This is a genomic window from Streptomyces sp. NPDC096324, assembly GCF_044763015.1.
GTDB lineage: Bacteria > Actinomycetota > Actinomycetes > Streptomycetales > Streptomycetaceae > Streptomyces.
Window position 1 is genome coordinate 400,278 of sequence record NZ_JBIWFK010000001.1, and the last position, 115,343, is coordinate 515,620.

The window sequence follows — 115,343 nt, forward strand, 5'->3', positions numbered from 1 at the left end:
CCGACACCCACTCCCACACCCACGCCCACCGATCCACCGCCGTCCGGCGGTGCGGCGCCGAAACTGCGCGTCTCGGGCAACAAACTGGTCGACTCGGCGGGAGCCACCCGCCGCATGCTCGGCGTCAACCGCTCCGGCGGCGAGTTCATGTGCGTCCAGGGCTACGGCTTCTTCGACGGTCCCGTCGACGACGCCTCCGTCAAGGCGATCGCCGACTGGAAGGCCAACACGGTCCGCATCCCGCTGAACGAGGAGTGCTGGCTGGGCCTTTCCAACATCAAGCCGGAGTACGCGGGCGCCAACTACATCGCCGCGGTCAAGGACCTGGTGGCCAAGGTCGAGGCGCACGGCATGACACCGCTCGTCGAACTGCACTGGACCTACGGCCAGTACACCGGAAACTCGGCGGGCTGCTCCGACGTGCACGCCACCTGCCAGAAACCGATGCCCGACGCGCAGTACACCCCGTCCTTCTGGTCCTCGGTCGCGAGCACCTTCAAGGACGACCCGGCCGTCGCCTTCGACCTGTTCAACGAGCCCTACCCGGACCGCGCGACCTCCACGACCACCCAGGCGTGGACCTGCTGGCGCGACGGCGGCACCTGCCCCGGCATCTCCTACCAGGTCGCCGGAATGCAGTCCCTGGTCGACGCGGTTCGCGGCACCGGCGCCAAGAACCTGATCCTGGCCGGCGGTCTCGCGTACTCGAACGACCTGAGCCAGTGGCTGACGTACAGGCCCAGTGATCCCACGGGCAATCTCGTCGCCGCCTACCACGTCTACAACTTCAACACCTGCGCGAGCGAGAGCTGCTGGAACGCGACCCTCGCTCCCGTCGCCGCCCAGGTCCCCCTGGTGGCGGGCGAGATCGGGGAGAACACCTGCTCCCACGCATTCGTCGACACCGTCATGAAGTGGTTCGACGACCGGGGGCTCTCGTACCTCGGCTGGACCTGGAACACCTGGGACTGCTCCTCGGGTCCGTCGCTGATCTCGAACTACGACGGAACTCCGACCTCCTACGGCATCGGGCTGCGCGACCACCTGCGCGCCCTCAACGGATAAGGGACCCCCACATGAGCCGTGCGAGAACAGCCATTCTCGGGGCAATCGCCCTGATCGCCGCGGGAACGGGCGGAGCCGCCGCAGCCGTTCCCGCCGACGTCGGCACCGACGCCGTCGCCTCCATCCCCTGCACCGTCGACTACAAGGTGCAGAGCCAGTGGGACACCGGCTTCACCGCCGCCGTCACCGTCACCAACAACGGTGCGGCCAAGTCCGGTTGGTCGGTGAAGTGGGCCTACGCCGGCAACCAGAAGGTCACCAACTACTGGAACACGAAGCTCACCCAGAGCGGCACCGCCGTCACCGCGAACAACGAGAGCTACAACGGAACGCTGGCCACCGGCGGTTCGGTCAGCTTCGGCTTCAACGGTTCCTACAGCGGCACCAACGCGATCCCGACGGCCTTCACCCTCGACGGCGTCACCTGCAACGTCGACGACGGAGGCGGTGGCGGCGGCGGTGGGGGAGGCGGCGGTACCGGCACCCGCGTCGACAACCCGTACGCCGGCGCCAAGGTGTACGTGAACCCGGAGTGGTCGGCGAAGGCCGCCGCGGAGACCGGCGGCAGCCGGATCTCCAACCAGCCCACCGGCGTCTGGCTCGACCGGATCGCCGCGATCAACGGCTCGTCCACCAGCATGGGCCTGCGCGCCCACCTCGACGCGGCGCTCGCCCAGAAGGGCACGGGCGAAGAGGTCGTCCAGCTCGTCGTCTACGACCTGCCCGGACGCGACTGCGCCGCCCTCGCCTCCAACGGCGAACTCGGCCCGACGGACATCGACAAGTACAAGACACAGTTCATCGACCCGATCGCGGCGATCCTCGCCGACAGCAAGTACGCCTCGCTGCGCATCGTCACGACCATCGAGATCGACTCGCTGCCGAACCTCGTCACCAACACCGGCAGCCGTGCCACCGCCACCGCGAACTGCGACACCATGCTGGCCAACGGCAACTACGTGAAGGGCGTCGGCTACGCGCTCGCCGAGCTCGGCGCGATCCCGAACGTCTACAACTACCTCGACGCCGGCCACCACGGCTGGCTCGGCTGGGACGACAACTTCGCCCCCGCCGCCACCGTCTTCAAGCAGGCGGCGACGGCCGAGGGCGCGACGGTCGACGACGTGGCGGGCTTCATCACCAACACGGCGAACTACAGCGCCCTCAAGGAGAACAACTTCACCATCAACGACACGGTGAACGGCACCTCGGTGCGCCAGTCCAAGTGGGTGGACTGGAACCGCTATGTCGACGAGCTCTCCTTCGCGCAGGCCTTCCGCAACCAGCTCGTCTCGGTCGGCTTCAACTCCGGCATCGGCATGCTGATCGACACCTCCAGGAACGGCTGGGGCGGCACCGCGCGGCCCTCCGGACCCGGCGCCACGACCAGCGTCGACACCTACGTCGACGGAGGACGTTACGACCGCCGCATCCACATCGGCAACTGGTGCAACCAGTCGGGCGCGGGCCTCGGCGAGCGGCCGAAGGCGGCACCGGCGACCGGCATCGACGCCTATGTGTGGATGAAGCCTCCGGGCGAGTCCGACGGGTCCAGCTCGGCGATCGCCAACGACGAGGGCAAGGGCTTCGACCGGATGTGCGACCCGACGTACACGGGCAACGCCCGCAACGGGAACAGCCTCTCCGGCGCCCTGCCGAACGCCCCGCTCTCCGGACACTGGTTCTCCGCCCAGTTCCAGGAGCTCATGAAGAACGCGTACCCGGCGCTGTGACCGGCTGACGGCACGGGCCGCGACCGGCTGACAGCACGCACGGTCACCGGTTGACCGCGGCACCGAGAACACGGACGTCCCCGGCCTTCCGGGGGCGTCCGCTTTTGCCGTTCGAGCAATACGACTGGCCGTTTCCGGGAGCGGCGGAGCAGGCTGTCCTCATCCCGAGAGAGAGGCTTGTCCGATGGCACAGGACCACCACCACGAGCACGGCAGCGGCCCGGCGCACCACGCGGGCGGGGCTCACGACCACGGCCGGAACCACGGGTCCGCTCCGGGCCAGGGGCACGGCGACGGCCATGCCCACACCCACATGGACTTCGGTCAGATGCTGTCCATGCTGGTGCAGGAGGCGGAGCTGTTCACACCGGCCTACCTCCAGGCGGCCGAGTGGCTGCGCGAGCAGCGGCCCGATCCCGGGCTGATCGTGGACGCCGGAAGCGGCCCCGGTGTCATCTCCGGTCTGCTCGCCGAGACGTTCCCCGGCGCGCGGGTCGTCGCCGTCGACGTCGCCGAGCCCCTGCTGGCGGAGGCCCGCGCCCGCGCCGAGCGGCTGGGCTTCGCCGACCGGTTCGGCACGATCGAGGCCGAACTCTCCGAGGGTGTGGGGGACGTGGAGTATCCCGCGGACCTGGTGTGGGCCAGCAGGTCGCTGCACCACGTCGGCGACCAGCGGGCGGCGCTCACCGGCTTCGTCCGGAGCCTGGCCCCCGGCGGCACGCTCGCCCTGCTGGAGGGCGGCCTGCCCACGCGATTCCTCCCGCGCGACACCGGTATCGGCCGGCCCGGCCTGGAGGCCCGCATCGACGCGGTGCACGACGAGTGGTTCACCCGCATGCGGGCCGAGCTGCCCGGATCGGTGCCGGAGACGGAGGACTGGCCCGCCCTGCTCACCGCCGTCGGGCTGCGCCACACGGCGACCCGTACCTTTCTGGTCGACCTGCCCGCACCGGTCTCGGACCAGGCGCGCGCCTTCGTCGTCACCGCGCTCACCCGCAGGCGGGAGGGTCTCGCCGAAGGCCTCGACGCGGAGGACCTCGCCACGCTCGACCGGCTCCTCGACCCGGAGGACAAGGCGAGCGTGCACCACCGTTCGGACACGTTCGTCCTGACGGCGATGACGGTGTACGTGGGGGTCAAGCCCGAGTAGTCACGGCGGCCCCCGGCCGGCCGCGAGCGCGGCCGGCGGGCCTTGACATCGAGCGCGCTCCAAGTGATGAACTCCCGGAGTTCGAGGCACAGTCGGTCGGCCGCGGGGCCGGACACTCCAGGGGGTACACCATGACCGATTCTCCTGTCGCGCTCATCACCGGGGGCGGAAGCGGCATCGGGGCCGCGGTCGCCCGCCGGCTGCTCGACGCCGGGCACCGGGTGGCCGTCACCGGACGCGGAGCGGAGCGGCTGGACGCCTTCGCGGAGGAACTCGGCCGTCCCGAAGGGCTGTTGACGATCGTCGGACACGCGGCCGAATACGATCAGGTGAGGGCCGCGGTCGAGTCGACGCTCAAGGAGTTCGGGCGTGTCGACACCGTGGTCGCCAACGCCGGGTTCGCCACCCACGACACGGTCGCGGACGGGGACCCCGCCGGCTGGTCCGAGATGGTGCTCACCAATGTGCTGGGACCCGCGCTGCTCATCCGGGCGTCCATCGAGGCGCTGAAGGAGTCCCGCGGCCGCATCGTCCTGATCGGCAGTGTCGCCGGGCATGTGAACACGCCCGGCAACATCTACGGCGCGACCAAGTGGGCGGTGACCGGGCTCGCGGAGAACACCAGGCGCCAGGTCACCGAGTACGGCGTGGGCGTGACGCTGATCTCGCCCGGACGGGTGGAGACCCCGTTCTGGGACAGCTACGGCAGCCTGCCGCCCGGGCAGCTCCTGACGGCGGACCAGCTCGCCGACTCGATCGTCTGGGCGGTCGGACAGCCGACGGGCGTCGACGTGAACACGGTGGTCGTCCGCCCGATCGGCCAGCCCGTCTGATCAGTTGTTCGCGAGGAACTGCCGGGCCAGGGAGTCCCCGAGCGACACGGCCGCGCTGTGGCTCTCGATGGGGGACACCTGCGAGTTCTTGAACAATATGTACGTCACGCCGGTGTCGGCTCCGCCCGTCTCCGGGTCGGGGTCGATGCCGAGCGCGTTCGCCGTGGCGTACGACGCCTCACCGATGATCTGCGTCGGTCCGGTGTCGCCGACCACGGCGTACTCGACCTTGCCGTTGTAGACGACGGCGACCACACCGCCGCCCTTGATGCCCGAACTCGTGTACTTCCAGATGCCGCTGGAGCTCGGCACGACGACGTAGGGCAGCGAGTCGGCGCGCAGCGCCCGGCCGTCGGACTGGTGGAAGGCCGTGTCGTCCTGGAACCAGGGGTCGGTGTCGGCGTTGCACTTGGCGGTGACCTGGCCGTCGCAGTCGATGTCCAGGTCGGCCTTCCAGAACACGGCGCCGTTCTTGCCGCAGACGGGGATCGTGGCCGAGGTCTCCTCGTCCGTCCTGTACTTGCCGTTCGAGATCTGCGAGCAGGACGTCACCTTGGCGAGGAGGGCGGCCGCGCTGACCGAACCCTCCTGCGCCGAGCGGGGTGCGGTGGTTCCGGAGGCGTTGGCCGGGAGCGCGGCGACGGCGAGCAGTGCCGCTCCGACGGCCGCGGACAGGGTCAGTGTTCGAGTGCGCACTGTGGGGGAACCCTTCTGTTAGGAAACTTTCCTTACCGGGTGCGTCCACGGTGACCCTGTTTGCATGAGCGCGTCAAGGCTTGGGGTCTGGATGGTCCGGTCCAAGCGCGTTAAAAAAACCGCTGGCCCCGATGCGCTGGGCATCGGGGCCGGCGGTCGTGGCCGAAAGGGTCAGCCGATGTCGAACGCGGCGGGGTCGGGCCCCAGTCGGCGGTCCTCGTTCAGTGCCGAGATCGCCGCGATGTCCTCGGTGTCCAGGGAGAAGTCGAAGACGTCGATGTTCTCCTTGATCCGGGAAGGGGTCACGGACTTCGGGATCACGACGTTTCCGAGCTGGAGGTGCCAGCGCAGGACGATCTGGGCCGGGGTGCGGCCGTGCTTCTGGGCGATGGCGACGATCGCCGGGACCTCCAGGAGGCCCTTGCCCTGGCCCAGCGGCGACCAGGCCTCGGTCGCGATGCCCTGCTCGGCGTGGAACTCGCGGGCCGCGCGCTGCTGGAGGTGCGGGTGCAGCTCGATCTGGTTGACCGCCGGGATGACCGACGTCTCGTCGATCAGCTTCGCCAGGTGCTCCGGGAGGAAGTTCGAGGTGCCGATGGCCTTGGCGCGGCCGTCGGCGTAAATCTTCTCCAGGGCCTTGAACGTGTCGACGTAACGGCCCCGGGCCGGCGTCGGCCAGTGGATCAGATACAGGTCGACGTAGTCCAGGCCGAGCTTCTCCAGCGAGGTGTCGAAGGCACGCAGCGCGGAGTCGTACCCCTGGTCGCTGTTCCAGAGCTTGGTGGTGACGAAGAGCTCCTCGCGGGCGATGCCGGAGGCGCTCACGGCCTTGCCGGTGCCCTCTTCGTTGCCGTAGATCGCCGCTGTGTCGATGCTGCGGTACCCGGACTCCAGTGCGGTGGCGACCGCCCGCTCCGCCTCGTCGTCCGGCACCTGCCAGACACCGAAGCCGAGCTGTGGCATCTCGACGCCGTTGTTCAGGATGATCGGGGGGACCTTGCTCACGAGCTCTCGATCCTTAAGTCGTCGGGTGGTCTTCGTATGGTCAACGATCACGGGCCGTGATGCATTCCTGACCGGGCCCCGGGCGCGCGGAATCGAAGATTGGCTGAAATAGTCCGATCAATCACGCGGACAGGTGCGCCGGAGCCCGGCAGGGGATCTGCCCGCCGGCTCCGTGTCCCGCCGCCGTACGGCAGGCCTACGTCCGGTAGAGCGCCTCGACCTCGGTCTCGTACGCCTTCTCGATCGCCTTGCGCTTCAGCTTCAGCGACGGCGTCAGCAGGCCGTGTTCCTCGGTGAACTGGTTGGCCAGGATCCGGAAGGTGCGGATCGACTCGGCCTGCGAGACCAGGGTGTTGGCGGCGACCACGGCGCGCCGCACCTCGGTCTCCAGATCGGGGTCGCGCACCAGATCCCCGGCCGACAGCGGAGGTTTGCCGCGCATCTGGAGCCAGTGCTCGACGGCCTCCGAGTCGAGGGTGACCAGCGCGGCGATGTACGGACGGTCGTTGCCGACCACTATGCACTGCGCGACGAGCGGATGGTCGCGCACCCGCTCCTCCAGCGTGCCCGGCGAGACGCTCTTGCCGCCGGAGGTCACCAGGATCTCCTTCTTGCGCCCGGTGATCGTGAGGTAGCCGTCCTCGTCCAGGGAGCCGAGGTCGCCGGTGGCGAGCCAGCCGTCGTGCAGGGTGGCGTCGGTGGCCTTGTCGTTGTTCAGGTAGCCCTGGAAGACGTTGCCGCCGTTCAGCCAGATCTCGCCGTCGTCCGCGATGTGCACGGTGGTTCCGGGGATCGCCTGCCCGACGGTGCCGAACCGGGTCAGCTCGGGCGGGTTGGCGGTGGCGGCCGCCGTGGACTCGGTGAGCCCGTACCCCTCGTAGATGGTGATGCCCGCGCCCGCGAAGAACAGCCCGAGCTGCCGGTCCATCGCCGAGCCGCCGGACATCGCGTGTCTGACCCGGCCGCCCATCGCGGCCCGGACCTTGGAGTAGACGAGCTTGTCGAGGACCTGGTGCTGCATGCGCAGGCTCGCCGAGGGGCCCGGACCGGTGCCCCAGGCCTTGGCCTCGACGGCGTCCGCGTAGCGCACGGCGACGTCGACGGCCTTCTCGAAGGGACCGGCCTTGCCCTCCCTCTCGGCCTTGCGGCGCGCGGAGTTGAAGACCTTCTCGAAGATGTACGGCACGGCCAGGAAGAAGGTGGGCCGGAAGGCGGCGAGGTCCGGCAGCAGCGCGGACGCGTTGAGCTGGGGCTGGTGCCCGAACTTGACCCCTCCGCGGAACGCGGCGATCTGCACCATCCGCCCGAAGACGTGCGCGAGCGGCAGGAACAGCAGGGTGCTCGCCTCGTCGCCGCGCTTGGAGTGGAAGACGGGCTCCCAGCGCTCGATGACGGTGTCCGCCTCGAACATGAAGTTCGCGTGCGAGATGACACAGCCCTTGGGGCGCCCCGTCGTGCCCGAGGTGTAGATGATCGTCGCGATGGACTCGGGGGTGACGGCGCGGCGGTGCCGGTGCACCACCTCGTCGTCGAGGTGCGCGCCCGCCTCGTACAGCTCGTGCACCGCGCCCACGTCGAGCTGCCACAGCTTGTGGAGCTGGGGCAGCCGGTCGACGACCGTGGCGATGGTCATCGCGTGGTCCTCGTGCTCCACCATGACCGCCGACACCTGCGCGTCGTGCAGCATCCAGAAGACCTGCTCGGCGGAGGAGGTGGGGTAGATCGGCACGACCTGGGCGCCGATCGTCCACAGGGCGAAGTCGAAGAGGGTCCACTCGTAGCGGGTGCGGCACATGATGGCGACCCGGTCGCCGAAACGTATGCCCTGGGACAGCATGCCCTTGGCGAGCGCCAGGACCTCGTCCCGGAACTCCGCCGAGGTGACATCGCGCCACTGTCCCTGCTCGTCCTTGCGGCCGAGCGCGACGTGGAGCGGATCCACCCGGGCATACTCGAACACGGCGTCGGCCAGGCCGCCCACCGGCGGCGCCGACGCCAACGGGGGGTTGGTGAACTCGCGCAATACCGCTCCTCGTGGCCTCCGCACAGCGCCGTGAAAGCTACCCCACCACGCGTGTGGACGGGAGGGGGCTCGAACCGCCGAGGGGTGTGGCGTCCGCACAGGTCAACCACGGAAATGCCGCACAAGGGGAAGGGCCGGACAGAATCCCCTACGGTTCCGTAGGTTTCGAGTCCGTAATCTCCACGGAATCGGCACGAGCCCGCAGGGGGGATCCAGGGCCCTGGAGAGCCGATCCGGAATACCTCGATCCGGCCGATTGGGCCGCGGGCGGGCGCCGCGTCCCGCCGTATGATCCAGGCGCCGGCCCTAGCTCCGCTGCCCCCGGTGCAGCCGGTCCCCGCCCGCGAGGATCGCCGCCGCGAGCGCGTCCGCGGCGTCCTGCGCGGACGGCCGCCGACGGCCGTGCACCAGCACGAAGTCGACCTCGCCGAGCTCCGGCAGCCCCGCCCGCTCCGGCACCCGGACCAGGCCGGGCGGCACCAGCCCCCGCGAGTGGGCCATCACACCGAGACCCGCGCGGGCCGCCGCGATCAGGCCGTTGAGGCTGCCGCTGGTACAGGCGACGCGCCACGGCCGCCCCTGGCGCTCCAGCGCCTCCAGGGCGAGCGCGCGGGTGATGCCCGGGGGCGGGTAGACGATCAGCGGGACCGGGCGGTCCGGGTCGAGCCGCAGCCGCTGGGCGCCGATCCACACGAGGCGGTCGTGCCAGACGAGTTCCCCGCGTGGATCCTCGGGCCGCCGTTTCGCCAGCACCAGATCGAGATGCCCGGCGGCGAGCTGTTCGTGGAGCGTGCCGGACAGCTCCACCGTCAGCTCCAGGTCCACCTCGGGGTGGTCGGTGCGGAACCCCTCCAGGATCTCCGGCAGCCGGGTCAGCACGAAGTCCTCGGACGCGCCGAAGCGCAGCCGGCCCCGCAGCCGGGTACCCGTGAAGAACGCCGTCGCCTGTTCCTGCACTTCCAAAATCCGCCGCGCGAACCCGAGCATCGCCTCACCGTCCTCGGTGAGCTCGACGGAGTGGGTGTCACGGGAGAAGAACTGCCGCCCGGCGGCGTCCTCCAGCCGGCGCACATGCTGGCTGACCGTGGACTGGCGCACCCCCAGCCGCCTGGCGGCCCGCGTGAAGCTCAGCGTCTGGGCCACCGCCAGGAACGTACGGAGCTGGGAAGGGTCGTACACGGCCCCACGTTATCGCGATACGTGATGACAGTCAGAGCGGTATGACGGATTCCCGATCGCGGCCCGGGAGAGGACGATGGAGAGGGCACGATCCGCCGACGGCGATCACCCGCACCGAACCGAGCAACCGAGCAGTGGAGCACCGTGAAACGCCTGCCGTGGCCGAGCTGGATGCCGGTCGACCCCTACATCCTGCTGCTGCTCGGGACCGTGGGCCTCGCCGCCCTGTTCCCGGCGAGCGGAACGGCGGCGGACGTCGCCTCCGGCGCGACCACGGCGGCCATCGCCTTCCTCTTCTTCCTGTACGGCGCACGCCTGTCCACCCGTGAGGCGATGGACGGCCTCACCCACTGGCGGCTGCACGGTACGGTCCTGATCTGCACCTTCGTGGCGTTCCCGCTGCTCGGCCTCGCCGCCCGCGGCCTGGAGCCGGCCTTCCTGACCCACGACCTCTACACCGGCCTCCTCTTCCTCACGCTCGTCCCCTCGACCATCCAGTCGTCGATCGCCTTCACCTCGATCGCCCGCGGCAACGTGCCCGCCGCCATCTGCGCGGGCTCCTTCTCCTCCCTCGCCGGCATCGTCATCACCCCGCTGCTCGCCGCGCTCCTCCTCGGCGGCAGCGGCGGCGGCTTCTCCACGGACTCGCTCGTCAAGATCGTGCTGCAACTGCTGGTGCCGTTCCTGGCCGGGCAACTGCTGCGCCCGTGGATCGGCGGCTTCATCACCCGCCACAAGAAGGTCCTCGGCCTCGTCGACCGCGGATCCATCCTGCTCGTCGTGTACACCGCGTTCAGCGAGGGCATGGTGCAGGGCGTCTGGAGCCAGGTCGGCGTCGCCCGGCTGGCGGGGCTCCTCGTCGTCGAGGCGCTGCTGCTCGGCGTCATGCTCCTGCTGACCTGGTACGGCGCGAAGGCCCTGCGCTTCGACCGCGAGGACCGGATCGCCATCCAGTTCGCCGGGTCCAAGAAGTCGCTGGCCTCGGGTCTGCCCATGGCCGGTGTCCTGTTCGGCGCGCACGCCTCCCTCGCCGTGCTCCCGCTGATGCTCTTCCACCAGATGCAGCTCATGGTGTGCGCGGTGATCGCCAAACGCCGGGCCCGTGATCCGGAGGCGAGCGGCCGCCCCGGCCCGGACCGGCCGTCCGGCAGTGGGGGCGCGGCGGGCACGGGAGGTACGGCCGAAGGAGCGGGCCGGGCCGCCGGCCCGGCCCGCTCCGCCGGGCCCCGGGTCTCCCCGGCCGCGACGGCGGGACGCTAACCGTCCTTGGCGACCCGGTCCAGGGGAAGCCACAGGACGGTGTCCCGGGTCACCTTCCGCGAGGGCGGCGCTGACAGCTCGTCGTCGCTCAGCGCGCGGTCGTAGACCCGCACGTCGTCGATCGCCCCGGTGAAGAAGGCCCGGCTGTCCATCCGCTGGCCGATGTGCACGCCGAACGGCGAGTTCCGGCTCACCGATCCGGGCACGTCCGCCGTGCTGACGGTCGTCCCGTCGAGGAAGAGGGTGAGCAGGCCCCCGCCGCGGCGCAGCGCGAGATGGTGCCACTGGCCGTCGTTGTAGGAGCTCGTGGTGCGCACGAACGCCGTGGCCGGGGCCGATGCTCCGTTCCTGGTGGTGATGAGCCCGGTGATCCGGTTGGACGCGGGCTCCCCGCGCAGCCACACCTGCGGCTGGCTCGTACCGATCCCGCCCATCCACAGCAGGGGCTGCTCACCACCGGTGGCCGTGTAGCGGAACCACAGGGACGCCGTGAAGTCCTTCGTCCCCAGCGGCAGCCGGTCCTGATAGGGCAGTCGTACGGCGTCGTCGGTGCCGTCGAACTCCAGCCCGCCCCCGAGTACGCCGGCGGTCTCGACCGGGCCGCCGAGGACCGCCGCCCGCCGGGTGAGCGGAGCGAGGTCCGCTGTCGTCGGGTCCGGGCCCCGGCGCGGCCGGAGCCAGTCCTCGGTGAAGCGGGCGAAGCGGATCTCGTCGCGCGCGTCGACCGCGCCGCCCTCGTACAGCAGGCCCACGGTGGTGCCGTCGACACCCACCAGGTCGGAGTAGCCCGACCAGTCGGTGGTGACGACCGTCCCGCGGTCCACGCTGTCCCAGGTGCGTCCGCCGTCGTAGGAGGAGCGGACGGTCATGGTGCGGCGGCGGTCCGGGTCGGCGGGGCAGGAGAGCAGGATCCGGTCCCCGAAGCGCAGCGTCGAGCCCTGTACCTGGGGCGCGTAGAGGTCCGGGACGTCACGGAAGGGCGACACGAAGCTGTCGCCGCCGTCCCGGCTGATCGCCTGGGTGCGGTGGCCGAGGTCGGTCCCGTCCTGCTCCCGGCCGCTGATCAGGAGCGATCCGTCGGTCCGCTCGGTGAGGGTCATCTCGGACGGCTTCTGCCGGAAGGTGCCGTCGGCCGCGATCGGCCAGGAGTCGCTCGCCCCGATGTCCCAGTGGTCGCCGCCGTCGTCGCTGGTGATGAGCGCGGCGTTGTTGGCGGTGACCCGGCCGCCGTCCCAGGTCTCGGTGTTGACGGCGAACACGAGCCGGCCCGCGTGCCGGCCGCGGGTGAGCTGGACGCCGTGGACCGGACCGGTGGCGTACCAGGAGTTCCAGTTCGCGGGCAGGATCTCCGAGCTGAGGTCGCGCGGCTGCGACCAGCTCAGACCGTCGTCGTCGCTGTACTGGAGATGCGGGGTGCGGTCGCAGGGAACCGAGCAGCTCGCGCTGTCCGTACGACCCGTGTTGTAGGTCTCCGCAAGCACGATGCGGCCGGTCTCGCGGTTCACGACCGGGGTGGGGTTGCCGTGGGTGTCCCCGTTCCCCTCGTTGACGACCTGGAGCGGGCTCCAGGTGCGGCCGCCGTCGCCGGAGCGCTTCACCACGATGTCTATGTCCGCCGCGTCACCGCAGTTGAGGACGCGTCCCTCGGCGAACGCCAGCAGCGTTCCCCTGGTCGTCCGGACGACGGAGGGGATGCGGAAGCAGGCGTAGCCCGGATCCTGTGAGGCCTTGAACAGCACCTGTTGCTCGAACGCGGGTGCGACCGGGGCGGGTTCGGCTCGCGCCGTGCCCGGGAGCACGATCAGCGCGGCGATGCCGAGGAGCGCGGCCGCGAGGGATCTGAGACGGGTGGCGAGGCGTGACGGCATGGTGCGACCTGCCCTTCGTACGGCGGCTGGGCAATCCGGATTCCAAGGACATCCCACGTCCAACGTTCGCGCCGCAGAGGCTACTTGGGCCCTCAGGCACCCCACAAGGAGCAGGCACCGGTCGTGTTCACGCCAGAATTTCGAGCGTGTGTGACCACCAGGCGAGGAGCAGTTCACGGGCTTGTCGATCCGGATTTCCGGTACGGACGGCTGATGCGGGCTAACGTTCCGTCATGACCGCACCCGAAACCGAACCCCGTCTCGCCCTCGACCCGGCGCGCACCGCACTCGTGCTCGTCGATCTGATGGAGCGCATCGTGGCGTTGCCCCTGGAACCGAACAAGGGGACCGAAGTTTTCGCCACCGCCGAGGAGTTGGCGGAATCCTTCCGGGAGGCGGGCGCGCTCGTCGTGCTCATCCGGGTCGAGCGGTCCGGAGTCGCGGAGCAGCCGCCCGGAAGCGGACTGGTCGCCGGGCTCGTCGCGGAAGGTGACCTGGAGATCGTGAAGCGGACCATCGGCGGGTTCCAGGGCACCGGACTCGACGAGCGGCTGCGCGAACACGGCGTCTCCACCCTGGTGTTCGGCGGGATCGCCACCAACCTCGGGGTCGAGTCGACCGCGCGCGCCGCCGGCGACCTCGGCTACGACCTCGTCTTCGTCGAGGACGCGATGGCCGCTTTCACCGCCTCCGAGCACGACGCCTCCGTCCGGCTGGACTTCCCGCGCCTCGGCACGGTCGTGACCGCGGGTGAGGTGCGCTTCTCGGTTCGCTGAATCCGGGCACGGGCGAAGCCCGTCACGTCTGGTGGCGGTGGTGATGGGCGTCCGCGACCGAGGCGGGGCCCCTCCGGCGCAGGGGGCGCTCCCCGCCGTCCGGGGCCCCGCCGCCGTGCCGCGGGGAGCCGCTGTCAGCCCCGGCCGGCCGCGGCCCGCAGGGTGATGCGGTGCTCGCCCGCGTACACGTTCATGTTGGCGCCGCGTAGGAAGCCGATCAGGGTCAGGCCGGTCTCCGCCGCCAGGTCGACGGCCAGGGACGACGGAGCGGAGACGGCCGCCAGCACCGGGATGCCCGCCATCACCGCCTTCTGCGCCAGCTCGAAGGACGCCCGGCCGGAGACCAGCAGGACCGTCCGGGAGAGCGGGAGCGTGCCGTTCTGGAGAGCGCGGCCGACCAGCTTGTCGACCGCGTTGTGCCGGCCCACGTCCTCGCGTATGTCGACCAGCTCACCCTCCTCGGTGAACAGGGCCGCCGCGTGCAGACCCCCGGTACGGTCGAAGACCCGCTGGGCCGCGCGCAGCCGGTCGGGGAGGCTCGCGAGCAGGTCGGGCTCCAGCCGCACCGGGGGAGTGGTGCCGCCCTCCGTGTCGTCGATGGTCCAGCGCGCCGTCGTACGGACCGCGTCCAGACTCGCCTTGCCGCACAGGCCGCACGAGGACGTCGTGTACACATTGCGTTCGAGCGTGATGTCGGGGACGACGACACCGGGCGCCGTCCGCACGTCGACCACGTTGTACGTGTTGGAGCCGTCCTCCGTGGCTCCCGCGCAGTACACGATGTTCTGGAGCTCGTCGGCACGCCCCAGCACCCCTTCGCTGACCAGGAACCCCGCGGCCAGCGCGAAGTCGTCGCCCGGGGTGCGCATGGTGATCGCCAGCGGCTTGCCGTCGAGCCGGATCTCCAGTGGCTCCTCGGCGACGAGCGTGTCCGGTCGGGAGCTCACGGCTCCGTCCCGGACGCGGATCACCTTGCGTCGTTCCGTGACTCGTCCCATGTCCTGATCAGTCCCGCTTCCATGCGTTCGGCCGGCCGGATCGGCCCTCGCGATCGCCGGTTGGCGTTCGGGTCACCCCGGGCGTGCCGTGGGGGCGACCTTCACGTTCTCATTGTCCTGCACCCGTGGAGCGGGCCGCGGGCCGCCTCGCCGGGCGGGCGGCCCGCTCCCGCCGCCGTCCGCCTCGGCACCTCACGCCGCAGTCCGCAGCGCGAGCAGATCCGAGATGGCGTACACGGTGCGCAGCGTCGGGACCGGCACCCCGGTGATCTCCGCGAGTTCCACGACGGCCGCCAGCAGCACGTCGAGTTCCAGCGGTTTGCCGCGCTCCAGGTCCTGGAGTGTGGAGGTGCGGTGGTCGCCGACCCGCTCGGCACCCGCGAGGCGCCGCTCGATGGACACCCCCACCTCGCAGCCGAGTGCCCGGGCGACGGCCAGCGTCTCGGTCATCATGATCTCGATGACCCTGCGCGTCCCGCCGTGCAGACACATCTGCCGCATCGTGGCGCGGGCCAGCGCGCTGATGGGGTTGAAGGAGATGTTGCCGAGCAGCTTGAGCCAGATGTCGTTGCGCAGGTCCGGTTCGACCGGGCATTTCAGCCCGCCCTCCCGCATGGCGTCGCTGAACGCCCGGCAGCGCGACGAGACGGACCGGTCGGGCTCTCCGACGGAGAACCGGGTGCCTTCGAGATGGCGGACGACACCCGGTCCCGCCAGCTCGGTCGCGGCGTACACGACGCATCCGACCGCCCGCTCCGGGGCCAGGACCGCGCCGACCGCGCCGCCCGGGTCCACGCTCTCCACCCGGTGGCCGTCGAAGGGGCCGCCGTGCCGGTGGAAGTACCACCAGGGAATGCCGTTCTGGGCGGCGACGACCGCCGTCGTGTCGTGCAGCAGGGGCTCGATCAGCGGCCCGCACGCCGCGTACGAGTTGGCCTTCAGGCCGAGGAAGACGTAGTCGACCGGTCCGATCTCGGCCGGGTCGTCGGTGGCGTGGGCCCGCGCGGTGAAGTCCCCGCGTGGACTGAGGACGTGGACGCCGTGCCGCCTCATGGCCGCGAGATGCGGTCCACGGGCCACGAGATGCACGTCGGCGCCCGCGCGGTGCAGAGCGGCGCCGACATAGGCGCCGATCGCACCGGCGCCGAGAACTGCGACTCTCACTGTGTGGCGCTCCGTTCGGTCGAGGGTACCGAGGAACTGCCGAACTCTGTCGACGAAATATTGTCTACAGGATGGAATGGAGGCCGACAAGGGTGCGGGCAGGACCGGCTGCCGCGGAACCGGGGCCACGCCCCCGGTGCGTCGATCGCACCGGCGCCGAGACCGCGACTCCCACGGCCCGGCCCGGTGACCGTTCGTCGCGCCAGGGATACCGCTCACCGCATACGGTCGACGAGTTCGCGTCCCCCCGCTTCACAGCCGGACAACCGCTTCCTATCGTCCCGGATCATGAGCCCTCCCGTCGCACCCCCCGGTTGGAGCCGCTGGCTCGTCCCGCCGGCCGCCCTGTCGGTCCATCTCTCCATCGGCCAGGCCTACGCCTGGAGCGTCTTCAAGCCGCCGCTCGAATCCGCGCTCGGTCTCAGCGGAACCCAGAGCGCGCTGCCCTTCCAGCTCGCCATCGTGATGCTCGGCCTGTCGGCCGCGTTCGGCGGCACGCTCGTCGAGCGCAACGGCCCGCGCTGGGCCATGACCGTCGCCCTCGTCTGCTTCTCCTCCGGCTTCCTCATCTCCGCGCTCGGCGCGGCCACCGAGCAGTACTGGCTGATCGTCCTCGGCTACGGCTTCGTCGGCGGCACGGGCCTCGGCATCGGCTACATCTCACCGGTCTCCACATTGATCAAGTGGTTCCCCGACCGGCCCGGAATGGCCACCGGCATCGCGATCATGGGCTTCGGCGGCGGCGCGCTGATCGCCTCCCCCTGGTCCGCCCAGATGCTGAAGTCGTTCGGTTCCGACGCCTCCGGGATCGCGGTCGCCTTCCTCGTGCACGGTCTTTCGTACGCCGTGTTCATGATGCTCGGCGTGCTGCTCGTGCGCGTCCCGCGCGGCGAGACGCCCACCGCGTCCGGGCCGAGCGCGCTCGACGGGGTCCAGGTCTCCGCCCGCGCCGCCGTCCGCACCCCGCAGTTCTGGCTGCTGTGGGTCGTTCTGTGCATGAACGTCACCGCCGGGATAGGCATCCTGGAGAAGGCCGCCCCGATGATCACGGACTTCTTCGCGGACAGCTCCACCCCGGTCACCGTCTCGGCCGCCGCCGGATTCGTCGCCCTGCTCTCCGCCGCCAACATGGCCGGCCGGATCGGCTGGTCCTCGACCTCCGACCTGATCGGGCGCAAGAACATCTACCGGGTCTACCTCGGGGTCGGCGCCCTCATGTACGCCCTCATCGCGTGGTTCGGGGACTCCTCCAAACCGCTGTTCGTCCTGAGCGCGCTGGTGATCCTCTCCTTCTACGGCGGAGGCTTCGCCACGGTCCCGGCCTATCTGAAGGACCTGTTCGGCACGTACCAGGTCGGTGCCATCCACGGACGGCTGCTCACCGCCTGGTCCACCGCCGGCGTCCTCGGGCCGCTGATCGTGAACCGGATCGCCGACCACCAGGAGGCGGCGGGCAAACACGGCTCGTCCCTGTACGGACTGTCGTTCCTGATCATGATCGGGCTGCTCGCCGTCGGTTTCGTCGCCAACGAGTTCGTACGCCCCGTGCACGCCCGCCATCACATCCCCGCGCCCAGGGAGGCCGCCGATGTCGCACGACAGCACCCCGAGTCCGCCTGACGACGCCGGTGTCCCGGGCCCGCCCGGCCGGCCGGCACTGACCGCCCTCGCCTGGCTGTGGGTGGGCGCGCCCCTGTGCTACGGCGTCTACGAGCTCGTGCAGAAGGCCACTCAACTGTTCTCGGGGTAGGTGTTCGGGCGTCCCAAGGTCTGACAGAAGCCGACAAGCCTGGCGGCGCAATCCTGTGGCTTCACCTGCCGTCGTACCCGCGAGTCACTGATCAGACTGGTGGATCCCGCTACCCGAAGCACGAGGGGGACCACCCATGAACGGCACACGGATCGCCGCCGTCGGCCATTATCAGCCCGCCAAGGTACTCACCAACGAGGATCTGGCGGGCATGGTCGACACCAGTGACGAGTGGATCCGGAGCCGTGTGGGCATCCGGACCCGCCATGTCGCCGGGCCCGACGAACCGGTCGACGAGCTGGCCGCGCACGCCGCAGCCAAGGCGCTCGCCTCGGCCGGTCTGACGCCCGGCGACATCGACCTCGTCCTCGTCGCCACCTCCACGGCCGTCGACCGGTCGCCGAACATGGCCGCCCGGGTCGCCGCCCGCCTCGGCATCCCCTCGCCGGCCGCGATGGACGTCAACGTCGTCTGCGCCGGGTTCACCCACGCCCTCGCCACCGCCGACCACACCGTGCGCGCCGGTGCCGCGACCCGGGCGCTCGTCATCGGCGCCGACAAGATGACCGACGTGACGGACTGGACCGACCGCACCACGTGCGTCCTCGTCGGGGACGGCGCGGGGGCCGCCGTGGTCGAGGCCTGCCCGGCGGACGAGGAGCCCGGCATCGGGCCGGTGCTGTGGGGTTCGGTCCCCGAGATGGGGCACGCGGTGCGCATCGAGGGCACCCCCTCGCGGTTCGCGCAGGAGGGGCAGAGCGTCTACCGCTGGGCCACCACCCAGCTCCCGCCGATCGCCCGGAAGGCCTGCGAGCGCGCCGGTCTCACGCCCGAGGACCTCGCCGGGGTCGTCCTTCACCAGGCCAACCTGCGCATCATCGAGCCGCTCGCCCTGAAGATCGGCGCGGTCAACGCGGTCGTCGCGCGCGATGTGGTCGACTCCGGGAACACCTCGGCCGCGAGCATCCCGCTCGCCTTCTCCAAGTTGGTCGAGCGCGGCGAGATCTCCACCGGCGATCCCGTCCTGCTGTTCGGCTTCGGCGGCAACCTCTCCTACGCGGGGCAGGTCGTCCGCTGCCCGTGAGGCGGCCCGAGCCGTTCACGGGGTGGAGCCGTCCGTGAGGCGGAGCTGCCCGTGAGGCGGAGCTGCCCGTGAGGGGGACCGAGCCGTCCGTCCGGTGCCCGCGTCCCCGGGTGTGACAAGCCCAACTCCCGTGTCTGTGGCGCGTTTGTGCGCCGTAGACTGTAGGCGAAAGACAATTGATAATCGACTTTCCTTATCGCGGCGACGACGCTGCCCAGGGAGGGACCGTGATGTTGTCGACAGGCCTGCCTCAGGGAGCGGTACCCAAGCTCGAACGCCCCGGCCCGCTCCGAGACCGTGTCTACGAAGCGCTGCTCGAACTCATCACCACCCGCGCCCTGCGACCGGGCCAGCACCTGGTCGAGAGCGAACTCGCGGGTCATCTCGGAGTGTCACGGCAGCCCGTGCGGGAGGCCCTGCAACGGCTGAGCACGGAGGGATGGGTCGATCTCCGGCCCGCCCAGGGCGCGTTCGTGCACGAGCCGACCGAGTCGGAGGCCGACCAGCTCCTCACCGTCCGTACGCTCCTGGAGGCCGAGGCGGCCCGGCTCGCCGCCGCCAACGCGGGTCCGGCGGCCATCAGCGCCCTCGAGGACCTGTGCACCGAGGGTGAACGGGCGGTCGCCGCCGACGACGTCGACGCCGCGGTCGCGACGAACGCACGGCTGCACGCCAAGATCATGGAACTCGCCGGCAACGCGGTCCTCGCCGAACTCGCGGCGCAGGTCGACCGCCGGGTCCGCTGGTACTACACGCCGGTGGCCCGGCAGCGCGGGCGGCAGTCCTGGATCGAGCACCGCGAATTGATCGCCGCGATAGCGGAGCGCGACGGACAGCGGGCCACCGCGGTCATGCGCGCGCACACCGAGCACACGCGGCAGATGTACCACGACCGCGAGAAGTAGCAGGCCGGGGGACGCCGCCGCGGTCTCTGGACGAGGTTCGTCGGGTGCCGTCCCCGTTCGTCTGCCGACGGATGCCGTCTCGGTCGGTCGGGCGGTGGATGCCGACGTCGGTCAGGCGGTGGATACCTTCTCCGTCGGTCGTTCTTCGGTGGGCGCCGTCACGGTCCGGGCGCCGGGGCGGGAGGGTGACCAGCGGGCCTCCGCGCCGAGCATCACCACCAGCACCCCCACCAGCGCCAGCAGTTCGACGACCGCCGAGAACCGGATGCCGAGCAGGGCCGTGGCCGCCGCGACGGGTACCGCGACCGCGCGGAACGTCACCGGCCACAGCCGCAGCACCGAACGGAACGCCACGTCCCCGGCGAGGAACAGCGCGACCCCGCCCGCGAGCGTCAGCGCGGGCCCGGTGGCGGACTGCTCGGTGAGATGGCCGAGCGTCTTCTTCACCCCGGCCGCGCAGTAGGCGATGCCGAGCAGCATGGGCAGGAAGGCGTAGTAGTACGCGTTCATCGCCAGGCGCCAGCGGCGGTCCGGCGGTGTCGCCGTGAACACGGCCTCCGCCCCGTGCTCGTCGCGTACGAAGTACGTCCACCACAGGGCGCCGGCCAGCGCGAGCGCGAGGAAGGCGCCGACGAACAGATCCACGGTGAGCGGCCGGCTCCCGATCCCGATGCCGATCGCGATGACGGACTCGCCGAACGCGACGATGAGCAGCAGCCCGTGCCGCTCGACGAAGTGGGCCGGGTCGAGCGCCCCCAACTGCGCGCGCAGCACCGCGGCGTCCCGCCCGCCCCGGCGCCTGGCCCCGTGTTCGGCGAAGAACGGCGTGACGAACTGCAGGACCAGAGCCAGCAGCCACAGACCGTCGGCGCGCGGGCCGTCGAACAGCCCCGCCGCCGTGACGGCCAGCGCGGCGAGCGCGTTCGGCACCGCGTACCAGACGACGTCACGGCCGTGGCTGCGGGTGTAGAGCGCGCTGTGCACGAGGACGACGGCCAGGAAGCCCAGGCCGAACACCACACCGCCGTCGTCGAAGGCGCGCGGGATGGCCAGCGCGCACACCAGGAACGCGCCCATGCCGAGCAACAGCAGGATCCGCCGTGAAGGCCGGTCGGGCGGAACCTGGTTGGTGAGATACGCGTACGCGCCGTACATCCAGAACAACACCACGAAGATCAGCGCGACGCGGGCCGCCGTCGCGAACGACAGATCGGCGGCGAGCAGCACGGTGAGCTGGGTGAGGGTGAAGACGAAGACGAGGTCGAAGAAGAGCTCCAGCGTGCTGACGCGCCGCCCCGCCTCGTCACCCGCCGACTGCACGGCCCCGCCCGCCGACTGCGCGATCCCGCCCGCCGACCGCGTGGTCTCGTCCGCCGACTGCCCGGCCCCGCCCGCCGACCGCGAGGTCCCCCGTGCCGCCGAACTCTCCGCCTCGGCCACCGGCGTGTGCCCCGGACCGTCCCCTGCCCTGTTCATGTGTCCCCCCGCGACAGATGGTCTGCGCAGATCGTATGCGGCCGTCCGGCCGCGGGGCCGGGGTCCTCGCCCTCGGATCTCTCTTTGTCCTGGGAGTGGAGAAAGTCTGCTGCAATCCCCGCACTACTTCTTCCAACTCCCGGCAGCCACTGCTACGTTCCCCTCGAAAGCGCGACCGATGACGGTGGCCGGAACCTGACCGCATCAGGTGCCGGCCGAGGCGGGAGGGGTTCGTGAGACGTATGACGGCGCGACCCGCGAACGCCCACCAGGCCCGGCTGCTGCGGCTGTTGCGCGACGGCGGTCCCAACTCCCGGGCCCAGCTCGGCGATCGCGTCGACCTCTCCCGGTCGAAACTGGCCGTCGAGGTGGACCGGCTCCTCGAGACCGGCCTCGTGGTGGCCGACGGACTCGCCGCCTCGCGGGGCGGCCGCCGCTCCCACAACATCCGGCTCTCGCCGGCGCTGCGGTTCCTGGGCGTCGACATCGGCGCGACGTCGGTCGACGTGGCCGTCACCAACGCCGAGCTGGAGATCCTCGGACACCTCAACCAGCCCATGGACGTACGCGAGGGCCCGGTCGCGGTCTCCGAGCAAGTGCTGTCCATGGCCGCCAAGTTGAGGGCCTCGGGGATCGCGGAGGGGTTCGACGGGGCGGGGATCGGCGTTCCGGGTCCCGTCCGCTTCCCCGAGGGGGTCCCGGTCGCCCCGCCGATCATGCCGGGCTGGGACGGCTTCCCGGTCCGTGAGGCACTCGGCCAGGAACTCGGCTGTCCGGTCATGGTCGACAACGACGTGAACCTGATGGCCATGGGGGAACAGCACGCGGGCGTCGCACGCTCCGTGGGCGACTTCCTCTGCGTCAAGATCGGCACCGGAATCGGCTGCGGCATCGTCGTCGGCGGAGAGGTCCACCGCGGTGCGACGGGCAGCGCGGGCGACATCGGGCACATCCAGGCCGTGCCCGACGGGCGCCCGTGCGCCTGCGGCAACCGGGGCTGCCTGGAGGCACACTTCAGCGGTGCCGCGCTCGCGCGCGACGCCGTGGAGGCGGCCCAGCAGGGCCGCTCGGCCGAACTCGCCACACGGCTGGCGGCGAACGGCGCGCTGAGCGCCGTCGACGTCGCCGCGGCCGCCGCGGCGGGCGACGCCACCGCGCTCGATCTGATCCGGGAGGGCGGCAACCGCACCGGCCAGGTCATCGCGGCGCTCGTCAGCTTCTTCAATCCCTCCCTCGTGGTGATCGGCGGCGGGGTGACCGGTCTCGGCCACACCCTGCTCGCCACGATCCGCACCCAGGTCTACCGCCAGTCGCTGCCGCTCGCGACCGGCAATCTGCCCATCGTCCTCGGGGAGCTCGGCCCGGCCGCCGGAGTCATCGGCGGAGCCCGGCTGATCAGCGACCACCTGTTCTCGCCCGCGTAAGCCACCTCGTCGCGCTCGCGCCCCACCGCTTCGCGCCCGCACCAGCCGTCTCCAGGAATCGGACCCACCGGCGCCGCCACCGGCCGCCCCGTGCCCGAAACACCCCCGCCCGTACGCGCACCGCCCGGCAACCGGCCCGCACGCCTGCCCGAGGGAACCGTCATGGCACCAGAACCACCGCTGCTCACCATGTCCGGCATCACCAAGTCGTTCCCCGGAGTCCGGGCCCTCGACGGCGTCGACCTCGACGTCGAGGCCGGCGAGGTGCACTGTCTGCTCGGCCAGAACGGCGCCGGGAAGTCCACGCTCATCAAGGTCCTGTCCGGTGCCCACCAGCCCGACGGCGGCACCATCGCCTGGCGCGGCGAGCCCGTCACCCTCAAGTCGCCGATCGCCGCCATGCGCCTCGGCATCGCCACCATCTACCAGGAACTCGACCTGGTGGAGGGCCTGTCGGTCGCCGAGAACGTCCACCTGGGACACGAACCCACCACCGCCGGGTTCGTCGTCAGGGGCAGGGCCGCCAGGACGGCGACCGCCCTGCTGCTCCGGCGGCTCGGCCACCCGGAGATCGACCCGGCCCGGCTCGTCGGTGAACTCTCCTCCGCCCAGCGGCAGATCGTCTCCATGGCGCGGGCGCTGTCCCACGACGTGCGGCTCATCGTCATGGACGAGCCGTCCGCCGCGCTCGACCCCGACGAGGTCGGCAACCTCTTCCGCATCGTCGCCCAACTGACCTCGGACGGCGTCGCCGTCGTCTACATCTCGCACCGCCTGGAGGAGATCCGCCGCATCGGCGACCGGGTCACGGTCCTGAAGGACGGACGCGCGGTCGCGGGCGGCCTGCCCGCCGGATCGACCCCGACGCGCGACGTGGTCTCCCTCATGACGGGGCGCACCGTCGAGTACGTCTTCCCCGACCGGCCCCGCGCCAGGCCCCCGGGCGAGCCGGTGCTCTCGGTCCAAGGACTGTCCCGTCAGGGGGAGTTCGCCCCGCTCGATCTCGACGTGCGACCGGGCGAGATCGTCGGACTGGCCGGACTGGTCGGCTCCGGCCGCTCCGAGATCCTGGAGACGATCTACGGAGCGCGCAGGCCGACCACCGGCCGGATCAGCGTCGACGGGAAGCCCCTGCGCACCGGCAGCGTCCGTGCCGCGGTGCGCGCCGGCCTCGGACTGGCGCCCGAGGAACGCAAGGCACAGGCCCTGCTGATGCTGGAGTCGGTCACCCGCAATGTCTCCGTCTCCTCCATGTCCCGCTACGCGCACGGGGGCTGGATCGACCGGCGGGCCGAACGCGGGGCGGCGCGGGCCGCCACCCGCGAGCTCTCCCTGCGCCCCGACGATCCCGCCCTCCCGGTCAGGACCCTGTCCGGCGGCAACCAGCAGAAGGCGGTACTGGCGCGCTGGCTGCTGCGCGGCTGCCGCGTCCTGCTCCTCGACGAGCCCACCCGCGGTGTCGACGTCGGGGCGCGCGCCGAGCTGTACGCGGTGATCCGCAGGCTCGCCGACGAGGGTCTCGCCGTCCTCCTGGTCTCCAGTGAGGTCCCCGAGGTGCTCGGACTCGCCGACCGCGTCCTGGTGCTGCGCGAGGGCCGGGTCGTGCACACGGCGCCCGCCCGGGACCTCGACGAACACCGCGTACTCGATCTCGTGCTGGAAGGAGGCCCCGTGGCCAGTGAAGGGAGTCCGGCGTCATGACGCAGTTCGTGTCCCCGCCCCGGGACGGCACCGGCAAGGCGCCCGCCACGGGTGAACTCTCCCCGTGGCGCACCGTGGTGGCCCGTGCCGACGTCCGCACGCTCTCGCTCCTCGGCGTGCTCGCCGTCCTCGTCGTCATCGGCGGCGTCACCCGGCCCGACGAGTTCCTCGACACCCGCAACCTCCAACTCGTCCTCACCCAGGCCTCGGTGATCGGCGTCGTCACCGTCGGCATGACCTTCGTCATCACCTCCGGGGGCATCGATCTGTCGGTCGGCGCGATCGTCGCCCTCTCCTCGGTCTGGGCGACGACGGTCGCCACCCAGGAGTACGGCTTCACGGGCATCCTCGTCACCGCGGTCCTCGTCGGTCTCGGCTGCGGCCTGGTCAACGGGCTGCTCGTCGCGTACGGGGGGATGGTCCCCTTCATCGCGACGCTCGCCATGCTCGCCTCGGCCCGCGGACTGGCCCTCCAGATCACCGACGGCCGGACCCAGATCGTCACCGTGGACGGAATCCTGAAGCTCGGCGAACGCGACTCCTACGTCCTCGGCGTCCCGCCGCTCGTCCTGGTCTTCACCGTCGTCACCGTCATCGGCTGGCTGGTGCTGAACCGCACCACCTTCGGCCGGCGCACGGTCGCCGTCGGAGGCAACGCGGAGGCGGCCCGGCTCGCCGGCATCGACGTACGACGTCAGCGGCTGTACCTCTATCTGCTCTCCGGACTGTGCTGCGGCATCGCCGCGTTCCTGCTGGTCATCCTGTCCGGCTCCGGACAGAACACCAACGGCAACCTCTACGAGCTCGACGCCATCGCGGCGGCGATCATCGGCGGCACCCTGCTCAGCGGGGGCCGCGGCACCATCACCGGTTCGGTGCTCGGCGTGCTGATCTTCACGACGATCACCGACATCTTCGCGCTGAACAACCTCCAGAGCGACGTCCAGCAGATCGCCAAGGGCGCGATCATCGTCGCCGCGGTCCTGGTCCAGCGGCGCACAGCAAGCACGACCTGACACGGGAAGGGTCCACCGCCATGCCAGTACCAACGAGCCCGACCAGCCGCAGAGGACTGCTCCTCGGGACCGCCGCCGTCTCGGCCGGCGCCCTCCTCACCGGCTGCACCAGCAACGACACCAAGGACGCGAACCCCGCCGCGAACTCCGGCCCGGCCGCCGACGACAAGCCCGGCAAGCACGTCACCATCGGCTTCGCCGGCCCCCAGGCCGACCACGGCTGGCTCAACGCCATCAACGACAACGCCAAGAGCCGTGCCGGGAAGTACAAGGACGTGACCCTGGAGATCACCGAGGGCTCGAACGACACGGCGGCACAGATCGGCCAGATCGAGACCCTGATCAACAAGAAGGTCGACGTCCTGGTCGTGCTGCCCGCCGACGGCAAGGCGCTGACCCAGGTCGGCCTCAAGGCGATGCGCGCGGGCATCCCGGTCGTCAACCTCGACCGCATCTTCAACTCGCCCCAGGCGTACCGCTGCTGGATCGGCGGCGACAACTACGGCATGGGCCTCAGCGCCGGTCACTACATCGGCGAGAAACTCAAGGACAAGAAGAACGCCAAGGTCATCGAGCTCGCGGGACTCGACAACCTGGAACTCACCAAGCAGCGCACCCAGGGCTTCGACGCCGCTCTGAAGAACTACCCGAACATCACGAAGGTCGCCCGCCAGGCGGCCGAGTTCACCGTCGAGTCCGGCCAGGCCAAGATGTCCCAGCTCCTCCAGGCCCAGCCGGAGTTCGACGCGCTGTGGAACCACGACGACGACCAGGGCGTGGGGGCGCTGCGGGCCATCAAGCAGGCCGGCCGCGACGGCTTCCTCATGGTCGGCGGAGCCGGAGCGCTCTCCGCCTTCCAGGCCATCGACGCCGACAACAGCGTCCTGAAGGCCACCGTCCTGTACCCGCCGACCATGGCCGCCTCCGCGATCGACCTCGCCCGGACCCTCGGCCAGGGCAAGGGGATCAGCGGGCTCGCCGAGTTCGAGATCCCCGCCTCGCTCACGCTCTACTCGGCCGTCGTCGACAAGGACAACGTCCAGCAGTACATGGCCACCGGCTTCCGGTGATGCGAACCACCGCCGAAGGGGCCCGGTCCGGCGGGACCGGGCCCCACCCCCACCGCGCCACGACGACGAGGAGGACCCCCGCATGGGACAGCCGGACCAGGGCGACGAGACCGCGAAACCGCCCCTGGGCGTGGGCATGGTCGGTTACGCGTTCATGGGCGCCGCCCACTCACAGGGCTGGCGCACCGTGGGCCGCGTCTTCGACCTGCCGCGCAGCCCGGTCCTCGCCGCCGTCTGCGGCCGCGACGAACAGGCCGTACGCGCGATGGCCGGCCGGCACGGCTGGGCGGCCGCCGAGACCGACTGGCGCGCGCTGATCACCCGGGACGACGTCGACGTCGTCGACATCTGCACCCCCGGTGACAGCCACGCCGAGATCGCCGTCGCCGCGCTGGCCGCCGGCAAGCACGTGCTGTGCGAGAAGCCGCTCGCCAACACCGTCAAGGAGGCGGAGACGATGGCGGCGGCCGCGGCCGAGGCGGCCGGACGCGGTCAGATGTCCATGGTGGGCTTCAACTACCGCCGCCTCCCCGCCACCGCGCTCGCCCGCTCGATGGTGGCCGAGGGTCGCCTCGGAACCCTGCGGCACGTCCGGGTGACGTACCTCCAGGACTGGCTCACCGACCCCGAGTTCCCGCTCACCTGGCGGCTCCGCAAGGAGAAGGCGGGTTCGGGCGCCCTCGGCGACCTCGGGGCCCACATCGTCGACCTCGCGCAGTACCTGGCGGGGGAGCCGCTCGGCGGGGTCTCCGCGCTCACCGAGACCTTCGTACGCCGACGGCCCCTGCCCGCGCGGACGTCCCGCGGCCTGTCGGCCACCGGGCCCGCACGAGGCTCCCGTTCGGACGCCGTCACCGTCGACGACGCCGCCCTGTTCACCGCCCGCTTCGCCTCCGGCGCCCTCGCCTCCTTCGAGGCCTCCCGCTTCGCCGCCGGACGCAAAAACTCCCTGCGCATCGAACTCAACGGCGAGCGCGGCTCGTTGGCCTTCGACCTGGAACGGCTCAACGAACTCGCCTACCACGACCACACCGAACCCGCCGCCCACGCGGGCTTCCGGCGCATCCTCGTCACGGAGCCCGACCATCCCTACCTCGACGCCTGGTGGCCGCCGGGACACGGCCTCGGCTACGAGCACACCTTCACGCACCAGGCCCGCGACTTCGTGCGAGCCATCGCGGACGGGCGGCCCCCCACGCCGTCCTTCGCGGACGGACTCCAGGTCCAGCGCGTCCTCGCCGCCGTCGAGGAGAGCGCCGGGAAGAACTCCACGTACACCCCCGTAGCGGTCTGAGGAGGCCCCGAAATGCCGCGCGACTTCACGCTCTTCACCGGCCAGTGGGCCGACCTGCCCCTCGAGGAGGTCTGCCGACTGGCCCGTGACTTCGGCTACGACGGACTCGAACTCGCTTGCTGGGGAGACCACTTCGAGGTCGACAAGGCGCTCGGGGACCCCTCCTACGTGGAGTCCCGGCGCGCGCTCCTCGACAAGTACGGCCTCAAGTGCCTGGCGATCTCGAACCATCTGGTCGGCCAGGCCGTCTGCGACGCCATCATCGACGAACGCCATCTGGCGATCCTGCCCGCCCGCGTCTGGGGCGACGGCGAACCCGAAGGCGTCCGACGGCGGGCCGCCGCCGAGATCGCCGACACCGCCCGCGCGGCTGCCGCCCTCGGTGTCGACACCGTCATCGGATTCACCGGCTCGGCGATCTGGCACCTCGTCGCCATGTTCCCGCCCGTCCCCGAGGCGATGATCGAGCGCGGCTACGAGGACTTCGCCACCCGCTGGAACCCCGTCCTGGACGTCTTCGACGCCGAGGGCGTCCGCTTCGCGCACGAGGTCCATCCGAGCGAGATCGCCTACGACTACTGGACCACGCACAAGGCCCTGGAGGCGATCGGCCACCGGCCCGCCTTCGGCCTCAACTTCGACCCCTCCCACTTCGTCTGGCAGGACATCGACCCCGTCGGATTCCTCTACGACTTCCGCGACCGCATCTACCACGTCGACTGCAAGGAGGCCCGCACCCGCCTCGACGGCCGCAACGGCCGGCTCGGCTCCCACCTGCCCTGGGGAGACCCGCGCCGCGGCTGGGACTTCGTCTCCGCGGGCCACGGCGACGTTCCCTGGGAGGACGTCTTCCGCATGCTGCGCTCCATCGGCTACACCGGGCCCGTCTCGGTCGAGTGGGAGGACGCCGGCATGGACCGGCTCCACGGCGCGCCCGAGGCCCTGGCCCGGCTCAGGACGTACGACTTCGAGCCCCCGTCCGCGTCCTTCGACGCGGCGTTCGGCGGCAACGGCTAGCCGGGCAAGGGGGCGCGGGGACGCGGGGGACACGGGGGACGCGGGGGACGCGGGGGACGCGGGGGATGCGGGGGAACGGGGAAGGGGCCGGGTACGGGGGTCCCGGCCCCTTGCGCGGAAGCGGCCCTCCTCGCCACACGGCGAAGGGGGCCGCTTCCCCGCGGGGCCCGCGGAAGCTCAGCCCACCGGCTGCGGCTGGGGCACCGAGGCGTCCGCGCCGCTGCGCCCCGGCTGCCGCAGCAGCAGCGCGACCGCGGCCGCCACCATGGAGATGCCGCCGGCCAGCGCGTACGCGCCGTCGTAGCCCCAGGCGGCGACCACCATCGAGCCGAGCCCGCCACCGAACAGACCGCTGATCAGCTTTCCGCTGTACACCAGCCCGTAGTTGGTGGCGTTGTAGTTCTCGCCGAAGTAGTCCGGGGTCAGGGCCGCGAACATCGGGTAGAACGCCCCACCGCCGAATCCGGAGAGGAAGGCGAAGAACAGGAACAGCGCCTCGCTGTGGATGTCACCGGCCCAGATCACGCCGAACTGCGCGAGTCCGAGGACCACGATCACGAAGACCAGGGTCCGCTTGCGCCCCCAGGTGTCGGAGAGCCAGCCCACCACACCCCGGCCCACACCGTTGATGACCGCCATCACCCCCATCGACGAGGCCGCCACCAGCGGGCCGAAGCCCACCTCCTTGGCGAAGTCGACCTGGAACGAGATCCCGAAGATCGACACACCGGCGGTCATCACCAGCGCGATCCACATCAGCGGGAGCATGCCGGTCCTGATGGCCTCCTTGGGGGTGTACTGCTTCACTGCGGGAGGGTTCTTCGAGAGGCTCGCGGCCCCCTTCCCGGCACCGCCGTGGGCCGGCGGGTCGACGTCCGCGGGCCACCAGTTCTTCGGCGGGTCCTTGAAGAAGAACGCGGCGGTCAGCACCACGATCATCACGTAGGCGCCGATCAGGTCCAGCACACGGTGGTAATTGGCCGTGTCGAAGGCGTAGTTGAAGATGAAGATGAACGGCAGGGAGCCATAGGCGAATCCGCCGTTGACGAATCCCGTCCGCGCGCCACGACGCTCCGGGTACCACTTGCCGACCATGTTGATGCAGGTCGCGTACACCAGACCGGACCCGAGACCGCCGATGACACCGAAGCCCAGAATCGCCAGCAGGACATCGTCCAGATGCGACAGGGCGAGGAACCCGGCGGCGCACATGACCGAGCCCACGTACATGGCCTGACGAGCCGTCAGGATGCCTCTCTCCCGCAGCCAGCCGGCCGGGAAGGCGATACCGGCCTGGAAGAACACCCAGACGCTCAGGATCCAGAAGGTGTTGCTCTGCGTCCAGCCATGGGCGTGGGACAGGGTGTCCTCGGCCGAGCCGTACGCGTACTCGAAGACACTGATGGCCATCATGGCGACCCAGGGGAGGTAGACCATGAGGGCGCGCGAGTGACCGAGGATGTCCCGGTCGGTCTCGCCGACCCGGTAGACACGGCCCCGGGCGTCCGTGAGTTCCCGGTACGCGCGCCCCTGGGCGCCGGGCTCGTCCGGCGAGTCCTTCGCCGCCACGGGTTCCGCCGTCATGACGCCATCTCCTCGCCGAGCGGGTGCGGATTGGGGACGATGCCCCGGGCCGCCGGCCGGCCCGGTGCCTTGAGGAACAGCGCCAGCACGGCGGACGCCAGACCGATGGACCCGGCGAGCACGAAGGCACCGTGGTAGTCCCACGCGCCGACGACGACCGCGCCCATGCCGGAGCCCACGAGGCCCGAGATCAGCTTCGAGCTGTAGACCATCCCGTAGTTGGAGGCGTTGTTGTTCTCGCCGAAGTAGTCCGCCGTCATGGCCGCGAACAGCGGGAAGATCGCGCCGCCGCCGAAGCCGGAGACCATGGAGCAGAACAGGAAGAACGGCATGCTGCCCATCTGGCCCGAGACCAGCACACCGAACTGGGCCGAACCCAGCACCAGACACACGATGATCAGCGTGTGACGCCGACCGGCGCGGTCGGATATCCAGCCGATGACCCCGCGTCCGGTACCGTTGACGATGGCCTTCAGTGACATCGCCGTGGCCACGACCCCACCCGCGAAGCCCATGTCCTTGCCGAACGGGACCTGGAACGCGATGCCGAAGATGTTGATCCCGGCCGTGCACAGCAGACAGAACCACATCATCCACAGAACAGGGGTACGCGCGGCCTCCCTCGGGGTGTACTGCTTCACGGCCGGCGGGTTCTTCTCCAGCGCCCGCCGGATCTTCGGGTCGTCCGGCACCTTCAGCGGGTCGACGTCCGGCGGCCACCAGCCCTTCGGCGGGTCCTTGAAGAACCAGCCGGCCACCGCGACCAGGGCGCAGCAGACCAGGCCGACGCCCACCAGGACGCCTCGGTAGTTGCCCAGGTCCATGTACGAGGTGAACAGGAAGACGAAGGGAACGGACCCGTAGGCGAAACCGCCGTTGACGAAGCCCGTCTTGCCGCCCTTGCGCTCCGGATACCACTTGCCGACCATGTTCACGCAGGTCGCGTAGACGAGACCCGCTCCGATGCCGCTGCACATGCCGAAGCCGAGATAGGCGACCGCCACATGCGGCGCGAACGCCAGGGACACATAGCCGAGCAGGGTGCCGAGCGCGCCCAGCAGCATCGCCGTACGGGCGGGAAGCCTGCCGCTCTCGCGCAGTTGCCCGGCCGGGAAGGCCACGGCCGCCTGGAAGAAGATCCAGACGCCCATCAGCCAGAAGATGTGTCCGCTGCTCCACAGATGAGCCTCGTGAAGGGTGTCCTCCGCCGAGGTGAACGCGTACTCGGCGGAGCTGATGCCCAGCATCCCCGCCCAGGGCAGGAAGACCATCCAGGCGCGTTTTCGGCCCATGATGTCGATGTCGGTCTCGCCGACGCGGTACACGCGTCCGTTCCGGTCCTTCACCTCTCGGGGTGGAACCGATGTCGAGTAGCCGGTGGTTGTCATGTCGATCGAGATCCCCTTGCGTCGAAAGATCTGGTCAGCGCCCCCTGCCACATGCCTTTCGTGCGCTCACGGGTCCCGGGGGCGGCCGACGCGCACCGTCGGCCGGCCCCCCGCGTCCTCATGTCATGAACGACCCCCCAACAGGCCCGCCGCACGCGCCCAGCGGTACTTCGCGCCGAGGACGGCCACCGGCATCTCGGTGGTGTACGGGTAGGCCACGACCCCCCGCTCGAACAGGTACCGGCACGCCTCCTCGACCTCGACGTCACCCGCGAGCGACGCCACCACGGGCTTCTCGATGCCGCGTTCGCGGAATTCGGCCACCACGCGCGCGGTGAGCTCGGCGAACACGAGAGGAGGGGTGACGACGGTGTGCCAGTAGCCGAGGACGAGCGCGTGGACGCGCGGGTCCTCCAGACCGAGCCGGATCGTCGCCTCGTACGTCGACGGCGGCTCGCCGCCCGTGATGTCCACCGGGTTGCCCGCGGCCCCGAAGGGCGGGATGAACTCCCGGAAGGAGGCGTCGAGGTCCGGCGGGATCTCCATCAGGGACAGCCCGTTGTCGGTGATCGCGTCGGACAGCAGCACACCGCTGCCGCCCGCGCCGGTGATGATCACGACGTTGTCGCCCCGGGGAGCGGGCAGCACCGGCAGGGCGCGCGCGTACTCCAGCATGTCGATCAGCCCGGGAGCCCTGATGACCCCGGCCTGCCTGAGGATGTCGTCGTACACGGCGTCGTCGCCCGCCAGGGCTCCGGTGTGCGAGCCCGCGGCCCGCGCGCCGGCGGCGGTCCGCCCCGCCTTCAGGACGACGACGGGCTTCTTCGGGACGGTGGCCCGGGCCGCCTCCACGAAGGCGCGGCCGTCCTTGAGGTCCTCCAGGTGCATCGCCACGCACCGGGTGTGCGGGTCCTCGCCGAACCAGGTGAGCAGGTCGTCCTCGTCCAGGTCCGCCTTGTTGCCGAGCCCGACGATCGCCGAGACGCCCGTGTTCGTGGTCCGGGCGAACCCCAGCACGGCCATGCCGATTCCACCGGACTGCGAGGAGAGCGCGACACCGCCCTTCACGTCGTAGGGCGTGCAGAACGTGGCGCACACGTCCTGCCAGGTCGAGTAGTAGCCGTAGATGTTCGGACCGAGCAGCCGGATGCCGTACCGCTCGCCGATGGCCGTGATCTCGTCCTGGAGCGCCTGTTCGCCGGTCTCCGCGAAACCGGAGGGGATCAGGACCGCGTTGGGGATGTTCTTGCGTCCGGCCTCCTCCAGGACGCGTGGCACCGCCCGGGCGGGGACGGCGAAGACCGCGACGTCCACCTCGCCGGGGATGTCCGTGACACTCGCGTAGGCCTTGCGGCCCTGGATGTCGTCGGCCCTGGGGTTCACCGGGTGGATCTCGCCCGCGAAGCCTCCGTCGACGAGGTTGCGCAGCACGGCGTGGCCGATCTTGCCCGGGACGTCGGAGGCGCCGATCACGGCGATCGACCTCGGCCGCATCAGCCGGTCCATGGAGGCGAGGATCTCCTCACGGGTGTACCGGCGCCGCGCGGCCGGGGTGCTCGCGCCGAGGATCACGCGGATGTCCGCCGCGATCGCGCCGCGCGGGGTCGCGATCACCGGGTTGAGGTCCACCTCGGCGATCTCGGGGAAGTCCGTGACGAGTTCGGAGACCCGGCGGATCTGCTCGGCGAGGGCCGCCCGGTCCACCGCCGGACCGCCCCGCACCCCGCGCAGGATCTGTGCCGCGCGGATCGAGTCGAGCATCGACAGTGCCTCGTCGGCGTCCACGGGAGCGAGCCTGAAGGTGACGTCCTTGAGCACCTCGACGAGCACACCGCCGAGTCCGAAGGCGACGACCTTGCCGAAGGTCGGGTCGGTCACCGCGCCGACGATGACCTCCTGCCCGGGCGGGATCAGCTCCTGCACCTGGACACCGTCGATACGCGCGCGGGCGTCGTACGCACGGGCGTTGTCGACGATCGTGCGGAAAGCGGCCCGTACGTCCGCTTCGCCCTCGACACCGACCAGCACCCCGCCCGCGTCGGTCTTGTGCAGGATGTCGGGGGAGACGATCTTCATCACGACGGGGCCGCCGAACCGTTCCGCGTGGGTCACCGCCTCGTCCTCGTCGCGGGCGGTCTCCTCGCCGGGCACGGCGATCCCGTAGGCGTCGGCGATCCGCTTGCCCTCGGGTGCCGTCAGCGCGGTGCGTCCCTCGCGCCGTACGCCGTCGAGGAGCGCCCGCACCCGTGCCACCCGGTCCTGAGCGGTCACCTCAGATCACCCCGCCCGTTCGGAGAAGCCGCAATTCCTCGTCGCCGAGGCCGAGTTCGCCGATGTAGATCTCCTCGTTGTGCTCACCGAGCAGCGGGGAGGCGGTGATGTCGACGGGGGAGTCGGAGAGTTTGAGCGGGCTGCCGACGGTGACGTACGAGCCGCGCTCGGGGTGCGCGACCTCGACGACCATGTCGTTCGCGGCGAGCGAGGCGTCCTCGATGATCTCCTTGGTGGACAGGATCGGTCCGCACGGGATGCTCTCGGCGTTGAGCTGCTCCAGCACCTGCCATTTGGGCAATGTCGTGGTCCATTCCTCGATGAGCTGGAACATCTTGGCGAGCCTGGGCAGCCGGGCCCGCGGGGTGGCCCAGCCGGGGTCGTCGGCCAGTTCGGGGCGGCCGATCAGCCGGGTGATCGGTTTCCAGCCGGTGGGCTGGACGATCACGTAGACGTAGTCGTTGGGGCCGCCGGGCGCGCACTTGACGGCCCAGCCGGGCTGGCCGCCGCCGGAGGCGTTGCCCGAGCGGGGGACCTCGTCGCCGAAGTCGTCGTTGGGGTACTCGGCGAGCGGCCCGTGGGCCAGGCGCTGCTGGTCGCGCAGCTTGACCCGGCAGAGGTTGAGGACGGCGTGCTGCATGGCCACGTTGACGCGCTGGCCGCGTCCGGTGCGGGTGCGCTGGAGCAGCGCGGCGAGGACGGCGGCGACGGCGTGGACGCCCGTGCCCGAGTCGCCGATCTGGGCGCCGGTGGCCATCGGCGGCCCGTCCTCGAACCCGGTGGTGGCCATGGAGCCGCCCATGGCCTGCGCGACCACCTCGTACGCCTTGAAGTCGGTGTAAGGGCCGTCCCCGAAGCCCTTGATGGAGGCGTACACGATCCGCGGGTTGATCTCGCGGATACGGTCCCAGGTGAAGCCCATGCGGTCGATCGCGCCGGGGCCGAAGTTCTCCACCAGGACGTCGGAGCGGCGGATCAGCTCGGTCAGGAGCTGTTTGCCGCGCTCGGTCTTGGTGTTGAGGGTGATGCTGCGCTTGTTGCTGTTGAGCATGGTGAAGTAGAGCGAGTCGGCGTCCGGGATGTCCCGCAGTTGGGTGCGGGTGATGTCACCGCTCGGCGCCTCGAGTTTGACCACGTCGGCGCCGAGCCATGCCATCAACTGGGTCGCCGAGGGGCCGGACTGAACGTGCGTCATGTCCAGGACCCGGATGCCTTCGAGAGCCTTGGTCGTCACAGGTCACCTCACTTGTCTGTCGCCGTGAGCCGCCCCCGTCGCTGCGGCGGGCGGGGCCAAGTTCGTACATTGCATACAGTCGACGAATACTGTATGAAGATGGTTATCCCGCATCCGATGGGTGATGTCCAGGGGTCGCGCACCACTTTCAGAGCAGGAGCCGAATCGTGGACCTGTACGAACATCAAGCGCGTCAACTCTTCGCGGAACACGGGCTTTTGGTGCCTCCAGCCGAGGTCACCGACTCGCCCGGCGGGGCGCGCGACATCGCCCGCCGGCTCGGCGGCCGGGCCGTCGTCAAGGCCCAGGTGAAAACGGGCGGGCGCGGCAAGGCGGGCGGAGTGCGGCTCGCCGAGGACCCGGACGCCGCCGAACGCACGGCGCGCGAGATCCTCTCCATGACCATCAAGGGCCACCCGGTCCGCACGGTCATGCTCGCCCGACCCGTGGACATCGAGGCCGAGTTCTACGTCTCGTACGTCCTCGACCGTGCCGCCGGCCGCTTCCTCGCGATCGCCTCCGCCGAGGGCGGCACCGAGATCGAGGAGGTGGCGGCGACCAGGCCGGAGGCGGTGACGCGCGTACCCGTGGACCCCGCGGAGGGCGTCACCCCGGAGAAGGCCGCCGAGATCGTCCGGGCGGCCGGACTGCCACCGCGCACCGCCGACGTCCTCGTCCGGCTCTGGCAGGTCCTCGTCAGCGAGGACGCCCTCCTCGTCGAGGTGAACCCCCTCGTCCGCACCGCCCAGGGGCAACTCGTGGCCCTGGACGGCAAGGTCACGCTCGACGGCAACGCCCGCTACCGCCAGGCGCGTTGGGACGGGCAGGAGGCCTCGCACGAGGACCCGCTGGAGGCCGCGGCCGCCGCCAAGGGCCTCAACTACGTGAAACTGGACGGCGAGGTGGGTGTCATCGGCAACGGCGCTGGCCTCGTCATGGCGACGCTCGACGTGGTCGCCGCAAGCGGCGCCCGCCCCGCCAACTTCCTCGACATCGGCGGCGGGGCCTCCGCGCGGATCATGTCCGACGGACTGTCCGTCGTCCTGTCCGACCCCGGCGTCAGGTCCGTCCTCGTCAACGTCTTCGGCGGAATCACCGCCTGCGACGCCGTCGCCGACGGCATCGTGCGGGCCCTGGACGCCGTACGGCCGACCAAACCGATCGTGGTCCGGCTCGACGGCAACAACGCGGCCCGGGGCCGCGCCGTCCTCGGCGACCGGGCACACCCCCTGGTGCACCAGGCCGCGACCATGGACGCCGCCGCCCGCCTGGCCGCCCGACTGGCCCACACAAGCTGAAGGAGCGGGACATGGCCGTCTTTCTCACCCAGGAGTCCAAGGTCCTCGTCCAGGGCATGACCGGCGCCGAGGGCATGCGGCACACCCGGCGCATGCTCGCCGCCGGCACCGACGTCGTCGGCGGCGTCAATCCGCGCAAGGCCGGTCTGACCGTGGAGTTCGACCTCCCCGGTCCCGAGGGCGGGAGCGCGGCCCCGAGGACCGTCCCCGTCTTCGGGTCGGTGCGCGAGGGGATCGAGGCGACGGGAGCCGACGTGAGCGTCGTGTTCGTGCCGCCCGCCTTCGCCCGCGCGGCCGTGCTGGAGGCCGCCGACGCCGGGATCGCGCTCGCCGTCGTCATCACCGAGGGCATCCCCGTCCACGACTCCGTCGCCTTCTGCGTGCATGCCGCCGCCCGCGGGACCCGCGTCATCGGCCCCAACTGCCCCGGCCTCATCTCCCCCGGACAGGCGAACGCGGGCATCGTCCCCGCCGACATCACCGGCCCGGGGAGCATCGGTCTGGTCTCCAAGTCCGGCACCCTCACCTACCAACTCATGCACGAGCTCAGGGACATCGGCTTCTCGACCTGCGTGGGCATCGGCGGCGACCCCGTCGTCGGCACCTCGCACATCGACTGTCTGGCGGCCTTCGAGAAGGACCCCGACACCGAGCTGATCGTTCTCATCGGGGAGATCGGCGGCGACGCCGAGGAACGGGCGGCCGCGTACATACGCGATCACGTCACCAAGCCCGTCGTCGGCTACATCGCCGGATTCACCGCCCCCGAGGGCCGGACCATGGGCCACGCCGGCGCCATCGTCTCCGGCTCCTCGGGCACCGCCGAGGCCAAGAGGAAGGCCCTGGAGACGGCCGGGGTCCAGGTCGGCGGAACCCCGACCGAGACGGCCCGGCTGGTCCTCGCCCGGCTGGCGGAGCGAGCGACTCCGAGTGATGTCACCCATAGTTGATCCGAGGTGACTGCCGGAAGCCGCCCACGCTCACCGCCTTCCCTTTCCTTGTTCCCTTACGTACGCGACGACTGTTCGCGAGGGCCCGTACGACCTGCCGTCCGGCAGGGCCGGGCCCCCCGCCCCCGACTGTGCACCGAGAGCGGAGACACGCGTGACCACCCCCGACCCCACCCCGCCGCCCCGTCGCGGCCCCGACGCCCCCGCCCCCCTCGTCCTCAAGTCCGGCACGTCCTGGACCGACGCCTGGCGGCGGTCCCTCGCCGTCGCCCCCGAGGCGTTCCGCGACGACCGGGTGCTCAACCTCTGGAACTCCGGCTGGCAGGCCGACGGCCGGGCCCTGCCCGCCACCAGCCCCGTCGACGGCGGACCCGTCGCGGGACCCCCACGCCTCGACGGCGCCACCGCCCGGGCGGCCGTCCGTGCCTCGCTCGACCAGCACCGCGCCTGGCGGCACGTGCCCCTCACCGAACGCCGGGCCCGTGTGGCGGCCGCCCTCGACGCCCTCACCGAACACCGTGAACTGCTCGCGCTCCTGCTCGTCTGGGAGATCGGCAAGCCCTGGCGACTCGCCCAGGCCGACGTGGACCGCGCGATCGACGGAGTGCGCTGGTACGTCGACGGCATCGAACCCATGCTGGAGGGCAGGACCCCGCTCGACGGACCCGTCTCCAACATCGCGAGCTGGAACTACCCGATGAGCGTCCTCGTCCACGCGATGCTGGTGCAGGCGCTGGCGGGCAACGCGGTCATCGCCAAGACCCCGACCGACGGCGGGGTCGCGTGTCTCACCCTGGCCTGCGCGCTCGCCGTACGCGAAGGCATCCCCCTCACCCTGGTCAGCGGCAGCGGGAGCGAGCTGTCGGAGGCGCTCGTGCGCGCGCCCGAGATCGGCTGTGTCTCCTTCGTCGGCGGCCGGGACGCCGGCGCCGCGGTGGCCACCGCCGTTGCCGACCTCGGCAAGCGCCACGTCCTCGAACAGGAGGGGCTCAACACCTGGGGCGTCTGGAACCACAGCGACTGGGACGCACTCACGGCGGTCGTTCCCAAGCTCTTCGACTACGGCAAGCAGCGCTGTACCGCCTACCCGCGCTTCGTCGTCCAGCGCGAGCTCTTCGACGACTTCCTCGCCGCGTACCTGCCGGCCGTCCGCACCCTGCGCACCGGTCACCCACTGGCCGTCGAGCGGCCCGGCGACCCGTATCCCTCGCTGGACTTCGGCCCGGTCATCAACGCGGCCAAGGCCAAGGAGCTGAACGACCAGGTCGCCGAGGCCATCGACCGGGGCGCGGTCCCGCTGTACCGCGGCAAGCCGTCCGACGCCCGCTTCCTGCCCGGCCAGGACACCGCGGCGTACGTCCGGCCCGTGACGCTCCTCAATCCGCCCCCCTCCTCACCGCTGCACCACGCGGAACCCTTCGGCCCGGTCGACACGATCGTCCTGGTCGACACCGAGGCCGAACTGCTCGCCGCGATGAACGCCTCGAACGGGGCGCTGGTCGCCACCCTGTCCACGGACGACGAGGCGACGTACGCCCGGCTGGCCCCCCAGATCCGCGCCTTCAAGGTCGGCCACGGCAGGCCCCGCTCCCGCGGCGACCGCGACGAACTCTTCGGCGGCTTCGGCGCGTCGTGGCGCGGCGCGTTCGTGGGCGGGGAACTCCTGGTGCGAGCGGTGACCCGGGGCCCTGCGGGGGAGCGGTTGCCGGGGAACTTCCCGGAGTACCACTTGATGCCGTGAGCGCGGCGGGGGCGGTGACGCGGCGCCCCGTGGGCGGCCCGGCGCTCCGGGGCCGGTCGCCGAGGCGGTGTCCCACCGGCCGGTCCGGCTGCCCGACACCGCACCGTGCCGCCATGCATGCGGTGCCACGCAAGGTCATGCCGTTCCGGTCGGTCAGCCGATGCCCTGCCGGTCCGGGCGCAGCGCGAAGGCGCGGTCCGAGGGCTCGGGTACCGAACGCTCGACGGCCTCGACGAGCAGGGCGCGATGGCGGAGCAGGGGCTCCCGGCGGTCCTCGGGGGCGATCGCGGCGAGATCGTCCAGGCCGGCGACGAGGCGCCGGGTGACCTGCGGAGTGCCCACCGCGCAGCCCCGGATCTCCGCGAACCCGAGATCGACCAGCTCCGTCCAGCCCGGCACGGGCTGCACCAGCCGTACGTTCCCGCGCCGGTCCCGGTGGAGAGCGGTGTCGAGGGGCCGGCCGGCGACGGCTGCCAGGAACTGCACGATGCGGTCGATCGCCTGCACGGCCGTGGTCGGGTCGTTCACCGCGGCCGACAGCGCCCGCAGCCCGATGTCGGCGAGCTGGCGCAGTCCGAACGCGAAGTCCTGGTGGAAGGTGCGGTCCACCCCGACGGACACGGTGTAGCTCAGCGACCGCCCGGCCGGGGCGGGACCTCCGTGGACGGCGAACAGCGGAGTGCCCGGTACGACGAAGTCCCCGATCCGCGGGAGCAGCCGCAGCACGACGTCCTCCTTCCCGGCCGCCCGCACCAGCCGGGCGATGTTCACGTCCCGCAGAACGCCGGCCCGCCCGTGGTGGACGACCCGGGCGGTCTCGGGCCCGAGCGTGTCCTCCTCGCCGGTCGAGCGGGCCACGGGCATGCGCGCGACCACCTTGAACGCCTCGCGCGTGATGCGGTCGATGACATGGCTGATGCGCATGAGCCGCAGGGTCTGGTTCACGTACAGCACGAAGAGCAGCAGGCTCAGCCCCAGCATGGTGAGCGTCAGCACCGACTGCACCAGGGGGATCGAGGTCACGTACATCGCCTCGGCCTGCCCCTCGTACGAGGTCAGCACGAGGAGCGACAGCAGGAACGTGGCGAGGAACACCGCGAAGGTGGCCTTGGTGATCCGGCTCCGTACGAAGATCCGCACCACGCGCGGACTGAACTGCCCGCTCGCCATCTGCACGGCGACCAGCGAGATGCTGAAGACCACGCCGATGAAGGTCATCATCGCCGAGCTGACCACGGTCACCACGGCCTTCGCGTCGTCGGCCAGACGCAGCAGATCGTCGAGGGTGCCGTAGTCGCGCGCGTCGTGCAGCGCGTCGACGATCGCGGTGTCGGCCGCGGACGCCGCCGCCCACACCACGAAGACCAGCACCATGGCCGCGATGGGCGCGAACCAGAACGTGTCCCGCAGATGCTCCCGCCACGGCGACAGCGCTCTCGGCCGCCGCCCTTCCCGCAGACCGCCGGTAGTCATCCAGTCACCCATGGTGCGACTGTAGGCGCACCCCCACCTCGCTCCGCGGACCCGCTCCGGGGGGTGGATATGCAGGTGAAAGGCACTCCGAAAGCTTGGTATTGTTATCCATGTCGCCGCGGGGAACACCCCCGGCCAGGCGGCAGACACCTTGTCCGGGTGGCGGAATGGCAGACGCGCTAGCTTGAGGTGCTAGTGCCCTTTATCGGGCGTGGGGGTTCAAGTCCCCCCTCGGACACACTGTGTAGCGATACACGAACGAGGACCCCGACCTGACGGTCGAGGTCCTCGTTGCGTTTCCCGGCTCAAGGGCTCCCCGGGGCGGGGCCGTCCGAGCCTCCCCGGCACCGCGGGCGGCGGCCGGTGGTTTGCCGGCCGCCGCCCGGCGGAGGGGATTCAGGTTCGCGTGCGCGAAGGGCGTGGCGTCAGTTCGACGCGCTGCCCGAGACCCACTGGCTCCACGGCATGTTCCAGTCGCTGAGGCCGTTGTCCGGGGCCACCGTGGCCTTGTCCGCGGAGTTCTTGACGATCACGACGTCACCGGTCAGCGAGTTGTCGAAGAACCACGCGGCCGGCATCTTGCCGTTGCCGGCGTTCCTGACGTCCTTCAGGCCGACGCAGCCGTGGCTGGTGTTGACCTTGCCGAAGACCGAGTCGCCGCCCCAGTAGTTGCCGTGGATGAACGTGCCCGAGGCGGTCAGACGCATGGCGTGCGGCACGGCCTTGATGTCGTACGAGGGCTTGCCGTCCTTCTCCGTGAGGCCGACCGTCGCACCGTTCATGTGGATCTTCCGGTACTTCTCGGAGATGACCATCTGACCGTTGTACGTCGGGTGCTCGGCGCTGCCGGACGAGATCGGGATGGTCTTGATCGTCTTGCCGTCCCGCTTGACGGTCATCTGCTTCGTCTTGGCGTCGACGGTGCTGATCTGGCTCCGGCCGATCTTGAACGTGACCGTCTTCTGGACGCCGTCGAGGCTCATGTCGACGGTGACGGTGGAGCCGGGCTTCCAGTAGTGCTCGGGGCGGAAGTCCAGGCGGCTGTTGTTGAGCCAGTGACCGACGACCTGCTCGCCGCTGCTGGTGCTGACCTGGATCCTCGACTCCATGGCGGCCTTGTCGCCGATCGCCTTGTCGAAGTTGAAGGACACCGGCATGCCCACGCCGACGGTCGAGCCGTTCTCGGGGGAGAGGTGCCCGAGGAAGTCGTTGGCCGGGGAGGCCGTGGAGATCGTGGCGTTCTCGGTGGCGGCGCGGCCCTTCGCGTCCACGGCCTCCGCGGCGACCTGGTATCGGGTGGCCTGCTTCAGCGGGCCGTTCGCCTTCCAGGACGTGCCGTCCGCGGACAGGGTGCCCTGAACCTCGGTGCCGGTCGCGACGGCGGTCATGGTCACCTTGGTGAGCCTGCCGTCGCTGACGGTGACGTTCACGGGGTCGTTGACCCCGAGGCTGTGGACTCCTTGCCCGGGCGTGATCCCTATTCGGGCGTCGGAGACGTCCTGGGCGTCCGTCTGAGGTGCCTGGGTCTGTGTCCGCGTTTCCGGGTGAGCCCCGGTGTCGTTGGTGGCCGCGTAACTGGTACCGCCCAGCGCCGTGAGCGCGAGTGCTCCAGCCGTAGCCATCAGCCCGGTGCGTCGCTTGCTTACGGTGATCAAACGCTTCTCCCATGCCGCTGGTCGTCGAATCCCCCGGCCGATCGCCAAGGGGCAATCAGCTTCAAAGAAGCATTTTTGCGCATTAGTCCGATTTATTGGGTGGATTGTGGCGAGGCTCACCGCTCTCGCCGATCGGTTCTGGCCATGGAGCGATGCCGATCGGTGCAGGTCGTGGAGCGATGTCGATCGGTGCAGGTCGTGGAGCGATGTCGATCGGTTCAGGTCGTACGTATGGCGATACGGAGGCGAGGGGGTCGGTGTGACCGGCGCCCGGCTCGCCACACCGGCGCGACCGGCGACCGGCGCCGGGTCCGTCACGAGGGAGTGGCAGGGAGTAGTCGGTGCCCGGCCCGCCACCCGGCCGCCGGGCCCTGACCTCACCGGTCGGAGATCGCGGAGAGCCAAGTCGTGTCCTCCGGGCCGGGCGCCTCGGGGCCGGGTGCGGGCAGCAGCCGGATCTCGCCCGTGCTCAGGGCGATCGTGGCCCGTGGCCGCATCGGCCCGTGGCCCCTGCGTGAGAGCAGGACGAGTTCCCAGACCGTCACCGTCATCGCGTCGAGCCGGGTGGCGCAGTCGGCGCCGACTCGCCGAGGATCCCGGGTCCGGCCCAGGGACAGATGCGGGGTGAAGTTCTTGGCGGGCCCATGGCCGAGCGGGAACCGCTGCCGCAGCAGGTGGTACAGGTCCTCCCAGGGTGCCGTGCCGGCCGCTGCCGGGTCGAGCCACACGGTGGAGTACGCCCTGTGCCGGAAGGTCCGCACCCCGTCCAGCCGGGCGGTGAACACCGGCGCCTCGGCCGTCGCCGCGGCGAGCGGCGGGGCGGCCCGCTCGAAGTCGGACTCGGGCACGAAGGGGAAGAGCACGTTGACGTGCGGCGGCCAGCGGTGGATCTGCGGATCGTAGTCCCGGCGGATGTCCTGGATCGACGGCCACAGCTCCGCGGGCGGAATCCAGGCCACCGCCGAGCGCCGCATCTCGTCGCCGGTTCGCATCACGCGTCCTCTCCCGCCGTCACACCTCCTCCAGGGTGCCGCGCGTCCGGTCCTCGGCGTGTTTCCGTGGCGTCAAACGTGATGTTGAATACGGAAACAATTTTGACATGAACACTTCCGTCAAGTGGTTGTCCGTTGTATCAAATGAGGGCCAGCTTTCCCGCTCAGGGAGGTCCTGTGAGACGCGTCAAATTGCGATCCACCCTTGTCGCCTTCGGTCTCGCGATGATGTTCGGCCTGGTGCTGACCGGTCCGGCGCACGCCGCCGGACCGTCCTATGTCGCGCTGGGTGACTCGTACTCGGCCGGCAACGGCGCAGGGAACTACGACAGTTCGAGCGGAGGCTGCCACCGCAGCCTCAGTGCCTACCCCTACCTGTGGAAAAACGCGCACGCACCGTCCTCGTTCGCCGACACGTCCTGCTCGGGTGCGGTCACCACCGACGTGACGAACAGCCAGCTCGCCCCTCTGAACTCCTCCACCGGACTCGTCTCTCTCACCATCGGCGGCAACGACGCCGGCTTCTCGGACGTCATGACCACGTGCGTGACCGGCTCGGACACCGACTGCGTCAATCGCGTGAACACCGCCGAGACCTACGCCCGGAACACGCTCCCCGCCCGCCTGGACGCCACGTACGACGCCATCCGCGCCAAGGCGCCCAACGCCAAGGTGGTCGTTCTCGGCTACCCGCACATGTATACGCTCAACGTCTTCTGCGTCGGCCTCAGCGCCACCAAGCACAGCAAGATCGACGAGGCGTCGGACGTCATCGACAGCGTGATCGCCGGCCGTGCCGCCGCCCACGGCTTCGTCTTCGGCGACGTCCGCACCTCGTTCGGCGGCCATGAGCTGTGCTCCAGCGACGGCTGGCTGCACTCCCTGGTGGTCTCGCCGAGCTGGGAGTCGTACCACCCCACTGCCACGGGCCACGCCAGTGGCTACTACCCCGTCCTCAACGCCAACAGCTGACCTCCCCCGGGGGCGGGCCTGCCCGGTTCGCCCCCGGACCTCAGCCGTCGGACGGCGGGCCGGACCCCGGTCGGCCGTCCCGGCGAGAGCACCGGGAACCCGGGATCGGCCTGTCCTGAGCCGCGCCCGCCGGGGCAGTCACTGATACTGATGAAATGGGCAAACTAGGGCGACATGTCCCAGCGAGCCGACGGGGCGACCATGTGCAGCCGAAGGCCGGGCCGCCGGAGTCCGGCCCGGAGGCCCATCGCCGATCGGCCGGCCGGCGCGTGCGGTCGCTGCTGACTCCGCGCAGCGTCGCCGGTCAGGTCTTCCTGCTGCAACTGGCGGTCGTCCTGCTGCTCATCGCCACGGCCGTGGTGGTGCTCGTGTTCCAGGACCGCAACCGCGCGATCCGGGAGGCCGGCGACCGGTCACTGGCGGTGGCCCAGACGTTCGCGAACGCCCCGGGCACCGCGGCGGCGATGAAGAGCAAGGACCCCACGGCGGCACTCCAGCCCCATGCCGAGGTGGTGCGCAAGAAGACCGGCGTCGACTACGTCGTGGCACTGAGCCCGTACGGCTTCCGGTGGACCCACCCGGACCCCGACCAGATCGGCAAGCACGTCTCCACCTCCTACGGCGAGGCGCTCGGAGGCCAGCCCCACCAGACCACGTTCGACAGCAGCCTCGGGAAGGCCGTCGACTCGACGGTGGCCGTCTTCGACGAGAAGGGGACCGTCGTCGGCCTCATCACCGTGGGGGTCACGGTGGACAAGGTGGCCAACGTGGTCCAGAACCAACTGCCGGTGATCTTCACCGCCGGCGGTGTGGCGCTGCTACTCGCGGCGGGTGGGTCCGCACTGGTGAGCGGGCGCTTGAGGCGCCAGACCGCGGGTCTGGGGCCGGTGGAGATGACCCGTATGTACGAGCACCACGACGCGGTGCTGCACGCGGTCCGTGAAGGCGTGATCATTCTGGACGGTGACGGCACCCTGCAACTGGCCAACGACGAGGCGCGCCGGCTGCTCGCACTGCCGCCGGAGGCCGAGGGCAGGCCGGTCACCGCGCTCGGGCTGAGCCCGGCCCTCGCCGCGCTACTGGGATCCGGCCAGGCCGTCACCGACCAGGTCTTCCTGGCCGGGGACACCCTGCTCGCGGTCAACGTACGGCCGGTGGGCCCGAAGGGGGGCAGCGTGGCCACCCTGCGCGACACCACGGAGCTGCGCGCCCTCGCGGGCCGGGCCGACGTGGCGGGCGGGCGCCTGCGACTGCTCTACGAGGCCAGCACGCGGATCGGCACCACCCTCGACGTGAAGCGCACCGCCGAGGAACTGGCCGAGGTGGCCGTCCCGCGCTTCGCCGACTTCGCCACCATCGAGCTGGTGGACCCCGTGCTCCACGGTGGCGAACCGACCGGGTCGAACATGGAGATGCACCGCGTCGCGGCGGCCGGCATCCGGGACGACGCGCCGCTCTCCCCCGTCGGGACGCGCATGCACCACGTGCCGGGCAACCCCGTGGCCATCGGCATCGTCACCGGCCGGCCGGTCCTCGTGGAGCACCTCGCCACGGCCGACGGATGGCGGGCCCAGGACCCGGTGCGGACGGGGAGGATCATCGACTACGGCATCCACTCCATGATCTCGGTGCCGCTCCAGGCGCGGGGACAACTCCTTGGGGTCGTGGAGTTCTGGCGTTCGGAGCAGGACCCCTTCGAGCCGGACGACCTGTCCCCCGCCGAGGAACTCGCCGCCCGGGCGGCCGTGTGCATCGACAACGCCCGCCGCTACACCCGTGAGCACATCACGGCCGTCACCCTCCAGCGCAGCCTGCTGCCCGGCGTGCTCCCCGAGCTGTCCGCGCTGGACGTCGGACACCGGTACCTGCCGGCCCAGGCGGGGGTGGGCGGCGACTGGTACGACGTCATCCCGCTGCCGGGAGCCCGGGTGGCGCTGGTGGTCGGCGACGTCGTCGGACACGGTCTGCACGCGGCCGCGACGATGGGGCGCCTGAGGACGGCGGTGCACAACTTCGCCGCCCTGGACCTGCCTCCGGAGGAGATTCTCGGGCACCTGGACGACCTGATCACCCGGATCGACGAGGACGCGGCGGCGGAGGCCATCACCGGTGCCACCTGTCTGTACGCGGTCTACGATCCGGTCACCGGGCGGTGTGTCATCGCACGGGCCGGCCATCCCGGTCCGGCGCTGGTCTCGCCCGACGGCTCCGTGACCTTCCCCGACATCCCCGTCGCCCCGCCCCTGGGCGTGGGGGCGGGCCTGCCGGTCGAGACGGCCGAACTCCGGCTGGCCGCCGACAGCCGGCTGGTCCTCTACACCGACGGCCTGGTCGAGGCCCGCGGACGTGACATCGACACCGGGCTCGGCATGCTGAAGGACGCGCTCGCCCATACGGACGGCACCAGCCCCGAAGACACCTGCCAGGCGGTGCTCGACGCGATGCTGCGCACCAGGTCCAGCGACGATGTCGCCCTGCTCGTCGCCCGCACCCGGCTGCTCGACCCGGACCAGGTCGCGGAGTGGGACGTGCCGGAAGACCCCGCGGCCGTCTCGCGGATCCGCGCCGAGGCCACCCGCCGGCTGGAGGCCTGGGGGCTCGGCGAGGCCGCCTTCACGACCGAGCTGATCCTCAGCGAACTGGTGACGAACGCCATCCGGTACGGCGGGAGCCCCATCAGCCTGCGGCTGCTGCGCGATCGCGACAGTCTGATCTGCGAGGTCGCCGACGGCACCAGCACCTCTCCGCACCTGCGCCGCGCGGCCTTCACCGACGAAGGGGGGCGCGGTCTGTTCCTCGTCGCGCAGATGTCCCGCCGCTGGGGGACCCGGTACACCGACCGGGGCAAGATCATCTGGGCTGAGCAGGCGCTCGACGCCGGAGCCGCCGGGGACCTGGGAAGTCTCCTGCTGGCGGAGTTGTGAAACGGGCTGGAACCGGACCGCCGCGTGCCGCGCGGTGCGGCAGGGTCCGCAGCTGTCAGGAGCCTTACTTCACCGTGAAGAACGGGATCTTGTCCGGGTCCTGGCCGAAGGCGGCCCCGAGGTAGACGACGGACAGTTTGGCGAGCGTCCCGTCGTCGATGAGCTGCTTGATCACATGGTCGAGTTCGCTCTTGTTCGGTGACCCCTTCGGGTACAGGGCGCCATAACCCTGGTCGGTCCGGTACTGCCCCACGATGCGCACCCTGCCCTCCCGCTTCTGTGGGTACGCCAGCAGGATCGTGGTGTCGTGGACGACCGCGTCGATCCGGCCCTTCTCCAGCGCCGTGACCATCTCCGGGTCGTTGGCGTAGGCGGTGACGGGCTTCGTCGGCTTGAGGCGGTTCTTGACGAACGCCTCGCCCGTGGTGCCCTCGGCCACTCCGATACGCACGTCACGGAGGTTGCTCTCGTCGATCTTCTCGTCGTCCCTGATCAGCACTCCCAGGGTCGAGTCGAGGTAGGGCGGGGAGAACGCGGCGACCTTGCTCCGTTCCGGGGTGATCGTGATCTGCGCCAGGGCCAGATCGAAGTTCGTGGTCCGGCCGGACACGACCTCGGGGAAGGGGGCGTTCTCCACCTTCAGGTGGTCGAGCCCGGACCGGTAGGCGATGTTGGCGGCCATGCAGTACTCGTAGCCGCTCTTGACGGAGTCGGGCGTGTCGCCGTTCCACCAGCCGGGGGCCGGCAGGGTCGTCTTGACCGTGAGGGCGCCCGCCGTCTTGGGGGACAGGTGGAACTCTCCGTAGTGTCCTGAGACCTCGCAGTCCCCGTACGTGGCCTTCGACGACTTCGACTCGCCCTCGTCGCAAGCCGATGTCGCGGCGATGAGCAGCACGCTGACAGCCAGAGAGCCGATCGCTGCCGCGGCGCGCATCATTGCACCTCCGGTCGGGGCATCCTCCTTGAGTCACCATAAATCACCCCGAACCCGCCGTCGCGCGTTCTGGAGTCGCCATCCGTGCGGCGTGAGGCCGCGCGACTCGTCGATCGAAGGTCCGTGGCCGTGATCAGCACGGCCACCGCGGCGTCGGCGGCCGGCTCGATGGCCAGGCGCGCGCCATGCGCCCGTTCGTGCGGGCCGGGCGACAGCACCGTCGACGACCGCCGTGCGTCCCCGGCGGGCAGGGCCGTTCCGCCACCGAAGGAAGGCGGCGCGAGCATGGCCCCTTTTCGGTCGTCGCGACGCGGTGACCATGCTCCGCCGGGAGGCGCGGGTCAGTTCCCGGACGTCCGGCACGACGGTGCGGCGGTCCTTCGGCGCCTCCGACGCCGCTTCTTCCCGCTGGATCACGTGCCGGCTCCGCGAGGGGTTGGCGAGAACGCGGGCTATCGCATATCGCATACATGGACGGGGTAGGGGTCTTCCCGTCATCGACCGGAGTGAGGTAGCCCCCGCAATGTCGACTTCAGCATCCCGTCGTCCCGCCCCGTCCCTCGACCGTCTTCCGGGTGACGGGACGGTCATCGACCGGCTCGTGGCGGCCAACCGCGCTTATGCCGCCGGGTTCGTGGACCCGGGCAGGGACGCGCGACCGGTTCAGCGTGTCGCCGTCGTGGCCTGCATGGACGCCCGCATCGATCTGCATGCCGCGCTCGGTCTCCACCTGGGCGACTGCCACACCGTGCGCAACGCGGGCGGTGTCGTCACCGACGACGCCATCCGGTCCCTGACGATCAGTCAGCGTGCGCTCGGGACGCGCAGCGTCATACTCATCCACCACACCGGCTGTGGTCTGGAGAGCATCACCGAGGAGTTCCGGCACGAGCTGGAGATGGAGGTCGGGCAGCGGCCGGCCTGGGCGGTCGAGGCGTTCCGTGATGTCGACCAGGACGTACGGCAGTCGATGCAGCGGGTGCGGACGTCACCGTTCCTTCCGCACACCGACGATGTCCGCGGCTTCGTCTTCGACGTCACGACCGGGCTGCTGAGGGAGATCGACCCGCGGGGCTGAGGGGGCGGACCGGGGTTCAGATCTGTTGGTGCGGGCTCGCCGGGATTCGCTGTCCCGCCTCTCTGGTGCGATGCGATTGCGGGCCACATACTGTATGCAATTCTCGGGGATGCTGTTCGCGAGGAGGGGCCCGTGTCCTACCGCACTTCTCTCTCGTCCGTCCTGGCCGCATTCGTCGCGCCTGCCGCCGAACTGACGGCCGGAGAAGGCCGGTTCCCCCGTGAGGCGGTGTCGGCCTTCGGCCGCGCCGGACTCCTCGGTCTCACCGTCCCTCGGGATTCCGGCGGCGCCGGGCTCGGGCTGTCCGAGGCCGCCGACGTGGTCGCGCGGACCGCCCGCGTCTGCCCGGCGACCGCCGCCGTACTCGCGTCCCACTTCGGCGCGGTCGCCGCCATCGAGGCCCGTGGCGGTTCCTGGGTGCGGGAGGAGGTCGCCGCGGGGCGGCATCTCGTCGGCCTGGCGTTGGGCGAAGATCCCTACGAGGCGAAGTACGAGGCGGCTCACGAGAGTTCGTACGGGAGGTGCGGTTCGGTCGCCGCCCGTTTCGCCGACGTGGTCGCCCTGCGGGGCCGCAAGCGGCAGGTGGTCGCGGCGGGCGAGGCCGACAGCTACCTCTGGTCCTCAAGGCCGCTCGCCGGGCGGGACGGTCTGACGCTGTGGGTCGTCCCGGCGCAGGCCTCGGACCTGTTCGTCCCGGCCCGGCCCTGCGGGGGAGGACCCAGGGGCAGTGCCACCTCCACCCTGTACGCGGATCCGGTGCTCGTGCCCGCCGACGTGATGCTCGGACGGGACGGTGGAGGGCTCGACGTCCTGACGCGCACCGTGCGGCCGTGGCTGCTGGAACTGACGGCGGCGGCAGCCGGCGCGCTCCCCGGACCCGGACCTGGACCCGAACCCGAACCTGGACCTGGACCTGGACCTGGACCCGGACCCGAGCCGAATGCTCCGCTCCCGCGCGGGCGCCCCTCCGGTCAGTCCTGGGTCGTCCCGGCGGCGAGCTGCTTGCGGTAGAAGCCGGTGGTGCGCTCGGTGTGCTTGCGCATGACCTCGCCGGCGCGGTCGGAGTCGCGCTTGGCGATGGCCCTGATGAGCTGGGCGTGTTCGTTCCAGGCTTCCTTGCCGCGTGGCCTCGCGATCGGCGTGTAGTACCAGCGCACCTTCTGGCTGACACCCGCGATCAGTTCGGCCAGGACGGCGTTGTCGGCGATCGAGGTGATCAAGGTGTGCAGTGCGGTGTTGGCCGCGACCAGCCGCTCGATGTCGCTCGCGGCGAGGGCGTCGACACCCTCCTGGTGCAACTCCCAGAGCCTTTCGACATCCTCGGGCTTCGCCTGCTGGGCCGCGAGTTGGGCCGAGTAGGTCTCCAACACCGCCCGGACGCCGAGGAGTTGGGCGGCCTCCTCCTCGGTGGGAGAGTGGACGAAGGCTCCCTGCGCGGGGCGCAGATCGACCCATCCGTCGGTCTGGAGCCGCTGCAGGGCCTCGCGTACGGGCTGTCGACTGACCCCGAGATGCTCGGCGAGATCGGCCTCGACGAGGTGCTGGCCGGGCTTGAGGGAGCCGTTGACGATCAGCTCGGTCAAGGCGTCGTACACCGCCTGCCGAAGCGGCGCCGGGCGGGTGACGCGCCGGGTCGCGGCGGCCGTGAGTGCCTCACGCATGGGAGCCCCGTTCCGCCACCGGGCCCGCGGGGCCGACGGCTCTGCCAAGAGGTGGCCGCCGAAAGGGTTGCCGACGGCTGCGTCAGCATACAGGTTTTCGTATGCAGGATGGTGGGTCGTCATCGGGAGGTGATCCCAGGTCGGCAGGGGTGCCGGCCGGGCATCCGGCCGGGCATCCATGGTGTGCGGGCAGCTCGCGACGCACCCGCGATCGCCGTCCCCCGGGGCCAATTCACGTTCGGTCGACGGAAATTGATGCGGATTGAGTTCTGTATACAGAAGCCTGTATGGGGTAGTGTCTCAGTCTCGCAGGCATCGCCCGGGACCCGCACGACGGAAGGCGGAGCGACTATGACGGCCAGCGTGGATGACATGACGGTCGAGAGCGTGGTCCGGAGGGCTGCGGCCGTTCACCGGGATCAGCGCGGCGCGCTCCTGCCCGTACTGCACGCCGTGCAGGCCGAGTTGGGGTGTGTGCCGAGGGAGGCGATCGCCGTGCTCGCCGACGAGTTCAACCTCTCCCGCGCGGACGTCCACGGAGTGGTGACCTTCTACCACGACTTCCGCGGCGAACCGGCCGGACGCACCACCGTGCGCGTCTGCCGGGCGGAGGCCTGTCAGGCGCTCGGCGCCGAACGTCTGGTGGCCTACGTCCGGGAGGCCGGACTGGAGGTCGGGGAGACGAGCGCGGACGGCGCCGTCACCGTCGAGCAGGTCTTCTGCCTCGGCAACTGCGCCCTGGGCCCGTCGGTCGAGGTGAACGGGCGGCTGTTCGGCCGCGTCGGACCTGCCCGGCTGGGTTCGATGCTGAACGGGGAGGTCTCGTCATGAGGGGCGAGGCGGGCGTTCCCGTCGTGAGCGACGAGGCCGACGACCCGACGCACCCCGCGGCCACCGTCTACGTCCCCCGCGACTCGGCGGCGCGGTCCGTCGGCGCGGACGAGGTCGCGGACGCGCTGCGACGGGCCGCCGTGCGCGACGGCGTCCCCCTCGACATCGTGCGCAACGGCTCACGCGGCATGCTCTGGCTGGAGCCACTGATCGAGGTGGTGACCCCGATGGGCCGCGTCGGCTACGGCCCCGTGGCCCCGTCCGACGTCGAGGATCTGCTCGCCGCGGGCCTGCTCGACGGTGCCGACCATCCGCTGCGGCTGGGTGTCGTGGACCAACTTCCTTGGCTGGCGCGGCAGAACAGGGTCACCTTCGCCCGGGTCGGCGTCACCGACCCGCTGTCCGCTGACGACTACGTGGCGCACGGCGGCCTCGCCGGACTCCGCGCCGCGTTGGAGCGTCCGCCCGCGGACGTGGTCGCCGAGGTCACCGCGTCCGGGCTGCGGGGGAGGGGCGGCGCCGGCTTCCCGGCCGGCGTCAAGTGGAAGACCGTCCTCGACCGCGCCGACGACCTCAAGTTCGTCTGCTGCAACGCCGACGAGGGCGACAGCGGCACCTTCGCCGACCGGATGGTCATGGAGGGCGACCCGTTCATGCTCATCGAGGGCATGACCATCGCCGCGCACGCGGTCGGGGCGAGCGAGGGCTACCTCTACATCCGCTCGGAATACCCGGACGCGGTGGCCACGATGCGGGCCGCGATCGGCGTCGCCCGCGAACACGGCTGGCTGGGCAAGGGCGTTCTCGGTTCGGAACTCGACTTCGACCTGCATGTGCGCGTCGGCGGCGGCGCGTACATCTGCGGCGAGGAGACCTCCATGCTGGAGAGCCTGGAGGGCAGACGCGGCACCGTCCGGGCCAAACCGCCGATCCCGGCGATCGAGGGCCTGTTCGGCAGACCGACCGTGGTGAACAACGTACTCACCCTCGCGACCGTCCCCGTCGTGCTCGCCGCCGGAGCGCGCGCCTACGAGCGACTCGGTGTCGAACGCTCGCGCGGCACCCAGGTCTTCCAGCTCGGCGGCAACATCGCGCACGGCGGCATCGTCGAGACCGCGTTCGGCGTCACCCTGCGCGAGCTCGTCGAGGACTTCGGCGGCGGTACGTTCTCCGGGCGCCCGGTGCGCACGGCGCAGGTCGGCGGACCGCTCGGCGCCTACCTGCCCCCGTCGATGTTCGACCTGCCGATGGACTACGAGGCCTTCGCGGCGGCCGGCGCGCTGGTCGGCCACGGGGGCGTCGTGGTCTTCGACGACACCGTCGACATGGCCGCCCAGGCCCGCTTCGCGATGGAGTTCTGCGCCGCCGAGTCCTGCGGCAAGTGCACACCGTGCAGGGTCGGTTCGGTACGCGGTGTCGAGGTCATCGACAGGATCGTGGCCGGCCGGCAGCGGGACGAGAACCTGGCGCTCCTGGAGGACCTGTGCGACCTGATGACCGACGGTTCGCTGTGCGCGATGGGCGGGCTCACCCCGATGCCCGTACGGAGCGCCCTCACCCACTTCCCTGACGACTTCCTCGCCCGCGAGACCGGCCGGGAGCCCGACTCCCGGCGGCACGGCGGCGCGAGGGGGGAGGGCACCTCATGACACTGCTCAAGGAACCCGACTTCGGAACCCCGGAACGGCCCGGGGCGGCCACCGTGTCGGTGGAGGTCGACGGGCTGGCCGTGACCGTCCCCGAGGGCACCTCGGTGATGCGTGCCGCCGCGCTCGCGGGCGTCGGCATACCCAAACTGTGCGCCACCGACAGCCTGGAGGCGTTCGGCTCCTGCCGGCTGTGCCTGGTGGAGATCGACGGCCGGCGTGGCACCCCGGCCTCCTGCACCACGCCGGTGGCGGACGGGATGACGGTCAGGACCCAGACACCGAAGGTGGAGAAGCTCCGCCAGGGCGTCATGGAGCTGTACATCTCCGACCATCCGCTCGACTGTCTCACCTGCCCCGCCAACGGCGACTGCGAACTCCAGGACATGGCGGGCGTGGTGGGCCTGCGCCAGGTGCGGTACGGCTACGAGGGCGAGAACCACCTCGACGCGGAGAAGGACACCTCCAACCCGTACTTCGACTTCGACCCCGCCAAGTGCATCGCCTGCTCCCGCTGTGTGCGCGCCTGCGGCGAGGTCCAGGGCACCTTCGCGCTCACCATCGAGGGACGCGGCTTCGACTCCAAGGTCTCACCCGGCGCCGCGGAGACGTTCATGGACTCCGAGTGCGTCTCCTGCGGCGCCTGCGTCCAGGCCTGCCCCACCTCCACGCTCCAGGAGAAGTCGGTCGTCGAACTCGGCATGCCCACAAGGTCGGTGGTCACCACCTGCGCCTACTGCGGTGTCGGCTGCTCCTTCAAGGCCGAGCTACGCGGCGACGAACTCGTCCGCATGGTGCCGTACAAGGACGGCGGAGCCAACGAGGGCCACTCCTGCGTGAAGGGCCGCTTCGCCTTCGGCTACGCGAGCCACCCCGACCGGGTCCTGAGGCCCATGGTGCGCGACAGCATCACCGACCCCTGGCGCGAGGTCGGCTGGGACGAGGCCATCGGCACGGTCGCCCGGCGGATGCGGGACATCCAGCGCCGGCACGGTCAGGGTTCGATCGGCGCGATCTCCTCGTCGCGGTGCACCAACGAGGAGGTGTACGTCGTCCAGAAGATGGTGCGGGCCGCGTTCGGCAACAACAACGTGGACACCTGCGCGCGCGTCTGCCACTCCCCGACCGGATACGGACTCAAGCAGACCTTCGGCGAGTCGGCCGGCACCCAGGACTTCCGCTCCGTGGCGGAGGCCGACGTCATCATGGTGATCGGGGCCAACCCCACCGACGGACACCCGGTGTTCGCCTCCCGGATGAAACGACGCCTGCGCGAGGGCGCGGAGCTGATCGTCGTCGACCCCCGCCGCATCGACCTGGTGCGCTCCCCGCACATCGAGGCCGCGCACCACCTCCAGCTCCGGCCCAGCACCAATGTCGCCGTCGTCAACGCCATGGCCCATGTGGTCGTCACCGAGGGTCTCGTCGACCGGTCCTTCGTGGACACCCGGTGCGAGGACTTCGACGCGTGGGCGGAGTTCGTCGCCCGGCCCGAGAACAGCCCGGAGGCCACCGAGGAGATCAGCGGTGTCCCCACCGGCCAACTGCGCGCCGCCGCACGGCTGTACGCGACGGCGCCCAACGGCGCCATCTACTACGGCCTCGGCGTCACCGAGCACAGCCAGGGCTCCACCATGGTCATGGGAATGGCCAACCTCGCGATGGCGTGCGGCAACATCGGCCGCGACGGCGTCGGGGTCAACCCCCTGCGCGGGCAGAACAACGTCCAGGGCTCCTGCGACATGGGCTCCTTCCCGCACGAATTGCCCGGCTACCGCCATGTGTCCGACGACGCCGTCCGCGAGGTGTTCGAGAACCTGTGGGGCGGCACGCTCCTCGCCGAACCCGGACTGCGCATCCCGAACATGTTCGACGCGGCGATCGACGGGACGTTCCGCGGCCTGTTCGTGCACGGCGAGGACATCGCGCAGTCCGATCCCAACCTCCAGCACGTCACCGCCGCGCTCGAAGCCATGGAACTCGTCGTCGTGCAGGACCTGTTCCTCAACGAGACGGCCAGGTTCGCCCACGTCTTCCTGCCCGGCGCGTCCTTCCTGGAGAAGGACGGCACCTTCACCAACGCCGAACGCCGGATCAACCGGGTGCGCGCCGTGACGAAGCCGAGGACCGGCAGGCACGAGTGGCAGATCGTGTGCGAGATCGCGACCGCCATGGGCTACCCGATGACGTACGACCATCCCGGCCGGATCATGGACGAGATCGCCGCCGTCACCCCGACGTTCACCGGAGTGTCCTTCGGCCTGCTCGACAAACTGGGCAGCGTGCAGTGGCCGTGCAACGCCACCGCTCCCGAGGGGACCCCGGTCATGCACGTCGACGAATTCGTGCGCGGCAAGGGCCGGTTCGTCGTCACCGCCTATGTGCCGACCAACGAGCGCAGCACCCGGCGCTTCCCGCTGGTGCTCACCACCGGGCGCATCCTCAGCCAGTACAACGTCGGCGCGCAGACCCGGCGTACGGGCAACGTCGCCTGGCATCCCGAGGACGTCCTGGAGCTGCATCCGCACGACGCCGAGGTCCGCGGCATCACCGACGGCGCGCTGGTGACGCTGGCCAGCCGCGTCGGGAGCACCACCCTGCGGGCGGAGATCTCCGACCGGATGCCGACCGGCGTCGTCTACACGACGTTCCACCACCCCGTGACCGGCGCCAACGTGGTGACCACCGAGAACTCGGACTGGGCGACCAACTGCCCCGAGTACAAGGTGACCGCCGTACAGGTGGGACTCGCCCATCCGCTCGGGCACGCCGCGCGGACACCGGAACGGGCCGCCGACGCCGCCGCCGACGACGTCCTCACGGCGGTGGACTGAGATGACGGCGACCGTGCCACCGGAGCGCCGTATGGCCAACGACATCGCCGTGAACCTCGGGCACCTGCCGGAGGAGTCGGCGGCCGAGGCCGTCGCGGGACACATCGCCCGCTTCTGGGACCCCCGCATGCGCTCCCGGCTCCTCGCGTACGCCGACGCCGGAGCCGACGGGCTGCATCCCCTGGTGATCGCGGCGGTGCGGCTCCTGCGCTGAGCCAGGGTGACCACCACCTGGACCAGCCACCGCCAGAACCGGAAACCGCGGAACGGCAAACCGCGGAACGGCAAACCGCAGAACGGCAAACCGCAGAACCGGAAACCGACCGGACCAGCCCAAGGAGGACCTCGGACCATGACCGCTCCCTCGACACCGGAGACCGCGCCGAACGCCGAAGCGCGGACCGAGCTCACCGACGGGTATCACCTGGTCGTCGACGCGCTGCAGATGAACGACGTCGACACGATCTACGGGGTCGTCGGCATCCCCATCACCGATCTGGCCCGCCTCGCGCAGGCGCGGGGCATCCGCTACATCGGGTTCCGGCACGAGAGCAACGCCGGTCACGCCGCGGCGGCCGCCGGCTTTCTCACCAGGAAGCCCGGCATCTGTCTGACCGTGTCCGCGCCGGGATTCCTCAACGGTCTGGTCGCCCTGGCCAACGCCACCACCAACTGCTTCCCCATGGTGCAGATCTCCGGCTCCAGCGAGCGGCACCTGGTCGACCTCAGGCAGGGTGACTACGAGGAGATGGACCAGCTCGCCGCCGCGCAGCCGTTCTGCAAGGCCGCCTACCGGGTGAGCCGCGTGGAGGACATCGGCCGGGGCATCGCCCGCGCCCTGCGCACCGCGGTCTCGGGGCGCCCCGGCGGCGTGTATCTCGACATCCCCGCCGCGGTGCTCGGCTCCATCATGGACGCGGAGGCGGGCGCGCGGACGCTGAGCCGGATCGTCGATCCCGCGCCGCGTCAGTTCCCGGGGCCCGAGGCGGTGGACCGGGCCGTCGACCTGCTCGCGGGCGCGGAACGGCCGTTGCTGGTGCTCGGCAAGGGTGCCGCGTACGCGCGGGCCGACGAACGCGTCCGCGAGTTCGTGGAGTCCACCGGCATCCCGTTCATACCGATGTCGATGGCCAAGGGTCTGCTGCCCGACGACCACCCGCAGTCCGCGGCCACCGCCCGTTCGCTGGCCCTGAAGAAGGCCGATGTCGTGATGCTGGTCGGCGCCCGCCTCAACTGGCTGCTGAACCACGGCCAGGCACCGCAGTGGAACCCCGCCGCCCGGTTCGTCCACGTCGACATCGAGGCCAGGGAGATGGACAGCAACCAGCCCATCGCGGCCCCGCTGGTCGGAGACATCGAGTCGGTGCTGGAAGCGATCGCCGAGCGCGCCAAACCGGGCCGGATCGCGGCCCCGGCCGCCTGGCGCGCGGAGCTGGCCGCGCGGTCGGCGCAGAACGTCGCGAGGATGGCGGAGCGACTGGCGGCGGATCCGCGTCCCATGCAGTTCATGGGCGCCCTGAAGGCCGTACGCGACGTCGTGCGCGAGCACCCGGAGACGTACATCGTCAACGAGGGCGCGAACGCGCTGGACATCGCGCGCAACGTCATCGACATGCGCGTACCGCGGCACCGCCTCGACAGCGGCACCTGGGGTGTCATGGGCATCGGCATGGGCTACGCGATCGCCGCCGCCGTCGAGAGCGGCGGGGCCCCGGTCGTCGCCGTGGAGGGCGACAGCGCCTTCGGGTTCAGCGGCATGGAGCTGGAGACGATCTGCCGGTACGAGCTGCCCGTCGTCACGGTCGTCATGAACAACGGCGGTGTCTACCGCGGCGACGACGTCAATCCCCGCGGCGACGCGCCCTCCCCGACCACCCTGATGGTCGCGGCCCGCCACGACCGGATGATCGAGGCGTTCGGCGGCAAGGGCTACCGCGCGACCACGCCCGCCGAGGTCACCGCGGCCCTCACCGAGGCACTGGCCTCCGGCCGCCCGGCGCTCATCGACTGCGTCATCGACCCCTCCGCGGGCACCGAGAGCGGCCACATCGCCCACCTGAACCCGAAGGGCATCACGGGCGGCACCATCGCGTCCGCCGCGAAGTGACCCGCGGACCGCCTCCCCTCGGGAGCGTGCCCGTCTGGTGATCGGGAGTCCGGCGTGGGATCGTTTCGCGGTGACCGATACCGCGCCCGGAACGACCGCGTCGGGGCGACCCGACGACCGCATACCGTCCGTCCTTCGCTTCGCGACGGAGATCGTGGCCTGGGTGGCCACCCCTTGGGCGCTGTCCGACCGTTCGTGGCTGCTCGCCGTGGTTTCCGTGGTGGTGCTCATCGGTCTGCCGACGGTCTTCTCGACGCCGGGGGACAAGGCCAACGTCCTCGTACCGGTGCCGGGTTGGGCGACCGTGCTGCTGGTGCTGCTGCAACTCGTCGCGGCGGTGGTGTTCTCGTGGCTCGCCTGGCCCGCCTGGGTGGCGGTCCTGGTCACCGTGCTGGCCGCCGCGACCTGCGTGACCGAACGCGGGCGCTGGCAGTGGCTGATGAGCCGGGCCGGAAGAGACGGCCCGGCGGTCTGAACCACGTTCCGGGCGGGGCCCGTTCGGAACGTGCGCGCGGTCAGCCGTTCGCGCCGAAGTGGCTGTCGGTGATCTCGCCGTCGTCCGTCTCCGCCGCGGCGACGCAGCGGAACACCCTGAGGCCCTCGGCCCACTGCGGGGCGGTCGGCGGCAGGACGTCCACGTCCCAGCGGGTGCCGGCGGAACGGCTCGCGGATGTCAGGGAGTCACGCATCACCCGCTGGGAACACAGCGCCTTGACGTCGGGATGCTTGACCAGATCCCTCGCGTTGTACGTCATCCCGTCCTTGGGCAGCGGGGCGACGGCGAAGGTCTGCCACACATGCGCGACGTGGCAGTCGGCGCGGCTGACGGTGATCGTCCCCGAGATGTCGGTGATGCCGCTCCAGCACTCGGGGCTCGTGACGCAGCGGCCGCCCACGCCCTCGACGCCGGCGGCGGGGCAGTCGCTTCGCGTGGTCCGTACGCCGCCGAAGGCCGCGTCGGCGCCCGGCGAGGCCTTGCCCGAGGTGCTGGAGGTCGGGGTTCCGCCCGTGGAGGAGCCGGGGCCGTCCGGCGACCCGTAGGTGTTGACCACCCAGGTGACGGACACGCTCACCGAGATCACCGCCGCCAGCACGCCGATCAGGCCCGGACGCCACCGCGAGGACCCGCGGGCCGCCGGCTCCGCCACCGTGCTCGCCGCTCCACCGCCGGTGGGGCGGTCGCCCGGAGTCACCGGGCTCGGAGGACGCGGGTCCGAGGGCGGTGGGGGAACGGTGACGCGCGGGTCGTACGAGGCGGGAGGCGCGTCCCGGTGGGCGGGAACGGTGGGGGCCGTCCGGGGCGCCGGCCCGAACACACCCCGGGCGGCGCTGTCGACGTCGACGGCGGCCAGCGCGTCCCGCAACCCCGACGCGTCCTGCGTCCGTGAGGCCGGATCCGTCTCCAGGGCCTGTCTGAGCGCCTCGTTGAGGGCGCCCGGCACGCCCGGCAGGTCGGCGTAGGGCCAGGTGTGCCGGACGATGAGCTCCGCGAGACTGAGCTGGGTGCCGTCGTCCGGGTGGTGCGGCGGACGGCCTCGCAGAAGGGCGTAGAGCGTGGCGGCGAGCGAGTAGACGTCGCCCGTCGTGGTGGGTTCGGCCAGGTGGAACGCCTCGGGCGGCGCGTACGCCGGAGTCAGCGCCTCGCGCGTCACCGACAGGTCCCGGCCGGGCCTCGGCATGGCGGCCAGGCCGAAGTCGGTGAGGGCGGCCCCGCCGTACCGGTTGACCATGATGTTGCCCGGCTTGATGTCGCGGTGCAGCACCCCGGCGGCGTGCGCCGCGGCCAGCGCGTCGGCGATGCCGAGCCCGATGTCCCGGGCCTCCTTGACGGACAGTGGTCCGTGGCGGTGCAGGCGGTCGCCGAGGGAGCCGCCCGGGCACAGCTCCATGACCATGTACGGGCGGTCGTCGCCGAGGACGCCCGCGTCGTACACCGGGACGACGTGCGGATGTCCGGACAACCGGCCCGCCGCCGTGACCTCGCGCAGGAAGCGCTGCCGGTCGCGGTCCGAGGCCAGGACCCTGCTGTCGACCTTCAGCGCGACCTCGCGGCCCACCGCCACCTGATGTGCCCGGTAGACCGTGGCGAAGCCGCCCCGGCCGAGGACCTCCTGGATCTCGTACCCCGAGAGTTCCACGTGTTCGTACCGCATGGTGCCGTCATCCCCCAACGCACAGCCCGCCCACGGCAGAACCTCCGACCGGGACCGCGCCGACTCTAACCCAGCCGTGCGGGCTCCCCTTCGCCGCCGGTGAGTTCGGCGAAGCCGTCCAGCAGGGCCGCCGCCACGGTCACGTCGTCGGTGAGAGGACGGTCCCGCATGTCCGGGTCCAGCGCCGCCGCCGCGCGCAGATAGGCGAGGCCCGCCGGGGTGCCGGGCGCGGGCGGAGTGCCGCGCAGACGCAACGCCCGGACAGCCGCCACGAGTTCGCAGGCCAGGACCAGCTGGTACGCCTTCGCCGCCCGTAGCGCCTTGCGCGCGGCCTGGGTCGCGAAGGTCGCCGCCTCCTCCATGCCCTGGGACAGCACCACATGCCCGAGCGAGGCCGGGGTGGCGCACGCCTGTATCTCGGCGAGGGCGGAGGCGGCGCTGTACTCAAGGATCATCATTCCCGAGCCGGCCGAGGAGTCGTCGGCCAAGTAGGAGCGCAGTCCCGTCAGTTCGGGGCGGCCGAGGGCGGACAGCCGCGCCGCCGAGAGCCGGGCCGTGCCGAGGACGGCGAGGACCGACTGATCGAGTGCGAGGGTCAGCGGGGCGGTGAAGAAGCCGCCGTGATGCCGGGCGACGGGAGCGGCCGTGACGGCGTCCCAGCCGATGAGGGGGTTCTCGGTGGCGGAGTTGAGATCGATGGACAGCACCCGTTCCAGGCCGGACCACGCTTCCACAGCGGGGCCGTGGGCCTGCGGGAAGCACCGGAAGCCGAAGGGGTCCTGCACCCGGTCCTGCACCCTGTCCGCCCGGCCCGGGACGCGTGTCCCCGGTCCGGTCTCCGCGCCGAGCAGCCACCGGACACGCCCCGCCACGCGGGCGATCGCCGGGTGCGCATGGGCCGCGTGGACCTCCGGTGCGTACGGTTCGAGGGAGCCGTCGACCGCGTGCAGGGCGAGCGAGGCCACGACGTGCGCGGCGCGGAGCGGTGTCCCGAGGTCGTGCCAGGCGAGCGCGGACTCCCCGAGAGTGAGGGCGTTGCTGCTCAACAGGGCCAGCGCGTCACCGCGTTGCAGCGGAAGGGGTTCGGGCACCGGATGCCGGGCCGACGGCTCCTCGGACAGCGGACCTTCGGGCGACCACACGTCGTGGCCGAAGAGGGCGAGGCCCAGTCGGGCCAGCGCGGTCAGGTCGCCGGTGCCCACGGACCCGTACTCGGGCACCCGGGGACACACACCGGCCTCCAGCGCCCGTGCGATGGCCGTGGCGATCTCGGGGCCCAACCCCGAGCCGCCGGCCAGGAGTTGGTTGGCACGCACCACCATCATCGCGCGGACCTGGCGGGCGGGCAGCGCTTCACCCACCCCGCCCGCGTGGCTCAGCAGCAGCCGCAGATCGTGACCCGCGCCGTCGTGTTCCTCGACGGCGAGTCCCCGGTGCGCTCCCACCCCGGTGCTGCGTCCGTAGACGCGGGCACCCTCGGCCGCCAGCCGGTGCGCAGCCCGCCGGGTGTGCTCCATGGCCTCACGTGCCGCCGGACACACGGGAGGTGGCGGCGCCCCGTCGGCGACCCGGGCCACCGTGGCCGCGTCGAGACCCCGGCCGTCGAGTACGGCACCGGGCGGCACGTTCCACCCGTCCGTGGTCCCGGTGGCCGGACCGTGGACGGCGGGGCTGTCGGCGACCGGGGCGCCGGGGGTCGCCGAGACGCCGGGGGTGACCGGGACGGCCTCGGCCGTGCGCTCGAGCATGACGGACTTCACTCCTCAGCGGTACACCGTCGCCGTCGACGGGCCGGGCCGGGAGACAGTCCTCCCGGCCCCGGCCGTGTCCGCGAACTCGCGTCGTCCGCCCGCCGGGCAGGCGCGACTTCGCGGACACGGCCCGGGCTTCCGTCGTCCGGTCGCCGACGCCAGGTCAGCTCAGTCCCGCCGAGGCCAGCCAGTTCTTGGCCACGTCCAGCGGGTCCTTGCTGCCGTTCTGCACGTCGCTGTTGAGCTTCACCAGGGTTTCGGTGTCGAGCTTCGCCGAGACGTCGTTGAGGACCGAGACCCCGGCCGCGGGCAGAGCGCTCTTGTATGTCAGCGGAGTTACGTTCTCGAACCCGAAGAGGTTCTTCGGGTCCTGGAGCACCACGAACTTGTTCTTGCTGATTCCGGGGTCCGTCGTGAAGATGTCCGCGGCCTGGATGCTGTTCCCCTTCAGCGCCGCCACGGTCAGCGGGCCGCCCGCGTCCAGTGCCTTGAAGCTCTTGAAATCGAGACCGTATACGGACTTCAGACCCTTCAGGCCCTGCTGCCGGGTCTGGAATTCGGGCGAGCCACCGACGACCAGGTTCTTCGCCAGGTCGGCGAGGTCGCTGATGGTCGACTTGTCCGTGAGGTTGTACTTCTTGGCCGTCGCCTCGTTCAGGGCGATCGCGTCCTTGTCCTGGGCCTCGGACGGCTCCAGCAGGGACAGCTTCGCGTCGAGCTTGGCCGAGATCGCCTGGCTGGCCTCGTCGACGGACGTCGGCGCGGCCTTGGCGTCCAGGTAGGCGAGCAGCGCGCCGTTGTACTCGGGAAGGACCGAGATGGTGCCGTTCTTGATCAGTCCGTACGTGGTCTCGCGGCTGCCGATGTTGAGCTTGTAACTGACCTTGATTCCCTTGGCCTTGAGAGCCTCGCCGTAGATGTCGGCGAGCAGGATGCTCTCGGGGAAGTTGTTGGAACCGACCACGACCGTGCCGGCCTTGGCGGTGTCGCCCTTCAACGGGTCCTTGTTGCCCGAGTCGTCGGAGGAGCCGCAGCCCGTCAGCGCGGCGGCGGCCACAACCAGCAGGGAAACAGCGGAGGTTGCGGAGGTACGAGTGCTTCTGGCGATGGTCACTTGTTCATCCAGACTTGGCAATCGGCGGGGCGGTGGTAACCGGTGGGCTCGGGTGACGGTCCTGACGATCCAATCGAGCCGTCTCAACTACCGTCAAGACACGAATAGATCACCGATGGGGACCGCGCAGCTTCAGCCCGTAGGCGCAACATGACTGAAACATGAGCGAACCAGGCGTCTTCCCGTGCCACTTTTCGGTTGATCATGGCCGTAGTCTGACGGCAGCCGCTAGTGTTGGCCGCGTCGAGGGCCCCCTTCCACTTGTCGGCCCGATCGCGCTGCTCGTGACCATGTGATCCATGCAGGCGGCCTGTTACGAGGCTTCCAACGGGGAATGAAGTCAAGGAGGTTGGGTGCCCGCGCACAGAAAAGCCGCCTCGGGGCAGCCGTCCACTGCTCTCGGGACCGGCCGGACACCATCTCTGCTGGACCGCTGGCCCTTCCGCCGGAAACTCAATGTTCTGGTGATCGTGCCGCTCGCCGTCATCTCCGTGATGCTCGCCTATGTCGTGTCCGGTGAGATCGGCAAGGCCAGGTCCGCCGCCGACACCGCCCAACTCGTGCGCGACAGCACGCAGGTGACGAAACTCATCGACGCCGTGCAGACCGAGCACCGGCAGGCACTCCTGGTCTCCCTGCGCTACGAGGCCGCCGGTTCGGGCAAGGGCGAGAGCGCCCCGGACACCGCCGCCTATCTGGCCGCGCAGGACAAGGTCACCGCGCGCATCAGAGAGGTCCGCTCCGCCTACGGCGACCGGCTGCCCGACGGCGAGGCCCAGGCGCTGAAGGAGCTCGAAGGCCTGGACAGCCTTCGCGAGACCGTCGAGCAGGGTCCGATCCCCGCCGACAACATCGACCCCGCGTACGGATCGGTGATCGAGGGCCTCATCGACGGCCTCGGCCTCGGCCGGTCGGGCGGCGAGTCCTCCGCGTCCGCGGGCAACCTGCTCGACGCCCTGCTCCGCGCCGACACCGCCCACGCCTCCTTCGAGACCAGCGTCTTCGCCGCCCGTACCCGTGACTCCAACGCGCTCATCGAGTTCACCGGCGCCGTCGGCGACTACGACCAGTACACCTACCAGGCCGAACGGTTCACCCGGTTCGCGGGACCGGAACAGGGCACCGACCTCGCCGAGATCGAGCACAGCCCCTACCAGAGCGTCATCACCCAGCACTGGGCCGCGCTCCAGGTCGACACCGGAGCGCTCGTCGCCGAGAACGCGACCCAGCTCCGGGCGGCGCTCGACGAGGCGCTGCGCGCCGGTCCCACCTATGAACGGCAGGCGGAGAACCGGCTGAAGGTCGTCCAGTCGCTGATCGGCGGGATCGCGGGCAACGCCCAGTCCGCGTCGAACTCCGCCTGGTGGCGCGTGGTCTGGCTGGTCGCCGGCATCCTGGCGGCCTTCGCGGCCTGGCTGGCGTTCTCCGTGCTGACCCGGCGCTCCGTGGTGCGGACCGTACGCGCCCTCACGGCGGCGGCCCAGCACGTGGCCGGCGCCGCCAAGAGCGAGCTCGCCCGGGTCGCGGACGACGACGCCGACGACGCGAGCCCGCCGCGCCTGGAAGCCGTACCCGTGCCGGTCCGCGACGAGATCGGTGAACTGGCCGAAGCCTTCAACCAGGTTCAGGTCACCGCGAGCGCGCTGCTGGAACGCCAGGTCGTCGGCCGGCGCAACATCGCCGAGATGTTCGGCAACGTCGGCCGCCGGGTCAGCAACCTGACGGCCCGCCAACTCGCCCTGATCGACTCCGTGGAGCGCGGCGAGACCGACCCCGAGGTGCTGGACCGGCTCTACCGCATCGACCACATCGCCGTCCGTCTGCAGCGCAACGCCGACAGTCTCATGCTGCTCGCCGGGATCAGCGAGACCGGCCTCAACACCGAACCGATGCGGCTCAGCAACATCGTGCGCGCCGCGCTCGGCCAGATCGAGGGCTACCAGCGCGTCACCCCGCACGCCGAGGGCGATGTCGTCGTCGTCCCCGACATCGTCGGCGACCTGACCCTCATGCTCGCCGAACTCCTGGAGAACGCCGTGATGTTCTCCCCGGCGACCAGCGGCGTCGAAGTCGTCCTGCGGCCACGTCACCACGGCGGCGGAGCCCTCGTGGAGATCATCGACCACGGACTCGGCATGAGCCCCGAACGGCTGGAGCAGGAGAACGCCCGGCTGATCCGGCGCGAGCGCCTCGACCTGGCGCCGACGGAGGTGCTCGGTCTGTTCGTCGTCGGCGGACTCTCCCGGCGCTGGGGCATCGAGGTCGTCCTGTCCCGTACCCCGGGCGGCGGTGTCACCACCACCGTCGCCGTCCCCGCGGCCCACCTCGTGCCCGGCGAGCAGGTCGCCGCCCCCGCGCGGGCCCCGCGCATGCAGCCGCCGCCGCGCCGCTCCGGAGCCGGTGAGCCGCGCAAGGCGAGGATCGAGGCGCCGGCCGGACCCGCGGGCCTGCCCCGCAGGGTGCCCTCCTGGTCCCGGACCGCCGAGTCCCCCGGCCACGCCCGCCGCTCGGAGGCGACGGACACCGGCGCCGAGCGCGCGACCACGCACGGCGGCGCCCGGCCCGGCAGCGGCGCCGACCCGGCACCCACCGGACCGGCGCGGTCCGGCGAGGCCGGTCCGCTGCGCCGCCGGGTGCGCGGGGCGACCCTGTCGGCCGGCACCGCGGCGAGCCGGCTTCCCCGGCCCACCGAACCACCCACCCACCGCAGGCCGCCGTCCTGGCAGCCGACGGACGCCGAGGCCGCGCGCTCCGAACTCGACGAGTTCGAGGCCGCCGTCCTGCGGGCCGAACGCGAGAGCTCGGCCGAGGACCACACGACCGTGGTGACCCGGCCGGGCGGCAGACCCGGCGGCCAGGCCGGGACCGACACCCAGAACAGAAGACCCTCTTCCCCGGAAGGCATGAGCACGTGACCATGTGGACAGGCGGACCCGAGTCCCGGACAGCGGAACCCGCGGCGGACGTGAAGACGGCCGCCGCCGACTTCAACTGGCTGCTCAACCGATTCGCCACCGAGACCGCCGGGGTCGTCGACGTGATCGGTGTCTCCTCCGACGGACTGCTCATCGCGGTCTCCCAACTGCGCGGCCAGGCCGACTCCGAGCGGCTCGCGGCGATCGTGTCCGGTATCACCAGCCTCGCCATGGGGGCCTCCGGCAACTACGGCCTCGGCAGCCTCAACAAGGTCATCATCGACCTGGAGGAAGGGCACGTGCTGGTGTCCGCGCTCGGCGCCGGCGCGGTGCTCGGAGTGGTCACCTCGAAGGAGGCGAAGCTCGGCAACATCGCCTACGAGATGACCCTGTTCGCCAACCGGGCCGGTGCGGTGCTCAGTCCGCAACTGGTGATGGAACTGAAGCGAACCGTGGGTGTCGCACCGGCCGGTTGACCACACCGGCCGGACGCTGTTCCGACGGCACGTCACATGACCGGTGACGCGCGCCGAGTTGAAGGGGGAGGACGTGATGACGTCCGGCGAGCCATTGGCCGGCGGTGACGCCGAACGGGGAGGGGAACGCCCCGCCTCGGTCGTCCGGCCGTTCCTGCTGACCGCGGGACGGGTCGCCGGCGGGGACAGTCTCGTACCGCCCATCCCGATCGAGACACAGGTGGTGGCCACGCGTGTGGGGCTGGCGGCACTGGACCGCTTCGTCTTCGACCAGCACCGCGACATCATCACGGTCTGCCGCGAGCCGCAGTCGCTCGCGGAGATCGCGGCGAGGCTCCGGATGCACTTGAATGTGGTCCGGGTGCTCGCCGACGATCTGCGCGCCGACGGGCAACTCGCCCTGTACGCGCCGCAGGCCCGTTCCAACCGCGATGTCACTGTTCTGCGAAGGGTGATCGATGGTCTCAGAGCTGTCCCCGACTCCCGGGGCGCGATCCGTGAGGGATGACGACGAGCGTCCCCGGCCGCCCCTGCCGGTGAAGATGGTGATCGCGGGCGGCTTCGGCGTGGGCAAGACCACGACGGTGGGGGCCATTTCGGAGATCGAGCCGCTGACCACCGAGGCGTCCATCACCTCGGTCGCCGCCGGTGTCGACGACCTCACCCACACCCCGGAGAAGGTGACGACGACCGTCGCCATGGACTTCGGCTGCGTCACCCTGGACCCGACGCTCAAGCTCTACCTGTTCGGCACGCCCGGCCAGGAGCGGTTCGGGTTCATGTGGGACGACCTCGTCGAGGGCGCGCTCGGCGGGCTCGTCATCGTCGACACCCGGCGGCTCGACGACTGCTACGCGGCCGTCGACTACTTCGAGCACCGCGAGATCCCCTTCGCGGTGGCCGTCAACGCCTTCGACGGCAGGGTCGAACACGATCTGGACGACGTACGGTGGGCCCTCGACGTCGCCGACCATGTGCCGCTGACCGTGTTCGACGCGCGCGACCGGGGGTCCGTGCGGGACGCGTTGCTCGTCGTCCTGGAACACGCCCTCGCCAGGGCCGAGCGGGCGGCCCACGTTCCCGGAGAGCGTTCCTGAGCACCTGAGCAACTGGCCCCACACGGCCGGAAGACCGGAGGGGGGACAGCCCGTGGGCTGTCCCCCTCTCCGTATCGGTGTCCGTCCCCCTACGAGGTCTGGCGTCTGCTCACGCCGGGGGAGACCGCCACCCGGTCCACGCCCCAGAACAGCACGAGGACGAGCACGGCGAGGACGGCCGTGACAGCGGCTCCGCCGGCCACCTTCTCGTAGTTGTGCTGGTACAGGCCGTCGAGGATGTACCGGCCGACTCCGCCGAGGGACACATAGGCCGCGATCGTGGCCGTGGACACGATCTGGACCGTCGCCGAGCGGAGCCCGCTGAGGATCAGCGGCAGTGCCGCCGGGACCTCGACCTGGAACAGGATCCGCGCCTCCGGCATGCCCATGCCGCGGGCGGCGTCGACGGGGGAGGGGTCCACGGTGCGGACCGCCTCGTAGGTGGTGATGAGGACCGGCGGGATCGCCAGCACCACGAGCGGGATCATCACCGGCACGATGCCGAGACCCAGCCACACGAACATCAGGACCAGGAGGCCGAAGGTCGGCAGCGCCCGGGCCCCGGCGGACACGAAGGCCAGCGTGTTGCCGCCGCGCCCGGTGTGTCCGGTGACCAGCCCGATCGGCAGCCCGATGGCCGACGCGATCGCGAGGGCCCCGGCCGTGTACTGGACGTGCTCCCAGACGCGTTGCGGGATGCCGTCGTAGCCGTGCCAGTGGGAACCGTCGCTGAAGAAGGCCTGCATGAAGTGCAGTACGTTCACGAGGCGCCCTCCGGAGCGGGTGTGGTGTCCGCGGCCGTGGACCCGAAGCGCCTGGCGCGGCCGGACGGGGGCTGCCAGGGGGTGAGCACCCGCCGCAGCAGGACCAGCAGGGCGTCGATCACGACCGCGAGCACGGCCAGGGTGACCACCGCGGTCACGGCGAGCCGGGGGAGGCCGTACAACTGCGCGTAGGTCAGCAGATTTCCGAACGCGCCCTGGTTGCCGATCAGCGCGCCGACGCTCACCAGGCTGATGCTGGAGGCGACGGCCACCCGCAGTCCGGCCATGATCGCCGGTACGGCGATGGGCAGTTGGACCTGGAAGTAGCGGCGCGCGAGGCCGATGCCCATGGCCGAGGCGGCGGCGTTCGTCTCCTCGGGGACCGAACGGACCCCGTCGACGACCGCCGGGACGAGCACGACCAGGCTGTAGAGACACAGCGGGATCATCACCGTGAGCCGGCTCAGCCCGGTGTAGTCGATGAGCACCACGAAGAAGGCGATCGAGGGGATCGCGTAGAGGATCGTCGAGGTCCACAGCACCGGCGCGTAGAGCCAGTCGAAGTGGACGCAGAGCAGTCCGATCGGCAGGGCCAGCAGCAGACCGGCCAGCACGGGGACGAGCGCCTCCTCCATGTGGAGGGCGATCAGGCCGCCGTAGCTGTGCTGGATGGCGCTCGGTATGTCGAAGAACCCGTTCATCGCGCGGCCTTCGCCGTCGGCGTCTCCTGAGAGGCGTCCGCCGCCCGCCGTCGCCGGGCCGACCGGATCGCCGCGGCGACCGTCTCCTGCCCGGCGACCCCGACGACCTTCCCCGAACCGTCGACCGCGACGGCCTGGCCGGTCGGCGACAGCACGGCCCGGTCCAGGGCGACCCGTAGCGAGTCGCGGCCCACCTCGAAGGCCGGGCCGTACGGTTCGAGGTCCCCGACCTCGCCGCCCCAGCTCCCGGGGTCGGCCCAGCCGAGCGGCCTGGCGTCGGCGTCGGTGACCAGCACGGGCGCCCCCGCGGGCTCGCGTGCGGCGATCTCCCGCCAGTCGGAGCCCACGGGGAAGACCCGGGAGCGGTCGAGTTCGAGCTCGTCGGTGCTCAGGAACGACAGACCCCGGATGCCCCGGTCGGAGCCGAGGAACTGCTCGACGAACGGGTCGGCCGGCGCCGAGAGGATCTCGTCCGGAGCCGCGAACTGGGCCAGCTTGCCGCCGGTGCGCAGCACCGCGATGCGGTCACCGATGGTGATCGCCTCGTCCATGTCGTGGGTGACGAAGACGATGGCCTTGCCCAGTTCGCTCTGGATGCGCAGCAACTCCTCCTGGAGGCCCCGGCGTACGACGGGGTCGACCGCGGAGAACGGCTCGTCCATCAGCAGGATGGGCGGATCGGCCGCCAACGCGCGTGCGACGCCGACGCGTTGCTGCTGACCGCCGGAGAGCTGGTACGGATAGCGGCGGGCCATGGCCGGGTCGAGGCCGACTCGTTCCATCAGTTCCGTCGCGCGTTCCCGCGCCCGCTGCTTGGACCAGCCGAGCAGCCGGGGCACCGTGGCGATGTTGTCGACGACGGTCCGGTGCTGGAAGAGGCCGGCGTTCTGGATGACGTAACCCATGGAGCGGCGCAGGGTGTTGACCGGGCGGCTGCGGATGTCCTCGCCGTCGACCCGGATCGTGCCGCTGCTCGGCTCGATCATGCGGTTGATCATGCGGAGTGTCGTGGTCTTGCCGCAGCCCGAAGGTCCGACGAGAACGGTGATGGAGTGGTCCGGTATCTGGAGTGTCAGGCGATCGACGGCCACCGTGCCGTCGGCGTATCGCTTGCTGACATCTTCGATGGCTATCAAGCGTCGAGAACCCTTCGGGAACGGCCTTGCCCGCGCGTGGCGCGATCACGTGCACGAGAGGGTGCGTAGTCTAGTCAGTCGATGTTCGTTCCCGGCCATGACAGATCGTGAATGTCGTGCGTACGCCCGCCTTTTCTGGGCGCGTCCCGTTTCCGGGAACCCCCTCGGCTCTCACCCGGACCCGTGTGGTCCGGTGCCGACTCCCGTTCGGAACCGGAGGGTTCGGTGATCAGCCCTCGGAACCCATGGGGGCCCGGCCCGCGGTGACCAGTTCGCGCGGACGCTCGGTCGTCCGGGGCTGACGGGTCCGCTCGGCGGGCCCGTGGCCGCCCTGCCGCCACAGCCACGCGATGTCGCGGCCGAACGACCACACGAGCAGCGCGAGCGCGGTCAGCACGGCGGCCGCCTCCGCCTCGTACGGCAGGAGTCCGGAGCCCGCGACCAGCAGGATGACGCCCTGGAGGGCCGCCACCGTCTTGCGCGCCATGCTCGGCGGCAGCTCGCCGTTCAGCCACGGCAGCACTCGGGCGGCGGCGACGAACGCGTACCGCATCGTGCCGATCAGCAGCACCCACGGGCCGAGCGACATCGCGACGTACACACTCAGCACGAGGATGAGGAACGCGTCCACCTCCATGTCGAAGCGGGCGCCCAGGGCCGAGGAGGTGCCGGTGCGCCGGGCCACCTTGCCGTCGACGCCGTCGAGGATCAGCGCGACCGCCGTCAGACCGACGAGCAGGCTCACCGGCGGCGAGCTCTCGAACGAGTCCGCGACCAGCGCGGTGACACCGCCGACCAGGATCGCGCGGCCGAGCGTCACCCGGTTGGCGGGTCCGAAGGAGCGGGGCTGTGTGCGCCGCACGGCGCGGGTGAGCACCGCCCAGGTGGCGAAGGCGAACACCAGACCGGTCAGCCAGCCCGCCGGCCCCATCCCGATCGCCGTGCCCAGCAGGGCCAGCACCAGGAGCTGCACGCCGGCTCCCACCGTGGTCTCCTGCTGAGGGAGCCTTGCGCCGTACATGTTGTTCAGGGCCACCGCAGATCCTCCGGCCGAATGACAGATTCGATCAACGCCGCGTACCGTGTGCGCGACTTGTCACTGCTCCGTACGTGAAGATCTGCGGAATCGTTCAGGGGGACGCTCATGGAACTCACAGCTCGCGCCTTCTGGCTCGCTTCTCCGGGCCACGGCGAGATCCGTGACGTCACCCTGAACGAGCCCGCGGAGGACGAGGTGCTCGTCCGTACGCTCTACTCCGGAGTCAGCAGGGGCACCGAGACCCTCGTGTTCCGCGGGGGAGTCCCGGAGAACCAGCACGCCTCGATGCGCGCGCCGTTCCAGGACGGGGATTTCCCCGCACCCGTGAAATACGGCTACCTGAATGTCGGCCGAGTGGAGGAAGGGCCCGCGCACCTGCTCGGGCGGACGGTCTTCTGCCTCTACCCGCACCAGACGCGGTACGTCGTCCCGGTGAGCGCCGTGACCCCCGTACCCGAGTCGGTGCCCGCCTCCCGCGCCATCCTCGCCGGCACCGTCGAGACCGCGGTGAACGCCCTGTGGGACGCCACCCCGCTCATCGGCGACCGGATCTCCGTGGTCGGTGGCGGCATGGTCGGCTGCTCGGTCGCGGCGCTGCTCGCCCGCTTCCCCGGCGTACGCGTCCAGCTCGTCGACGCCGACCCGGCACGCGGTGCCGTCGCCCGTGCGCTCGGCGTCGACTTCGCGCTGCCCGAGGAGGCCGAGGGCGGACGCGACCTCGTCGTGCACGCCAGCGCCACGGAGGCCGGACTCGACCTCTCCCTCGGCCTGCTCGCCCACGAGGGCACCGTCATCGAACTGAGCTGGTACGGAGACCGCCGGATCGCCCTGCCGCTCGGCGAGGCCTTCCATTCCCGCCGGCTGACCCTGCGCAGCAGCCAGGTGGGTTCCGTCTCCCCCTCCGCCCGGGCCGGCCGTACGTACGCGGACCGGCTGGCGCTCGCCCTCGACCTCCTCGCCGAACCGGCCTTCGACGCCCTGATCACCGGCGAGTGCTCGTTCGGCGAACTTCCGGACGTGATGGGCAAACTGGCCTCCGGATCGATACCCGCCCTGTGTCACCGCGTCGCCTACGAACAGGTTTGAGCCGACGAGAACCGGCCTGACCTCCCTGGACTCCGAAGAAAGGGCGAAGCGCGGCTGAACAAGGTGAACCGGGCAGCCGTACTACACGACGTGATCCCGGCAGGGGATCAGACGCACCGCACCTGGAGGGTCGTCCGTTGTTCAGCATCACCGTCCGCGATCACCTGATGATCGCCCACAGCTTCCGTGGCGAGGTCTTCGGACCCGCGCAGCGCCTCCACGGAGCGACGTTCCTGGTGGACGCCACCTTCCGTCGCCCCGAGCTCGACGACGACAACATCGTCGTCGACATCGGCCTGGCCACGCAGGAGCTCGGCGCCGTCGTGAGCGAGTTGAACTACCGCAACCTCGACAGCGAGCCGGACTTCAAGGACACCAACACCTCGACCGAGTTCCTGGCGAAGGTCATCGCCGACCGTCTCGCCGACCGCGTGCACGCCGGGGCCCTGGGCGCGGGAGCCCGCGGCCTCACCGGCATCACCGTCACCCTCCACGAATCGCACATCGCCTGGGCGAGTTACGAGCGTGACCTGTGACCGACGTGACCCTCGACAAGGCCTCCCCGGTGTCCGGCCGTGCCGCGCAGGCCGCCGGATCCGGTGCCCTGAACTACGTGCCCGTGCAGAACGCGGCTCTCAAGAACGCCGAGATCATCCCCATGTCCCTGCGCACCGTGCACTTCGTCATGCCGGGCGGCGTCGACGACCCGGCCACGCCGAGCGGCGGCAACGCCTACGACCGCCGCCTCTGCCTCGACCTGCCCGGCTTCGGCTGGCACGTCCAGCGGCACATCGTCGCGGGCGAATGGCCCCGCCCCACCGCGGCGGCCCGTACGGAGCTCGCCCGGACCCTGGCCGACCTGCCCGACGGCACCGTCGTCCTCCTCGACGGGATCGTCGCCTGCGGAGTCCCCGAGATCGTCGCTCCCGAGGCCGACCGGCTGCGTCTCGTCGTCCTCGTCCACCTGCCGCTCGGCGACGAGACGGGGCTCGACCCCGCCGTGGCCGCCGAGCTGGACGCCCTGGAACGTACGACCCTGCGGGCCGTGTCGGCCGTCGTGGCCACCAGCGAATGGGCCGTCCGCCGGCTCGTCGCCCACCACGGCCTCGCCCCCGACCGGGTCCACGCCGCCGCCCCCGGCGCCGACATCGCACCGGTCGCCTCCGGCACCGACGGTGTCTCGCGGCTGCTGTGCGTCGCCGCGGTGACCCCGCGCAAGGGCCAGCACCGGCTCATCGAAGCCCTCGCCACCGTCACCGACCTGCCCTGGAGCTGCGTCTGCGTCGGCGGGCTCACCCAGGACCCGGCCTACGTCGACCATCTGCGCGCCCTGATCGAACGGCACGGCCTCGGCGACCGGCTGCACCTCGCCGGACCCCAGGCCGGCGCCGAACTCGACGCCAGCTACGCGGCGGCCGACCTGATGGTCCTCACCTCGTACGCCGAGACGTACGGCATGGCCGTCACCGAGGCCCTGGCCCGCGGCATCCCCGTGCTCGCCACGGACGTCGGCGGAGTGCCCGAGGCCGTCGGACGCGCTCCCGACGGCGGAGTTCCCGGCATCCTCGTCCCCCCGGAGGACCCGGCGGCGCTCGCCACCGAGCTGCGCGGCTGGTTCGGCGAGGCCGACGTGCGCCGCCGGCTCAAGGCCGCCGCCCGCGGACGGCGCGCCGCGCTCGACGGCTGGGCGACCACCGCGCGCAGCCTGGCCGGAGTGCTCGGCCGGCTGCCCCAGGAACCCCGGAGGGCGGCATGAGCACCGCCACGACGCCCGCGAGCGGGCCCGACTCCGGCATCCCCGAGCAGAAGGTGAGGACGGGCGTGCCCGGTCAGCGAGTCGGGGACCCTGACGCCGAAGAGGTGCGCTACGCACCGCAGTGGCTCCAGTTGCGCGAGCCCGCCGACGCCGCCGCGCGCGCGGTCGACCTGCTCGACCCGCTGCGCATCCGGCTGGCCAACCGGCCGGTCCGCGGCGGTGACCTCGCGATCCACGACCTCGGCTGCGGAACCGGCTCCATGGGCCGCTGGCTCGCGCCCCGGCTCGACGGCTCCCAGCACTGGATCCTGCACGACCGCGACCCGTACCTGCTGCACTTCGCCACGGTCGGGGCGCCCAAGGCGGCCGCCGACGGCAGCCACGTCGCCGTCACCACCCAGCGCGGTGACATCGGGCGGCTGACGGCGGACGCCCTGGCCGGCGCCTCCCTGGTGACCGCGTCGGCGCTGCTCGACGTGCTCACCGCCGAGGAGATCGACCGGCTCGCGGCCGCCTGTGCCGGAGCGGGCGTGCCCGCCCTGCTGACGCTGTCCGTGGCCGGCCGGGTCGAGCTCACCCCGCCCGACCCGCTGGACGCCGAGATCACCGAGGCGTTCAACGCCCACCAGCGGCGCGGCGAACTGCTCGGCCCGGACGCCGTCACCGCCGCCTGCGACGCGTTCGCCCGCTACGGCGCCACCGTACGGGTGCACCCGAGCCCCTGGCGGCTCGGCCCCGACGAGGCCGCCCTCACCCAGGAATGGCTGCGCGGCTGGGTCGGCGCGGCCGTCGAGGAGCGCCCCGAGCTGGCCGAACGGGCGGAGGCCTATCTGTCGTCCCGGATCGCGGCGAGCGCCGCGGGCGAGCTGCGCGTGGTCGTCCACCACAGCGACGTGCTGGCACTGCCCCACCCCGCCGGGGGTGCGGCGTGAGCGCGGGCCTGGAGACACTGGGACCGGTCGCCGCCCCGGTGGCCACGGCCCCGGAGCCCGACGGCCCGCACCTGAACATCCCCGCCGAGTCCGGCGCCTCGCGGGCGCCGGACTCCACGGGCACCGAGCCGGGACCCGTCCCGGCCGGCGGCTCCGGAAGCCCGGCGGCCGACGCGGCCTCCCCGGCCCGGCGGGTGTGGGGCCGGGTGCGGGGGCACGTCGGCACCGCCGCCGGCGTCCTCATCCTGGGAGTGCTGCTGTGGCGGCTGGGTACCGGGGTGTTCGTGGACGGGCTGCGGAGGATCGACGCGACCACCCTGACGGTGGCCCTCGCCATCGGGCTGCTCACCACGGTGTTCAGCGCCTGGCGGTGGTGCCTCGTCGCACGCGAGCTGCGCATCGAACTCCCGCTGGGCGCGGCCGTCGCGGACTACTACCGCGCGCTGTTCCTGAACGCCGCGCTGCCCGGCGGGGTCCTCGGCGACGTGCACCGGGCCGTGCGGCACGGGCAGAGCGCCGGTGACATGGGCCGGGGCGTGCGCTCGGTGGTGCTCGAACGCACCGCGGGCCAGGCCGTGCTGGTGGCCGTCGGCGCGGTGGTGCTGCTCACCCAGCCGTCACCCGTGCTCGCGCAGGCCCGCGAGAGCGCGCTGGTCCTCGCGATCGTCGCGGTGTGCGGAGCGGCGGCCTTCGCCGTCGTCCGCGGGCGGCGGACCACTTCCGGCACCGGACGACGCTACGGCGCCGTCCGCGGCGCGCTCGTCGAGGCCCGGGGCGCCCTGCTGGCCCGGCGCAGTTGGCCCGGCGTGACGCTCTCGTCGGTCCTGGTGCTCGCCGGCCATCTGGCGATGTTCGTGCTCGCCGCCCGGGCCGCCGGATCCGCCGCGTCGGTCGCCGTGCTCATGCCGCTGGCCCTGCTGGCCCTGCTGGCCATGGGGCTGCCGCTGAACGTCGGCGGCTGGGGCCCCCGCGAGGGCGCCACCGCCTGGGCGTTCGGCGCCGCCGGGCTCGGCGCCGGCATGGGCCTGACCGTCGCCGTGATCTACGGCGTCCTCAGCCTCGCGGCGAGCCTGCCCGGCGCCGTGGTCCTGGTCGTCCGCTCGGGTGCCTCGCTCCGGCGCCCCCGCGAGGAGAGCGCTGGAGGGCCCGATCAGTGCAGCGTCTCGGACGTCACCAACGAGAAATACGCTCCGAAGGCCTCGGCCAGCCCGGCGAGGAGTTCCTTCCCCTTCTCGGCGCCGGCCATCGAGGGACGGCCGATGACCCCGGACTCGGTATAGCCCGCCATGCCGAGAGTGAGCAGATGCCGACGGTCGTCGGCCACGAAATCGGAGGTCTCATAACCGTCTTTGACGCATTCCGGATGGGCATGCAGGAGAATGGACGTCTCGATTTCTCCCGCGTGCATATCGGTGAGCAACGACGTCTGCACACCGGCCCGTTCACACGCGCCTTCCCAGTCCTCCATGGCGGGGAAAAGCGCCATGCGCGTACCGGTGCCCGCGGATTCCTGAACCACATTGCCCAGCACGTAATTGCCTCCGTGCCCGTTGACCACGACCAGTGTGTCGACGCCCGAGCGCCGCAACGAGGCGGCGATGTCCCGGACGACGGCGTACAGCGTGACGGCGGAAATGCTGACGGTGCCCGGCCAGGCAGCGTGCTCGTGCGAGCAGGAGATCGTCACCGGAGGAAGAAGATGCACCGGATAGGCGGCCGCGATCTCCCGCGCGATGGCGCACGCCACCAGTGTGTCGGTCGTCAGGGGCAGGTACGCGCCGTGCTGTTCGAGGCTGCCGACGGGAAGGACGGCGACCTGGCGGGCGACACCGGCCCCCCGCTCGCGGACATCCTCAGTGGTGTCCAGTGACAGCACTCCGGACTCCATCACGCGTGTTCCCGAACTACTCATCTTTCACGGCCCTTTCGACTCTGCTTAGGAACCAGATCATGACAGATAACTTTGGCGTACTCGGCGGGAATGCCCACCTCACAGGTGTCGAACGAGTCGTGATTGCCCCGCTCCCCACCGAGTACGGCTTTTTCCACGCCGTCGGCTACCTCGACCACGACCGCGGCGAGGAACAAGTCGTCCTCGTGTACGGCGACTTGGACACGCTCGGAAAGGGGGACGTCCTGACCCGGCTGCATTCCGAATGCCTGACGGGCGACTCCTTCGCGTCCCAGCACTGCGAGTGCGGCCCCCAGCTCACCGCCTCGCTGCAAGCCATCGTGGCCGAGGGGCGCGGCATCCTCGTGTATCTGCGCGGCCACGAGGGCCGGGGGATCGGCCTGCTCGCCAAGCTCAAGGCGATGAAGCTCCAGGCGGAGGGGCTCGACACCGTCGAGGCGAACGAGGCCCTCGGGCTGCCGGTGGACGCCCGCGACTACCGGGTGGCGGCGGAGATGCTGCACGACCTCGGCGTACGGTCCGTGCGGCTGCTGTCGAACAACCCGCGCAAGCGCGAGTCGTTGCTGCGCCACGGCATCAAGGTGGCCGAGCAGGTGCCGCTCCTCATACCGCCGTGCGAGGACAACCTCACCTACCTGCTGACCAAGCGGGAACGCCTCGACCACTACCTGCCGCACCTGGACGGCGAGGAGTGGGCCAAGGCGATCTTCGCCGGCGAGGCGAAGACGGTCGTCACCGAGGAATGACGGACGCCGGCGACCGGAGCGGCACGACGGGGACGAGGGCGGCGGCGCGCGTGCCGGGGGCCAGGACGGCACCCCCGCGCGGCGCCGGCCTCCGGCGGGTCGTGCCGGTGAGTCCGGTCTCGGCCGCCCCGACGACGCCCATCACCGCCCGCGGCTTCCTCTCGGGAGTCGCCGTGGCGTTCACCGTGCCCGCGGCCAGGGCCCGTCGCCCGGCCGGACCGGCAGGTGCTGCTGGTCCGCGCGGACGTGATCGTGCCCGCGACGGTGCTTGACCCGTGCGTGCGGGACGCGTTCCGCGTCGACCGGCCGATTCCGCGCGGATCAGGACCGTACGGCCTCGTGCACCAGCCGCTTGAGATCCGGGAACACCGAGTGAGAACCCCTCGGGCGCAGTTGGCTCAGGAACTGCACGGTCAGATCGCGGCGCGGGTCGACCCAGAACGTCGTGGTGGCCACCCCGCTCCAGCCGAACGCGCCCTCGCTGGAAGGCGCCCGGGTGGCCGACTGGTCCACCACGACGGAGACGCCCAGGCCGAAACCGAGGCCGGCGTTGCCGGGTTCCTGGTGGACCGGGCTGCCGAAGGAGCGCCGGTCGGCGTTGCCGGGCAGATGGTTGGACGCCATCAGGTCCACGGTCCCGGGACGCAGCAGACGGGTTCCGTCGAGTTCGCCGCGGCGCCGGAGCATCTCCATGAAGCGGTGGTAGTCGCGGGCCGTGGCGACCATCCCCCCGCTGCCCGACAGGAACCGGGGCCGGCCGTGCAGCGGGAGACCGGCGATCGGGACGAGCTCCCCGGCCTCGTCCTCCCCGTACAACTCGGCCAGCCTGCCCGCCTGTTCGTCCGTGACCTGGAAGCCCGCGTCCGTCATCCCGAGCGGTCCGAGGACGCGCCGGTGCAGGAAGACGTCGAGGTCCTCGCCGGAGACGACCTCGATGACCCGGCCGAGGACATTGGTCGCCACCGAGTAGTTCCACCGGGTGCCGGGCTCGAACTGGAGCGGCAGCCGGGCGTACACCTCGCAGGTCTCGGCCAGATCGGCGCCCGGGGCCACGGACGACTCCACACCGGCGTCCCGGTAGAGCCCGTCGACGGGATGCGCGTGGTAGAAGCCGAAGGTCAGGCCCGCCGTGTGGGTCAGCAAGTGGCGCATCAGGAGGGGCTGTTCGGCCGGCCGGGTCCTCGTGTCCGGCCCGGCCCCGCCGACGTACACCCGTGGTTCGGCGAACGCGGGAAGGAAGTCGGCCACCGGGTCGTCGAGTCCGAGGCGGCCCTCCTCGAGCAGCATGAGCGCCGCGACCGAGGTGACCGGCTTGGTCATGGAGTAGATCCGCCACAGCGTGTCGCTCTCCACCGGGAGTCCCGCAGCACGGTCGCGCCGGCCGTACGTCGTGAGGTGGGCGACCCGCCCGTGCCGGGAGACGGCGACCAGGAAGCCGGGGAGCCGGCCGTCGTCGACCAGGGCGGCGAAGTGCCGGTCGAGCCGGTCCAGTGCCCCGGGGTCGAGTCCGACGGATCCCGGCTCGACGTCCTGTCGCAGATCTCCCATGGTTCTCCTCCGGACCGCGGCTCGTGTCCCTCATCGTCCCAAACGGGCTGGTGACGCGTCGGCCGGGCGTCCCCCGGCGGGCCTCACGGTGTCCTTGTGCCCCGGAAGCCCCAGGGCCAGCAGCGTTCCCGTCGCGGAGAACACCGCGAGCACGGCGAGCGGGGGACCGATGGCGGCGCCGCGCGTCAGCGACATCAGCGTGGCCGCCACCGCGATCCCCAGCACGGGTCCGATGTTCATCGCCGTCTGCTGCAGGCCGCCCGCCACACCGGCCGACGCCGCGGGGGCGTGCCGTACGACGACCGCCGTCGTGGTCACCATCACCGTCACGAAACCGGCGCCCAGCAACAGGAAGGCGCAGGAGACGGGCACGGCCGTCGACGCCGGGCCGAGCCGGGCCAGGAGCAGGACACCGAGCGTGAGGACGAGCGTTCCGGCCACGGCGGTCTGCCGCGGGCCGAACCTGCGCATCAGGACGGCGGCCAGCGGAGCGCCGAGCACCATCGTCACACCGGCCGGCAGCGCCCGCAGGCCGGTCTCCTGCGGGTCGAGGCCCAGGGTGCGCTGGAGGAAGTAGATGGCGACGAACAGGGTGCCGAGCATCGCGGCGGACACGGCCACCAGGATGCCGAGCGCCGCGCCGATGGTGGCCGAGCCGAGGATCTCGGACGGCACCAGGGGGCTCGCGGCCCGGCGTTGGCGGCGGACGAACGCGGTGCCGGCGGCGAGGGTCACGGCCAGTCCGGCCGCGGTCCGCGCCGTCCAGCCGGTTCCGGGCACGGCGACCAGGGTGTGCACCAGGGCGACCAGGGCGACGGTGAGCAGGCAGGCGCCCGGCACATCCAGGCCGTCGGCCGCCGCCGGACGACCGGCCCGGGGCCCGGGGGCGGCCGGGGACCGGACGGCGAGGGCCGCCACGCCCATCGCCAGCGCGGGCGGCACGTTCAGGAGGAAGACCGACCGCCATCCGAAGTGCCCGACGAGCGTGCCGCCCAGCAGCGGACCCGCGGCCGCGGCGATCCCGATGGCGCTCGCCCGCAGCGCGATGGGCGTCCCGAGCCGGTCGGGCGGGTACGCGGCGCGCAGCATGCCGAGCGTGGCCGGTTGCAACAGCGCGCCGAAGACACCCTGCGCGACCCGCAGCGTGATCACCCAGGTGATCCCGGGTACGAGTGCGATGCCCGCCGAGGCCGCTCCGAAGCCCAGGATGCCGAGCGCGAAGATCCGTTGATGCCCGTAGCGGTCCCCGAGGCGTCCCGCGAACACCAGCAGGCCCGCCACCGCGATGAGGTACCCGGTGCTGGTCCACTGCACCTGGGTGAGCGAGGCGCCCAGGTCGCCCTGGAGCGTGGGCTGCGCGACGGTGAGGACCGTGCCGTCGAGGGCGACGATCACCGCACCGACGACGCTGCTCGCGAGGGTGATCCGGCGGTGGGCCGCCCTTGGCGAGGCGGGGCGCGCGGCCGGCTCGGCGGGGGCCGTCATCGTTTCTCCGGTCCGAGGTGCGCGTCGAGCGCCGCCATCAGCAGCGGGGTGTGGTCCTCGGCGTCCGTGGCGAGCTTCAGGCTTCCCCAGCCCCACAGTTGGGCGATGCCGTGCAGGTTCGCCCAGAGGGCGCCGGCGAGGATCCGCGCGTCGGCCTCGGGGCGCACCCGGCCGACGAGCTCCACCAGCGTCCGGAACAACGGAAGGCTTGTCTCGCGAAGCCCCAACCGGTTGCTCTCCAACAGGTCGTGACGGAACATCAGCTCGTACATCCCGCGCTGGGACAGCGCGAAGTCCAGGTACGCCTTCGCGAGGGCGGTGAGCCGGGCGCGGGGGTCGCTCCCCGTGCCGTCGACCGCCTTCGCCGCGCGGTGCTGGAGGTCGGTGAAGCCGCGGCGCGCGATGGCGGACAGCAGTTCCAGATGGGTCGGGAACCAGCGGCGCGGAGCGCCGTGCGAGACCCCCGCCCGCCGGGCGATCTCCCGCAGGGTCAGCGCCTGCGCGCCCTCCGCCGTCACGAGTTCGACTCCGACGTCGATCAGCCGCGCCCGCAGTCCGGTGGTTTCCAGCTCGTCCATGGACACTGTCTACCAGCCCGCGGTAGACAGTGTCTACGGGATGGCGTGGCGTATCCGGGATGACGTGACGTATCGGGAGCGTTGACGCGGATATGAGCGAAGAAGAGACCCAGGACGCACTGCTGAAACTGCTCTCCGCGTACAAGGGCGGAGTGCTCGTGACCCTGAAGAAGGACGGCCGGCCCCAGCTCTCGAACGTCAGCCACGTGTACTACCCCGACGAGGGCGTCGTCCGCGTGTCGCTCACCGACGACCGGGCCAAGACCCGGAATCTGCGCCGGGACCCACGGGCCTCGTACCACGTGACCAGCGCGGACCGGTGGGCCTACACGGTCGTCGAGGGCACGGCCGAGCTGACGCCGGTCGCCGCGGATCCGCACGACGAGACCGTGGAGGAGCTCATCCGGGTCTACCGGGACGTCCTCGGCGAACATCCCGACTGGGACGACTACCGCGCGGCGATGGTCCGCGACCGCCGCCTGGTGCTCCGGCTCCACGTGGAGCGGGCGTACGGGATCCCGTCACGCTGAACCGTGGCGGCCCGCCGACTTCGCCGCGCGGTCCGCGGTCAGATAGGCGATGACCATGTCCCCGAGCATCGCGCGATAGTGCTCCCGCTGGTTCGGGGCGGTCAGGTCGCGGCCGAACAGGGCGCCGAACGTGTGCCGGTTCGAGACGCGGAAGAAGCAGAAGGCGCTGATCATCGCGTGCAGGTCCACGGCGTCGACGTCGGCGGTGAACAGCCCCGACTCCCTGCCGGTCGCCAGGATCCGGCCGATCACGTCGAGCGCGGGCGAGCCGATCCTGCCCAGCGCCGCGGAGTTCGTGATGTGTTCGGCCTCGTGGATGTTCTCGATGCTCACCAGGCGGATGAAGTCGGGGTGCGCCTCGTGATGGTCGAAGGTCAGCTCGGCGAGCCGGCGGATCGCCGCGACCGGGTCCAGATGCTCGACGTCCAGCTCCTGTTCGGCCTGCCGGATCGCCGAGTAGGCGCGCTCCAGGACCGCCGTGAAGAGCCGCTCCTTGCCGCCGAAGTAGTAGTAGATCATCCGCTTGGTGGTACTGGTGCGAGCGGCGATCTCGTCGACCCGTGCGCCCGCGAACCCGGCGCGGGAGAATTCCTGGGTCGCCACGTCGAGAATCTCGGCCCTGGTGCGGGCGGCGTCGCGGATGCGCCCGCCAGGTCGTGCCGGCTCTTCGACGCTGGTCATCGGGCTTCCTTCGGGCGAGAGGGTCGGTGCCCGCGATTCTAGAAGCGGCGTACCGCGGGCTCGGCACTCACCACGGTACGAAGCGCGAAGCGCCCCGGTGCGCCTCGCCGCGCGGCGAGGCGCACCGGGGCGTCGAACGACCGCGGCCCGGCGGAAGGGGGTGTCCTACAGGTCGAACTCGTGCGGCGGCAGGTCGAGCGTGAAGCACGCCTCGCGCACGACGGCCTGCTCGGTCTTGTCGAAGTCGCCGTCGGCGCCGCCGATGACGATGCCGATCTGGATGACGGCACGTGCCTCGGCGGGCTTCTTCTTCGCCTTGGCGATCTCCTGGAGCACGCTGACCTTGCCGAAGGCGAAGTCGGCGGTCAGCTTGTTCAGGTTGTCGTCGAAACGGCGCTGGAGGTCCACGGCGTCGAAGTTCTGCAGGACCTCGTTCGTGGCGATGAGCTGGGCCACGCGCTGCCGCTCGGACGGGTCGATCGAGCCGTCCGCCGCCGCGACGAGGGCGCACATGGCCATGCTCGCGTCACGGAAGGCGCCGCTCTTGAGATCGTTCTTCTTCGCCACGAGCTGGGTCTGCATCGTCGACGCGGACTCCTTGATGCGGTCCCACAGGGCCATGAGAACTCCATACGTAGTCAAGAGCCCGGTCCGCCCGGGCGGGCGGACCGGAGAGCTCCTCGGTTTTACAGCGGCAGGGTGGAAACTAGTGGACCGTGACGGAAGTTCCCGGTTGATTCCACGCGGCGATCACCGGATCGCCGTGTTCGGTGGAGAGCCGGCTGACGGTCCCGGTCGAGAGCTGGAACAACCGTCCCGACTCGGGCGGCAGCCCCAGCCGGCGGGCGGTGAGCACCCGCAGGAAGTGCGCGTGCGCCACCAGCACCACATCACCCGGCCGGTCGCAGAGCGCGGCGTCCACCCGGGAGAGCACCCGGTCGGCGCGCTCGCCCACCTCACGGGGTGATTCGCCGGGGTGGCCGTCCGGGCCGGGCGGCACCCCGTCGTCCCACAGCACCCAGCCGGGCCGGGCCCGGTGGATGGCGCGGGTGGTGATCCCCTCGTAGCCGCCGTAGTCCCACTCGTGCAGATCGGGGTCGGTCCGCGGGCCGGACAGCCCCGCGAGTTCCGCCGTCCGGACCGCGCGGCCGAGGGGACTGGTCAGGACCTGGGCGAAGGAGCGCCCGGCGAAGAACGGCGCGAGGGACTCGGCCTGTTCCTCGCCGTGCCGGGTGAGCGGAAGATCGGTCCAGCTCGTGTGCTGTCCCGTCAGCGTCCACTCGGTCTCTCCGTGGCGGACCAGGATGAGATCGCCCATGGTCCTTCCCTACTTCGCCGACTCGACGGCGTGACCGCCGAACTGGTTGCGCAGCGCCGCGATCATCTTCATCTGCGGCGAGTCGTCCTGCCGCGAGGCGAAGCGGGCGAAGAGCGAGGCCGTGATGGCAGGCAGCGGAACGGCGTTGTCGATGGCCGCCTCGACGGTCCAGCGGCCCTCGCCGGAGTCCTCCGCGTGACCGCGCAGCTTGTCCAGGTGCTCGTCGCCGTCCAGGGCGTTGACCGCGAGGTCGAGCAGCCAGGAACGGATGACCGTGCCCTCCTGCCAGGAGCGGAACACCTCGCGTACGTCGGTGACCGAGTCGACCTTCTCCAGGAGCTCCCAGCCCTCGGCGTACGCCTGCATCATGGCGTACTCGATGCCGTTGTGGACCATCTTGGAGAAGTGGCCCGCGCCCACCTTGCCGGCGTGCACGAAGCCGAAGTCGCCCTCCGGCTTGAGCGCGTCGAAGACCGGGCGCACCTTCTCGATGTTCTCGGCGTCGCCGCCGACCATCAGTGCGTAGCCGTTCTCCAGGCCCCACACACCGCCCGAGACACCGGCGTCGACGAAGCCGATGCCCTTGGCCGCCAGCTCCTCGGCGTGCTTCTCGTCGTCCGTCCAGCGGGAGTTGCCGCCGTCCACGACCGTGTCGCCGGCCTCCAGCAGGTCACCGAGTTCGTCGATAACGGTCTGGGTGGGGGCGCCGGCCGGCACCATCACCCAGACCACGCGCGGGCCTTCGAGGCTGCCCACGAGTTCGGCGAGGCTGTGCACGTCGGCGAGGTCCGGATTACGGTCGTAGCCGACGACGGTGTGGCCGGCGCGGCGTATGCGCTCGCGCATGTTGCCGCCCATCTTGCCGAGGCCGATGAGTCCGAGCTGCATTGTCAGTTCACTTCTTCCGGAGAGTGCGGTAAGCGGCCACGAGAGCGGCCGTGGAGGGGTCGAGTCCGGGGACGTCGGCGCCCTCGGTCAGGGCGGGTTCGACGCGCTTGGCGAGCACCTTGCCGAGTTCGACGCCCCACTGGTCGAAGGAATCGATGTTCCAGACGGCGCCCTGGACGAACACCTTGTGCTCGTAGAGGGCGATCAACTGGCCGAGGACCGAGGGGGTCAGTTCGGCGGCGAGGATCGTGGTGGTGGGGTGGTTGCCCTGGAACGTCTTGTGCGGCACCAGTTCCTCGGGCACCCCCTCGGCACGGACCTCGTCCGGGGTCTTGCCGAACGCCAGCGCCTGCGTCTGCGCGAAGAAGTTCGCCATCAGCAGGTCGTGCTGGGCGGCGAGTTCGTCGCTCAGTTCACCGACCGGGTTGACGAAGCCGATGAAGTCGGCGGGGATCAGCTTGGTGCCCTGGTGGATCAACTGGTAGTAGGCGTGCTGGCCGTTGGTGCCGGGCGTGCCCCAGACCAGCGGTCCCGTCTGCCACTCCACCGGGTTGCCGTCACGGTCCACGGACTTGCCGTTGGACTCCATGTCGAGCTGCTGGAGGTAGGCCGTGAACTTCGACAGGTAGTGCGAGTACGGCAGCACGGCGTGCGACTGCGCGTCGTGGAAGTTGCCGTACCAGATACCCAACAGACCCAGCAGCAGAGGAGCGTTGGCCTCGGCGGGAGCCGTGCGGAAGTGCTCGTCGACGAGGTGGAAACCGTCGAGCATCTCGCGGAAGCGGTCCGGGCCGATCGCGATCATCAGCGACAGGCCGATCGCCGAGTCGAACGAGTAACGCCCGCCGACCCAGTCCCAGAACTCGAACATGTTCGCCGTGTCGATGCCGAAGTCCGACACCTTCTCCGCGTTCGTCGACAGCGCCACGAAGTGCTTCGCGACCGCCTTCTCCTCGCCGAGCCCGGCGAGCAGCCAGGAACGCGCGGAGGTGGCGTTGGTGATCGTCTCGATCGTGGTGAACGTCTTGGAGGCGATGACGAACAGCGTCTCCGCCGGGTCCAGGTCGCGTACGGCCTCGTGCAGGTCGGCGCCGTCCACGTTCGACACGAACCGCACGGTCAGCGAGCGGTCGGTGAAGGAGCGCAGCACCTCGTAGGCCATGGCGGGGCCGAGGTCGGAGCCGCCGATGCCGACGTTCACGACGTTCTTGATGCGCTTGCCGGTGTGACCGGTCCACTCGCCCGAGCGGACCCGCCCGGCGAAGTCCGCCATCTTGTCCAGGACCGCGTGCACGGCCGGCACGACGTTCTCCCCGTCGACCTCGACCACCGCGTCCCGTGGCGCCCGCAGCGCGGTGTGCAGCACCGCCCGGTCCTCGGTCGTGTTGATCTTCTCGCCCCGGAACGTCGCGTCCCGCAGCCCGAACACGTCCGTGGCGACGGCGAGTTCCTGGAGCAGGGCCAGGGTCTCGTCGGTGATCAGGTGCTTGGAGTAGTCGATCCGCAGATCGCCGACCCGCACGACATAGCGCTCGGCGCGCGCGGGGTCGGCGGCGAACAGGTCACGCAGCCGCGGGTGGAGCAGCGCGGTCGCGCGGTGGTCCTCCAGGGCCACCCACTCCGGACGGCGGGTGGGCTTGGGGTAGTCAGACACGGGGGGTCTCCTTGGGTGCCTCGCCGCGCAGGGCGATGGCGTACATCTCGTCCGCGTCCAGGCGGCGCAGTTCCTCGGCGATGAGCTGGGAGGTGGAGCGCACCTTCAGCGCGAGGGTGCGGGAGGGCTGACCGGGCAGGGACAGGGTGGCCAGCGGGCCCTCGGGGCGGTCGATGACGATCTCCCCGTTCTCCGTGCCGAGCCGGACGGCGGTCACCACGGGTCCCGCGGTCTCGACACGCTCGGTCCTGACCTGGAGGCGGGCCTCCAGCCAGCGGGCCAGCAGTTCGGCGCTCGGGTTCTGCGCCTCGCTCTCGACGGTCGCCGAGATCACCTTCGCACGGGCCTGGTCGAGCGCCGCCGCCAGCATGGAGCGCCAGGGGGTGAGCCGGGTCCAGGCCAGGTCGGTGTCGCCCGGCGCGTACGAGGCGGCGCGGGCGTCCAGCGCCTGGAGCGGTGCCTCGACGGCGTACATGTCGGTGATCCGGCGCTGGGCGAGGGCGCCCAGCGGGTCCTTGACGGGGTTGGCGGGCGCGTCCACCGGCCACCACACGACGACGGGGGCGTCCGGCAGCAGCAGCGGCAGGACCACCGAGTCGGCGTGGTCCGAGACCTCGCCGTACGTCCGCAGGACGACCGTCTCGCCGGTGCCCGCGTCCGAGCCGACGCGCACCTCGGCGTCGAGGCGGGAGTTGGTGCGGTCGCGCGGGGTGCGGGCGACCCGCTTGATGACGACGAGGGTGCGCGAGGGGTGCTCCCGCGAGGCCTCCTCGGCCGCCTTGATGGAGTCGTACGCGTTCTCCTCGTCGGTGACGATGACCATCGTCAGGACCATGCCCACGGCGGGGGTGCCGATGGCACGGCGCCCCCGTACGAGCGCCTTGTTGATCTTGCTTGCCGTGGTATCGGTCAGGTCGATCTTCATGGCCTGCGCCAGCTCCGTCCGTCTCGTGCGAGCATCTCGTCGGCTTCCTCCGGGCCCCAACTGCCCGAGGGGTACTGCGCGGGCGTGCCGTGGCTCTCCCAGTACCCCTCGATCGGGTCGAGGATCTTCCAGGACTCTTCCACCTCCTGGTGGCGGGGGAAGAGATTGGCGTCGCCGAGCAGGACATCCAGGATCAGCCGTTCGTACGCCTCCGGGCTGGACTCGGTGAACGACTCGCCGTACGCGAAGTCCATGGTGACGTCCCGGATCTCCATGGAGGTACCCGGCACCTTGGATCCGAAGCGCACGGTCATGCCCTCGTCGGGCTGGACGCGGATGACGATCGCGTTCGCGCCGAGCTCCTCGGTGGCCGTGGAGTCGAACGGGGAGTGCGGGGCGCGCTGGAAGACCACCGCGATCTCGGTGACCCGGCGGCCCAGCCGCTTGCCGGTCCGCAGGTAGAAGGGGACACCCGCCCAACGGCGGTTGTCGACCTGGAGCTTGACGGCGGCGTAGGTGTCGGTCGTCGACGCGGGGTCGATGCCGTCCTCCTGGAGGTAGCCGCGCACCCGCGCGCCGCCCTGCCAGCTCGCCGCGTACTGGCCGCGTACGGTGTGCTCGCCCAGGTTCTCCGGCAGCTTCACGGCCCTGAGGACCTTGAGCTTCTCGGCGAGCAGCGACTCGGCGTCGAAGGCGGCCGGTTCCTCCATGGCCGTCAGCGCCATGAGCTGGAGCAGGTGGTTCTGGATGACGTCCCGGGCGGAGCCGATGCCGTCGTAGTAGCCGGCCCGGCCGCCGATGCCGATGTCCTCGGCCATGGTGATCTGGACGTGGTCGACGTACGACCGGTTCCAGACGGGCTCGTACATCTGGTTGGCGAAGCGGAGCGCCAGGATGTTCTGGACGGTCTCCTTGCCGAGGTAGTGGTCGATCCGGAACACCTGGTCCGGGTCGAACACGTCGTGCACGATCCTGTTCAGCTCGCGGGCGCTCGCCAGGTCGCGGCCGAACGGCTTTTCGATGACCGCGCGCCGCCAGGAACCCTCGGGGGCGCTCGCGAGACCGTGCTTCCTGAGCTGCCGCACCACCTTCGGGAAGAACTTCGGCGGTACGGAGAGGTAGAAGGCGTAGTTGCCGCTGGTGCCCCGGGAGGCGTCCAACTCATCGACGGCCGCACGCAGTTGCTTGAACGCCGTGTCGTCGTCGAAGTCGCCGGGGATGAACCGCATGCCCTCGGCCAGCTGCTGCCAGACCTCCTCGCGGAACTCGGTCCGCGCGTGCTCGCGCACCGAGTCGTGCACCACCTGCGCGAAGTCCTGGTCCTCCCACTCGCGGCGGGCGAACCCGAGGAGCGAGAAGCCCGGCGGCAGCAGACCCCGGTTGGCGAGGTCGTACACGGCCGGCATCAGCTTCTTGCGGGACAGGTCGCCGGTGACACCGAAGATGACCAGGCCGGAGGGGCCCGCGATCCGGGGGAGCCGGCGGTCGCGCGGGTCGCGCAGCGGGTTGTCCCAGTCGGCGGCCACACCGAGGGCCCGGGCGAGGTCCCCGGTCGCCGGGTCGCCGAGCGCGTCGGCGAGGACCTCGGTCGCCGGGTCGCCGAGCGCCGCGGCGAGGGCCTCGGGCGTCAGGCCGTCCGGTTCCACGGCCGGGTCACCGGATCCCTGCGGCGCGGCGGCCGCATCCTTCGGGTCACCGTCGGAAAGCGCCTCACCCTTGGTCATTCCCCTTCAACTCCCTTGCCGCGGAGCGAGGTCGCCACCGCTTCGAGAAGGTCTTCCCAGGCCGCCTCGAACTTCGCGACGGCCTCGTTCTCCAGTTGCCCGACGACCTCGTCGTAGGAGATCCCGAGCGCCTCGACCGCGGCCAGATCGGCGCGCGCCTGAGGGTAGCCGCCGGTCACCGCGTCGCCGTGGATGTCACCGTGGTCCGCGGTGGCGTTCAGCGTCCCCTCCGGCATGGTGTTGACCGTGCCGGGCGCGACCAGCTCGTCGACGTACAGGGTGTCCTTGTACGCGGGGTCCTTGACGCCCGTGGAGGCCCACAGCGGACGCTGCTTCTGGGCCCCGGACGGGGCGAGCGCGGTCCAGCGGTCGCCGCCTCGCGCCGAGCCGTCGACCGAGCCGAACACGTCCTCGTAGGCCTCGAAGGCCAGTCGCGCGTTGGCGAGCGCGGCCCTGCCCTTGAGCGCGAGGGCCTCGTCCGTGCCGGTCTTCGTGAGCCGCTTGTCGATCTCGCTGTCGACGCGGGAGACGAAGAAGGAGGCGACGGAGTGGATGCCGGCGAGGTCGACGCCCGCGGCCAGCGCCCGCTCCAGGCCCGCCAGATAGGCGTCCATGACCTCGCGGTAGCGCTCCAGGGAGAAGATCAGCGTGACGTTGACGCTGATGCCGAGGCCGATGACCTCGGTGATCGCCGGGAGGCCGGCCTTCGTCGCCGGGATCTTGATCATTACGTTCGGGCGGTCGACCAGCCAGGCGAGCTGCTTGGCCTCGGCGATGGTCGCGGTGGTGTCGTGGGCCAGCCGGGGGTCGACCTCGATGGAGACCCGGCCGTCCCGGCCGCCGGTCGCCTCGTACACCGGGCGCAGGATGTCGGCGGCGGCGCGCACGTCCGCGGTCGTCATCATCCGGACGGCCTCGTCGACGGTCACACCGCGCACGGCGAGGTCGGCGAGCTGCTGCTCGTACCCCTCACCGGAGCCGATGGCGGCCTGGAAGATGGACGGGTTGGTGGTCACGCCCACCACGTGCCGCGTCGCGACGAGTTCGGCCAGGTTGCCGGACTCGATCCGCTTGCGGGAGAGGTCGTCGAGCCAGATGGAGACGCCTTCGTCGGAGAGGCGCTTCAGGGTTGCCGCGGTCGCGGTCGCTTCGGTCACAGTGATCATCTTCCTTTGTGCGAACGGATCAACCGCGGACTGCGGCAAGAGATTCCCGCGCGGCGGCGGCGACGTTCTCGGGGGTGAAGCCGAACTCGGCGAACAGCGTCCCGGCGTCGGCCGAGGCACCGAAGTGCTCCAGCGAGACGACGCGCCCGGCGTCACCGACGTACCGGTACCAGGTCAGGGCGATCCCGGCCTCGACCGCCACGCGGGCCCGCACGGACGGCGGAAGGACGCTCGCCCGGTACTCGGGGGACTGCTCCTCGAACCACTCGACGGACGGCATCGACACCACCCGGGTGCCCACGCCCTCGGCCTCCAGCAGCTCACGCGCCGCGACGGCGAGCTGTACCTCGGATCCGGTCGCGACGAGGAGGACGTCCGGGGTCCCGGTGGAGGCGTCCCGCAGGACGTAACCGCCGCGCGCCGCGTCGGGGTTGACCGGGTACGTCGGTACGCCCTGACGGGTGAGAGCCAGACCGTGCGGGGCCGGGTTCGTGGCGTGCCGCTTGAGGATCTCGGCCCAGGCGACGGCCGTCTCGTTGGCGTCGGCCGGGCGGACGATGTTCAGGCCGGGGATGGCGCGGAGCGAGGCCAGGTGCTCGACCGGCTGGTGGGTGGGGCCGTCCTCGCCGAGTCCGATCGAGTCGTGCGTCCACACGTACGTCACCGGGAGCTGCATCAGCGCGGAGAGGCGGACGGCGTTGCGCATGTAGTCGGAGAACACCAGGAAGGTGCCGCCGTAGATACGGGTGTTGCCGTGCAGCGCGATGCCGTTCATCTCCGCGGCCATGGAGTGCTCGCGGATGCCGAAGTGGATCGTGCGGCCGTACGGGTTCGCCTCCGGCAGCGGGTTGTCCGCCGGAAGGAAGGAGGACGTCTTGTCGATCGTGGTGTTGTTCGAGCCGGCGAGGTCGGCGGAGCCGCCCCACAGCTCGGGGATGACCGCGCCGAGGGTCTGGAGCACCTTGCCGGACGCGGCGCGGGTGGCGACACCCGTGCCCTCCTCGAACACCGGCAGCGCGCTCTCCCAGCCCTCGGGAAGCTGGCCGGCGACGATCCGGTCGAAGAGCTTCGCGTTCTCGGGCCGTTCGGTGCGCCACGCGCCGATCCGCTTGTCCCAGTCGGCGTGCGCCTCGGCGCCCCGGTCCAGGGCCCGACGGGCGTGGGCCAGCACGTCGGCGTCGACCTGGAAGGTCTGCTCCGGGTCGAAGCCCAGGAGCCGCTTGGTGGCGGCGATCTCCTCGGCGCCCAGCGCCGAGCCGTGCGAGGCCTCGGTGTTCCGCGCGTTCGGCGCCGGCCAGGCGATGACGGTGCGCATCGCGATGATGGACGGACGCCCGGTCTCGGCCCGCGCGGCCGTGAGCGCGGTGTAAAGGGCCTGGACGTCGATGTCGCCGTCGGACGAGGGCTCGACGCGCTGCACGTGCCAGCCGTACGACTCGTAGCGCTTCAGGACGTCCTCGGAGAAGGCGGTCGCCGTGTCGCCCTCGATGGAGATGTGGTTGTCGTCGTAGACGAAGACGAGGTTGCCGAGCTTCTGGTGGCCGGCGAGCGAGGAGGCCTCCGCCGAGATGCCCTCCTCCAGGTCGCCGTCGGAGACGATCGCCCAGATGGTGTGGTCGAACGGGGACTCGCCCTCGGGGGCCTCGGGGTCGAACAGGCCGCGCTCGTAGCGGGCCGCCATCGCCATGCCCACGGCGTTGGCGGCACCCTGGCCGAGCGGACCGGTCGTGGTCTCCACACCGGCGGTGTGTCCGTACTCGGGGTGGCCGGGCGTCTTGGACCCGTGAGTGCGGAACGCCTTCAGATCGTCGAGGCCGAGTTCATAACCTGACAGGAAGAGCTGGGTGTAGAGGGTCAGCGAGGTGTGGCCGGGGGAGAGGACGAAGCGGTCGCGGCCCGTCCACTCCGGGTCGGCCGGATCGTGCCGCATCACCTTCTGGAAGAGCGTGTACGCCGCCGGGGCCAGGCTCATCGCGGTGCCAGGGTGACCGTTGCCGACCTTCTGCACGGCGTCGGCGGCCAGAAGGCGGGCGGTGTCGACGGCGCGGCGGTCGAGCTCGGTCCAGGTGAAGCCGTCGGAGCTCTGCGTACTCATCTTCAAGAAGTCCTCACGGGATGCGCTGAAACAGGGTCTGTGCCTTCAAACCTAAAAGTCAGACTTTTGCTGGGGAAGGTGCCCGTGTGTCAGCCTTCGGTGAATGTGGGACACATGGAGCCGTGGCGAGCCGACGCGAGAAGGACATGAACGACAGAACCACCCAAGGCGGCACCGGCGGTGAGAGCGGCCGGGACGGCATCAGGACCTTTCCTTTTCCGGCCGATCTGAGCCTGTCCGGCGTGGGCATGCAGGTCGGCGCGATGGGAACCGGACGCACCTGGCACGCGGACGCCCCGCTGGAACGCGTGCACCGCATCGACTTCCACGTCGTGATGCTCTTCCACGAGGGGCCCGTACGGCACATGGTCGACTTCGCCGAGTACGAGGCCCGCGCGGGCGACCTCCTGTGGATCCGGCCCGGCCAGGTGCACCGCTTCTCCAGCACCGACCGCTACCGCGGCACCGTCCTGACCATGCAGCCCGGCTTCCTGCCCCGCGCGACCGTCGAGGCGACCGGCCTCTACCGCTACGACCTGCCCCCGCTGCTGCGCCCCGACGCCGACCGGCTGGCCGCGCTGGAGCACGCGCTGACCCAACTGGAGCGCGAGTACGTCGACACCACCACGCTGCCGCTCAGTCTGCACACCGCGGTGCTGCGGCACTCGCTCACCGCGTTCCTGCTGCGTCTCGCCCACCTCGCGGCGAGCTCCGCAGGGGCGACCCACGAGCACACGGACACCACGTTCACCCGTTTCCGGGACGCGGTGGAGAAGGACTTCGCCGTCAATCACAGCGTCAGCGCCTACGCCGACGCCCTCGGATACTCGCGCCGCACCCTGGTGCGCGCCGTGCGGGCCGCCACCGGCCAGACACCCAAGGGGTTCATCGACAAGCGGGTCGTCCTGGAGGCCAAACGGCTCCTCGCCCACACGGACATGCCGATCGGGCGCGTCGGGGCCGCCGTCGGCTTCCCCGACTCGGCCAACTTCTCGAAGTTCTTCCACCAGCACACGGGGGCGACCCCGGTGGCCTTCCGGACCGAACTGCGCTGAGCGGGACGGACCGCGTACGTCCGTCCCGCTCGGCTCTGTGACGGGTGGGCCCCTCACCTCTCCTGTCCGTGACGACCGGAGAGTGAGTGACTGTCCGTCACCTCACCTGTCAGTGACCGAAGTCGAACCAGTTGACGTTCACGAAGTCCGCGGGCTGGCCGCTGGTGAAGGTGAGATAGACGTCATGGGTTCCGGTCACGGAGCTCATGTTCGCCGGTACGGTTCTCCAGGACTGCCAGCCGCCGGTGTTGGCCAGCGCGAAGCTCGCGACCGGTGTGCTCGTACGGCTGTCGAGGCGCACCTCGACCAGGCCGCTGACCCCGCCCGCCGCGCCGCTCGCGACCCGGCCGTAGAACTGGGTGGCCGCCGAGGAGCCGAAGTTGACGCCCTTGTAGAGCGCGTAGTCGCCGTTCGCGATGGAGCCGATGTCCTGGCCGCCGCCGGTGTCCGTCGTGGTCTCGCCGACGACACCGCTCTGGCTGTCGTACGACTCGGCCTGGATGGCGCTGTAGGCGTCGCGGTTGCCGGTGGGCGGCGGAGTGGTGCCGCCGCCACCGCTGCCGGCCGCCTGGAGCACCTGGACGTAGTCGACGACGAGCGGGTGACCCGGTTCCGTGCCGCTGTCGGGGCCGCCGCCGAAGGCACCCGGGAACCCGCCGCCCATCGCGACGTTCAGAATGACGAAGTAGCCGTGGTTGGTGGCGTTCGCCCAGGTGGTCGCGTCGACCTGGTTCGCCTTCACCGTGTGGAAGTTGACGCCGTCGAGGTAGAAGCGGACCTCCTCGGGGCTCGTCGAGCGGTCCCACTCCATCGCGTACGTGTGGAAGCCCGCCTGGCAGGTCGTGCCGGTACAGGGCGTGTTGTTGCCGATGCCGCTGGTCTCGTTGCAGGGGCCGCCCGGGCTGGTGCCGCAGTGCATCGTGGCCCACTCGGTGTTGAGGCCCTGGACGTTCTCCATGATGTCCAGCTCGCCGACGCCCGGCCAGTTCTGGTAGTTGCCGCGGTAGGGCGCGCCGAGCGCCCAGAACGCGGGCCAGTAGCCCTTGGCCGCGGCGCCGGTCACGTTCGGCATCTGCAGCCGCGACTCGATGCGCAGCTTGCCCCCGGCGGGGGGCTCGAAGTCGGTGCGCTTCGTCTCGATGCGGCCCGAGGTCCAGTTGCCCGAGGCGTCGCGGCGCGGGGTGATCAGCAGGTTGCCGTTGCCGTCCAGGGCGACGTTGTTGGTGCTGGAGGTCATCGTCTCGACCTCGCCGGTACCGAAGTTGGCCGGCCCGCCCGGGTAGCTCGTCCCCGTCGTGTACTGCCAGTTGGTGGTGTTGACGCCGCTTCCGGCCGCCCCGGTGAAGTCGTCGACGAAGACCTGGGACCAGCCGGAGGGGGGTGTGGGCGCGGAAGCGTTGGCCGGGAGGGTGGCCGCGGTCGCGGCGGCCGCCGCCAGGCTCACGGTGCTGAGCACGGCGATGAGGACGCGTCGGACCGAGCCGCGTCTGGGTGTGCCGGAGGTTTCACTCATGGGTGCCTCTTCGCGTACGGAGTGTGGGGTGCGCGGGTGGGGGAGCGCTCCCACGGAGACCTTGAGAGCGCTCTCAAAAAAGGTGCGCGGCCAATGTGCTCTCTGTCACTCCGGTCGTCAAGAGGTGAAGCCGAGAAAGTCCTTACGCAGAAAGGGAGTTCACGCCGTGAAGGAAGGAAGAAGGCCCGATGAGCGCCCCACGGCGGGCAGATGAAGTCCGCTCATCGGGCCCGACCCTCAAAGGGCGCTGCCGGCCTTCCAGTCGGCCCACGACAGGTTCCAGCCGTTCAGACCGTTCGACGCTTCGACGGTCCGCTCGCCCGAGTTCCGGACGACCACCACGTCGCCGAGCATCGAACTCTCGTAGAACCGGTAGCCCGCCGCGGAGCTGTCGTTCGCGCCCTTCGTGTCGTGCAGGCCGACGCAGCCGTGGCTGGTGTTGCTGCTGCCGAAGACCGCGGGCGCGGCCCAGTAGTTGCCGTGGATGAAGGTGCCCGAGGTGGTCAGGCGCTGGGCGTGCGGCACGTCGGCGATGTCGTACTCGTCGCCGAGCCCGACCGTGGAGGACTCCATCCGGGTCTCCTCGAACCGCTCGCTGATCACCATGATCCCGGACCACGTGGTGTGCGCCGGGGCACCGCCGCTCACCGGGTAGCTCGCGAGCGTCGCCCCGTCCCGCTCGACGGTCATGGTCTTCCTCGCGAGGTCGACGGTGCTCACCTGGCGGCGGCCGATGTGGAAGGTGACGTCCTTGGACTGGACGCCGTAGACGCCGTCCCCGCCCTCGACGTCCTTGAGGCGCAGACTCAGCGTGATCTTCGTGCCGGCCGCCCAGTACCCGGCGGGACGGAAGTCGAGCCGGGTGTTCCCGAACCAGTGACCGACCACCTCGACCGCGGGCTCCGCCGTCACCGTGATGGCCTTTTCCACCGCGGCCCGGTCCGTCACGGCGTGGGTGAAGTTGATCGACACGGGCATACCGACGCCGGAGGTCGAATTCGCCTCCGGCGTGAAATAGCCGGCGAAGGTCTCGCCCGGGGACTTCGTGACGAACGTCGAGATGTGCTCCGCGGCGCCCGTCGCTTTCGCCGTCACCGTGTATTTGGTGCCCGAGTACGGATTCCCGGCCGAGGTCCAGCGCGTACGGTCGTCGTCGAAGGATCCGGCCAGAGTGGAACCGTCGTTGCCGGACACCTCGACCGCCGACAGCGTGCCGTCGGTCACGGAGACCACGACCGGAGCGGTGAAGCCGGCCTTCCTCGTGCCGTCCGCGGGGGAGACGGTGACCTTCGGCGTCTTCACCTCCGCCTTCACCTGCGAATTCGCCTTCGAGCCGGCCCCGGTCGTCGTCGTGTCCTTGCCTTCGGCTGCGCCCGCCGGACCGCCGCACCCGCTCAGCGCGAGGGCCGGAACGACCGACCCGACGGCCGCGAGGACTCCGCGCCGTGACCAGGCCGGACGCTCCGGACGCCGTCGTATCCACCCCGGGTCCCGCGGTGCGGACTCGGGCCGATTCGCTATCTCAGGGACGCCCACGGAACGCCTTTCCTCGCGTGTTTCTCTCACCATCACTGCCGGTGCATCCTGCGGGACTTCCCTGGGTTGATTCTTTGAATACGGCTGCCGCAGCCTGAGATTCCGGTGAAGACCCCCGGAGAGACGGCCTGAATCCATGGTTGCCGGGCCGCACCGAAGGATGAGCAGAGTATGAAGTGCCCAGTCCGCTCCCTGAGATTTCCGTGAGATCCGCGTTCCCGGAGCCCATTCCGTACTCTCCGGCTGCCCGGCTCCCCGGCTTCTCCGGCCGCAAGAGTGAAGGAGGATTTCCGCGTGTCGGATCCGCGACGAACCACGCCGGAGGCATCAGTGAGGCCGGCCCGTGAGAGGCACACCCTGGCCATCGTCGGAGTGGGCGCCGCCGGCACGCTCACCGCCGTGCAGCTCTGCGAGACGGCGACCCGCCGCCGCACCCCGCTCGACCTCTTCCTGGTCGACCCCGCCCCCGAAGCCGGGCGCGGCAGCGCGTACGCCACCACCGACACCCGGCACCGGCTGAACGTGCCCGCGGGAGGCATGAGTTGCTATCCCGACGACCCGGGCCACTTCACCCGCTGGCTGTGCCGGCACGGCGAACCCACCGTCAGGGCGGCCGACTTCGCCACCCGCTACCGGTACGGCGCCTACCTCGCCGACACGTTGGCCCGGGCGATCGTCCACGCCCACGGCACGGTCACCGTGCGCCGGCTGCGGACCAGGGCGGAAGCCTGCGTCCCCGCTCCGGACAGGGGGCTGGAGCTGCGGCTGGCCGACGGGGGCGGACTCGTCGCCGACGGCGTCGTCCTCGCCACCGGACCGGCCGCCACGACCAGTGCCTGGGCCCCGCCCCGACTCCGTTCCTCCGGACGGTTCATCGGTTCACCCTGGGAGCCCGGCGCGCTGGACGGACCCCTCGCCGAACCCGCCGACCGCGCGCGAACGGGCGCGAGCGACGACGTCCTGCTCGTGGGCACCGGGCTCACGGCGGTCGACCTCGCGCTCAGCCTCGACCGCCCCGGACGCACCGTCCACGCCCTCTCGCGCACCGGACTGCTGCCACAGCCGCACGCCCTCGACCCCGCCCCCGCGATGGCCGCCCCCGAAGGGCTCGACGCGCCGACCCTGTCCACGCTGCGCCGGGCGGTCTACCGCCACATCGGCCGCGCCCTGCGCGCCCACGGCGACTGGCGTCCCGCGCTCGACAGCCTGCGCCCGCACACCGCGCACCTGTGGCGCAGCCTCACACCCGAGGAACGCGACGCCTTCCTGCGCGGCGAGAGCGCGCTCTGGAACACCCACCGGCACCGGATGGCCCCGACGACGGCCGAGGCGCTGGACCGCGCCCGCACGGCCCGCCGCCTGCGTGTCCACACCGGCAGGATCACCGACGCCGTCCCCCGCCCGGACGGCTCCGAGCTGATCACGCTCTCCGACGGGCGGCGCATCACGGCCGGCTGGGTGATCGACTGCACCGGACCGGGTCCGCGCCCCGAAGACCCCCTGTGGGCCTCGCTGTTCGACACGGGCGCCGCCGTGCCCGGCCCGCTCGGCCTCGGTGTCGCGACCCGCGAGGGCCGGCTGCTCGACGCCGAAGGCGGCGCCGGGCTCGCGGTGTTCACCCTCGGCGCGCCACGCCGCGGTGAGCTGTGGGAGACCACCGCGATCCCCGAGATCCGGGTCCAGGCGGCCGAACTGGCCGAGCGGTTGCTCGCGCCGCCGGCCCCGCGGCACCGCCCCGCGCGCCGCCGGCCCCTCGACGCGCACGGGCTCCCGCTGTCCACCCATGCCGAGGCGGCGGCCGCCCACCGCACCGGCGTCGAACGCGTCCTCAAGGTCAGGGCCGGCGCCGAGGACGCCTTCGCGCGCGCCGTCGCCCTCGACCCCGGCTTCGCGCTCGGGCACGCGGCCCTCGCCCTGCTCGGCCACGAGTGCGGTGCCGACGTCGACGTACCGCGGGCCCTGGCCGAAGCACAGCGGTGCGCGCGGGAACGGGCCGACGCGCGCGAACGCTCCTTCGTCGACGTGGTGAGCGGGCGCGTGCGCGGCGACAGCCCGGACACCGGCACCCGTACCCTGCTCGGGCATCTGGCCGCCCACCCCGCCGACGCGCTGGCGCTCGCCGTGGCCGTGCCCACCATCGCCTTCTCCGGTGTCAACGACCTCGACACCACCTACGCGTCGGACCTGGTCGAGCGGTCCCTGCCCGCCTACGACGGTCACTGGTTCCCGGCCTCGCTCCTCGCCTTCCTGCGCCAGGACCGCGGCCGCCACGACGAGGCGGCCGAGCTGGCCCGGCGCGCGCTGGACGCCGAGCCCGCCTCCGGGCACGCCGTGCACGCCCTCGCCCACGTCCACTACGAGTCGGGAGCGCACGAGTCCGGCCGTGACTGGCTGGACGCCTGGGTGTCAGGGCACGGACGGGGCGCCGTCCACCGCGCCCACTTCTCCTGGCACATCGCCCTGCATGAACTGGCCCTGGACGACCCCGCCGCCGTCCGCCGACGCTGGTTCGCCCAGCTCGCGCCCGGCCGGGTGACCGGTGTACGCGCCCTGGTCGACTCGGGGTCGCTGCTGTGGCGCGCCCGGATCAGCGACAGCTGGCGGGGCCGGGTACCGGCGGCGGACGTGCTCGACAGCGTCGCCCGCGAGATCGTGGAACGGCCCGCGACCGCCTTCACCGCTCTGCACGCCGCCGTCGCGCTCACCGCCGCCGGTGACATGGCGGGACTGCGGCGGCTGCGCGACCACGCCGCGGGCGCCGATCCGGTGCAGCGGGAGGTCGTCGTCCCGCTGTGCGAGGCCCTCGCCGCGCTCGTCGAGGAGCGCTTCCACGAAGCCGCCCGGGGCCTCGACGCCCTGCTGCCGGTCCTCTCCCGGGTCGGCGGCAGCGCGGCCCAGCGCGAGGTCGTCGAGGAGACACTGCTGTACGCCCTCGTGGCGGCGGGCCGCTGCGAGGCCGCCCGGCGCCTCCTGGACACCCGCCTCGACCGAGGCCACGCGCCGCGCGACCGACGCCTGCTGGCGGCACTGCCCGACTGAGGGCCCGTCCAGGCGTGCGACTCCCCGCGCACACCAGGTGCCGACTTCCCGCGCACACCAGGTGCCGACTTCCCGCGCACGCCAGGTGCCGGCTCCCCGCGCGCTCCAGGTGCCGGCTCCCCGCGTAGGTCGGGTGCCCGGCTCCCCGCGCACGCGAGGCACGGGCCCGCGCGCACGTCAGGCGCCCGGCTCCCCGCGAGGGGCCGGGCGCCAGCCGAGGGCCCGGGAGATTCCGCGGGCGGCCAGGCGCACCGCCGGGATCAACGCCGGTACCCGGGCCTCGGCCCGGGGCACGACGAGCGACACGGCCGCGACGACCGAGCCGTCGGCACCGCGCACCGGCGCGGCCACCGACAGGGCGTCCTCCGTCACCTGACGGCTGCTCACCGCGACACCCGTCCCGCGTACTTCGGCCAGAGCGCGGCGCAGGCGGACCGGGTCGGTGATCGTGTACGGGGTGTACGCGGCCAACGGCCCGGCGCAGTAGGCGTCCTGGAAGTCGGGCTCCGCGTGCGCGAGCAGCGCGAGCCCCACGCCCGTCGCGTGCAGCGGCCAGCGCGCGCCCACCTGGATGCGGACCCCGACCGAGGAACGGCCCGAGATCCACTCGGTGTAGACGACCTCGGCGCCGTCCCGGACCGCCAACTGCACGTTCTCGTGGGTCGCTTCGTACAGGTCCTCCAGATACGGCAGGGCACTCTGGCGCAGCGCGAGGCCGCGCGGGGCGAGCGCCGCGAGCTCCCACAGGCGCAGACCCACGTGGTAGACGCCGTTCGTGTCCCGCTCCAGCGCGCCCCACTCGGCGAGCGCGGCCACCAGCCGGTGCGCCGTGGTGAGGCTCAGGCCCGCCCGGCGGCTGATGTCCGTCAGGGACAGCGCCGTGTGCTCGTGGTCGAAGGCGCCGAGCACGGCGAGGAGGCGGCCGGCGGCGGACGGGGTGGTCATGATGCCTGGATCCAACAGGCCGGACGGGCGTGACCGCAACGGCCGGTGCCGAGGAAAGACGTCCGAGGGGCGGCCGGTCCTCGGGAACGGGCGCGGGCGATGGCAGGCTGCTGACCGGAAGGCATGGGTGGAACAGGCGGCCGGCGTGCTCACTCGCCGCGCGGCCCGTGGCACCGTACGAACTGCGAAGGTGGTACTTGCGTGAGGCTGACCATTCTGGGCGGCGGCGGATTCCGTGTCCCGCTCGTGTACGGGGCACTCCTCGGGGACCGGGCCGAGGGCCGCGTCACCAGGGTCGTGCTGCACGACCTGGACGCGGGACGGCTCTCCGCCGTGGCCCGCGTGCTCGCCGAGCAGGCGGCCGGGGACCCGGACGCGCCGGAGGTGACCGTCACCACCGACCTCGACGAGGCCCTGCGGGGCGCTGACTTCGTCTTCTCCGCGATCCGCGTCGGGGGTCTGGAGGGCCGGGCGGCGGACGAGCGTGTCGCCCTCGCCCAGGGGGTCCTCGGCCAGGAGACGGTCGGCGCCGGCGGCATCGCGTACGGTCTGCGCACCGTGCCCGTCGCCGTGGACATCGCGCGGCGGGTGGCCCGGCTCGCGCCCGACGCCTGGGTCATCAACTTCACCAACCCGGCCGGACTGGTCACCGAGGCCATGTCCCGGCACCTCGGCGACCGCGTGATCGGCATCTGCGACTCGCCGGTCGGCCTCGGGCGCCGGATCGCCAAGGTCCTCGGCGCGAACCCGCGCGAGGCGTGGATCGACTACGTCGGGCTCAACCACCTCGGCTGGGTACGCGGCCTGCGCGTCGCCGGCCGCGACGAACTCCCGCGCCTGCTCGCCGATCCCGACCTGCTCGGCTCCTTCGAGGAGGGCAGGCTCTTCGGCCCGCAGTGGCTCCGGTCCCTGGGCGCCGTCCCCAACGAATACCTGCACTACTACTACTTCAACCGCGAGACCGTCCGCGCCTACCAGCGGGCCGAGAAGACGCGTGGCGCCTTCCTGCGCGACCAACAGGCCGGTTTCTACGAGGAGATGAAGCACCCGGAGGCGGCGGCCCTGGCCTCCTGGGAACGCACCCGGGCCGAGCGCGAGGCCACGTACATGGCCGAGAACCGGGACGCCGCGGGTGCCGGGGAACGCGAGGAGGACGACCTCTCCGGCGGCTACGAGAAGGTGGCGCTCGCCCTGATGCGGGCGATCGCCCGCGACGAACGGACCACCCTGATCCTCAACGTCCGCAACCGCGGCACCCTGAGCGTCCTCGACACGGAGGCCGTCATCGAGGTGCCGTGCCTGGTGGACGCCAACGGGGCGCATCCGGTCGCGGTCGACCCGCTGCCGGGGCACGCCGCCGGACTGGTGTGCGCGGTCAAGGCGGTGGAACGCGAGGTGCTCTCCGCCGCCGAGTCGGGTTCCCGTACGACCGCGGTGAAGGCCTTCGCCCTGCACCCGCTCGTCGACTCGGTCGCCGTGGCGCACGCGCTCGTCGACGGCTACACGTCCGTACACCCGGGTCTCGCCTATCTGACCTAGCCGCGAGCGAGCCGGACCGGCCGGGCGCGGGCGGGCGGTGACGGGTCCCTCCCGATGACGCCCGCTTTGCGCACCGGACTTGCCGACGCCTTGACGATCCGTTTCCTGCGTGTTCAACCGGCTGCCCGTGCCGGCGTTGTGTAGCGTCCCTAGGGTCCCTGAGTGCTTCGAGTGCGTCGAGTGCTTCGAAGGAAGGGACCCATGGACAGACCCCTCGCCGTCCGGGCTCGCGGGATCACCAAGTGTTTCGGCGACGTCGTGGCACTCGACGGCGTCGATCTGGACGTGGCACGCGGTCGGATCCACGGCCTGGCCGGACCGAACGGCGCCGGCAAGACGACCCTGCTCGGTCTGCTGCTGGGCCTGGCCGTCGCCGACGAAGGCCGCCTGGAGATCCTCGGCACCCGGGTCGGACGGGCGCTCGCCGCCCCCGGCGGTGTCGCCGGCTTCGTCGACGGACCCGGCCTGTACCCCTCGCTCACCGCCCGGCAGAACCTCACCGCCCTGGCCGCGCTGCGCGGCCGGAAGGCGCGGTCGGCCGGCGTCGACGACGTGCTCGGCCAGGTCGGGCTCACCGATGTCGCCGACGACCCGGCCCGCGGCTACTCCCTGGGGATGCGTCAGCGGCTCGGCCTCGCCGCCGCGCTGCTCACCGAACCCCGGCTGCTGGTGCTCGACGAACCGTCCAACGGCCTCGACCCGGCGGGCAAGCGCCATGTGCACGGGGTGCTCGACCGGCTCGCCGCGAACGGCACCGCGGTCGTCCTCTCCAGCCACCGCATGGACGACCTCCAGGCCCTGTGCTCCGAGGTCACCATCCTCGCGACCGGACGGGTCGTCTTCAGCGGCCCGCTGGGCAAGCTGGCCGCCGAGAACCGTGAACTCGACTACCGGCTGCTCACCTCCGACCCGGCGGCCGCCCGCTCGCTCGCCCTCGACACGGCCGGGATCCGGGTCGTCGACGACGCGGCACCACGGCACGCCGCCGACGCACTCGTCGTACGCGCGCCGGTGCCCGCCGTGGACGACCTGGTGGTGCGGCTCGTGGGCGCGGGCGTCGCGCTGCGCGAGCTCGCCCCCGTGGTGTCGCCACTCGAAGCCGCGTTCCTCGCCCTCACCGAGCAGAAGGAGGCCGGCGGATGACCACGACCGTCGCCGAGGACGCCGGCCCCGAAGCACCGGGCCCGGACGAGGAGGGCGCCGCCGCCCCCCGTGTGCCGGTCGGCCGCGTCTACCGCTTCGAACTGGTCAAGCTCGTCTCCCAGTGGCGGATCCGGCTGTTGGTCCTCGCCTGCTGGATCGTGCCGGCGCTCTTCGTCGCCGCGGTCGACCGGCAGAGCACGCTCCCCGTCGACACCCTCTTCGGCCGCTGGATGCACGCCACCGGATGGGCCGGAGCGCTGGTCATGCTGGGCTTCGCGGGCACCTGGGCGCTCCCGCTGCTGACCTCGGTCGTCGCCGGTGACGTGTTCGCCTCCGAGGACCGGCTCGGCACCTGGCGCCACCTGCTCGTCGCGATCCGGTCACCGCGCCGGATCTTCGTCGCGAAGACACTGGCCGGCCTCACGGTCGTCCTGCTGCTCGTGGCCGGACTGGTCGCCTCCAGCTCGGCCGGCGGGGCCGTGACGATCGGCGTCCATCCGCTCGTCGGCCTCGACGGCCGCCTGCTGACCCCGGCGGACGCCGCGGGCAAGGTTCTGCTCGCCTGGCTCTGCGTCCTCGCCCCGACCCTGGCCCTCGCCGCGGTCGGACTGCTCGGCTCGATCACGCTGGGACGCTCCCCGATGGGGCTGCTGCTGCCGGCGCTCGTCGCGCTCGCGATGCAGCTCGCCCAGATGATGCCGCTCCCCGTCGCCGTGCGCCTCGCCCTGCCCAGCTACGCCTTCATCGCCTGGAGCGGTCTGTTCACCAGCCCCGCACAGCTCGGTCCGCTCCTGATCGGCATCGCCGTCAGCCTGTCGTGGGCGGTGGCCGCGACGGTGTCGGCCTATCTGCTCTTCATGCGGAGGGACTTCACCGACGCGGCCCACGACGGCTCGGGCCGCGGCGCGGTCACGGGAGGCGTTCTGCCGCTCGTCGGGCTGGCCGCCGTGACCGCCGTGGTCGTCGGGCTCACCACCGGGGCCACGGGCTCCGGGATCGAACAGGACAAGGTGCAGCGCTCGGCCGCGACGGCCTTCGCCCACCTGTACCGGCTCCAGACCGCAGAACTCAACCGCCCGGCCGTCACCGAGGCACAGCTCAGGGCCACGGCGGCCTGTGACAAGGGCAGCGTGAAGGTCGCCGCCGAGGGGCCGGGCAACGACTGGCGCTGCGTCATCACCTGGCACCTTCCCGGCGTCGACGCCGTGGGGACGGCCGTCTACCAGCTCGACATCACCCCGGACGGCCGCTTCATGGCCGACGGCGACGGACCGAAGGAGGTGAACGGCTACTTCCTGGTCCGCACACCGACCGGGGACGCACCGAACCCGCTGTGGCAGTTCGACGGCGACGTCGACCTGCTCGCCACCACGAAGGGATGACTCCATGCAGGTGACGCGTCGCCGACGGAGTGCGGAGAAGGGGCGTTCGAGCCCTCTTCGCGGATACACGGGACGACGGATACCTCTGGTGACGGCGGGCATCACCGTGCTCGCCCTCGTCGCGGCAGGGGCCGCGTTCGCCCGGACGACAGAGTTCGGCACCGACCAGGTCGGCCAGGTCACCGATCGCGGGCAGGTCGTCTCCAGCGACCAGTACATCGCCCCGTACGGCGACCGGCTGGTCGTCCAGAACGGGAAGATCATGTCGTCCTCGGTCAGCCCGGACGGCACCCACCTCGCGGCCTCGGTCACCGACGGCGGGAGCGCCCTGTCGATCGTCGACCTGAAGAGCTGGAAGGTGCAGCAGCTCGTCGGCAGCTCCGCGTCCTCCGTTCCGCGCATCAGCGGCAACAGCGTGGGCCAGGAAGGCCCGACGTACTCGCCCGACGGCTCGCAGCTCTGGCTCGGCCAGACCGACGGCTACACCCGGTTCACCGTGAACGCGGACGGCGGCGTCACGAACCCGGTGTCCGTCCCGATCGCGGCGGACGGGCCCAAGCACGCGCTGGTGGGCGCGGCAGTGTTCTCCTCCGACGGCACCACCGTGTACTCCGCGGTCAACGGACAGAACCGGGTGGTCGCCATCGACGCGGCCACCGGGACCGTCCGCCAGAGCTGGAACGTGGGCAACGCCCCGCGCGGCCTGGTCGAGGCGGGCGGCAAGCTCTATGTGAGCAACGAGGGCGGGCGCCCGGCCCGTGACGGCGACACCACCATCAACTCGTACAACACCCAGGTGCCCGCGGACCCGGTCACCGCCGCGACCACGACCGGCACCGTCAGCGTCATCGACCCCGCGGACCCGGCGGCCGCCGTCACGAGCATCCCGGTGGGCCTGCACCCGACCGCGCTGTACGCCAAGGGCCGGGCGCTGTTCGTCACCAACACCGCCACCAACGACGTGTCCGTCATCGACACCACCCGGAACAAGGTCGTCCAGACCATCGCGACCCAGCCGTGGCCCGAGGCCTCGGTGGGTTACGAGCCCGACGCGGTGACGCTCACCGACGACGGGCACCTGCTGGTGACGCTCGGCCGCGCCAACGCCGTGGCCGTCTACCGGTACCGGTCGCCGCAGGACCCGGTCCGCTACATCGGTCTGCTGCCGACGGACTACTTCCCCGCCGAGATCGCCGCCGTCGGCAAGGACATCGTGGTCTCCAACACCCGTGGCGTCGACGCCCGCCGGACCACCACGGCGGCGGGGCACGGGACGCACGACACCACGTCGAGCGTGCAGCGGTTCACCCTGCCCGACGACAGCGTGGTCCGGGCCCAGACGGCCAAGGTCTTCCGGCAGAACGGCTGGACCAGCGGCTCGGTCGCCCGGTCCGCGGGCAGGAACCACGCGAAGCCGGTGCCCGTCCCGCAACGGCTCGGCGAGCCCTCGACGATCAAGCACGTCTTCCTGATCGTCAAGGAGAACCGCACCTACGACCAGGTCTTCGGGGACGTGCCGGAGGGCGACGGCGATCCGTCGCTGGCCCAGTTCGGCGAGAACGTGACGCCCAACCAGCACGCTCTGGCCCGGCAGTTCGGCCTGTACGACAACACGTACGACATCGGCACCAACTCGGCCGAGGGCCACAACTGGCTGATGCAGGCGGACGATCCGGAGTACACCGAGTCCTCGGCCGGTGAGTACGCGCGCAGTTACGACACCGAGGACGACGCCCTCGGCCACCAGCGGACCGGCTTCCTGTGGACCGGCGCGCAGGCCGCGGGCAAGTCGGCCCGGGACTTCGGCGAGTTCCAGCAGTTCCTCACCAAACCGGCCGACGCCACCTGGCAGAACCTGTACTGCGACTCCCGCAACATGACGTCGACGGGACAGGACACCGCGTACACACTGAACTCGTCCTCGCCGATCCCGTCGCTCAACGACGTGTCCGTGCACGGCTTCGCGAAGTTCGACACCAGCGTCCCGGACATCTACCGGGAGCAGATCTGGAAGCGTGACTTCGAGAAGAACGGGCCGGCGAACCTGAACATGTTCTGGCTCTCCAGCGACCACACCGGCGGTCCCGCGAACGCGGCCGCCCAGGTCGCGGACAACGACCTCGCGACCGGCAGGATCGTCGACGAGATCTCGCACAGCCCGTACTGGAAGGACTCGGCGGTCTTCGTGGTCGAGGACGACTCCCAGGCCGGTCTCGACCACGTCGACGGCCACCGCGCGCCGATCCAGATCATCAGCCCCTGGGCCCGGCGCGGCGTCGTCGACAGCCACTACTACTCGCAGATCACGCTGATCCGGACCATCGAGCAGATCCTCGGCGTGCACCCCATGAACCAGAAGGACAGCGCGGCCACGCCGATGCGCGCCGCCTTCACGGGGCACCCCGACTACACGCCGTTCACGGCGCTGCCCAACCGGACCTCGCTGACCGACGGCCTCAAGACCGCGCCGTCCTGCGGCCTCGACACCCCGGCGCCCCCGAATCCCGCCGCGGCGCCCGTGCCGTCGGCGAAGGTTCCGGCGGACAAACGGGCGCTCGCGGCGACGTGGGACACCTGGAAGTCGCACCAGCGGCTGAGCGGGCCGAACGCCGTTCCGGACTTCGCCAACCCCGCACAGATGAACCACCTCACCTGGTACCAGACGCACGGGTGGACCGAGCCGTACCCCGGCGAGCACCGGATCCTCGCGCCGCAGGACGTGCCGGGCGCCTACCTCCCGTCGTCGGAGTCCGACGGCTGACGTACCAAGCGTGAGGGGCCGTGAGCACGACGCGACGGGCCGCCCGAATGACCCGGGCGGCCCGCCGTGTTCGCTCTGTCGACGTCAGCCCGTGAAGCCGGCCGTGATCGACGTGAACTGCCAGGTGCTCTGGCTGATGCCCGAGCAGTTGCTCACGACGCCGCCTCCGGGGCAGGACCGGTCGCGGTTGACCGACCAGTAGGCGAGCCGGGCGATGTGGTGGCTGTTCGCCCAGTCACGGATCGAGGTCCAGATCGCCGGGGTCGTGTTCTCCTGCTGGTCGGACAGACCGTTCATGCCGGAGATGCCGATGTGCGAGTAGGCCGTGGCGTCGTCCCAGCCGAACGTCGACTTCAGCTTGGTCTTCAGCCCCTCGGTCGCGTTGACCGTGTTGCCGTACATGTCGGAACCGCCGCCGAAGTCGAACGGCATGATGGTGAAGACGTCGATGTTCGCGTTCAGCGACTGCGCCTGCTCGATGAGCCGGTTGCCGTAGTAGGTCGGGCCGGTCGTCGAGGTGCCGAAGGTGACGATCGTCTTCAGGCCGGGGTTGTTGGCCTTGACGGTCTTCAGCGCGGTCAGGATCCTGGCCTGCACGGCCTCGTTCTCGAACTCGTCGGTGTTCTCGATGTCCATGTCGATCGCCTTGAGGCTGTAGGCGTCGATCACCTTCTGCAGCGCACCGGCGAGCGCGCTCGCCGAGGAGCAGTTGGCGCCGAGCTTGCTGCCCTGCCAGCCACCGAACGACGGAACGATGTCACCGCCCGCGGAACGGATCTGGTTGATCGCCGTCTGGTCGACACCGCCGGTCAGCGCGCGGCTTCCGTCCCAGGCGGGGTTGCAGCCGCCCGAGTCGAGCACGAACGCCATCGTGAACCACTTGATCCCGGTCGCGCTCATCACCGTGGTCGGGTTCGGGGGGTCGCCCCAGCCCTCGTACAGGTAGGGAGCGGCCTGCTTGAAGCCGGTGCCGCCTCCGCCGCCCGCGCTCGTCGTGACACTCACGGAGTTGGACGCCCCGGAGGTGTTCCCGGCCGCGTCACGCGCCTTGACGGTGAACGAGTAGGCGGTGCTCGCCGACAGCCCGCTGACCGTGCCGCTCGTGCCCGACACGCTGAGCACCTTGTTGGAGCCGCTGTAGATGTCGTACGCCGTGACGCCGACGTTGTCGCTCGACGCGCCCCACGACAGGGACACGCTGGAGGACGTCTTGCCGGTGGAGGTCAGGTTGGTGGGCGTGGTCGGTGCCTGGGTGTCGGTCCCGCCGCCACCGCCGCCGGGTCCGTCGAGGTTGATGTCGTCGGCGTAGTAGGTGCCCTGCGCGTACCAGCCGTGGACGTAGATCTTGGCGCTGGTCTGCGAGGCCCCGGTGGTGAAGGAGACGGTGAGCTGGCTGTACGCCGACGGGGACGTCGTCCAGGTCGAGGCACCGCCGTCCACACCGAGGTAGACGTAGCTGCCGCGCACCCAGCCGGAGAGGCTGTACGTCGTGTTCGGCTGGACCGAGACGGTCTGGGCGCACTGGGCGTTGTCACTCGAACTCGCCGCCCCCGCGAGGGCTTTGGAGCCGCCGTGCACCGGGCTGGAGACGATCGACCCCAGGTTGCCGGAGCAGGACCAGGGGGAGAGACTGCCGGTCTCGAATCCCGGGTTGGACAGGATGTTGGCCGCCTCAGCGGTACCCGGCAGGGCGACCGCGCCGGCGAGGGCCAGCGCGGCCGTGCCCAGCAGGGCGAGGAAACGATGTCTGGAACGTCTGAGAATGGTCATGCGCACGCGATCTCCCTGGAGATATGGGGGTGTTCGGGAGTGCAGAGAGGTGCGCCACCAAGTTGGTATGGACCAATCGCGCTGTCAAGACGCTGCGCGGGAATTGGTCCAGACCGGTAATGGGGGAGTGGGCGACCCGGCCTCGCCGGCCGGGTCGCGGGCGTGGCCTAGGCGGTGGCGGTCGCCGCGGTGGCGGCCGCGGCGGACTGGGCCGGAACGGCGGGGGCGATCGCGTCGACCGGCGCGGGGTGCGCGGACGTCGAGGACTGCTGGGGCTGTACGGACGGCGCCGACTGCATGGACGGCACGGGGTGTACGGGCTGCGGGGACTGTACGGGCTGCGGGGACGCCGGTTCCGTGGCCTGTGCCGGCATCGCGGACAGGGTCGGCACGCCCGGCTCGGTCCGCTGCGCCGGCAGCGACACCGGACGCACCGGGCGCGGCCCCGCGACCACCGTGTAGTCCGGTCCGAGGAACGGCGGGACCACCTCGCCCGTCTCCTCGCCCAGCGCCAACCGCACAGCAGCCCAAGGGGCGTTGACCCCGCACTGGGCGATCTGGTGCAGCCCGCCCGCCGGACGGGTGTTCACGTCCATCAGCACCGGCTCGTCGCCGTACATGCGGAACTGGATGTTGGACAGGTAGTGCAGCCCGAACGCCTCGGCGAGCAGCCGGGCGGGCTCGATCCACGCGTCGTCGAGGGTGAACCCGCGACGACGGCCGTTCTTGGTGCGGCCGATGGCCATGCGGACCCGGCCGTCGGGACCGGTGAGGCAGTCCACGGACACCTCCGGCTGTCCGAGGTGCGGCATCACCAGCCAGTCGACGGGCTCGGCGGACGTGCGCAGCGCCTCCACCACCAGATCCAGGGGGACGTACGCGCTCGGGAACCCGTTGAGGTGCATCATCGAGAAGGGGGTACGGGTGATCACCCGGAAGCCCACCCCGCCCGCCCCGGCCGCCGGCTTGAAGCAGGCCCGCTGACCCGCGGCCTCCAACTCCTCGACCGCCGTGACGAGTTCCTCCGCCGTGCGCACGCGGTACCACGGAGGAACCGGAATGCCCACGGCCTCCACGGCCTGGTAGGCGACGGCCTTGTCGTGGAAGACGGCGACCGCCTCCGCCGGCGGCGCCAGCAGCGCCGTCCCGAGCGCCGCGAACTCGGCGCGCTGCGCCACGATCGCGTCCTGGTGCAGGACCGGCACGAACACGTCGACGGAACGGCGCGCGCACATGTCGAGCGCGTACTCGACGTAGGCGCGCGGCGACAGGCCCTCGGGCTCCGGCTCGGCGGTGTCGGCGGCGGCCAGGACGGGGGAGTCGGCGTCACCGTGGGTGGCGTGGATCTCGACCGCGCGGTGCTGCGGATTATTTCGCAGCTGGTCCATGAAGAACACGTTCTCCGCGTACGTGCGGTTGAGCCAGACGCGTACGCGAGAGCCCATGCAAGCCACCATTCGGGGTTCGCGGGCACGGCGGAGCGGGCCGGGCCCGGCCAGGGGGGAGGGGAGGTACACCGAGCCGTCGCACGCGAAAGCAGATTGGAGCGGAGGTGTTGGGGCGATCATAAGGGTCGCGCGACCCCGATGCTGCTACGGGGATGTTACGGATTCGCCCGCCTGCCCGACCGGGCCTCCTTGTCCGGCGGCGGGAGCGTGTGCTGTTGTGGCGGTACTGGCTTTCTACGGGGGTGGCGCGTGCGGCCGACAGACGGCGGTGCCGGAAATCTGCTGGCCATCAGCGACTTGCACATCGGCTACGCCGAGAACCGCGCCCTGGTCGAGAACATGCGCCCCGAGACGGACCGGGACTGGCTCCTGGTGGCCGGCGACATCGGAGAGATCGTCGAAGACGTCCGGTGGACCCTCAAAACGCTCGGCGACCGCTTCGAGAAGGTCGTCTGGGTGCCCGGCAACCATGAACTGTGGACCCATCCCAAGGATCCGGTCCAGCTCCGCGGTGTGGCCCGCTACGAGCATCTGGTGTCCCTGTGCCGGGAGTTGGGCGTCGTCACCCCCGAGGACCCCTACCCCGTCTGGAACGGTCCGGGCGGCCCCGCCGTCGTCGCCCCGCTCTTCCTGCTCTACGACTACTCCTTCCTGCCGGAGGGCTGCGCCACCAAGGCCGAGGGGCTCGCGTACGCCGAGGGGACCGGCATCGTGTGCACGGACGAGTACCTGCTCCACCCCGACCCGTATCCGAGCCGCGAGGACTGGTGCCGGGCCAGGGTGGCCGAGACCGAGCGCAGGCTCGTCGAGATCCCCGACGGCCTGCCGGTCGTCCCGGTGAACCACTACCCCCTGGACCGCCACCCGATGGACGTCCTGTGGCACCCGGAGTTCGCCATGTGGTGCGGTACGCAGGCGACCGCCGACTGGCACCGCAGGTTCCGCGTGGAGACCATGGTCTACGGACACCTGCACATCCCCCGGACCACCTGGCACGAAGGTGTCCGGTTCGAAGAGGTGTCGGTGGGATATCCGCGAGAATGGCGTACGCGACCGGAACCGCCGGGCGCGCTGCGCCGCATTCTGCCGATGGAGGTCAAAGCCGGTGATGGAGGAGCTGCTTCCGGAGTCGGTGGTGGCCGTGGAGAACCACGGTGACGAACCGGCCGGGGACGCGAGTCTGTACCCCGAGGAACTGGCGGTCCTGACCCGCGCCGTGGGCAAGCGGCGCCGCGAGTTCGCCACCGTGCGCGTCTGCGCCCGGCGTGCCATGGAGAAGCTGGGCGTGGCCCCCGGGCCCGTGCTGCCGGGCGAGCGCGGTGCCCCGCAGTGGCCGGCGGGCGTCATCGGCAGCATGACGCACTGCGAGGGCTACGCCGCCGCCGCGCTCGCCAGGGCCGTCGATCTCGCCTCCCTCGGCATCGACGCCGAACCCCATCTGGCGCTCCCCGACGACGTCCTGGACGCCGTCGCCCTGCCCGGGGAGTCGGACCGTCTGGACCGGCTCGCCGCCCGGGTCCCGGCCGTCCACTGGGACCGGCTGCTGTTCAGCGCCAAGGAGTCGGTCTACAAGGCGTGGTTCCCGCTCACCGGCAAGTGGCTCGACTTCTCCGGCGCGGACATCGCCATCTCCCTCGACCCGACGCCGACCGCGGACGGCCTCTCGGGAGACCTGAGCGCTCAACTCCTGGTCCCGGGGCCCGTGGTGGACGGGATTCCCGTCCAGGTCTTCACGGGCCGCTGGACCGTACGCCACGGCCTGGTCGCGAGCGCGGTCACGGTCCCGCACACCGGACCGGGCCCGGCGCCGGGCCTGTCCGCCGGCTGACCGTACGATGCCGCGCGGGCGTCCGGCCCGTACGCCCCACCGCCCGGACGCCTGACCTGGGAGAGCCCCACCGTCCGGGAGTCCGCCGTACGCCGCCACCACCCGGCCGCCGCCCCGGAGCCGCCCGCGCGAGGTCAGCCCGGATCCGGGCACCAGGAGTGCAGCAGTTCGAAGAACGCGTCCTCGTTGCCCGCGAGGCCGGCCGCCTTCAGCGCCCGTTCCGTCTCGGCGAGCACGGCGGGCGGGACCATGGGGGGCCGGCCGCCGTCCGTCGGGCCGTCGAAAGCCGCTCGTACCGTCTGGAGGAGACGGAGGTAGGCCTGCACGGCGGCGCGTTCGTGGTCGGTCAGTACGGCTGTCGGCATCGGACGGCTCCCCTGGTCGGCTGGTCGTGACACTGGTCCTGACCCCAGCTTGCCGCCCGCCACTGACAATCCGGTTTCCGACCGGGGAGGTTCGCCCGCTTAGCGGAGGCGAAACCTCACGGAAACCCCAGGTGGAACAGGGCCCCTACGCTGGAGGGAAGAGCTCGGGGCCGTCCGCGGGACGGCCTCGCAGGCCGCCGCCATGGCGGCTCGGGTGCCGCCTTCGCGGCGGCCTGGGAACGGGAGGTCCGGCCCGTGGTCGACGTACAGCCCCGGCAGTCGCGGCGCACCGCGCGACTGCGTTCCGTCGGTGACGGAGAACTGCGTCTGCGTCACCGCCTCGTGCACGGCTACCGGCGCGCCTACCGGATGGCGGGACAGGGCCCTGCGCTCGTCCTGATCCACGGGATAGGCGACTCCTCGGCGACCTGGGCGGAGCTGATCCCCGACCTCGCCCGCACCCACACCGTCATCGCGCCCGACCTGCTCGGCCACGGCGCGTCCGACAAGCCGCGCGCCGACTACTCGGTGGCCGCCTACGCCAACGGCGTGCGCGATCTGCTGGCCACGCTCGACATCGAGTCCGCCACACTCGTCGGGCACTCGCTGGGCGGGGGAGTGGCGATGCAGTTCGCCTACCAGTTCCCCGAGCGCACCGAGCGGCTGATCCTGGTCAGCGCGGGCGGAGTCGGCGGCGAGGTCAACCCCGTCCTGCGGGCCGTGTCGCTGCCGGGCGCGCATCTGATGCTGTCCCTGCTGCGCCTGCCCGGCATGCGGCTGCAGGTGGGCCTCTTCCTGCGGCTGATGCGGCTGCTCGACGCCGATCTGGCCCAGGACGCGCCGGAGTTGGTGCACCTCGTGGACGCGCTCCCCGACGCGACCTCCCGCAGCGCGTTCGTCCGGACCCTGCGGGCCGTGGTCGACTGGCGCGGCCAGGCGGTCACCATGCTCGACCGCTGCTATCTCACCGAGGGCATGCCCACCATGCTGCTCTGGGGAGACCGGGACAGCGTGGTGCCCGTGCGGCACGCCCATGGGGCGCACGCGGCCATGCCGGGCAGCCGGCTGGAGATCTTCGAGGGAGCCGGCCACTTCCCGTTCCACAGCGATCCGGCGCGCTTCCTCGCCCTGGTCGAGGAGTTCACGACCACCACCAGTCCCGCCGACTGGAGCCGCGAACGCTGGCGCGAGCTGTTGCGCGCCGGACGCCCGGGTACGGCGGCGGGAAAGCCGGACACCGTCCGGAACCGTTCACTGGAACGGGACCTGCGCGAGGCGAGCGAACGCAGCGCGACCTGAGGGCCCGACCGGGGAACGCGGCGCGGGGTCAGCCGGTTCGTTCGCGGGCCTCGCGCCCCGGTCGTCCGCCCGTCGCGTCCGCCCGCCCCCGGACGGCCGCGACGACCGGCGAGTGACGCAGCGCGTCGGACATGCGGACCAGGTCGCGTCGGCCGTCGGTGTCCGCGGACGCGGACCCGGTCACGGGCGGCGAATCCGCCGTCTCCGCCGACCGGATGACATGGCCCTCCGGGTCGGCGGCCCGGGCCCGCACCGCGACCGTCACCATCGCCGCGTCGGCCTCGGCGTGCGCCTCGGCGGCGGAGGAACCCGCCGCGACCGCGGCCCCGAACGCCCGGGAGCGCACGTCGGAGTCGAAGTAGGGGTAGAGGCTCAGCATGCCGTCATGGATGTCGGACTCCCGCTGGGTGACCTGGAGTTCGGCGGGCGTCCACCAGGACATCCGCACCGCCCGCTCCTCCGGCACGGCGACCGGCTTCAGTTCCCGCCACAACGGCCCGAGCCGGCGATAGGCCGACCAGGTGATCCAGACGTCCTCGACACGCCGCCAGGCGAGGGGGAGACAGAAGCCGACCGCGGTGATCTGGGCCCCGGCGGAGGCCAGCACGGGAGCCACGTTGGTACTGAGACCGTCCAGGTCCGTGGCGTTCCACCGGGCGACCACCGCGGTGAACTTGGCCGCGGAGTAAGGGATGTTGCACAGCGACCCGAAGGCGATGATCACCAGCCCGGCGCGCAGCCGGCCGCGGACCTGGATCGCCCAGCGCCAGCACATGAAGTTCATCGCGACACCGGCGATGGTCAGCGACGCGAGATAGAGGACGATCATCTCGCGGATGAAGGGCGTGTTGGCGTAGTACGTGTCGAAGTCGCGCAGCCGTTCGACGGAGGCGTCCCCGAGGACGAACAGGACGATCAGCGCCACGCCGACCACGGTGTATCCGAGGATCCAGCGGCGGGAGAGCCGCCGGGTCACCTCGGGCGGTCCGCCGCGCCAGTTGATGATCAGCACCAGACAGGAGGCGCTGTAGGCGCTCAGCAGGCAGTAGACGAGGGGGGCCGAGACGTTGGCCGTTCCGGTGACGTCGTTGACGGCCGCGATGGTCGGCGGGGCCGCGAAGAGGAACACCAGGCCCGCGAGGGCGAGGAGTACGCCCACGGAGCGCAGCAGCGGATCGCGCCAGCCGCGCAGCAGCGAGGGCCCTTTGAACGCGATCGCCGCGCCCATGGCGACGGCCGGGATGTAGTAGCTGGATCCGTCCATGCCCCGGGACCTTCAGCCTCGCGGCCCGCGACAGCCGAGGGAGGCCTCGATGCGGCCGGCCAGACCGTGCCGCTGCACCGGGCCGCGCAGTGAGGAACCGGCCAGCCAGGTCCGGCACTTGCTGGCGAGCAGGAGTCCGAAGCTCTCGGCCTCCTGCTCGTCGGCGCGGTCGAAGCGGGTGCGCGCCGCCACTTTCAGGACGGTGGCCTGGAGGTCGGCCCCGTCG

General features: G+C 71.3%; 93 protein-coding genes, 1 tRNA gene and 1 pseudogene (2 of these 95 cut by a window edge). 50 read left to right on the plus strand and 45 right to left on the minus strand.

The window, feature by feature from the left end; translation table 11 throughout:
• The 4 genes from ACIQ7M_RS01690 to ACIQ7M_RS01705 form a co-directional block, all read left to right on the plus strand.
• A protein-coding gene (locus ACIQ7M_RS01690) for a cellulase family glycosylhydrolase (protein ID WP_403638655.1) crosses the window boundary here: on the plus strand, window positions 1-1,065 show its 3' portion. Its footprint begins 420 nt before the window's first position; the window shows 1,065 of its 1,485 coding nt (coding positions 421-1,485); its start codon lies beyond the left edge, outside the window; its stop codon occupies window positions 1,063-1,065.
• An 11-nt stretch (window positions 1,066-1,076) separates the two neighbouring features.
• Complete coding sequence (locus tag ACIQ7M_RS01695) at window positions 1,077-2,798, plus strand: glycoside hydrolase family 6 protein (protein WP_403638657.1); 1,722 nt, start codon at window positions 1,077-1,079, stop codon at window positions 2,796-2,798.
• Window positions 2,799-2,982: 184 nt separating this feature from the next.
• Window positions 2,983-3,948, plus strand: coding sequence for a class I SAM-dependent methyltransferase (locus ACIQ7M_RS01700; RefSeq protein WP_403638659.1), 966 nt, complete (start codon window positions 2,983-2,985; stop codon window positions 3,946-3,948).
• A gap of 131 nt (window positions 3,949-4,079) precedes the next feature.
• A complete protein-coding gene (locus ACIQ7M_RS01705) occupies window positions 4,080-4,781 on the plus strand; it encodes an SDR family oxidoreductase (protein WP_355768555.1) in 702 nt (233 codons plus the stop codon).
• Here ACIQ7M_RS01705 and ACIQ7M_RS01710 read toward each other — a convergent pair whose 3' ends face one another.
• The 4 genes from ACIQ7M_RS01710 to ACIQ7M_RS01725 form a co-directional block, all read right to left on the minus strand.
• Window positions 4,782-5,477, minus strand: a complete 696-nt coding sequence (locus tag ACIQ7M_RS01710; RefSeq protein ID WP_355768552.1) for a glycoside hydrolase family 75 protein — start codon at window positions 5,475-5,477, stop codon at window positions 4,782-4,784.
• 171 nt (window positions 5,478-5,648) lie between these two features.
• The gene (locus ACIQ7M_RS01715) at window positions 5,649-6,440 is read right to left on the minus strand and encodes an aldo/keto reductase (protein WP_355768576.1); all 792 of its coding nucleotides are present in this window, start codon (window positions 6,438-6,440) and stop codon (window positions 5,649-5,651) included.
• A 238-nt stretch (window positions 6,441-6,678) separates the two neighbouring features.
• A complete protein-coding gene (locus ACIQ7M_RS01720) occupies window positions 6,679-8,505 on the minus strand; it encodes an AMP-dependent synthetase/ligase (RefSeq protein WP_355768549.1) in 1,827 nt (608 codons plus the stop codon).
• A 306-nt stretch (window positions 8,506-8,811) separates the two neighbouring features.
• Window positions 8,812-9,684, minus strand: a complete 873-nt coding sequence (locus ACIQ7M_RS01725; protein ID WP_403638662.1) for a LysR substrate-binding domain-containing protein — start codon at window positions 9,682-9,684, stop codon at window positions 8,812-8,814.
• 144 nt (window positions 9,685-9,828) lie between these two features.
• Here ACIQ7M_RS01725 and ACIQ7M_RS01730 point away from each other — a divergent pair, with 144 nt between their 5' ends.
• Window positions 9,829-10,944 carry a bile acid:sodium symporter family protein gene (locus tag ACIQ7M_RS01730; RefSeq protein ID WP_403638664.1) on the plus strand — a complete coding sequence of 372 codons (1,116 nt, stop codon included), beginning with the start codon at window positions 9,829-9,831 and terminating at the stop codon, window positions 10,942-10,944.
• Here the strand turns inward: ACIQ7M_RS01730 and ACIQ7M_RS01735 are convergent.
• The gene (locus tag ACIQ7M_RS01735) at window positions 10,941-12,812 is read right to left on the minus strand and encodes an exo-alpha-sialidase (RefSeq protein WP_403638666.1); all 1,872 of its coding nucleotides are present in this window, start codon (window positions 12,810-12,812) and stop codon (window positions 10,941-10,943) included. The two genes, ACIQ7M_RS01730 and ACIQ7M_RS01735, sit on opposite strands and share 4 nt — an antisense overlap.
• Before the next feature lie 233 nt (window positions 12,813-13,045).
• Here ACIQ7M_RS01735 and ACIQ7M_RS01740 point away from each other — a divergent pair, with 233 nt between their 5' ends.
• A complete protein-coding gene (locus tag ACIQ7M_RS01740; protein ID WP_403638668.1) occupies window positions 13,046-13,588 on the plus strand; it encodes an isochorismatase family protein in 543 nt (180 codons plus the stop codon).
• A gap of 134 nt (window positions 13,589-13,722) precedes the next feature.
• On the opposite strand, the gene fdhD is transcribed toward ACIQ7M_RS01740, so the two are convergent.
• Both fdhD and ACIQ7M_RS01750 read right to left on the minus strand, forming a co-directional pair.
• Window positions 13,723-14,586 (minus strand): formate dehydrogenase accessory sulfurtransferase FdhD, encoded by an 864-nt coding sequence (fdhD, locus tag ACIQ7M_RS01745; RefSeq protein ID WP_403638670.1) that lies wholly within the window; start codon window positions 14,584-14,586, stop codon window positions 13,723-13,725.
• Between the two features lie 192 nt (window positions 14,587-14,778).
• The gene (locus tag ACIQ7M_RS01750; RefSeq protein ID WP_403638672.1) at window positions 14,779-15,750 is read right to left on the minus strand and encodes a 2-dehydropantoate 2-reductase; all 972 of its coding nucleotides are present in this window, start codon (window positions 15,748-15,750) and stop codon (window positions 14,779-14,781) included.
• Window positions 15,751-16,038: 288 nt separating this feature from the next.
• Here ACIQ7M_RS01750 and ACIQ7M_RS01755 point away from each other — a divergent pair, with 288 nt between their 5' ends.
• From ACIQ7M_RS01755 to ACIQ7M_RS01770, 4 genes are all read left to right on the plus strand, one after another.
• Complete coding sequence (locus tag ACIQ7M_RS01755; protein WP_403638674.1) at window positions 16,039-17,370, plus strand: OFA family MFS transporter; 1,332 nt, start codon at window positions 16,039-16,041, stop codon at window positions 17,368-17,370.
• Complete coding sequence (locus ACIQ7M_RS01760; RefSeq protein ID WP_403638676.1) at window positions 17,339-17,500, plus strand: hypothetical protein; 162 nt, start codon at window positions 17,339-17,341, stop codon at window positions 17,498-17,500. Before ACIQ7M_RS01755 ends, ACIQ7M_RS01760 begins: the two co-directional genes overlap by 32 nt.
• Window positions 17,501-17,636: 136 nt before the next feature.
• A complete protein-coding gene (locus tag ACIQ7M_RS01765) occupies window positions 17,637-18,584 on the plus strand; it encodes a beta-ketoacyl-ACP synthase III (protein ID WP_355767314.1) in 948 nt (315 codons plus the stop codon).
• Between the two features lie 230 nt (window positions 18,585-18,814).
• The gene (locus tag ACIQ7M_RS01770; protein ID WP_355767317.1) at window positions 18,815-19,489 is read left to right on the plus strand and encodes a GntR family transcriptional regulator; all 675 of its coding nucleotides are present in this window, start codon (window positions 18,815-18,817) and stop codon (window positions 19,487-19,489) included.
• Between the two features lie 111 nt (window positions 19,490-19,600).
• On the opposite strand, the gene ACIQ7M_RS01775 is transcribed toward ACIQ7M_RS01770, so the two are convergent.
• Window positions 19,601-20,965 (minus strand): low temperature requirement protein A, encoded by a 1,365-nt coding sequence (locus ACIQ7M_RS01775; RefSeq protein ID WP_403638679.1) that lies wholly within the window; start codon window positions 20,963-20,965, stop codon window positions 19,601-19,603.
• Between the two features lie 242 nt (window positions 20,966-21,207).
• On the opposite strand from ACIQ7M_RS01775, the gene ACIQ7M_RS01780 reads away from it, so the two are divergent.
• The 6 genes from ACIQ7M_RS01780 to ACIQ7M_RS01805 all read left to right on the plus strand — a co-directional run bounded on the left by ACIQ7M_RS01780 (window position 21,208) and on the right by ACIQ7M_RS01805 (window position 28,487).
• Window positions 21,208-22,389, plus strand: a complete 1,182-nt coding sequence (locus ACIQ7M_RS01780; protein WP_355767358.1) for an ROK family transcriptional regulator — start codon at window positions 21,208-21,210, stop codon at window positions 22,387-22,389.
• A 162-nt stretch (window positions 22,390-22,551) separates the two neighbouring features.
• Window positions 22,552-24,090: a sugar ABC transporter ATP-binding protein gene (locus ACIQ7M_RS01785; protein WP_403638681.1), complete on the plus strand. Its 1,539-nt coding sequence runs from the start codon at window positions 22,552-22,554 to the stop codon at window positions 24,088-24,090.
• A complete protein-coding gene (locus tag ACIQ7M_RS01790; RefSeq protein WP_403638683.1) occupies window positions 24,087-25,106 on the plus strand; it encodes an ABC transporter permease in 1,020 nt (339 codons plus the stop codon). Before ACIQ7M_RS01785 ends, ACIQ7M_RS01790 begins: the two co-directional genes overlap by 4 nt.
• A 20-nt stretch (window positions 25,107-25,126) precedes the next feature.
• The gene (locus ACIQ7M_RS01795) at window positions 25,127-26,176 is read left to right on the plus strand and encodes a substrate-binding domain-containing protein (protein WP_386988389.1); all 1,050 of its coding nucleotides are present in this window, start codon (window positions 25,127-25,129) and stop codon (window positions 26,174-26,176) included.
• A gap of 82 nt (window positions 26,177-26,258) precedes the next feature.
• On the plus strand, window positions 26,259-27,470 hold the full coding sequence (locus tag ACIQ7M_RS01800; RefSeq protein WP_403638685.1) for a Gfo/Idh/MocA family protein: 1,212 nt from the start codon (window positions 26,259-26,261) through the stop codon (window positions 27,468-27,470).
• A gap of 12 nt (window positions 27,471-27,482) precedes the next feature.
• Window positions 27,483-28,487, plus strand: a complete 1,005-nt coding sequence (locus tag ACIQ7M_RS01805) for a sugar phosphate isomerase/epimerase family protein (protein WP_355767332.1) — start codon at window positions 27,483-27,485, stop codon at window positions 28,485-28,487.
• A gap of 177 nt (window positions 28,488-28,664) precedes the next feature.
• Here the strand turns inward: ACIQ7M_RS01805 and ACIQ7M_RS01810 are convergent, their stop codons facing one another.
• From ACIQ7M_RS01810 to frc, 4 genes are all read right to left on the minus strand, one after another.
• Window positions 28,665-30,071 carry an OFA family MFS transporter gene (locus ACIQ7M_RS01810; protein ID WP_403638687.1) on the minus strand — a complete coding sequence of 469 codons (1,407 nt, stop codon included), beginning with the start codon at window positions 30,069-30,071 and terminating at the stop codon, window positions 28,665-28,667.
• Window positions 30,068-31,459: an OFA family MFS transporter gene (locus ACIQ7M_RS01815; protein WP_403638689.1), complete on the minus strand. Its 1,392-nt coding sequence runs from the start codon at window positions 31,457-31,459 to the stop codon at window positions 30,068-30,070. The genes ACIQ7M_RS01810 and ACIQ7M_RS01815 overlap by 4 nt, the downstream gene beginning before the upstream one ends.
• A gap of 123 nt (window positions 31,460-31,582) precedes the next feature.
• Complete coding sequence (locus tag ACIQ7M_RS01820) at window positions 31,583-33,730, minus strand: acetate--CoA ligase family protein (RefSeq protein WP_403638691.1); 2,148 nt, start codon at window positions 33,728-33,730, stop codon at window positions 31,583-31,585.
• A 1-nt stretch (window position 33,731) separates the two neighbouring features.
• The gene (frc, locus tag ACIQ7M_RS01825; RefSeq protein WP_386982869.1) at window positions 33,732-34,964 is read right to left on the minus strand and encodes a formyl-CoA transferase; all 1,233 of its coding nucleotides are present in this window, start codon (window positions 34,962-34,964) and stop codon (window positions 33,732-33,734) included.
• A gap of 167 nt (window positions 34,965-35,131) precedes the next feature.
• On the opposite strand from frc, the gene sucC reads away from it, so the two are divergent.
• From sucC to ACIQ7M_RS01840, 3 genes are all read left to right on the plus strand, one after another.
• A complete protein-coding gene (gene sucC / locus ACIQ7M_RS01830) occupies window positions 35,132-36,262 on the plus strand; it encodes an ADP-forming succinate--CoA ligase subunit beta (protein ID WP_403638694.1) in 1,131 nt (376 codons plus the stop codon).
• Between the two features lie 11 nt (window positions 36,263-36,273).
• Complete coding sequence (sucD, locus tag ACIQ7M_RS01835; RefSeq protein WP_403638696.1) at window positions 36,274-37,212, plus strand: succinate--CoA ligase subunit alpha; 939 nt, start codon at window positions 36,274-36,276, stop codon at window positions 37,210-37,212.
• Between the two features lie 154 nt (window positions 37,213-37,366).
• On the plus strand, window positions 37,367-38,953 hold the full coding sequence (locus ACIQ7M_RS01840; RefSeq protein ID WP_403638698.1) for an aldehyde dehydrogenase family protein: 1,587 nt from the start codon (window positions 37,367-37,369) through the stop codon (window positions 38,951-38,953).
• Between the two features lie 153 nt (window positions 38,954-39,106).
• Here ACIQ7M_RS01840 and ACIQ7M_RS01845 read toward each other — a convergent pair whose 3' ends face one another.
• Window positions 39,107-40,438 carry a DUF2254 domain-containing protein gene (locus ACIQ7M_RS01845; protein ID WP_403638700.1) on the minus strand — a complete coding sequence of 444 codons (1,332 nt, stop codon included), beginning with the start codon at window positions 40,436-40,438 and terminating at the stop codon, window positions 39,107-39,109.
• A gap of 141 nt (window positions 40,439-40,579) precedes the next feature.
• Here ACIQ7M_RS01845 and ACIQ7M_RS01850 point away from each other — a divergent pair.
• Window positions 40,580-40,664, plus strand: a tRNA-Leu gene (locus ACIQ7M_RS01850).
• 187 nt (window positions 40,665-40,851) lie between these two features.
• Here the strand turns inward: ACIQ7M_RS01850 and ACIQ7M_RS01855 are convergent.
• Together ACIQ7M_RS01855 and ACIQ7M_RS01860 are read right to left on the minus strand one after the other, a co-directional pair.
• The gene (locus tag ACIQ7M_RS01855; RefSeq protein ID WP_403638702.1) at window positions 40,852-42,048 is read right to left on the minus strand and encodes an Ig-like domain-containing protein; all 1,197 of its coding nucleotides are present in this window, start codon (window positions 42,046-42,048) and stop codon (window positions 40,852-40,854) included.
• Between the two features lie 410 nt (window positions 42,049-42,458).
• Entirely contained in the window at window positions 42,459-43,073 is a 615-nt protein-coding gene (locus tag ACIQ7M_RS01860; RefSeq protein WP_403638704.1) for a 2'-5' RNA ligase family protein, read from the minus strand.
• 225 nt (window positions 43,074-43,298) lie between these two features.
• Between ACIQ7M_RS01860 and ACIQ7M_RS01865 the strand changes: the two genes are divergently transcribed.
• Window positions 43,299-44,045: an SGNH/GDSL hydrolase family protein gene (locus ACIQ7M_RS01865; RefSeq protein ID WP_386982928.1), complete on the plus strand. Its 747-nt coding sequence runs from the start codon at window positions 43,299-43,301 to the stop codon at window positions 44,043-44,045.
• A 155-nt stretch (window positions 44,046-44,200) separates the two neighbouring features.
• Complete coding sequence (locus ACIQ7M_RS01870) at window positions 44,201-46,969, plus strand: SpoIIE family protein phosphatase (protein ID WP_403638706.1); 2,769 nt, start codon at window positions 44,201-44,203, stop codon at window positions 46,967-46,969.
• A 64-nt stretch (window positions 46,970-47,033) separates the two neighbouring features.
• Here the strand turns inward: ACIQ7M_RS01870 and ACIQ7M_RS01875 are convergent, their stop codons facing one another.
• Complete coding sequence (locus ACIQ7M_RS01875; RefSeq protein WP_403638708.1) at window positions 47,034-47,903, minus strand: ABC transporter substrate-binding protein; 870 nt, start codon at window positions 47,901-47,903, stop codon at window positions 47,034-47,036.
• Window positions 47,904-48,426: 523 nt separating this feature from the next.
• On the opposite strand from ACIQ7M_RS01875, the gene ACIQ7M_RS01880 reads away from it, so the two are divergent.
• On the plus strand, window positions 48,427-48,981 hold the full coding sequence (locus ACIQ7M_RS01880; protein ID WP_403638710.1) for a beta-class carbonic anhydrase: 555 nt from the start codon (window positions 48,427-48,429) through the stop codon (window positions 48,979-48,981).
• Window positions 48,982-49,113: 132 nt separating this feature from the next.
• Window positions 49,114-49,992 (plus strand): acyl-CoA dehydrogenase family protein, encoded by an 879-nt coding sequence (locus ACIQ7M_RS01885; RefSeq protein WP_403638712.1) that lies wholly within the window; start codon window positions 49,114-49,116, stop codon window positions 49,990-49,992.
• Here ACIQ7M_RS01885 and ACIQ7M_RS01890 read toward each other — a convergent pair.
• Window positions 49,953-50,642: a GntR family transcriptional regulator gene (locus tag ACIQ7M_RS01890; RefSeq protein ID WP_403638714.1), complete on the minus strand. Its 690-nt coding sequence runs from the start codon at window positions 50,640-50,642 to the stop codon at window positions 49,953-49,955. The genes ACIQ7M_RS01885 and ACIQ7M_RS01890 overlap by 40 nt on opposite strands.
• A 372-nt stretch (window positions 50,643-51,014) precedes the next feature.
• On the opposite strand from ACIQ7M_RS01890, the gene ACIQ7M_RS01895 reads away from it, so the two are divergent.
• The 6 genes from ACIQ7M_RS01895 to ACIQ7M_RS01920 all read left to right on the plus strand — a co-directional run bounded on the left by ACIQ7M_RS01895 (window position 51,015) and on the right by ACIQ7M_RS01920 (window position 58,535).
• Window positions 51,015-51,473, plus strand: coding sequence for an NAD(P)H-dependent oxidoreductase subunit E (locus ACIQ7M_RS01895; protein ID WP_403638716.1), 459 nt, complete (start codon window positions 51,015-51,017; stop codon window positions 51,471-51,473).
• Window positions 51,470-53,122, plus strand: coding sequence for a formate dehydrogenase beta subunit (locus ACIQ7M_RS01900; protein ID WP_403638718.1), 1,653 nt, complete (start codon window positions 51,470-51,472; stop codon window positions 53,120-53,122). Before ACIQ7M_RS01895 ends, ACIQ7M_RS01900 begins: the two co-directional genes overlap by 4 nt.
• A complete protein-coding gene (gene fdhF / locus ACIQ7M_RS01905) occupies window positions 53,119-55,953 on the plus strand; it encodes a formate dehydrogenase subunit alpha (RefSeq protein WP_403638720.1) in 2,835 nt (944 codons plus the stop codon). The genes ACIQ7M_RS01900 and fdhF overlap by 4 nt, the downstream gene beginning before the upstream one ends.
• A gap of 1 nt (window position 55,954) precedes the next feature.
• Window positions 55,955-56,167 (plus strand): formate dehydrogenase subunit delta, encoded by a 213-nt coding sequence (locus tag ACIQ7M_RS01910; RefSeq protein WP_386982894.1) that lies wholly within the window; start codon window positions 55,955-55,957, stop codon window positions 56,165-56,167.
• Between the two features lie 138 nt (window positions 56,168-56,305).
• On the plus strand, window positions 56,306-58,060 hold the full coding sequence (gene oxc / locus ACIQ7M_RS01915; protein WP_403638722.1) for an oxalyl-CoA decarboxylase: 1,755 nt from the start codon (window positions 56,306-56,308) through the stop codon (window positions 58,058-58,060).
• 70 nt (window positions 58,061-58,130) lie between these two features.
• A complete protein-coding gene (locus ACIQ7M_RS01920; protein ID WP_403638724.1) occupies window positions 58,131-58,535 on the plus strand; it encodes a hypothetical protein in 405 nt (134 codons plus the stop codon).
• Window positions 58,536-58,575: 40 nt separating this feature from the next.
• Here ACIQ7M_RS01920 and ACIQ7M_RS01925 read toward each other — a convergent pair whose 3' ends face one another.
• From ACIQ7M_RS01925 to ACIQ7M_RS01935, 3 genes are all read right to left on the minus strand, one after another.
• The gene (locus tag ACIQ7M_RS01925) at window positions 58,576-60,213 is read right to left on the minus strand and encodes a serine/threonine-protein kinase (protein ID WP_403638726.1); all 1,638 of its coding nucleotides are present in this window, start codon (window positions 60,211-60,213) and stop codon (window positions 58,576-58,578) included.
• A 65-nt stretch (window positions 60,214-60,278) separates the two neighbouring features.
• Entirely contained in the window at window positions 60,279-61,961 is a 1,683-nt protein-coding gene (locus ACIQ7M_RS01930) for an aromatic amino acid lyase (protein WP_403638728.1), read from the minus strand.
• 166 nt (window positions 61,962-62,127) lie between these two features.
• On the minus strand, window positions 62,128-63,072 hold the full coding sequence (locus tag ACIQ7M_RS01935) for a glycine betaine ABC transporter substrate-binding protein (RefSeq protein WP_403639236.1): 945 nt from the start codon (window positions 63,070-63,072) through the stop codon (window positions 62,128-62,130).
• A 359-nt stretch (window positions 63,073-63,431) separates the two neighbouring features.
• Between ACIQ7M_RS01935 and ACIQ7M_RS01940 the strand changes: the two genes are divergently transcribed.
• The 4 genes from ACIQ7M_RS01940 (at window position 63,432) to ACIQ7M_RS01955 (ending at window position 67,566) form a co-directional block, all read left to right on the plus strand.
• Window positions 63,432-65,993 (plus strand): ATP-binding protein, encoded by a 2,562-nt coding sequence (locus tag ACIQ7M_RS01940; RefSeq protein WP_403638730.1) that lies wholly within the window; start codon window positions 63,432-63,434, stop codon window positions 65,991-65,993.
• A 2-nt stretch (window positions 65,994-65,995) separates the two neighbouring features.
• Window positions 65,996-66,469, plus strand: a complete 474-nt coding sequence (locus ACIQ7M_RS01945; protein WP_355772228.1) for a roadblock/LC7 domain-containing protein — start codon at window positions 65,996-65,998, stop codon at window positions 66,467-66,469.
• A gap of 76 nt (window positions 66,470-66,545) precedes the next feature.
• Window positions 66,546-66,977 carry a DUF742 domain-containing protein gene (locus ACIQ7M_RS01950; RefSeq protein WP_355772201.1) on the plus strand — a complete coding sequence of 144 codons (432 nt, stop codon included), beginning with the start codon at window positions 66,546-66,548 and terminating at the stop codon, window positions 66,975-66,977.
• On the plus strand, window positions 66,928-67,566 hold the full coding sequence (locus tag ACIQ7M_RS01955; protein ID WP_386982906.1) for an ATP/GTP-binding protein: 639 nt from the start codon (window positions 66,928-66,930) through the stop codon (window positions 67,564-67,566). Before ACIQ7M_RS01950 ends, ACIQ7M_RS01955 begins: the two co-directional genes overlap by 50 nt.
• 89 nt (window positions 67,567-67,655) lie before the next feature.
• Here the strand turns inward: ACIQ7M_RS01955 and ACIQ7M_RS01960 are convergent, their stop codons facing one another.
• The 4 genes from ACIQ7M_RS01960 to ACIQ7M_RS01975 all read right to left on the minus strand — a co-directional run bounded on the left by ACIQ7M_RS01960 (window position 67,656) and on the right by ACIQ7M_RS01975 (window position 71,203).
• Window positions 67,656-68,330 carry an ABC transporter permease gene (locus ACIQ7M_RS01960; RefSeq protein WP_355772204.1) on the minus strand — a complete coding sequence of 225 codons (675 nt, stop codon included), beginning with the start codon at window positions 68,328-68,330 and terminating at the stop codon, window positions 67,656-67,658.
• Entirely contained in the window at window positions 68,327-69,031 is a 705-nt protein-coding gene (locus ACIQ7M_RS01965) for an ABC transporter permease (protein ID WP_386982908.1), read from the minus strand. Before ACIQ7M_RS01965 ends, ACIQ7M_RS01960 begins: the two co-directional genes overlap by 4 nt.
• The gene (locus tag ACIQ7M_RS01970; RefSeq protein ID WP_355772210.1) at window positions 69,028-70,167 is read right to left on the minus strand and encodes an ABC transporter ATP-binding protein; all 1,140 of its coding nucleotides are present in this window, start codon (window positions 70,165-70,167) and stop codon (window positions 69,028-69,030) included. The genes ACIQ7M_RS01965 and ACIQ7M_RS01970 overlap by 4 nt, the downstream gene beginning before the upstream one ends.
• Before the next feature lie 229 nt (window positions 70,168-70,396).
• Complete coding sequence (locus tag ACIQ7M_RS01975) at window positions 70,397-71,203, minus strand: CDP-alcohol phosphatidyltransferase family protein (protein WP_355772213.1); 807 nt, start codon at window positions 71,201-71,203, stop codon at window positions 70,397-70,399.
• Between the two features lie 108 nt (window positions 71,204-71,311).
• Here ACIQ7M_RS01975 and ACIQ7M_RS01980 point away from each other — a divergent pair, with 108 nt between their 5' ends.
• From ACIQ7M_RS01980 to ACIQ7M_RS02000, 5 genes and pseudogenes are all read left to right on the plus strand, one after another.
• Entirely contained in the window at window positions 71,312-72,292 is a 981-nt protein-coding gene (locus ACIQ7M_RS01980) for a zinc-binding alcohol dehydrogenase (protein WP_355772216.1), read from the plus strand.
• A gap of 137 nt (window positions 72,293-72,429) precedes the next feature.
• On the plus strand, window positions 72,430-72,828 hold the full coding sequence (locus ACIQ7M_RS01985) for a 6-pyruvoyl tetrahydropterin synthase family protein (RefSeq protein WP_382796023.1): 399 nt from the start codon (window positions 72,430-72,432) through the stop codon (window positions 72,826-72,828).
• Entirely contained in the window at window positions 72,825-74,048 is a 1,224-nt protein-coding gene (locus ACIQ7M_RS01990; protein ID WP_403638735.1) for a glycosyltransferase family 4 protein, read from the plus strand. The genes ACIQ7M_RS01985 and ACIQ7M_RS01990 overlap by 4 nt, the downstream gene beginning before the upstream one ends.
• Window positions 74,045-74,980, plus strand: coding sequence for a class I SAM-dependent methyltransferase (locus tag ACIQ7M_RS01995; RefSeq protein WP_403638737.1), 936 nt, complete (start codon window positions 74,045-74,047; stop codon window positions 74,978-74,980). Before ACIQ7M_RS01990 ends, ACIQ7M_RS01995 begins: the two co-directional genes overlap by 4 nt.
• A 284-nt stretch (window positions 74,981-75,264) precedes the next feature.
• Window positions 75,265-75,993: pseudogene (locus tag ACIQ7M_RS02000) on the plus strand (lysylphosphatidylglycerol synthase domain-containing protein); the annotation flags it as partial.
• Between the two features lie 137 nt (window positions 75,994-76,130).
• Here ACIQ7M_RS02000 and ACIQ7M_RS02005 read toward each other — a convergent pair.
• Entirely contained in the window at window positions 76,131-76,892 is a 762-nt protein-coding gene (locus ACIQ7M_RS02005; protein ID WP_386982917.1) for a creatininase family protein, read from the minus strand.
• A gap of 38 nt (window positions 76,893-76,930) precedes the next feature.
• Here ACIQ7M_RS02005 and ribA point away from each other — a divergent pair, with 38 nt between their 5' ends.
• Window positions 76,931-77,638, plus strand: coding sequence for a GTP cyclohydrolase II (ribA, locus tag ACIQ7M_RS02010; protein ID WP_355774398.1), 708 nt, complete (start codon window positions 76,931-76,933; stop codon window positions 77,636-77,638).
• A gap of 321 nt (window positions 77,639-77,959) precedes the next feature.
• Here the strand turns inward: ribA and ACIQ7M_RS02015 are convergent, their stop codons facing one another.
• From ACIQ7M_RS02015 to ACIQ7M_RS02025, 3 genes are read right to left on the minus strand one after another with little or no spacing between them, the layout of a single operon-like run.
• The gene (locus ACIQ7M_RS02015) at window positions 77,960-79,186 is read right to left on the minus strand and encodes a serine hydrolase domain-containing protein (protein ID WP_403638740.1); all 1,227 of its coding nucleotides are present in this window, start codon (window positions 79,184-79,186) and stop codon (window positions 77,960-77,962) included.
• Between the two features lie 30 nt (window positions 79,187-79,216).
• A complete protein-coding gene (locus tag ACIQ7M_RS02020) occupies window positions 79,217-80,671 on the minus strand; it encodes an MFS transporter (protein ID WP_403638742.1) in 1,455 nt (484 codons plus the stop codon).
• Window positions 80,668-81,249 carry a TetR/AcrR family transcriptional regulator gene (locus ACIQ7M_RS02025; RefSeq protein WP_403638744.1) on the minus strand — a complete coding sequence of 194 codons (582 nt, stop codon included), beginning with the start codon at window positions 81,247-81,249 and terminating at the stop codon, window positions 80,668-80,670. The genes ACIQ7M_RS02020 and ACIQ7M_RS02025 overlap by 4 nt, the downstream gene beginning before the upstream one ends.
• 92 nt (window positions 81,250-81,341) lie before the next feature.
• Between ACIQ7M_RS02025 and ACIQ7M_RS02030 the strand changes: the two genes are divergently transcribed.
• Window positions 81,342-81,779 (plus strand): PPOX class F420-dependent oxidoreductase, encoded by a 438-nt coding sequence (locus ACIQ7M_RS02030; protein ID WP_403638746.1) that lies wholly within the window; start codon window positions 81,342-81,344, stop codon window positions 81,777-81,779.
• Here the strand turns inward: ACIQ7M_RS02030 and ACIQ7M_RS02035 are convergent.
• The 9 genes from ACIQ7M_RS02035 to tkt all read right to left on the minus strand — a co-directional run bounded on the left by ACIQ7M_RS02035 (window position 81,771) and on the right by tkt (window position 92,230).
• Window positions 81,771-82,460 (minus strand): TetR family transcriptional regulator, encoded by a 690-nt coding sequence (locus ACIQ7M_RS02035; protein WP_403638748.1) that lies wholly within the window; start codon window positions 82,458-82,460, stop codon window positions 81,771-81,773. The two genes, ACIQ7M_RS02030 and ACIQ7M_RS02035, sit on opposite strands and share 9 nt — an antisense overlap.
• A 165-nt stretch (window positions 82,461-82,625) precedes the next feature.
• A complete protein-coding gene (locus ACIQ7M_RS02040; RefSeq protein WP_386983486.1) occupies window positions 82,626-83,081 on the minus strand; it encodes a tellurite resistance TerB family protein in 456 nt (151 codons plus the stop codon).
• Window positions 83,082-83,166: 85 nt separating this feature from the next.
• Entirely contained in the window at window positions 83,167-83,778 is a 612-nt protein-coding gene (locus ACIQ7M_RS02045) for a histidine phosphatase family protein (RefSeq protein WP_355776108.1), read from the minus strand.
• Window positions 83,779-83,787: 9 nt separating this feature from the next.
• Window positions 83,788-84,666: a phosphogluconate dehydrogenase (NAD(+)-dependent, decarboxylating) gene (gnd, locus tag ACIQ7M_RS02050; RefSeq protein ID WP_351862356.1), complete on the minus strand. Its 879-nt coding sequence runs from the start codon at window positions 84,664-84,666 to the stop codon at window positions 83,788-83,790.
• 7 nt (window positions 84,667-84,673) lie between these two features.
• Window positions 84,674-86,320, minus strand: coding sequence for a glucose-6-phosphate isomerase (gene pgi / locus ACIQ7M_RS02055; protein ID WP_403638751.1), 1,647 nt, complete (start codon window positions 86,318-86,320; stop codon window positions 84,674-84,676).
• Window positions 86,313-87,245 carry a glucose-6-phosphate dehydrogenase assembly protein OpcA gene (opcA, locus tag ACIQ7M_RS02060; RefSeq protein WP_355762072.1) on the minus strand — a complete coding sequence of 311 codons (933 nt, stop codon included), beginning with the start codon at window positions 87,243-87,245 and terminating at the stop codon, window positions 86,313-86,315. The genes pgi and opcA overlap by 8 nt, the downstream gene beginning before the upstream one ends.
• Entirely contained in the window at window positions 87,242-88,969 is a 1,728-nt protein-coding gene (gene zwf / locus ACIQ7M_RS02065; protein ID WP_403638753.1) for a glucose-6-phosphate dehydrogenase, read from the minus strand. The genes opcA and zwf overlap by 4 nt, the downstream gene beginning before the upstream one ends.
• Window positions 88,966-90,135, minus strand: coding sequence for a transaldolase (tal, locus tag ACIQ7M_RS02070; protein ID WP_403638755.1), 1,170 nt, complete (start codon window positions 90,133-90,135; stop codon window positions 88,966-88,968). The genes zwf and tal overlap by 4 nt, the downstream gene beginning before the upstream one ends.
• A gap of 19 nt (window positions 90,136-90,154) precedes the next feature.
• On the minus strand, window positions 90,155-92,230 hold the full coding sequence (gene tkt, locus ACIQ7M_RS02075; RefSeq protein WP_403638757.1) for a transketolase: 2,076 nt from the start codon (window positions 92,228-92,230) through the stop codon (window positions 90,155-90,157).
• A gap of 146 nt (window positions 92,231-92,376) precedes the next feature.
• Here tkt and ACIQ7M_RS02080 point away from each other — a divergent pair, with 146 nt between their 5' ends.
• Complete coding sequence (locus ACIQ7M_RS02080; protein WP_403638759.1) at window positions 92,377-93,285, plus strand: helix-turn-helix domain-containing protein; 909 nt, start codon at window positions 92,377-92,379, stop codon at window positions 93,283-93,285.
• Window positions 93,286-93,394: 109 nt separating this feature from the next.
• Here ACIQ7M_RS02080 and ACIQ7M_RS02085 read toward each other — a convergent pair whose 3' ends face one another.
• Together ACIQ7M_RS02085 and ACIQ7M_RS02090 are read right to left on the minus strand one after the other, a co-directional pair.
• The gene (locus ACIQ7M_RS02085; protein WP_355762087.1) at window positions 93,395-94,798 is read right to left on the minus strand and encodes a glycoside hydrolase family 16 protein; all 1,404 of its coding nucleotides are present in this window, start codon (window positions 94,796-94,798) and stop codon (window positions 93,395-93,397) included.
• Between the two features lie 237 nt (window positions 94,799-95,035).
• Window positions 95,036-96,334 (minus strand): Ig-like domain-containing protein, encoded by a 1,299-nt coding sequence (locus ACIQ7M_RS02090; RefSeq protein ID WP_403638761.1) that lies wholly within the window; start codon window positions 96,332-96,334, stop codon window positions 95,036-95,038.
• A 330-nt stretch (window positions 96,335-96,664) separates the two neighbouring features.
• Between ACIQ7M_RS02090 and ACIQ7M_RS02095 the strand changes: the two genes are divergently transcribed.
• Window positions 96,665-99,373: an FAD/NAD(P)-binding protein gene (locus ACIQ7M_RS02095; RefSeq protein ID WP_403638763.1), complete on the plus strand. Its 2,709-nt coding sequence runs from the start codon at window positions 96,665-96,667 to the stop codon at window positions 99,371-99,373.
• Window positions 99,374-99,550: 177 nt separating this feature from the next.
• On the opposite strand, the gene ACIQ7M_RS02100 is transcribed toward ACIQ7M_RS02095, so the two are convergent.
• Window positions 99,551-100,318 carry an IclR family transcriptional regulator gene (locus tag ACIQ7M_RS02100; protein WP_403638765.1) on the minus strand — a complete coding sequence of 256 codons (768 nt, stop codon included), beginning with the start codon at window positions 100,316-100,318 and terminating at the stop codon, window positions 99,551-99,553.
• Between the two features lie 201 nt (window positions 100,319-100,519).
• Here ACIQ7M_RS02100 and ACIQ7M_RS02105 point away from each other — a divergent pair, with 201 nt between their 5' ends.
• The 4 genes from ACIQ7M_RS02105 to ACIQ7M_RS02120 all read left to right on the plus strand — a co-directional run bounded on the left by ACIQ7M_RS02105 (window position 100,520) and on the right by ACIQ7M_RS02120 (window position 107,143).
• Window positions 100,520-101,857, plus strand: a complete 1,338-nt coding sequence (locus ACIQ7M_RS02105; protein ID WP_403638767.1) for a 6-phospho-beta-glucosidase — start codon at window positions 100,520-100,522, stop codon at window positions 101,855-101,857.
• A gap of 201 nt (window positions 101,858-102,058) precedes the next feature.
• The gene (locus ACIQ7M_RS02110; RefSeq protein WP_355762100.1) at window positions 102,059-103,000 is read left to right on the plus strand and encodes an ABC transporter ATP-binding protein; all 942 of its coding nucleotides are present in this window, start codon (window positions 102,059-102,061) and stop codon (window positions 102,998-103,000) included.
• Window positions 102,997-104,382, plus strand: a complete 1,386-nt coding sequence (locus ACIQ7M_RS02115; RefSeq protein ID WP_403638770.1) for an ABC transporter permease — start codon at window positions 102,997-102,999, stop codon at window positions 104,380-104,382. The genes ACIQ7M_RS02110 and ACIQ7M_RS02115 overlap by 4 nt, the downstream gene beginning before the upstream one ends.
• A 4-nt stretch (window positions 104,383-104,386) precedes the next feature.
• On the plus strand, window positions 104,387-107,143 hold the full coding sequence (locus ACIQ7M_RS02120; protein WP_403638772.1) for an alkaline phosphatase family protein: 2,757 nt from the start codon (window positions 104,387-104,389) through the stop codon (window positions 107,141-107,143).
• A gap of 84 nt (window positions 107,144-107,227) precedes the next feature.
• Here ACIQ7M_RS02120 and ACIQ7M_RS02125 read toward each other — a convergent pair whose 3' ends face one another.
• Both ACIQ7M_RS02125 and ACIQ7M_RS02130 read right to left on the minus strand, forming a co-directional pair.
• Window positions 107,228-108,913 carry a carbohydrate binding domain-containing protein gene (locus ACIQ7M_RS02125; protein WP_403638774.1) on the minus strand — a complete coding sequence of 562 codons (1,686 nt, stop codon included), beginning with the start codon at window positions 108,911-108,913 and terminating at the stop codon, window positions 107,228-107,230.
• Between the two features lie 167 nt (window positions 108,914-109,080).
• On the minus strand, window positions 109,081-110,358 hold the full coding sequence (locus ACIQ7M_RS02130) for an ATP-grasp domain-containing protein (protein ID WP_403638776.1): 1,278 nt from the start codon (window positions 110,356-110,358) through the stop codon (window positions 109,081-109,083).
• Window positions 110,359-110,610: 252 nt separating this feature from the next.
• Here ACIQ7M_RS02130 and ACIQ7M_RS02135 point away from each other — a divergent pair, with 252 nt between their 5' ends.
• Both ACIQ7M_RS02135 and ACIQ7M_RS02140 read left to right on the plus strand, forming a co-directional pair.
• Window positions 110,611-111,519 (plus strand): metallophosphoesterase family protein, encoded by a 909-nt coding sequence (locus ACIQ7M_RS02135; RefSeq protein WP_403638778.1) that lies wholly within the window; start codon window positions 110,611-110,613, stop codon window positions 111,517-111,519.
• Window positions 111,467-112,189, plus strand: a complete 723-nt coding sequence (locus ACIQ7M_RS02140) for a 4'-phosphopantetheinyl transferase (RefSeq protein WP_403638780.1) — start codon at window positions 111,467-111,469, stop codon at window positions 112,187-112,189. The genes ACIQ7M_RS02135 and ACIQ7M_RS02140 overlap by 53 nt, the downstream gene beginning before the upstream one ends.
• Before the next feature lie 134 nt (window positions 112,190-112,323).
• On the opposite strand, the gene ACIQ7M_RS02145 is transcribed toward ACIQ7M_RS02140, so the two are convergent.
• Window positions 112,324-112,554: a hypothetical protein gene (locus ACIQ7M_RS02145; RefSeq protein ID WP_384783532.1), complete on the minus strand. Its 231-nt coding sequence runs from the start codon at window positions 112,552-112,554 to the stop codon at window positions 112,324-112,326.
• A 255-nt stretch (window positions 112,555-112,809) separates the two neighbouring features.
• Here ACIQ7M_RS02145 and ACIQ7M_RS02150 point away from each other — a divergent pair, with 255 nt between their 5' ends.
• On the plus strand, window positions 112,810-113,853 hold the full coding sequence (locus ACIQ7M_RS02150) for an alpha/beta fold hydrolase (protein WP_386983526.1): 1,044 nt from the start codon (window positions 112,810-112,812) through the stop codon (window positions 113,851-113,853).
• Between the two features lie 28 nt (window positions 113,854-113,881).
• On the opposite strand, the gene ACIQ7M_RS02155 is transcribed toward ACIQ7M_RS02150, so the two are convergent.
• Entirely contained in the window at window positions 113,882-115,117 is a 1,236-nt protein-coding gene (locus ACIQ7M_RS02155) for an MAB_1171c family putative transporter (protein WP_403638782.1), read from the minus strand.
• 12 nt (window positions 115,118-115,129) lie between these two features.
• A protein-coding gene (locus ACIQ7M_RS02160; protein ID WP_403639238.1) for a toxin-antitoxin system, toxin component crosses the window boundary here: on the minus strand, window positions 115,130-115,343 show its 3' end. The gene runs 317 nt beyond the window's last position; only the last 214 of its 531 coding nucleotides appear in the window; its start codon lies off the right edge, out of view; the stop codon is at window positions 115,130-115,132.

Coding starts and splice junctions, on each gene's coding strand:
- ACIQ7M_RS01695 (WP_403638657.1), top strand. CDS start 1,077: ATGAGCCGTGCGAGAACAGCCATTCTCGGGGCAATCGCCCTGATCGCC.
- ACIQ7M_RS01700 (WP_403638659.1), top strand. CDS start 2,983: ATGGCACAGGACCACCACCACGAGCACGGCAGCGGCCCGGCGCACCAC.
- ACIQ7M_RS01705 (WP_355768555.1), top strand. CDS start 4,080: ATGACCGATTCTCCTGTCGCGCTCATCACCGGGGGCGGAAGCGGCATC.
- ACIQ7M_RS01715 (WP_355768576.1), bottom strand. CDS start 6,440: ATGCCACAGCTCGGCTTCGGTGTCTGGCAGGTGCCGGACGACGAGGCG.
- ACIQ7M_RS01735 (WP_403638666.1), bottom strand. CDS start 12,812: ATGCCGTCACGCCTCGCCACCCGTCTCAGATCCCTCGCGGCCGCGCTC.
- ACIQ7M_RS01740 (WP_403638668.1), top strand. CDS start 13,046: ATGACCGCACCCGAAACCGAACCCCGTCTCGCCCTCGACCCGGCGCGC.
- fdhD (WP_403638670.1), bottom strand. CDS start 14,586: ATGGGACGAGTCACGGAACGACGCAAGGTGATCCGCGTCCGGGACGGA.
- ACIQ7M_RS01755 (WP_403638674.1), top strand. CDS start 16,039: ATGAGCCCTCCCGTCGCACCCCCCGGTTGGAGCCGCTGGCTCGTCCCG.
- ACIQ7M_RS01760 (WP_403638676.1), top strand. CDS start 17,339: ATGTCGCACGACAGCACCCCGAGTCCGCCTGACGACGCCGGTGTCCCG.
- ACIQ7M_RS01765 (WP_355767314.1), top strand. CDS start 17,637: ATGAACGGCACACGGATCGCCGCCGTCGGCCATTATCAGCCCGCCAAG.
- ACIQ7M_RS01770 (WP_355767317.1), top strand. CDS start 18,815: ATGTTGTCGACAGGCCTGCCTCAGGGAGCGGTACCCAAGCTCGAACGC.
- ACIQ7M_RS01775 (WP_403638679.1), bottom strand. CDS start 20,965: ATGAACAGGGCAGGGGACGGTCCGGGGCACACGCCGGTGGCCGAGGCG.
- ACIQ7M_RS01780 (WP_355767358.1), top strand. CDS start 21,208: ATGACGGCGCGACCCGCGAACGCCCACCAGGCCCGGCTGCTGCGGCTG.
- ACIQ7M_RS01785 (WP_403638681.1), top strand. CDS start 22,552: ATGGCACCAGAACCACCGCTGCTCACCATGTCCGGCATCACCAAGTCG.
- ACIQ7M_RS01790 (WP_403638683.1), top strand. CDS start 24,087: ATGACGCAGTTCGTGTCCCCGCCCCGGGACGGCACCGGCAAGGCGCCC.
- ACIQ7M_RS01795 (WP_386988389.1), top strand. CDS start 25,127: ATGCCAGTACCAACGAGCCCGACCAGCCGCAGAGGACTGCTCCTCGGG.
- ACIQ7M_RS01800 (WP_403638685.1), top strand. CDS start 26,259: ATGGGACAGCCGGACCAGGGCGACGAGACCGCGAAACCGCCCCTGGGC.
- ACIQ7M_RS01805 (WP_355767332.1), top strand. CDS start 27,483: ATGCCGCGCGACTTCACGCTCTTCACCGGCCAGTGGGCCGACCTGCCC.
- ACIQ7M_RS01810 (WP_403638687.1), bottom strand. CDS start 30,071: ATGACGGCGGAACCCGTGGCGGCGAAGGACTCGCCGGACGAGCCCGGC.
- ACIQ7M_RS01815 (WP_403638689.1), bottom strand. CDS start 31,459: ATGACAACCACCGGCTACTCGACATCGGTTCCACCCCGAGAGGTGAAG.
- sucD (WP_403638696.1), top strand. CDS start 36,274: ATGGCCGTCTTTCTCACCCAGGAGTCCAAGGTCCTCGTCCAGGGCATG.
- ACIQ7M_RS01845 (WP_403638700.1), bottom strand. CDS start 40,438: ATGGGTGACTGGATGACTACCGGCGGTCTGCGGGAAGGGCGGCGGCCG.
- ACIQ7M_RS01855 (WP_403638702.1), bottom strand. CDS start 42,048: ATGGCTACGGCTGGAGCACTCGCGCTCACGGCGCTGGGCGGTACCAGT.
- ACIQ7M_RS01860 (WP_403638704.1), bottom strand. CDS start 43,073: ATGCGAACCGGCGACGAGATGCGGCGCTCGGCGGTGGCCTGGATTCCG.
- ACIQ7M_RS01865 (WP_386982928.1), top strand. CDS start 43,299: ATGATGTTCGGCCTGGTGCTGACCGGTCCGGCGCACGCCGCCGGACCG.
- ACIQ7M_RS01870 (WP_403638706.1), top strand. CDS start 44,201: ATGGGCAAACTAGGGCGACATGTCCCAGCGAGCCGACGGGGCGACCAT.
- ACIQ7M_RS01875 (WP_403638708.1), bottom strand. CDS start 47,903: ATGCGCGCCGCGGCAGCGATCGGCTCTCTGGCTGTCAGCGTGCTGCTC.
- ACIQ7M_RS01880 (WP_403638710.1), top strand. CDS start 48,427: ATGTCGACTTCAGCATCCCGTCGTCCCGCCCCGTCCCTCGACCGTCTT.
- ACIQ7M_RS01890 (WP_403638714.1), bottom strand. CDS start 50,642: ATGCGTGAGGCACTCACGGCCGCCGCGACCCGGCGCGTCACCCGCCCG.
- ACIQ7M_RS01895 (WP_403638716.1), top strand. CDS start 51,015: ATGACGGTCGAGAGCGTGGTCCGGAGGGCTGCGGCCGTTCACCGGGAT.
- ACIQ7M_RS01900 (WP_403638718.1), top strand. CDS start 51,470: ATGAGGGGCGAGGCGGGCGTTCCCGTCGTGAGCGACGAGGCCGACGAC.
- fdhF (WP_403638720.1), top strand. CDS start 53,119: ATGACACTGCTCAAGGAACCCGACTTCGGAACCCCGGAACGGCCCGGG.
- ACIQ7M_RS01910 (WP_386982894.1), top strand. CDS start 55,955: ATGACGGCGACCGTGCCACCGGAGCGCCGTATGGCCAACGACATCGCC.
- oxc (WP_403638722.1), top strand. CDS start 56,306: ATGACCGCTCCCTCGACACCGGAGACCGCGCCGAACGCCGAAGCGCGG.
- ACIQ7M_RS01925 (WP_403638726.1), bottom strand. CDS start 60,213: ATGCGGTACGAACACGTGGAACTCTCGGGGTACGAGATCCAGGAGGTC.
- ACIQ7M_RS01930 (WP_403638728.1), bottom strand. CDS start 61,961: ATGCTCGAGCGCACGGCCGAGGCCGTCCCGGTCACCCCCGGCGTCTCG.
- ACIQ7M_RS01945 (WP_355772228.1), top strand. CDS start 65,996: ATGTGGACAGGCGGACCCGAGTCCCGGACAGCGGAACCCGCGGCGGAC.
- ACIQ7M_RS01950 (WP_355772201.1), top strand. CDS start 66,546: ATGACGTCCGGCGAGCCATTGGCCGGCGGTGACGCCGAACGGGGAGGG.
- ACIQ7M_RS01955 (WP_386982906.1), top strand. CDS start 66,928: ATGGTCTCAGAGCTGTCCCCGACTCCCGGGGCGCGATCCGTGAGGGAT.
- ACIQ7M_RS01965 (WP_386982908.1), bottom strand. CDS start 69,031: ATGAACGGGTTCTTCGACATACCGAGCGCCATCCAGCACAGCTACGGC.
- ACIQ7M_RS01980 (WP_355772216.1), top strand. CDS start 71,312: ATGGAACTCACAGCTCGCGCCTTCTGGCTCGCTTCTCCGGGCCACGGC.
- ACIQ7M_RS01995 (WP_403638737.1), top strand. CDS start 74,045: ATGAGCACCGCCACGACGCCCGCGAGCGGGCCCGACTCCGGCATCCCC.
- ACIQ7M_RS02005 (WP_386982917.1), bottom strand. CDS start 76,892: ATGAGTAGTTCGGGAACACGCGTGATGGAGTCCGGAGTGCTGTCACTG.
- ribA (WP_355774398.1), top strand. CDS start 76,931: ATGACAGATAACTTTGGCGTACTCGGCGGGAATGCCCACCTCACAGGT.
- ACIQ7M_RS02015 (WP_403638740.1), bottom strand. CDS start 79,186: ATGGGAGATCTGCGACAGGACGTCGAGCCGGGATCCGTCGGACTCGAC.
- ACIQ7M_RS02020 (WP_403638742.1), bottom strand. CDS start 80,671: ATGACGGCCCCCGCCGAGCCGGCCGCGCGCCCCGCCTCGCCAAGGGCG.
- ACIQ7M_RS02025 (WP_403638744.1), bottom strand. CDS start 81,249: ATGGACGAGCTGGAAACCACCGGACTGCGGGCGCGGCTGATCGACGTC.
- ACIQ7M_RS02030 (WP_403638746.1), top strand. CDS start 81,342: ATGAGCGAAGAAGAGACCCAGGACGCACTGCTGAAACTGCTCTCCGCG.
- ACIQ7M_RS02035 (WP_403638748.1), bottom strand. CDS start 82,460: ATGACCAGCGTCGAAGAGCCGGCACGACCTGGCGGGCGCATCCGCGAC.
- ACIQ7M_RS02040 (WP_386983486.1), bottom strand. CDS start 83,081: ATGGCCCTGTGGGACCGCATCAAGGAGTCCGCGTCGACGATGCAGACC.
- ACIQ7M_RS02045 (WP_355776108.1), bottom strand. CDS start 83,778: ATGGGCGATCTCATCCTGGTCCGCCACGGAGAGACCGAGTGGACGCTG.
- gnd (WP_351862356.1), bottom strand. CDS start 84,666: ATGCAGCTCGGACTCATCGGCCTCGGCAAGATGGGCGGCAACATGCGC.
- opcA (WP_355762072.1), bottom strand. CDS start 87,245: ATGAAGATCGACCTGACCGATACCACGGCAAGCAAGATCAACAAGGCG.
- zwf (WP_403638753.1), bottom strand. CDS start 88,969: ATGACCAAGGGTGAGGCGCTTTCCGACGGTGACCCGAAGGATGCGGCC.
- tal (WP_403638755.1), bottom strand. CDS start 90,135: ATGATCACTGTGACCGAAGCGACCGCGACCGCGGCAACCCTGAAGCGC.
- tkt (WP_403638757.1), bottom strand. CDS start 92,230: ATGAGTACGCAGAGCTCCGACGGCTTCACCTGGACCGAGCTCGACCGC.
- ACIQ7M_RS02080 (WP_403638759.1), top strand. CDS start 92,377: ATGAACGACAGAACCACCCAAGGCGGCACCGGCGGTGAGAGCGGCCGG.
- ACIQ7M_RS02085 (WP_355762087.1), bottom strand. CDS start 94,798: ATGAGTGAAACCTCCGGCACACCCAGACGCGGCTCGGTCCGACGCGTC.
- ACIQ7M_RS02100 (WP_403638765.1), bottom strand. CDS start 100,318: ATGACCACCCCGTCCGCCGCCGGCCGCCTCCTCGCCGTGCTCGGCGCC.
- ACIQ7M_RS02110 (WP_355762100.1), top strand. CDS start 102,059: ATGGACAGACCCCTCGCCGTCCGGGCTCGCGGGATCACCAAGTGTTTC.
- ACIQ7M_RS02115 (WP_403638770.1), top strand. CDS start 102,997: ATGACCACGACCGTCGCCGAGGACGCCGGCCCCGAAGCACCGGGCCCG.
- ACIQ7M_RS02120 (WP_403638772.1), top strand. CDS start 104,387: ATGCAGGTGACGCGTCGCCGACGGAGTGCGGAGAAGGGGCGTTCGAGC.
- ACIQ7M_RS02125 (WP_403638774.1), bottom strand. CDS start 108,913: ATGACCATTCTCAGACGTTCCAGACATCGTTTCCTCGCCCTGCTGGGC.
- ACIQ7M_RS02130 (WP_403638776.1), bottom strand. CDS start 110,358: ATGGGCTCTCGCGTACGCGTCTGGCTCAACCGCACGTACGCGGAGAAC.
- ACIQ7M_RS02145 (WP_384783532.1), bottom strand. CDS start 112,554: ATGCCGACAGCCGTACTGACCGACCACGAACGCGCCGCCGTGCAGGCC.
- ACIQ7M_RS02155 (WP_403638782.1), bottom strand. CDS start 115,117: ATGGACGGATCCAGCTACTACATCCCGGCCGTCGCCATGGGCGCGGCG.